The sequence below is a fragment of the Streptomyces albospinus genome (assembly GCF_014648695.1).
Lineage (GTDB): Bacteria > Actinomycetota > Actinomycetes > Streptomycetales > Streptomycetaceae > Streptomyces > Streptomyces albospinus.
The window spans coordinates 1-81402 of the sequence record NZ_BMRP01000029.1 but is presented as its reverse complement, the minus strand read 5'-3'; the positions used below and the strand labels follow the sequence as shown (position 1 = coordinate 81402).

79 protein-coding genes and 15 pseudogenes are annotated in these 81402 nt (G+C 68.8%); 48 read left to right on the top strand and 46 right to left on the bottom strand.

Annotated elements, in window-relative coordinates; all coding sequences use genetic code 11:
• Nucleotides 1–615 (bottom strand): annotated as a pseudogene (locus tag IEZ17_RS43105) (IS5 family transposase); the annotation flags it as partial.
• The gene (locus IEZ17_RS29970) at nt 602–1012 is read right to left on the bottom strand and encodes a hypothetical protein (RefSeq protein WP_189305574.1); all 411 of its coding nucleotides are present in this window, start codon (nt 1010–1012) and stop codon (nt 602–604) included. The gene IEZ17_RS29970 and the pseudogene IEZ17_RS43105, both read right to left, overlap by 14 nt.
• 266 nt (nt 1013–1278) lie before the next feature.
• Here IEZ17_RS29970 and IEZ17_RS29965 point away from each other — a divergent pair, with 266 nt between their 5' ends.
• Both IEZ17_RS29965 and IEZ17_RS29960 read left to right on the top strand, forming a co-directional pair.
• Nucleotides 1279–1488: a helix-turn-helix domain-containing protein gene (locus IEZ17_RS29965; protein WP_189305572.1), complete on the top strand. Its 210-nt coding sequence runs from the start codon at nt 1279–1281 to the stop codon at nt 1486–1488.
• On the top strand, nt 1488–2048 hold the full coding sequence (locus IEZ17_RS29960) for a Clp protease N-terminal domain-containing protein (protein ID WP_189305570.1): 561 nt from the start codon (nt 1488–1490) through the stop codon (nt 2046–2048). Before IEZ17_RS29965 ends, IEZ17_RS29960 begins: the two co-directional genes overlap by 1 nt.
• A 799-nt stretch (nt 2049–2847) precedes the next feature.
• Here IEZ17_RS29960 and IEZ17_RS29955 read toward each other — a convergent pair.
• Nucleotides 2848–3279 (bottom strand): cupin domain-containing protein, encoded by a 432-nt coding sequence (locus IEZ17_RS29955; protein WP_189305568.1) that lies wholly within the window; start codon nt 3277–3279, stop codon nt 2848–2850.
• A 93-nt stretch (nt 3280–3372) separates the two neighbouring features.
• Between IEZ17_RS29955 and IEZ17_RS44640 the strand changes: the two are divergent.
• A pseudogene (locus IEZ17_RS44640) lies at nt 3373–3574 on the top strand (DNA helicase); the annotation flags it as partial.
• A gap of 186 nt (nt 3575–3760) precedes the next feature.
• On the opposite strand, the gene IEZ17_RS29950 reads toward IEZ17_RS44640, so the two are convergent.
• A complete protein-coding gene (locus IEZ17_RS29950; RefSeq protein WP_373299986.1) occupies nt 3761–4636 on the bottom strand; it encodes a glycoside hydrolase family 16 protein in 876 nt (291 codons plus the stop codon).
• Nucleotides 4637–4870: 234 nt separating this feature from the next.
• Here IEZ17_RS29950 and IEZ17_RS29945 point away from each other — a divergent pair, with 234 nt between their 5' ends.
• Nucleotides 4871–5299: a winged helix-turn-helix transcriptional regulator gene (locus tag IEZ17_RS29945; protein WP_189305565.1), complete on the top strand. Its 429-nt coding sequence runs from the start codon at nt 4871–4873 to the stop codon at nt 5297–5299.
• A 719-nt stretch (nt 5300–6018) separates the two neighbouring features.
• Here IEZ17_RS29945 and IEZ17_RS29940 read toward each other — a convergent pair.
• The 5 genes from IEZ17_RS29940 to IEZ17_RS29920 all read right to left on the bottom strand — a co-directional run bounded on the left by IEZ17_RS29940 (nt 6019) and on the right by IEZ17_RS29920 (nt 12483).
• Entirely contained in the window at nt 6019–7068 is a 1050-nt protein-coding gene (locus tag IEZ17_RS29940; RefSeq protein ID WP_189305563.1) for an aldo/keto reductase, read from the bottom strand.
• A 321-nt stretch (nt 7069–7389) separates the two neighbouring features.
• Nucleotides 7390–8532 carry a PP2C family protein-serine/threonine phosphatase gene (locus IEZ17_RS29935; protein WP_373299983.1) on the bottom strand — a complete coding sequence of 381 codons (1143 nt, stop codon included), beginning with the start codon at nt 8530–8532 and terminating at the stop codon, nt 7390–7392.
• Nucleotides 8533–9137: 605 nt separating this feature from the next.
• Entirely contained in the window at nt 9138–9287 is a 150-nt protein-coding gene (locus IEZ17_RS29930) for a hypothetical protein (RefSeq protein WP_189305561.1), read from the bottom strand.
• 520 nt (nt 9288–9807) lie between these two features.
• The gene (locus tag IEZ17_RS29925; protein ID WP_229852790.1) at nt 9808–11289 is read right to left on the bottom strand and encodes a sialidase family protein; all 1482 of its coding nucleotides are present in this window, start codon (nt 11287–11289) and stop codon (nt 9808–9810) included.
• Nucleotides 11290–11892: 603 nt separating this feature from the next.
• Nucleotides 11893–12483, bottom strand: a complete 591-nt coding sequence (locus IEZ17_RS29920; RefSeq protein ID WP_189305557.1) for a TetR/AcrR family transcriptional regulator — start codon at nt 12481–12483, stop codon at nt 11893–11895.
• A 169-nt stretch (nt 12484–12652) separates the two neighbouring features.
• On the opposite strand from IEZ17_RS29920, the gene IEZ17_RS29915 reads away from it, so the two are divergent.
• Entirely contained in the window at nt 12653–13273 is a 621-nt protein-coding gene (locus IEZ17_RS29915; RefSeq protein ID WP_229852789.1) for a class I SAM-dependent methyltransferase, read from the top strand.
• A gap of 46 nt (nt 13274–13319) precedes the next feature.
• The gene (locus IEZ17_RS29910) at nt 13320–14051 is read left to right on the top strand and encodes a DUF2218 domain-containing protein (protein WP_189305555.1); all 732 of its coding nucleotides are present in this window, start codon (nt 13320–13322) and stop codon (nt 14049–14051) included.
• A gap of 486 nt (nt 14052–14537) precedes the next feature.
• Here the strand turns inward: IEZ17_RS29910 and IEZ17_RS29905 are convergent, their stop codons facing one another.
• From IEZ17_RS29905 to IEZ17_RS29895, 3 genes are all read right to left on the bottom strand, one after another.
• Complete coding sequence (locus tag IEZ17_RS29905; protein ID WP_229852788.1) at nt 14538–14717, bottom strand: PNPOx family protein; 180 nt, start codon at nt 14715–14717, stop codon at nt 14538–14540.
• 92 nt (nt 14718–14809) lie between these two features.
• Nucleotides 14810–15220: a VOC family protein gene (locus IEZ17_RS29900; protein WP_189305553.1), complete on the bottom strand. Its 411-nt coding sequence runs from the start codon at nt 15218–15220 to the stop codon at nt 14810–14812.
• A 90-nt stretch (nt 15221–15310) separates the two neighbouring features.
• Nucleotides 15311–15703 (bottom strand): helix-turn-helix domain-containing protein, encoded by a 393-nt coding sequence (locus IEZ17_RS29895; RefSeq protein WP_189305551.1) that lies wholly within the window; start codon nt 15701–15703, stop codon nt 15311–15313.
• A gap of 369 nt (nt 15704–16072) precedes the next feature.
• On the opposite strand from IEZ17_RS29895, the gene IEZ17_RS29890 reads away from it, so the two are divergent.
• A complete protein-coding gene (locus tag IEZ17_RS29890; RefSeq protein WP_189305549.1) occupies nt 16073–16402 on the top strand; it encodes a F0F1 ATP synthase subunit B family protein in 330 nt (109 codons plus the stop codon).
• Nucleotides 16330–16722: pseudogene (locus tag IEZ17_RS29885) on the top strand (SRPBCC family protein); the annotation flags it as partial. The gene IEZ17_RS29890 and the pseudogene IEZ17_RS29885, both read left to right, overlap by 73 nt.
• Nucleotides 16723–16887: 165 nt before the next feature.
• Here IEZ17_RS29885 and IEZ17_RS29880 read toward each other — a convergent pair.
• The 3 genes and pseudogenes from IEZ17_RS29880 to IEZ17_RS44635 all read right to left on the bottom strand — a co-directional run.
• Nucleotides 16888–17796 carry a helix-turn-helix domain-containing protein gene (locus IEZ17_RS29880; protein ID WP_189305548.1) on the bottom strand — a complete coding sequence of 303 codons (909 nt, stop codon included), beginning with the start codon at nt 17794–17796 and terminating at the stop codon, nt 16888–16890.
• Between the two features lie 158 nt (nt 17797–17954).
• Complete coding sequence (locus IEZ17_RS43100) at nt 17955–18461, bottom strand: NACHT domain-containing protein (protein ID WP_229852787.1); 507 nt, start codon at nt 18459–18461, stop codon at nt 17955–17957.
• 262 nt (nt 18462–18723) lie between these two features.
• Nucleotides 18724–19740: pseudogene (locus IEZ17_RS44635) on the bottom strand (NACHT N-terminal Helical domain 1-containing protein); the annotation flags it as partial.
• A 70-nt stretch (nt 19741–19810) separates the two neighbouring features.
• Between IEZ17_RS44635 and IEZ17_RS29870 the strand changes: the two are divergent.
• Together IEZ17_RS29870 and IEZ17_RS29865 are read left to right on the top strand one after the other, a co-directional pair.
• Entirely contained in the window at nt 19811–20029 is a 219-nt protein-coding gene (locus IEZ17_RS29870) for a hypothetical protein (RefSeq protein ID WP_229852785.1), read from the top strand.
• Nucleotides 20030–20145: 116 nt separating this feature from the next.
• Nucleotides 20146–20321: pseudogene (locus IEZ17_RS29865) on the top strand (IS5/IS1182 family transposase); the annotation flags it as partial.
• A 570-nt stretch (nt 20322–20891) separates the two neighbouring features.
• On the opposite strand, the gene IEZ17_RS29860 reads toward IEZ17_RS29865, so the two are convergent.
• Complete coding sequence (locus IEZ17_RS29860) at nt 20892–21617, bottom strand: dienelactone hydrolase family protein (RefSeq protein WP_189305542.1); 726 nt, start codon at nt 21615–21617, stop codon at nt 20892–20894.
• 244 nt (nt 21618–21861) lie between these two features.
• On the opposite strand from IEZ17_RS29860, the gene IEZ17_RS29855 reads away from it, so the two are divergent.
• The 5 genes from IEZ17_RS29855 to IEZ17_RS29830 all read left to right on the top strand — a co-directional run bounded on the left by IEZ17_RS29855 (nt 21862) and on the right by IEZ17_RS29830 (nt 24564).
• Nucleotides 21862–22008, top strand: coding sequence for a hypothetical protein (locus IEZ17_RS29855; protein WP_189305540.1), 147 nt, complete (start codon nt 21862–21864; stop codon nt 22006–22008).
• Nucleotides 22009–22304: 296 nt separating this feature from the next.
• Nucleotides 22305–22619, top strand: a complete 315-nt coding sequence (locus tag IEZ17_RS29850) for a YciI family protein (protein ID WP_189305538.1) — start codon at nt 22305–22307, stop codon at nt 22617–22619.
• Between the two features lie 204 nt (nt 22620–22823).
• Entirely contained in the window at nt 22824–23351 is a 528-nt protein-coding gene (locus IEZ17_RS43090; protein WP_229852784.1) for a TetR/AcrR family transcriptional regulator, read from the top strand.
• Nucleotides 23348–23839, top strand: coding sequence for a MaoC family dehydratase (locus IEZ17_RS29835; protein WP_189305590.1), 492 nt, complete (start codon nt 23348–23350; stop codon nt 23837–23839). The genes IEZ17_RS43090 and IEZ17_RS29835 overlap by 4 nt, the downstream gene beginning before the upstream one ends.
• Complete coding sequence (locus tag IEZ17_RS29830) at nt 23836–24564, top strand: sulfite exporter TauE/SafE family protein (RefSeq protein ID WP_189305536.1); 729 nt, start codon at nt 23836–23838, stop codon at nt 24562–24564. The genes IEZ17_RS29835 and IEZ17_RS29830 overlap by 4 nt, the downstream gene beginning before the upstream one ends.
• 125 nt (nt 24565–24689) lie before the next feature.
• Here IEZ17_RS29830 and IEZ17_RS29825 read toward each other — a convergent pair.
• From IEZ17_RS29825 to IEZ17_RS29810, 4 genes and pseudogenes are all read right to left on the bottom strand, one after another.
• A pseudogene (locus IEZ17_RS29825) lies at nt 24690–25384 on the bottom strand (phytanoyl-CoA dioxygenase family protein).
• Nucleotides 25385–25900: 516 nt separating this feature from the next.
• Nucleotides 25901–26464, bottom strand: a complete 564-nt coding sequence (locus tag IEZ17_RS29820; protein ID WP_189305534.1) for a histidine phosphatase family protein — start codon at nt 26462–26464, stop codon at nt 25901–25903.
• A gap of 275 nt (nt 26465–26739) precedes the next feature.
• Nucleotides 26740–26895, bottom strand: coding sequence for a hypothetical protein (locus tag IEZ17_RS29815; protein ID WP_189305532.1), 156 nt, complete (start codon nt 26893–26895; stop codon nt 26740–26742).
• 280 nt (nt 26896–27175) lie between these two features.
• On the bottom strand, nt 27176–28588 hold the full coding sequence (locus IEZ17_RS29810; RefSeq protein WP_189305530.1) for a hypothetical protein: 1413 nt from the start codon (nt 28586–28588) through the stop codon (nt 27176–27178).
• A 266-nt stretch (nt 28589–28854) separates the two neighbouring features.
• Between IEZ17_RS29810 and IEZ17_RS29805 the strand changes: the two genes are divergently transcribed.
• Together IEZ17_RS29805 and IEZ17_RS29800 are read left to right on the top strand one after the other, a co-directional pair.
• Nucleotides 28855–29982, top strand: coding sequence for a competence protein CoiA family protein (locus IEZ17_RS29805; RefSeq protein ID WP_189305528.1), 1128 nt, complete (start codon nt 28855–28857; stop codon nt 29980–29982).
• Nucleotides 29983–29990: 8 nt separating this feature from the next.
• Nucleotides 29991–30461: a hypothetical protein gene (locus tag IEZ17_RS29800; RefSeq protein ID WP_189305526.1), complete on the top strand. Its 471-nt coding sequence runs from the start codon at nt 29991–29993 to the stop codon at nt 30459–30461.
• Nucleotides 30462–31771: 1310 nt separating this feature from the next.
• Here the strand turns inward: IEZ17_RS29800 and IEZ17_RS29795 are convergent.
• Both IEZ17_RS29795 and IEZ17_RS29790 read right to left on the bottom strand, forming a co-directional pair.
• Complete coding sequence (locus tag IEZ17_RS29795) at nt 31772–32335, bottom strand: hypothetical protein (protein WP_189305524.1); 564 nt, start codon at nt 32333–32335, stop codon at nt 31772–31774.
• A 685-nt stretch (nt 32336–33020) separates the two neighbouring features.
• Complete coding sequence (locus IEZ17_RS29790) at nt 33021–33245, bottom strand: SDR family oxidoreductase (protein ID WP_229852783.1); 225 nt, start codon at nt 33243–33245, stop codon at nt 33021–33023.
• 14 nt (nt 33246–33259) lie between these two features.
• On the opposite strand from IEZ17_RS29790, the pseudogene IEZ17_RS43085 reads away from it, so the two are divergent.
• Nucleotides 33260–33733: pseudogene (locus IEZ17_RS43085) on the top strand (SDR family NAD(P)-dependent oxidoreductase); the annotation flags it as partial.
• Between the two features lie 23 nt (nt 33734–33756).
• On the opposite strand, the gene IEZ17_RS43080 reads toward IEZ17_RS43085, so the two are convergent.
• Both IEZ17_RS43080 and IEZ17_RS43075 read right to left on the bottom strand, forming a co-directional pair.
• Entirely contained in the window at nt 33757–33924 is a 168-nt protein-coding gene (locus IEZ17_RS43080; RefSeq protein ID WP_229852794.1) for a hypothetical protein, read from the bottom strand.
• Nucleotides 33925–34823: 899 nt separating this feature from the next.
• Nucleotides 34824–35017, bottom strand: a pseudogene (locus tag IEZ17_RS43075) (VOC family protein); the annotation flags it as partial.
• Between the two features lie 48 nt (nt 35018–35065).
• Here IEZ17_RS43075 and IEZ17_RS44630 point away from each other — a divergent pair.
• Nucleotides 35066–35347: a hypothetical protein gene (locus IEZ17_RS44630; protein ID WP_189305522.1), complete on the top strand. Its 282-nt coding sequence runs from the start codon at nt 35066–35068 to the stop codon at nt 35345–35347.
• On the top strand, nt 35344–36456 hold the full coding sequence (locus IEZ17_RS29770) for an ABC transporter substrate-binding protein (RefSeq protein ID WP_189305520.1): 1113 nt from the start codon (nt 35344–35346) through the stop codon (nt 36454–36456). The genes IEZ17_RS44630 and IEZ17_RS29770 overlap by 4 nt, the downstream gene beginning before the upstream one ends.
• Nucleotides 36457–36766: 310 nt before the next feature.
• On the opposite strand, the gene IEZ17_RS29765 is transcribed toward IEZ17_RS29770, so the two are convergent.
• Together IEZ17_RS29765 and IEZ17_RS29760 are read right to left on the bottom strand one after the other, a co-directional pair.
• Nucleotides 36767–37219 (bottom strand): SRPBCC family protein, encoded by a 453-nt coding sequence (locus IEZ17_RS29765; protein WP_189305518.1) that lies wholly within the window; start codon nt 37217–37219, stop codon nt 36767–36769.
• Nucleotides 37220–37381: 162 nt separating this feature from the next.
• Nucleotides 37382–37891 (bottom strand): annotated as a pseudogene (locus IEZ17_RS29760) (ATP-binding protein); the annotation flags it as partial.
• A 388-nt stretch (nt 37892–38279) separates the two neighbouring features.
• Between IEZ17_RS29760 and IEZ17_RS44625 the strand changes: the two are divergent.
• On the top strand, nt 38280–38846 hold the full coding sequence (locus tag IEZ17_RS44625) for an aromatic-ring hydroxylase C-terminal domain-containing protein (protein ID WP_373299981.1): 567 nt from the start codon (nt 38280–38282) through the stop codon (nt 38844–38846).
• A gap of 423 nt (nt 38847–39269) precedes the next feature.
• Here the strand turns inward: IEZ17_RS44625 and IEZ17_RS29750 are convergent, their stop codons facing one another.
• On the bottom strand, nt 39270–40307 hold the full coding sequence (locus IEZ17_RS29750; RefSeq protein WP_229852782.1) for a MerR family transcriptional regulator: 1038 nt from the start codon (nt 40305–40307) through the stop codon (nt 39270–39272).
• 42 nt (nt 40308–40349) lie between these two features.
• Between IEZ17_RS29750 and IEZ17_RS29745 the strand changes: the two genes are divergently transcribed.
• From IEZ17_RS29745 to IEZ17_RS29715, 7 genes and pseudogenes are all read left to right on the top strand, one after another.
• Entirely contained in the window at nt 40350–40583 is a 234-nt protein-coding gene (locus tag IEZ17_RS29745; protein ID WP_189305512.1) for a recombinase family protein, read from the top strand.
• 937 nt (nt 40584–41520) lie between these two features.
• A complete protein-coding gene (locus IEZ17_RS29740) occupies nt 41521–42060 on the top strand; it encodes a GNAT family N-acetyltransferase (RefSeq protein WP_189305510.1) in 540 nt (179 codons plus the stop codon).
• Between the two features lie 332 nt (nt 42061–42392).
• Nucleotides 42393–43628 carry an acyl-CoA dehydrogenase family protein gene (locus tag IEZ17_RS29735; RefSeq protein ID WP_229852781.1) on the top strand — a complete coding sequence of 412 codons (1236 nt, stop codon included), beginning with the start codon at nt 42393–42395 and terminating at the stop codon, nt 43626–43628.
• Between the two features lie 90 nt (nt 43629–43718).
• Nucleotides 43719–44288, top strand: coding sequence for a CbrC family protein (locus IEZ17_RS29730; RefSeq protein ID WP_189305508.1), 570 nt, complete (start codon nt 43719–43721; stop codon nt 44286–44288).
• A 442-nt stretch (nt 44289–44730) separates the two neighbouring features.
• Nucleotides 44731–45297: a hypothetical protein gene (locus tag IEZ17_RS29725; protein ID WP_189305507.1), complete on the top strand. Its 567-nt coding sequence runs from the start codon at nt 44731–44733 to the stop codon at nt 45295–45297.
• Nucleotides 45298–45342: 45 nt separating this feature from the next.
• A complete protein-coding gene (locus IEZ17_RS29720) occupies nt 45343–45558 on the top strand; it encodes a hypothetical protein (protein WP_189305596.1) in 216 nt (71 codons plus the stop codon).
• A pseudogene (locus tag IEZ17_RS29715) lies at nt 45546–45904 on the top strand (NUDIX hydrolase). The gene IEZ17_RS29720 and the pseudogene IEZ17_RS29715 overlap by 13 nt, the downstream one beginning before the upstream one ends.
• A 197-nt stretch (nt 45905–46101) precedes the next feature.
• On the opposite strand, the gene IEZ17_RS29710 reads toward IEZ17_RS29715, so the two are convergent.
• Nucleotides 46102–46812 (bottom strand): hypothetical protein, encoded by a 711-nt coding sequence (locus IEZ17_RS29710; protein WP_189305505.1) that lies wholly within the window; start codon nt 46810–46812, stop codon nt 46102–46104.
• A gap of 412 nt (nt 46813–47224) precedes the next feature.
• Between IEZ17_RS29710 and IEZ17_RS29705 the strand changes: the two genes are divergently transcribed.
• A complete protein-coding gene (locus tag IEZ17_RS29705) occupies nt 47225–47533 on the top strand; it encodes a hypothetical protein (RefSeq protein WP_189305503.1) in 309 nt (102 codons plus the stop codon).
• Between the two features lie 67 nt (nt 47534–47600).
• Here the strand turns inward: IEZ17_RS29705 and IEZ17_RS43070 are convergent.
• Nucleotides 47601–48052 (bottom strand): annotated as a pseudogene (locus tag IEZ17_RS43070) (transposase); the annotation flags it as partial.
• 53 nt (nt 48053–48105) lie between these two features.
• Nucleotides 48106–48975 carry an alpha/beta fold hydrolase gene (locus IEZ17_RS29695; protein WP_189305499.1) on the bottom strand — a complete coding sequence of 290 codons (870 nt, stop codon included), beginning with the start codon at nt 48973–48975 and terminating at the stop codon, nt 48106–48108.
• 1226 nt (nt 48976–50201) lie between these two features.
• Between IEZ17_RS29695 and IEZ17_RS29690 the strand changes: the two genes are divergently transcribed.
• On the top strand, nt 50202–51329 hold the full coding sequence (locus tag IEZ17_RS29690) for a hypothetical protein (RefSeq protein ID WP_189305497.1): 1128 nt from the start codon (nt 50202–50204) through the stop codon (nt 51327–51329).
• 587 nt (nt 51330–51916) lie between these two features.
• Here the strand turns inward: IEZ17_RS29690 and IEZ17_RS29685 are convergent.
• From IEZ17_RS29685 to IEZ17_RS29670, 4 genes and pseudogenes are all read right to left on the bottom strand, one after another.
• Nucleotides 51917–52225 (bottom strand): annotated as a pseudogene (locus IEZ17_RS29685) (transposase); the annotation flags it as partial.
• Between the two features lie 50 nt (nt 52226–52275).
• Entirely contained in the window at nt 52276–52458 is a 183-nt protein-coding gene (locus tag IEZ17_RS29680) for a hypothetical protein (RefSeq protein WP_189305496.1), read from the bottom strand.
• A gap of 312 nt (nt 52459–52770) precedes the next feature.
• Nucleotides 52771–53172 (bottom strand): hypothetical protein, encoded by a 402-nt coding sequence (locus IEZ17_RS29675; protein ID WP_189305494.1) that lies wholly within the window; start codon nt 53170–53172, stop codon nt 52771–52773.
• A 368-nt stretch (nt 53173–53540) separates the two neighbouring features.
• Nucleotides 53541–53768, bottom strand: coding sequence for a hypothetical protein (locus IEZ17_RS29670; RefSeq protein WP_189305492.1), 228 nt, complete (start codon nt 53766–53768; stop codon nt 53541–53543).
• Nucleotides 53769–54645: 877 nt separating this feature from the next.
• On the opposite strand from IEZ17_RS29670, the gene IEZ17_RS29665 reads away from it, so the two are divergent.
• The 7 genes from IEZ17_RS29665 (at nt 54646) to IEZ17_RS29630 (ending at nt 60926) form a co-directional block, all read left to right on the top strand.
• Nucleotides 54646–54753: a keywimysin-related RiPP gene (locus tag IEZ17_RS29665; RefSeq protein ID WP_189305489.1), complete on the top strand. Its 108-nt coding sequence runs from the start codon at nt 54646–54648 to the stop codon at nt 54751–54753.
• Nucleotides 54754–54930: 177 nt separating this feature from the next.
• Nucleotides 54931–56772 (top strand): asparagine synthase-related protein, encoded by a 1842-nt coding sequence (locus IEZ17_RS29660; protein WP_229852780.1) that lies wholly within the window; start codon nt 54931–54933, stop codon nt 56770–56772.
• A 36-nt stretch (nt 56773–56808) separates the two neighbouring features.
• Nucleotides 56809–57105, top strand: a complete 297-nt coding sequence (locus IEZ17_RS29655; protein WP_189305485.1) for a lasso peptide biosynthesis PqqD family chaperone — start codon at nt 56809–56811, stop codon at nt 57103–57105.
• Entirely contained in the window at nt 57102–57518 is a 417-nt protein-coding gene (locus IEZ17_RS29650; RefSeq protein ID WP_189305483.1) for a lasso peptide biosynthesis B2 protein, read from the top strand. Before IEZ17_RS29655 ends, IEZ17_RS29650 begins: the two co-directional genes overlap by 4 nt.
• A gap of 106 nt (nt 57519–57624) precedes the next feature.
• A complete protein-coding gene (locus IEZ17_RS29645; RefSeq protein WP_189305582.1) occupies nt 57625–59325 on the top strand; it encodes an ABC transporter ATP-binding protein in 1701 nt (566 codons plus the stop codon).
• A gap of 223 nt (nt 59326–59548) precedes the next feature.
• Entirely contained in the window at nt 59549–60103 is a 555-nt protein-coding gene (locus IEZ17_RS29640; protein WP_189305580.1) for an ATP-binding protein, read from the top strand.
• A 580-nt stretch (nt 60104–60683) separates the two neighbouring features.
• Nucleotides 60684–60926: a hypothetical protein gene (locus tag IEZ17_RS29630; RefSeq protein ID WP_189305481.1), complete on the top strand. Its 243-nt coding sequence runs from the start codon at nt 60684–60686 to the stop codon at nt 60924–60926.
• A 245-nt stretch (nt 60927–61171) separates the two neighbouring features.
• Here IEZ17_RS29630 and IEZ17_RS29625 read toward each other — a convergent pair whose 3' ends face one another.
• Complete coding sequence (locus IEZ17_RS29625) at nt 61172–61714, bottom strand: hypothetical protein (RefSeq protein WP_189305479.1); 543 nt, start codon at nt 61712–61714, stop codon at nt 61172–61174.
• Between the two features lie 434 nt (nt 61715–62148).
• Here IEZ17_RS29625 and IEZ17_RS29620 point away from each other — a divergent pair, with 434 nt between their 5' ends.
• Nucleotides 62149–62982 carry an NAD(P)H-binding protein gene (locus IEZ17_RS29620; protein ID WP_189305478.1) on the top strand — a complete coding sequence of 278 codons (834 nt, stop codon included), beginning with the start codon at nt 62149–62151 and terminating at the stop codon, nt 62980–62982.
• Between the two features lie 1037 nt (nt 62983–64019).
• Here IEZ17_RS29620 and IEZ17_RS29615 read toward each other — a convergent pair.
• A complete protein-coding gene (locus tag IEZ17_RS29615; RefSeq protein ID WP_189305476.1) occupies nt 64020–64835 on the bottom strand; it encodes an SDR family NAD(P)-dependent oxidoreductase in 816 nt (271 codons plus the stop codon).
• 1126 nt (nt 64836–65961) lie between these two features.
• On the opposite strand from IEZ17_RS29615, the gene IEZ17_RS45250 reads away from it, so the two are divergent.
• From IEZ17_RS45250 to IEZ17_RS29600, 3 genes are all read left to right on the top strand, one after another.
• Nucleotides 65962–66684, top strand: coding sequence for a competence protein CoiA family protein (locus tag IEZ17_RS45250; protein ID WP_444544829.1), 723 nt, complete (start codon nt 65962–65964; stop codon nt 66682–66684).
• A 630-nt stretch (nt 66685–67314) separates the two neighbouring features.
• A complete protein-coding gene (locus tag IEZ17_RS43065; protein WP_229852792.1) occupies nt 67315–67713 on the top strand; it encodes an IS30 family transposase in 399 nt (132 codons plus the stop codon).
• A gap of 108 nt (nt 67714–67821) precedes the next feature.
• The gene (locus IEZ17_RS29600; RefSeq protein WP_189305472.1) at nt 67822–69057 is read left to right on the top strand and encodes an epoxide hydrolase family protein; all 1236 of its coding nucleotides are present in this window, start codon (nt 67822–67824) and stop codon (nt 69055–69057) included.
• A 201-nt stretch (nt 69058–69258) separates the two neighbouring features.
• On the opposite strand, the pseudogene IEZ17_RS43060 reads toward IEZ17_RS29600, so the two are convergent.
• The 5 genes and pseudogenes from IEZ17_RS43060 to IEZ17_RS43045 form a co-directional block, all read right to left on the bottom strand.
• Nucleotides 69259–69477: pseudogene (locus IEZ17_RS43060) on the bottom strand (IS5/IS1182 family transposase); the annotation flags it as partial.
• 103 nt (nt 69478–69580) lie between these two features.
• Nucleotides 69581–69655: pseudogene (locus tag IEZ17_RS43055) on the bottom strand (hypothetical protein); the annotation flags it as partial.
• A 99-nt stretch (nt 69656–69754) separates the two neighbouring features.
• The gene (locus IEZ17_RS29590) at nt 69755–70861 is read right to left on the bottom strand and encodes an MFS transporter (protein ID WP_189305470.1); all 1107 of its coding nucleotides are present in this window, start codon (nt 70859–70861) and stop codon (nt 69755–69757) included.
• A 274-nt stretch (nt 70862–71135) separates the two neighbouring features.
• The gene (locus IEZ17_RS43050; RefSeq protein ID WP_268249859.1) at nt 71136–71639 is read right to left on the bottom strand and encodes a substrate-binding domain-containing protein; all 504 of its coding nucleotides are present in this window, start codon (nt 71637–71639) and stop codon (nt 71136–71138) included.
• Between the two features lie 45 nt (nt 71640–71684).
• Nucleotides 71685–71990 carry a LysR family transcriptional regulator gene (locus IEZ17_RS43045; RefSeq protein ID WP_229852778.1) on the bottom strand — a complete coding sequence of 102 codons (306 nt, stop codon included), beginning with the start codon at nt 71988–71990 and terminating at the stop codon, nt 71685–71687.
• Between the two features lie 392 nt (nt 71991–72382).
• Between IEZ17_RS43045 and IEZ17_RS29580 the strand changes: the two genes are divergently transcribed.
• Nucleotides 72383–72676, top strand: a complete 294-nt coding sequence (locus IEZ17_RS29580) for a DUF1330 domain-containing protein (protein WP_189305468.1) — start codon at nt 72383–72385, stop codon at nt 72674–72676.
• A gap of 124 nt (nt 72677–72800) precedes the next feature.
• Complete coding sequence (locus tag IEZ17_RS29575; RefSeq protein ID WP_189305466.1) at nt 72801–73031, top strand: hypothetical protein; 231 nt, start codon at nt 72801–72803, stop codon at nt 73029–73031.
• Nucleotides 73032–73235: 204 nt separating this feature from the next.
• Here the strand turns inward: IEZ17_RS29575 and IEZ17_RS29570 are convergent, their stop codons facing one another.
• Nucleotides 73236–73418 carry a hypothetical protein gene (locus IEZ17_RS29570; RefSeq protein ID WP_189305465.1) on the bottom strand — a complete coding sequence of 61 codons (183 nt, stop codon included), beginning with the start codon at nt 73416–73418 and terminating at the stop codon, nt 73236–73238.
• Between the two features lie 168 nt (nt 73419–73586).
• Nucleotides 73587–73790, bottom strand: a complete 204-nt coding sequence (locus IEZ17_RS29565; RefSeq protein WP_189305462.1) for a hypothetical protein — start codon at nt 73788–73790, stop codon at nt 73587–73589.
• Nucleotides 73791–74326: 536 nt separating this feature from the next.
• On the opposite strand from IEZ17_RS29565, the gene IEZ17_RS29560 reads away from it, so the two are divergent.
• On the top strand, nt 74327–74557 hold the full coding sequence (locus IEZ17_RS29560; RefSeq protein ID WP_189305461.1) for a hypothetical protein: 231 nt from the start codon (nt 74327–74329) through the stop codon (nt 74555–74557).
• 417 nt (nt 74558–74974) lie between these two features.
• Here the strand turns inward: IEZ17_RS29560 and IEZ17_RS44620 are convergent, their stop codons facing one another.
• On the bottom strand, nt 74975–75202 hold the full coding sequence (locus IEZ17_RS44620) for a GNAT family N-acetyltransferase (RefSeq protein WP_373299984.1): 228 nt from the start codon (nt 75200–75202) through the stop codon (nt 74975–74977).
• A gap of 30 nt (nt 75203–75232) precedes the next feature.
• Nucleotides 75233–75538 (bottom strand): hypothetical protein, encoded by a 306-nt coding sequence (locus tag IEZ17_RS43040; RefSeq protein WP_229852777.1) that lies wholly within the window; start codon nt 75536–75538, stop codon nt 75233–75235.
• 139 nt (nt 75539–75677) lie between these two features.
• Here IEZ17_RS43040 and IEZ17_RS43035 point away from each other — a divergent pair.
• The 4 genes and pseudogenes from IEZ17_RS43035 (at nt 75678) to IEZ17_RS29545 (ending at nt 79913) form a co-directional block, all read left to right on the top strand.
• Nucleotides 75678–76410: pseudogene (locus IEZ17_RS43035) on the top strand (ArsR/SmtB family transcription factor).
• Between the two features lie 545 nt (nt 76411–76955).
• The gene (locus tag IEZ17_RS29550) at nt 76956–77429 is read left to right on the top strand and encodes a hypothetical protein (RefSeq protein WP_194505909.1); all 474 of its coding nucleotides are present in this window, start codon (nt 76956–76958) and stop codon (nt 77427–77429) included.
• Nucleotides 77430–78170: a DUF8825 domain-containing protein gene (locus IEZ17_RS45705; protein WP_506005267.1), complete on the top strand. Its 741-nt coding sequence runs from the start codon at nt 77430–77432 to the stop codon at nt 78168–78170.
• A 186-nt stretch (nt 78171–78356) separates the two neighbouring features.
• Nucleotides 78357–79913, top strand: coding sequence for a hypothetical protein (locus IEZ17_RS29545; RefSeq protein ID WP_189305457.1), 1557 nt, complete (start codon nt 78357–78359; stop codon nt 79911–79913).
• A 127-nt stretch (nt 79914–80040) separates the two neighbouring features.
• Here the strand turns inward: IEZ17_RS29545 and IEZ17_RS29540 are convergent.
• A protein-coding gene (locus IEZ17_RS29540; RefSeq protein WP_229852791.1) for an IS5 family transposase occupies nt 80041–80834 on the bottom strand; the annotation gives its coding sequence in 2 pieces (ribosomal slippage) (nt 80041–80499 and nt 80502–80834; 792 coding nt in all).
• Nucleotides 80835–81402 lie beyond the last annotated feature (568 nt).

Sequence of the window (81402 nt, the reverse complement as noted above, 5' to 3'; positions counted from 1 at the left end):
CGTCAGCACAGCTCGCAGCCGAAGCAGCTTGACTCTTATCCGCGTGGGATGTCTTGTCAGCAAGGACCACGTCTGGCCTGGTGCGGGGCCGTCCACGGCGTCGGGGAACGCGCAGCCGTGCCATCACGTCTGTGAAAGCGGGCGCATCGCCCGCCTGTCCGGCGGTAAGAACGAAGGCCAGCGGCCGACAGCGGTCGTCGGCAGCAAGACGGATCTTTGTGGTGAGCCCGCCCCGGGACCGGCCGATGGCATGGTCGTCCGGCTCGCCGGCCGGGGCCCCTTTTTGCGGGCCCCGGCCGCGTGCTGGTGGGCACGCACGATCGTGGAGTCCACCGAGACGGCCCAGTTCAGGTCCTCATCCCCGTCGGCCTGGGCCATCAGCGCAGTGAACACCCGCTCCCAGGTGCCGTCGACAGCCCACATCCGCAGCCGGTTGTAGACGCCCCGCCAGTTGCCGTACTTCTCCGGCAGGTCGACCCACTGCGTTCCTGTCTGGAACGTGAAGGCGATCGCGTCGATCACCTCCCGGTGATCCCTCCACCGGCCACCCCGCTACGGCATCCGGTCCGGGAGCAACGGCTCGATCCGCGCCCCCTGCGCGTCAGTCAACGGCACACCCGGACAGGCGGAGCAGGGCGCCGCCCAGCAGCGGCCCCGCCCACGCCCCGAGCCCGTCGCCCTGGGCCGCCTCGTCCGCCCGGTGCATGGCCTCCAAGGCATGGGCGGCGACGTCGTTGTCGTCCTGCCCGGTGGCGACCAGGGCCTCGGCGAGAAGGAGGTGGAGGCGGGCGAAGCCCAACGGCGCGAACAGCTCCGCGCCGTGGTCGAGGGCGGCGCGGGTGGCCTGCTCGGCCTGCTGAGGTCGGCCCGGTGCGAGCGAGAGTTCGGCCAGGCGGGCCTCGGCGTCCGCGGCCAACCACGGGACGGCGGCTTCGTGGTACAGCTCGACCGCACGGGCGTACAGCTCCGCGGCTCGTCGCCGCGCCCGGACAGCAGACCGCCCAGGAGGCACGCGGCGTCGGGGATCCGGGACGGCATCCGGGGCACCGGTGTCAAGTTCCGCGTCGGTGGCGTCGTGCTCGACGTGCCCGCCAGGACCTTGCCTGCGCTGGTGGAATGAACGCTTGCCGAGGTGCGGCTGGGTGGCCGCGGTTGCACTTCGGGGGGATGGACGCCGTCCGTGTTCTCGTCCTGTCCGGTGCGGCGGTTGTTCGGGGGCGACCCATAGATGTCAACCAGCGTTGACGCGATCTCTGGTGTCAATGTAAATTGACATGCATGACCGAAGCAACGGATCTTGCCGCGCGGGCGAGTGACCCGGACCCCCGGGCCGGGCTCCGCGCCGTGGCCGCGCTCCGCAGGCTGCTGGAACAGCTCGAAGCCGTACAGGTGCGCAGCGCCCGCGCGAAGGGCTGGTCGTGGCAGGAGATCGCCACCGAGCTGGGCGTCAGCAGGCAGGCGGTCCACAAGAAGCATGGGAGGCGTTGATGTTCGAGAGGTTTACTGCCGGTGCCCGGGCGGTGGTGCGCGATGCCGTGGAGCACGCCGATCGCACCGGCAGCGACACCGTCGGCGAGCCGGAGCTGCTGCTCGCACTGCTGGACCGCACCGGTTCGCCGGCCGCCGCAGCGCTCGACGCGCTCGGCGCTCGCCGGGAGCCGCTGGCCGGGGAACTGGCGGCAAACCGGCGCCGGGCCGGTATCTCGGCGGCCGATGCGGTGGCGCTGGCAGGTCTTGGAATCGACGTGGACGAGGTCGTCGCGCGGGTGGAGCGGGCGCACGGCGCGGGCGCGCTGGCCGACGGGGGCCGGCGCGCCGGGCGCGGCAAGCGTGTGCGCCGGGCGTTCGCACCGGAGGGGAAGGCGGTGCTGGAACGCTCGTTGCGGATCGCGGTCGGGCGCGGTGACCGGCATATCGGCGATGAGCATCTGCTGCTGGCGCTGACCGCCCGGCACGGTCCGGCAGGGGCGGTACTCGCCGGACACGGGGTGACGTTTGACGCGGTGGTGCGCGTGCTGGAGGAGCGGCGGGCGGGGCGGGCGAGCTGAGGGGGAGGGGAACGGTTCGGGGCCGGTCGGGCGCAAAGTGTGCCCGGCGGACGGCCGCAGGGTAGCGACTCCGGCCCCCGGGCCCGGAGTTCCTGGCCGGGCTGCGCCTCGACGGCGCGGCCACTGGTTCCTCCGGCCGCGAGGAGTTGCCTCGTTACGCCTCTGGGCCCGTCTCCGGGCCGTCCGTCCCCTGGTGACACGGCAACTCCCCGATCCGGCGCGGGCCAAGGCGGTGGACGGCGCCGTAGGCGTATCGCGCGGTGGTGGCCGAGCCGTGCTGCTTGCAGGGAATTTCGCGCTCGGTGCTGTGCTTGCGGTGGCTCTGCTCGGCCGGCGCTTCGACTGGTGCCTCGGCTCTGGCTTCTCGCCGACGTCGGTCGAGTACCACGCCCGGGCCGACCTACCCGGCCGCGGCCCGGTCGGCGAGTACACCTCGCAGGCCCGCGGATGCGCGGCTTGGACCGTTGCCGCGCTGCCGGCGACGGTTTGCGGGAGAGCGCGGCCCGGACGGCGCCGACGTCCATCGCCGCCACGGCGGCCGGTGACCACTGCCGGTTGGCTCCATCCGGCGCTGAGAGGACCCGGTGTGCCGCGCCCGCCGGAATGTGGCCGCGGCACGCGAAGGCGCTCGGGCCCGGCTCGCGTAGCCCTGGGTTCGTATGGACGAAGGCGTCCTCGGCGTATGGCGGTAGGTCCGAGTGCCTGGGGCGGCCTCGGCTGTCGGCGGCGTGGGGATGTGGGGATGGGACGCCGGGCTGCCGCCGGTGACCGCGTCGACCACGGCAGGGCTCGACCGGGCTCAGCCGGCTCCGACGGGCAGTGCGCCGATGCGGGTTTCCAGCCAGGCCGGCAGCTCCAACAGCCGGACGCCTTCCTGCTCGTCGGGGTCCGTCCGTGCGACCAGGCAGATCACGTCTTCGCTGCTGTTGTTCACCGGCATGTGCGGGGTGTCCGGAGGAATGTAGATGTAGTCACCTGTGTGCAGCACCACATGCTCGGCCAGGCCCTCCCCGTGCCATACCTCGACCTGGCCGGTCTGGACATGGATGGCCGATTCGTGGCCCTCGTGCAGGTGCGGGCGGCCCCGGGTGCCGGCAGGCATCACCAGCCGGTGGAGACACAGCCGTTGCGCCCCGGCTGACTGGGCGCTGATCCCTGTCCCGAACATGCCGCCCTGGATTCCCTCGTAGAGCCCGGTGCGGACCACCGCGCACTGCTTCTGATCTGCCATGTGCGCAGTACAGCAGCCCGCCGGCGGACCTCGATCAGTTCTCGCCAGGTTGATGTCGGGGGTCGGCCTCATTCCGGCGAACCGGCCGTCATGCGGACGGCTAAAGACGTCATGGCCGACTTCGACGGGACATCCCTGGCCCTGTCACCATCCTTCCGCTTCGGGCCCGCCTCGCCCAGGAGGCCAATCGCTGGCTCGCCATCGTCGACGCACCCATCCGCCTCCACGGCAACGACACCATCGACAACGAACTCGCCCCCCAGCCCCCGACGCCGTACTGTGCCGCACCAACGTCATCCGGCTTGTCCGGGCGGCATGTTGGTACTCGTGGAGGGTTCCACCGAGTTGGTCTTGTCGGCGGACCTCCCGGTGCGCTGGGTCGTTCGCGGTTGAGCTGGTCACGAAGCGGAGCGGGTAGGGCGCGTCGCCCTACCCGCCTCCGTTCGCTGTCCGTGCGATGGTGGGCCACCGATCGGCCGGGTCAGTGGCGCAGCGCGCTGTTGCCGGCCGTGACGTGAACGTAGTCCACGACCAGGGACTGTGGGAACTGGGTGCTGTCGTTGGGGTCACCGGGCCAGTAGCCGCCGACGGCGAGGTTCATGATGAGGTAGAAGGGGTGGCCGAAGACCCACTTGTTGCCGTGTGTGTCGGCGGGGGTGCGGGTCTCGTAGGCGTGGCCGTCGACCGAGAAGGTCACGGCGCCCGGTGACCAGTCCACGGCGAAGGTGTGGAAGTCGTCCGCGAACGCCTGCCCGCCGGGCAGGGTGTAGCCGGCGCCCAGACCGCCGGAGCCCGAGTAGCCGGGGCCGTGCAGGGTGCCGTGTACAGTGCCGGGTTCGAAGCCGACGTTCTCCATGATGTCGATCTCGCCGCAGTTGGGCCATCCCGCCTGGCCGATGTCGCTGCCGAGCATCCAGAACGCCGGCCACATCCCCTGGCCGCGAGGTAGCTTCATGCGGGTCTCGAAGTGCCCGTACGCCTGGGTGAAGGTCTGCGCGGTGGACAGCCGAGCCGAGGTGTACTGGCAACTGCCGTACCAGCACTGGTAGCCGGCCGGGTTCTCCTTGCGGGCGGTGATGACCAGATGGCCTTGGCCGTCCAGTGCGGCGTTGTTGGTTCCGGAGGTGTAGTACTCCCGCTCGTGGTTGTTGACGTTGTCGCCTGTCTCGTAACGCCACTTGCCGCCGTCGACCGCGCTGCCCGCGGGGCCGTCGAAGTCGTCGGAGAAGGTGGTGACGGCGGCGGTCCGGTGGGAAGCCGGGCTGCCGTCGGCCTCGGCCGTGGTCGCCGATGTCCAGCCCGCCGCGAGCATGAGAGCCGTGGCGAGGGCGGCGCGGGTGCGCCGGCGGTGGCGTATTCGGGTACGCGGACGGTCGGGCTGCGGGGGAGAGGCGGCCTGGGATGGCGCAGGGGGAAGGGCGCCTGGGGTGGGAGGCATGGGGGGTCCCTTGGGGTCGGGTTGGCTTGCCGACGTCATGTGCGGCGTGATTCAACTCGTGAACTGATGGGACGTCAAGGGTGCTGGCAGTCTTCAAGAATTGAAGGCATGGAGCCGTATCGGAGACACGGAACCCCGGGAGGGCGGTGCGAGTTGCTCACGTTCGGTCCTTGGCTGCCGGAAAGTACGTCCACGCCGGCCCAGCTGCATATCGATACTCGTGGAGGGTCCGCCGAGTCGGTCCGGTCGGCCCATATCCAGTTGGGCGATCCGGTTGGGGGCGACGATCGGCGAACGGTGCGCGGTAGGCGCGGCGTCCACAAGCTGGTCGACACCGGTCTGTTGACCCGGGAGCGGTACGCAGGCGGCCCGATCCGCAACGACCACGAATACCGACTCACCCAGGCTTGCCTCGATCTCTTCCCGGCCATGATGATCTTGATGCAATGGGGCGCCATCCATCTCACCGACGACATGGCGGACGCCGAACACAAGCCGCTGAACTGGACGCACGAAGTGTGCGGATCGCGCCCACACACCACGCTGACCTGTGGTCGGTGCGGAGACCCAGTCACCGTGTGAACTGTCGACCGCAGCCGCTGACCTCGATCCACCGTGTGAGGAACCTCAGTGGTGGGAGAAGCAGGAAGAGGTGCTTGCTGACCAGCGATGGTGGGAGTTCCTACGCTTCCATCATGCTCGATCGCCAAGGCACTTCTGAAGTGAAGGGCTCCCGCAGGCACGCGGATGAACCAGCGGTGCAGATCTGAGTGGAGCGGGTCCCCGCCAGGGACGTGTGCGACGGGTCGTACGGCTGCCTGGTATGCCCGTCGTGCTGATCCGCGTGAGGTGGGGCAAGCCGTCGGACGCCGACCGGGCTCGGCCGGAGCCGCATCCGGCGTCCGGCCTGAGCACGGCCAAGAGCTGTGCGAGTGCGATGGTGACGAGGACCGGCCAAGGCCGTGGGCCGGGCTTCGCGACACCGCCGGACCCGCCTGTGGTGCGTTGCCGCTGCGGGCCTGCGCCCTGCCCGAAGGCGCCTCAGCCGCCGTTCCGGGTGCCTCCCTTTCTGTTATGCCGTCACCGCGTGGTGGCGCTGCCTGCGCGTGCGGAGTGGATCAGCCTGGTGAGGGGGTGTGGCGTGCAGCGAGCGGAACTGCACGGCATTCTCGATCACGGTGAGCCGGTCCCACGGACAGCAACGGGCAGGCCGAGCGCGAGGAGGGTGAATACTCCGACGGGAACAGGAGGCCGACCTCAGGTGTCGACCACGCATCGCCAGGCTCCCACCGGGGTCCGTTTCAGACGGCGGACCTGGACTCGGCTGTGCGTCGCCGGAGCGCCGGCGTGGTGAGCGACGGCGGAGTCCAGACGCCGTCCGGGGGATAGATGTCGGTTCCGGGCGGCACGATGTCGTCGATCCGGTCGAGGACGTCGTCGTCCAGCGCCACGGAAGTGCCCTTGAGCGTGCTCCGCAGTTGCTCCATCGTGCGCGGGCCGATGATCACCGACGTGACGGCCGGATGCACGAGTGGGAAGGCGATGGCCAACTCGGGCAGTGAGCAGCCCACTTCGTCGGCCACGGCAACGAGTTGCTCGACGACCTCCAGCTTCGCGGCGGTGAGCGGCGCCGCCGGATCGAAGCGGCCCGGGTGCAGAGTGGGGCGTCCGCTGCTCAGATCGATAGCCCGGCCCTTGCGGTAGCGCCCGGTCAGGAACCCCGAGGCCAGCGGGCTCCAGGTCAGCACGCCCATTCCCAGGCGCTGCGCCACCGGCAGCACATGCCTCTCGACGCCTCGGGCCAGCAGCGAGTAGGGCGGCTGCTCGGTGCGGAACCGCTGGAGGCGGCGGCGGTCGGCCACGTGGTACGCCTCGACGATCTCGTCCGCAGGGAACGTGGAGCATCCGAACGCTCTGATCTTGCCCTGGCGCACCAGATCGGTCAGGGCGGAGAGCGTCTCCTCGATGTCGGTCGTGTGGTCCGGCCGGTGCACTTGGTACAGGTCGATCCAGTCCGTTCCCAGCCGCCGCAGGCTGTCCTCCACCTCCCGGACGATCCAGCGCCGCGAGTTGCCGCCCCGGTTGGGGCCCTCCCCCATGGGGAAGTGGACCTTGCTCGCCAGTACCACGTCGTCGCGGCGGCCCTTCAGCGCCTTTCCGACGATCGTCTCCGACTCTCCGGCAGAGTACATGTCGGCGGTGTCGATGAAGTTGATCCCCTCGTCCAGCGCGGCGTGGATGATCCGTACGCACTCGCCGTGGTCGGCATTGCCGACGAAACCGAACATCATCGTGCCGAGACAGTAGGGGCTGACCTCGATCCCGGTCCCGCCAAGAACGCGGTGGCGCATGAACTCTCCTTGGTCGTCGTCACCTTGGGCGCCGCGACCTTACGACTTGGAGTGCGTTCTAGGGCAAGCACGGACCCCTTTCACAGACCGTCTCATGTGGTGGGTGCGACAGCTGTCGGGGTGGGGACCGTTGGACGGTTGGTGTCGGATGAGCCGTGGGTTCCTGTGGGATGTGCTCCCACGGATGGTGCCCCAGGCGCCGACCCGCCCGCAGGGGGCGGGCGACGCCCGGTCGTCGAGCGACCACCATGCGTGGTCTGCGTCAAATTCGGTAACGCCCGGGCTGGTTGCTCCGGAGACAGACGGACCGCGAACATGTGATCACGAGCCCGGCGGCTCGGTTGCCGGGCGATGACGGAACCCGTCGGCATGAATGACCCGTTCGTGGCGGCGGCCCCGATGGGCGGTCGGGGTGCGGCGGAGCGCGATGAGGGCGGCGTCGTCGTCGAGACGTCCGCCGGCGTGGGCCAGCAGGTCGCTGTGGATGTGCTGGAGCAGGGAGGCGGGGCTGGCCTCGGTCCACTGGGAGACCCGTTGCTCGACCGGGTAGAAGCCGCCGTCGGCGTTGCGCGCCTCGATGACGCCGTCGGTGTAGAGCAGCAGGGTGTCGCCGGGTTCGAGGGAGAACACGTCGAGTGTGTAGTTCTCGATCCCCAGGCCGCCGACCCCCAGCGGCGGTGCGGGGTGCAGGGTCGGGACCGTGACGATGTTCCCGGGGCTGAGCAGCAGCGGCGGGGGATGCCCGCAACTGGTCATCCGGGTGATCGGGTCGTCGTCAGGTATCTCCAGCAGTAGGGCGGTGGCGAAGCGTTCCCCGATCTCCTCGGCCGGTTCGAAGTCGGCCAGGTAGCGGGTCACGCTCGTCTCCAGGGCGGTGGCCAGCGCGGGCAGCGAGGTGTGCTGGTGGGCGGCCTCGCGGAAGGCGCCGAGCAGCAGAGCGGCCTCACCGATGGCGCCGAGGCCCTTGCCGCGCACGTCGCCGATCATCACCCGCACGCCGCTGTCGGTGCGGGTGGCCGCGTACAGGTCGCCGCCGATCTGGGCCTCGTCCTCCGCGGCCAGATACAGGCAGGCGATCTTCAGTTGCCCGATCTGCTCCGGCAGCGGCCACAACAAGACGTGCTGAGCGGCCTCCGCCACCGACCGGACCTGGGCCAGCTGGGCGGTGCGCTGCTCGCGCACGGAGGACAGGGCCACCACCAGACCCGTGAGCACCGCGAGGGTGACGATCTGCATCAGGTGGTTCGCGGTGGTCAGCCCGCCGTGGAACAGCGCGATGATCACCTGGGCGGTCAGTGCCACTACTCCGATGAAACCGGTCAGATAGGGACCGGCGAATCCCGCGGTGATCGCCGGGGCAATGACCAGCGCCGGACCCAGGTGGATGTCCTGGGGAGTGCGCAGGTCCACCATCGTGATCACCGCGATGAGCAGAACAGGCAGCGCCAGCAGCGTTCGGCTCACTGGCCGAGGCTGCCGCGGACCGGCACGGTGCGGTCGGGGAACCAACACTTTCCATCGTGCACCGTCCCCGCGCGGCTGACCACCGCGTACGTCCGGGGTGCTCGCGCCAGGGGGCCACCGACCGATGTGCCCAGCCCGGCGGGCTGACCCACGAGAGCGGAATCCACACCGCGAGGTTCCAGAGGCTACCGCCACAAACCCGTTCGTCGCGCCGCGAGGAACAGGCGCGACGTCCATATAGCTGACCAGCGAAGACGCCACTTATCGGGGTGCCGTGTCCGGTTGCCTCGCTGTCCCTCATTGACCGTTGGTCACCGCCCGAGCCGGCATGGAACTGGCACGGTGGTCGTCGCGGCCGGGGAATGAGGCGTTCCGGCGGATGCCTGATCGTGGTGTGCCCGCGGGCACTGCTGTCGGCGTCACGCGGACTGCTCGCGTTCACGGTGCGCGGATCTGCCGTCCGATGTCAGGAGACCGTGACGGATGCCGTGCGCCCCTTCGGGGCTCATCGCCGAGGCCGAAACGACTGACCTCGACGGATCCCCTTCACATGGCGGTCGGTGCGTACCCCCTGCGGGAGGCGCACCGGCTGTCCCGTGTTCGGCTCACTGCACTGGATATGCCGCCACGCTCAGCCGCAGGGTGAAGACCGGCGCGCGGACCGTGCCCCAGGTCACGGTCACCGCGCCGGTGCGCGCAGCTCGCACGGTGACGTGCGTGGCGCCGTTCCGGCTGGTGGTGGTCGAGGTGACCATGGCCGGCATCGGGTTGCCGCTGTGCGGCTGCGGCCAGGTGGTCTCCGGAACGGGGCTTCAGAATCACGGCCACTGTCGCGCAGGGGCGGAGACACGGGTCCCGACGGAGGCGTCCCCAGGCCGTGGGTGACGGTGGCGGAGCCGGCGACACATTCCGGTGGCGCGGAGGCCGTCCCCTGGGGACATCGGGGTTCCCGCCTGGGGAGACGAGGTCGGCGTCCCGGTGAGCGGATCGGCGGAAGGGTGCGGCGGTGCCGAGTGCGCCTGCGAGTCGCCGCCGACGCTTCCGCAGCCAGTCAGGACACCGGAAGCGGCGACCAGGACAGCTCCGAACCAAGGCCAGGCCGGCTCGTACCACATGCTGCGTCTGCTGTGTTCCATCGCTACACCCGCCCCTTCTGCCATCGCACACCACGGTGACGTCCTGGTCTACGTTCCGTTCCTGGCCGTTCCCGCTCGGATGACGTGGGGTGCGTTCCAGTAGGTACGGGAACGCACCCCACGTGAGGGAAGCGGAGCTTCAGCGTCGGACCGGCAGGGGAGTGGAGCTCGTGGCCCCGTGCCGGAGAGGCGCAAGGGCCGCGCCGCGGGTGGTGGAGGCGCGGCTGCCGCCGGTGACGGTCAGAGGTCCGGCGGTGTAGAGGGCTTCGTCGAATGCCTGGCCGTTGGTTGGCGACTTGCCCACTGCGAAGGCTGAGACGGCCTTGCCGTCGATGACGGAGGTGGAGAGGTAGTCGCCGACCATGCGGCCCTGGGTGGTGTCGGCGATCTGCGACAGGGGCATGGGGCCGGCGACGGCGGTCGGGCTGCTCCAGGTGCTGCCGCCGTTGGTGGAGGAGAGGTAGCCGACCTCCAACTTGCAGGTGGCAGCGGTGCAGTTGGCTGTCGGGTAGAAGTAGTAGTAGAGCCCGATCTTGGCCGTGCTGCCGGAGGTGGCGTGGTCGACGCCGATGCCGGGGATGAAGTGGTCGACGCCGCTGGTGGTGGCGTCGATCGGGACGCGGGTCACGGCGGACCAGCTGGTGCCGTTGGTGGAGGTGGCGTAGACGATGTCGTTGGCCGGGCAGCCGGATCGGAAGCGGCAGTCCTGCCAGGCGACGTAGATCTTGCCGGATGCGTCGATCTCGGCGGATGGCAGACCTTCACCGTCGCGCAGGTTGCCGGCGACGGTATGGCTGGAGACGTCGGCGATCCGCGTGCTGGAGCTCCAGCTGGAGCCGCCGTTGGTGGAGTTGAAGGCGCGGATCGACGACCCGTTGGCGGAGTAGGGGACGACGACGGTGCCGTTGGGCTGGACGAGAGGCTGGCCGCCCAGACCGGTGGGATTCCCGGAGGGTGACACCGGGGCCGACCAGGTGGTGCCGCCGTCGGTGGAACGGCTCATGATCACGCGGTTGCCGGACGAGGTGACGTCGACCTCGATGTAGCAGGTGCCGTAGTGCGCGCTGGAGGGCGTGTTGTCGCAGACGATCCATTCCTTGTCGTAGCCCTGTCCGTCGTTGCCGATCGCCATGACTGGGTTGTTCCAACTCGTGCCGTTCGTCGAGCGGCTGACCGTCACGCCCGCGCCGTTGACGTGGGAGTCGATGACCAGTCCGGTGACCATCCATGTGCCGTGCCTGGCGTCGTACGCCACCGCGGGGTCGGAGACGCGCGCCCAACTGCCGCCCTGGTAGGCGGTGATACCGGGGAGCGTGCCGTGCTGCCAGGTGGTGCCGCCGTCGGTGGAGGTGTCCCAGCCGATGTCGGAGGCACCGCCGTCGGTGAATCGGCCGACCTGGGAGGACGCGACGATCGTGTTGCCCCAGGCGTAGGTGTCGGGTTCGAGCTCGGTGGCGTGCTGGCTGGAGGTGTTGGTGAACGGGTCGGTGCTGACCTGGGTCAGCGCCGAGCGTGTCGCGGAGGTGCCGCTCCGGGCGGCGGGCTCGGTGTCGGCCGACCGAAGCGTTGTCGGGGCGGCGGAGCGGTCGGGGCCGCGTGGGCTGCGGGGGCGGAGAACCACAGGGCGGGAAGCGCGGTCAGGGCCGCGGTGAGCGTGGCCATCCGGCCGAGTCTGCGTCTGGACCGGGACATGGAACATCCTTTCGTGCGGCCGGGGTTCGCCCGGCACAAGGGGGAAGAAGGACGTTCACGCCGATAGGGCGCGTGTTCGCGGTCCGGGATATTTGCACTGGACATGACATCCGGCAAGAGGGATGGCAGTCGCGAAGTGGAAGGCGGCCGAGAATTTGCGCAGCACGGTCAACTCGCAGTAAAGACAGCGGTTTTCCCCTGTGGCTGCGCAGACTCTTCCCGTACGGCTCAAGGCGGCAGGCTGCGCAACTGCCCTTGCCAGAAACCGGTCTGCTGCGGCAGTACATCCCACACCGGCGGTGACCAGGGCCACGGAGGCGACGGCGGGGACGAGGGCGATCCGGAACAGCCGACGCACGTCACCGTGGCTCCGCGTACTCGGCCCGTACGGAGGTCGGCGGCAGGTGGATATCCCTGCGTCGGGCACGCCGGGGAAGAGGTGGCATCCCGAGACGGGACGGCGACGGCCGCCACGACCGGCTCGCGCGCGTCCGTCGGCCGCGACGTGCGTCGCGGCCGAGGGGGTGTGGGGCTACGGATGTGGTCGGCGCAAGGGCTTGAGCCCGGCCAGGGTGATCTCGACGAGCCGGTCGACGGCTGGCTCGTCGGGCAGACTGCTGGCGGCGGTGAGGGCGTGCAGGCAGTAGATGGCCAGCTCGTCGGGAGCGATGTCATCGCGGATCTCGCCGGCCTGAGCCGCCTCGGCCGCAAGGTCGCGGATCATGGCGTGCAGGTGCTGCTGGGCGCGGGTGACGTGCTCCCCGCGGTGCATCAGCGCGGCCAGTTCGCTGTCGTGATGCCCGCGCGGGTGGCGGGTGATGCGGGCGTAGGTCTGGAGCACCGTCCGGAGGCGCTGGTCGGGATGGCTGGCGTGGTCACGGGCCTGGGCGAGCTGGTCAAGGTGAGTGGTGATCTGACGTTCGTGCCAGGCGTCGAGCACGGACTTCAGGTCGGGGAAGTACTTGTACAACGTGGCCCGACCGATGCCGGCCCTCTCGGCGATCTGCGACATCGTCACTGACAGCAGTCCGTGCTCCGCGATCAGCTCCGCGGTGGCGTCGATGGTCGCCTCTCGCACCGCACGGCGATGGGTTTCGATCGAGTCATTCCACAGCTTCGGCACCCACCCACTCTATACAGCGCGACGGGCACTGGACACCATGTTCCATTTGGTAGACACAGTGTCTTGAACCCGTGAGCCACGTTCCATACACTCTGGCTTATTAGATAGACAGTGTGTCTTGATCCTTTGGATGGACGGGATCGGGATGCCCCATCTGCGAGGAGTGGCTGTGGTGGCTTCGTCGGCTGCCGGCGCGGAGGTGCCCCATCGCCGGCCGAAAACTCCCGAAGAGCTGTATGCCAGCCCGTCGCCGTGGGACATCGGCCGGCCCCAACCGGCGCTGCAAGCTATGGCTGAGACGGGGGAGATTCGCGGTCGAGTGCTGGATGCCGGCTGCGGGACCGGCGAGCATGCGCTGATGGCCGCGGCGCTGGGCTGCGAAGTGACCGGTGTCGACCTGGCCACCAACGCCCTGGAGATCGCCCGGCGCAAGGCCCGCAACCGCAGGCCGGCCGTGCGATTCCTGCGTCACGACGCCCGCGGGTTGGCCACGTTGGGCGAGACGTTCGACACCGTGCTGGACTGCGGGCTGTTTCACGTCTTCACCGGCGACAATCGCGCCGCCGACGTCGCCGGTCTCCGGTCGATCATCCGCTCTGGTGGGCGCTTCTTCATGCTCGGGTTCAGCGACGCCGAACCAGCCGAGTGGCAGCACAAACTCAGCCGCGACGAGATCATCGCCTCCTTCGCCGACGGTTGGCGGATCGACTCCCTGGAGCCCGCCACCATCGACTCCCGCACCCGACCCGCGCACGTCCGCGCCTGGTGCCTGACCCTCACCCGTCTCTGACTGCCCCGCTTCACGAGACGCCCCACCTCGCCGGAGAGGACCGTTCATGCCGACTGCCGAAGCCCGGATCGCCACCGACCGTGCCAGCCGCTACCTCGTCCAACTCTGCGGCCACCTCAACACCATGGGCGGAATGCGCCACCACAACCCGGGTCACCCCGGGGAAGGGCATACGCCGCCGACGGTGGAGCACGTCGACTGGTCCGACACCTACGGGACAGCTCGCTTCAGCACGGGTCTGTGCACGCTGCTGGCCACGGCGGAGGCGCTGACCCTGCGCGTGGACACCGACGACGAGGCCACCCTGCAACGACTCCAGCGGGGCATCAGCCACCGCATCGAGAAGATCGGGCGGCGTGACCAGCTGACGACGACCTGGCGCCGCACCGACGCTCCTACGCCAGCAGCCGGGGAGGCCGCCGGCACCGAATCCGCGTCCCCACCGGCCGCCGGCCGACGCCGGCGCCGCGGCTGGCTGAGCACCCTCGGCCTCGCGGCGCTGGCAGCACTGTTCATCCTCGCCCACCTCGGGCTTCTCGGCGGCGTATTCGCCGTCGCGGGCTTGGAGAAATGGGGCATCGGCGTGGTCGTCGCGCTCATCGCGGTGAAGGTCATCATCGGGGGCCTCCACGTACTGAGGGGCGGCGTTGCGCTGCGCCGAGGCAAAGCCCGGTCCGTCTCCTGGCACCGGTCACGGCGTCGGGCGCATCACCCCGCACCGCCAGCCGAACAGGCGGCGGGATTGATGGGAAACCGTGAGCACGAGGAGCAGACGTGAGCATCCTTGAGGTGCTGGGCGCCCGGCTGTACAACGCACTACGTGCGCGTCGGCGTCATCGTCGCCGCGTTCGACCTGTTGGTCGTCGCCCTGGCCTGATGCGCCGGCCCCACGGAGCCGAGGCGCGCCGCCGTGCGCCGCATTCCCCGCGCCCGCCCGGCATCTGACGCAGCGCCTGCCGGGTCGACCGAACCCACACGGCGCCCGCGCCTGGTCGGAAAAGCGAAGCGCCCCGGCTGGTGATTCCCAGTCGGGGCGCTGAGCCGCAGGTCAGGAGCCCTGTCCTGCGAGAGGTCCGGTGAGCCATCAGGGGATCGACCCCTGAACCAATGGATGAAAAGTCCGGGCGGGGTCGCGATGAACGATCGCGCCAGGACCTCAACCGTCCGTTTCCCCTGCTCGACATAGCTTTGCCGTGGCACGGTGTCCGGTGCTGAACGAACCGTGCCACACCGTCCGCTCACGCAGATGACTGGTCTGACCTGGTCATTTATCCCATAGCGTTAGGCCTTCGGGGCTCCATCGCCCGCCGATATCGATGGTGCCGTCGTCGTTGAGCCGGAAGCCCACCGGGCGGACTTGCGGACAGTCGTCGGGCCCCGTGGTTGCCAGGCGGGCCAACTGCTGGGCGGTGAGGTACTCGTGCTCCCTCTCAGTGAAGATCATGCGGCCGACCCTAGGAGCTGAAGTGCGGTTGAGGTCAAGGCTGCGGAGGTCGGCTTCCCTGGGATGTGTAGCGGCCGTCCGCGGGTGCACACCTAGGCCCTCGGCTGGGTGAAGCGGATCCGGTTGCCGAAGGGGTCGCGAAGTCCGCAGTCGGTACCGTACGGGCGGTCCGTGGGTTCCTCGGTGAACTCCACGCCTCGGCCCAGCAGCGTCTCGTACGTCTTGCGGCAGTCGTCCGTGGTGAAGATGAGCCACCCGCCCATCGCTCCCTTGGTCACCAACTCCCGGACCTGCTCCGCCGTCTCCTCGGACATCGCCGGAGCGCCCGGCTTCTCCAGCAGGATCTGGCGCTCGGGATGACCGGGAACGCTGACGGCCAGCCAGCGCATGAAGCCCATGTCGACGTCGGCGGCGACCTCCAGACCGAGCTTGCCGACGTAGAAGTCGAGGGCCTCGTCCTGGTCCAGGACGTATATCTGCGAGTGCGTGATGGCGTTGAACATGTGCATCACGTTACTGAGCCGGCGGCACGAAAACTTATCCAGAACTGCTCTGTCGACGGGCGGCACAGGTGGCACGGGCAGGACGCACGATCAGCCGCTCGGTCGCGTCCACGCCATCGTGAAGCACGTCGGCACGCCCGTGGCCACCGCTTCCTTGCGGTACGTCCTCGGCGACCGCCCGACGATGTCGCGGAACGTGCGGCTGAAGGTTCCCGGGCTGCCGAAGCCGACTTCGAAGCAGATGTCCGTCACACTGCGGTCGGTCTCCCGCAGCAGGAACATGGCTCGCTCGATACGGCGGCGCTGGAGGTAACGATGTGGCGTCTCGCCGAACGTGGCCCGGAAAGTGCGGGAGAAGTGCGCCTGTGACACATGGGCGATCCGGGCCAGGGCCGGCACGTCCAGCGGCTGAGCGTAGACGCGGTCCATCGCATCCCGCGCTCGGAGCATGCGGCGGTTGGTCTCTTCTGCGGCGCGATTCACGGCGCCATCACATCACAGCTCGCCGCCGAAGACAGCGCCGGTGATCGCTCCACCCCTCCGGTCCAACTACGAGCCGGTCGGTCGCTGAGATCCGCCGGGCTGGTCGGGCGGTCGTCCGGGGGGCGGTGTCGGGTGGTGGCGGTCGCGGTGGTTGCTGTACTTCGCTGCTGTTGTACTCGGAACGGAGACCTTCTGGGTGGAGCGCGGCGACCTGGCGGAGCTGACCCGGTCGTCGATGCCGGCGCCGACCCCGACGAGTGATGCCGAACAGCCGATCCCCTTATATGTGGGACCAGTTGAGGTGCCGTCAGTCTTCGAGTCAGGGAAATAGCAGCACGTCTGCGGCGGGAGGCTGCTGAGCAAGGGGCGATGCTGCTCGTCGAGATCCGCGCCGAAGGCTTGCGGGAACGCGAGGCCTTGGTCGTCGCAGCGCACGAGCAACTCGCCGCTCACCGGACCCTGGCCGAAGCCGAGCTGCGCGATGACGTCGCTTCCCTGGCCATCGAGCTGGCTGGCCGGATCGTCGGTGAGCGGCTGGAAGACGTCGCCGAGACCAGGAAGACCGTTTCCCGCTTCTCGGCTGCCGCCCGCCCATCACCGGTCCGACGAGGAAATCGGCCGCCCACGTGGACGGCAGCGCGGGCATCGGCCGCCTGCCCGGCATCGACGACAACCGGGACCGGCGCTACTACGCGGTGACCGTCCGGCCGCAGGTGTTCATCAACCTCGTCCCCGACCACGTCATACTCCACCGGAAGTTCCCACTCGCCCCCGACCGCACCCCGGCCGAGTGCGACTGGCTGTACCTGCCCGAAGTCGTCGACTCCGGCGCCGCCACCGCCGAGTCCGTCGAGCTGTGCCACCGGGTCCGCGCCCAGGCCTTCGACGCCTGCGAACGCAGCCGGCTGGCCATGGACTCCCGCGTCTACCGCGACGGCGGCGTGCTGGTGCCCAGCGAGCACCACATCGGCGCGTTCCACGAGTGGGTCACCGCACAGCCGGAGAACGGGCGTGCCTGAGCCGTTCACCGGCGGTTGCCGGCGGTCCGTGCTGAACGAACCCGCCCAGGAGGTCCGCTGCCCCGCCGACGGCAGCCCGGTGTCCTGGCCGGGAGCTAACGGGGCAGTGATCCCTCCCCGTTGGCTGCCGCAGCCAGGCACTTCCGGAAGCTCCAGACCGTGTCGCTAGTCGTGTACGCGCAGTGCGGCGATCAGCCACTCGAACGCCGGCACCCCCGAGGGGGCCGGTGGCCGCCCATTGAGCACGCCCAGCAGCTGCCAGTACCGCTCCACTCTGCGGTCGGTGAAGGTGGCCAACCGATCGGCCAGCCGGGCGCGTTCGGCTGCGGGCAGGTGGGGGTCGACGATCCGGTGAAGGATCTCCTTGCCCGCGGCCGATTCGGGGGCGACGTGCTCGCGTACCGCCTGGCCGGCGTGCTCTGCGACCTTCACCGGGTCGGGGCCCGTCGGCTGCTGCTCTCCCGGCGCCCCGGCCAGGGCCATCTCACGTGCCCGCTTCCGGAACGACTCGTCGCCGACCAGCTCGCCCAGCTCCACCCAGGCGTCCACCTGCTCGGGCGACGGATCGGTGGGCAGGAGGGCGGGCATGGCGCGCATGGCGTGGGCGATCTGGGCGCCAGGCGCGTCGGGGCCGACACCGTCGAAGGTCTCGCGGACAAAGCCGTCGATGATCCGCTGCCGCTCGTCGGCGGACATCCGGGCCAGCTCGTGCATCATTCTCATCTCCTCGGTCGTACTGCCGTCTCGAGCGACCCGGTCCAGCACCGCGCGTCGCACCCGCAGTGTGTGGATCTCCGCATCCAGAGCCCGCACGTGCGCACGTGCCACGTCGCGCACCGTCACCTGCCGGTCCAGCACCCGGCGCACCGTGTCCAGGTCCAATCCCAGCTCGCGCAGGGTGCGGACCAGGTCGACACGGGCGGCGGCACCGGCGTCGTAGAGCCGGAAGCCGCCTGCCGTGCGGTCGGTCGGTGCAACGACGCCGTTGTCGGACCAGAAGCGGATCGTGCGCACCGACACTCCGGTGCGCCGGGCGAGTTCGCCGATGGTCAGCATCTCGATGTGGTCGCTCACGAGGACAACTCTCATCCCTCCAGCAGATGGAGAATCAAGCCCCTTTTCTGCGCCCCCGGCTGCTCAACCTGCACGCGCTGCCAGTGGCCCAGTCGGCGCCGCTCACCGTCGTCCTGCGGCCGGCTCGTCACAAAGGGCCGCGACCTCGTCGTGGCCCTTCATGGCGTAGGGCGGGCCACGACGGTGCGGAAGTGCTGGTCGGGCAGCCCGGGGCGGGGCGAGACCAGGTTCTCGATCATTGTGGCGCACTCATCGGGCCGGGCCAGTGAGACACCCATCCGGATGACCTCGTCCCAGTCCGATCGATGCGCATTGTTGACCAGGAACGGGAAGTCGTACCGCTCCACGGCTTCCTTGGCGCTGAGGTAGTCCTGGAAGGTGCGGTGGACGAAGTCCACCGAGCCCGGCGTTGGAATCCGCAACAGCCCGGTGCGGTGCAGCAGATGGTCGAAGAGTTCCTCCGCCGTGCCCTGCTCCCCGGCACTGGGAATGGCGGGAAGGAAGCGAGCCAGAATCTCGACGGCCGTCGTACGGTCGAGCTCGGTTCGGTCGTTGAGCAGCATCCAGTGGGCCAGCTTCTGCAGCAGCCGCTCCTTGGCCTCCCGGTCCAGCACGATCCCGTCGGCGTCGACCTCGCGTTCTGGATCGCGTCGCTCCAGCAGCATCGCCAGCGCCGCCTTGTAGAGCGCCTTGCGGCCGGCCGCGCGGCAGTCTCCCGTTATGGTCCCGGTTCAGCGGGCAGATCAGCCCGCACATCAGAGGGTTGGCGGCCAACTGGCGCAGTTGACGGATCAGTCGGACCGAGTGCAGCAGCTTGCGTTCGTACTCCGGAAGCCGGGCGTGGTCACGGCCGATGTCGCTCGCGGCAGCCGCGTGCCAGGAGCGGATGAAGCGGGCGACCTGATCCCGGTTCATCGGTGCCAGGCTCATTTCACTGAACCCCTGTGCGGCCAGCCAGTCCGGCCGTACGGCGGCGGGGCGGGAGGTTACCAGCCAGACGTTCCCCGGAAACTGCCGCAGCAGTTGGTCCAACTCTGTGCGGATCTTCTCGCGGCGCTCGGCCGGCGCCTCGTCGATGCCGTCGATCAGCATCAGCCCACGACCGGCCTTGAGCACCCGTAGGGGCCAGGCGTCCGGCTCCGCTCCGGACAGCGGATGCCGCTCCGCCGACAGGAATCCGACGGGTAGGGGCAGGTCCCGGTCGGAGAAGCGCCGTACGGGCAGCACGAACGGCACCCGGCCGCGTAGCGCGTTCAGCTCCGCGGGCAGCTGCCGTTTGGCGGTCGAGACAGCGAGCCACTGCACCACCGTGGTCTTCCCGGACCCGGCGATACCACGGAGCAGCACGCGCTCCTGTCCGGCCAGTGCGTGCTCGATGGGCACAGGCGGCTGCGGGCCGTACGACTCTGTCCCGCTGCTCGGCCCGTCCGTGGTCCGTTCCGCCTCCTTTTCCGGGAACTCCACGCCCAGGCTCAGGTAGGTGGCGTCCAGCGACCAGCTGTCAGGTGAGTTGGCGAAGTCGACTCCGACGATGGTCACTTGGCAGTGCTGCTTGACCAGACTGTCCGCGTACTCGGCCTCGAACGCGGTATCCGCGGCGCTCTGCGGCGATGGCAGCCGATCCAGTGGCCCGATGGCCTCCTCGATGCGGCGGCTCTGCTCGACCAGGGTCCGGGCGACGAACGTCGGGCGTTGCGTGAAGAAATGCAGGATGTGCACGCTTGCAGCGTCGACGAGCCGGTCGTGGAACCGCGTCCCGTCCTTGGACAACTCCCTGCATGCGTCCGGCACTTGTGCCCGACGTCGGCGCGCGAACCGCTCGGGCCCGAGCCCGACGGCCTGCACATCGTCCATGTCCAGCTCGCCGAGGCCGTACAACGTCCGGCACACAGCGTCGGTGACGGCCGCGTGCTCGCCCCAGTCGCTCGTGCCCACCCTCCCCATAAAAGTAACGCACTGCAAATATGCAACGTGCTATCGTTTTTATGAGCTTCCACGGGAGGGGACGATGTCGGTGACGGCGGACAGGCACGATGCCGCGGTAAGACGCGCCAACGCGGCTCTGGAGACGTACACGTTGTCGGGCGACGGCTGGCGCCGCGGTCCCAGCGAGACCTTGCAGCACGTCCTCGCCGACCTCCTGCACTGGTGTGACGACACCCAGCGCGACTTCGATGCCGCGCTGGAGCGGGCACGCGCCCAATACGCCGGAGAGAGCTCGCCATTGACATAGGCGTGGATCGTCTTGCGATCACGGCCGCGAAGCCGGGCAATGGCCGAGAGCGTCCATCCCTGACGGCGCAGAACGTGAGCGTCCACGCCTTTCTCCGCGTGAGCATCCAGGCTTTCCCCGCTTGGAAGGAGGAACACAACCGATCCCCCAGGCAGGTTCGTGCCCGCGATGAGCACACTTCGCCCGCATGCAGCGCAGGAAGATCCTCCGTGACTGCCGCCTCAGAGGCGAGGGCGTCCACCACGCCATCCTTGGCATCGCCCGCCTGCACAACCTTGCTCTCACCGGATAGGCGATGACCGGTCTCCGGCAGGGCTGCCCGCGGTCGGGGGCGTATGCCGGCGCCACGGTGCGCCGACCTGTTCCGATGCGGCGGCTCGAAACGCTTCTGTCAGGATCCCTCCCGGACATGTGCCGAACATCGGGTACTTCCAGCGGTAGTGGCACGACCAGTAGTCGGAGCGCCGGGAGTACAAGCAATGCAAGATCAGCTGCTGGGTCCCGGTGAGGAAGCCTGCTACGCCGGCGTCCGGCCCGGCATGGTAGATCCGTGAGGGGATGGCGACCGCCTCACCCTGCACCTCAACGCGGAATGGCCCAACCGGAGATATCGCAGCGAACGGCATGACGGCAAGAACGCTCCGCACGTCCCCGGCAAGCCGAGACGGGAACGCTGCCACCAGGACGTCAGAACTACTCGGCAAGGTCTGGGACTGCTGCACAGCTCCAGAGTGGGCGGCACCTACCCACCCCTCAGCCGCCCGCCCTTGACACCATGTATCAGGCCCCCGGGGGTGGGTGGCGGCGGAGTGGCGGAGTTGGTGCAGGCGCAGTCGGCCCGGAATCCCGGTTGCCGACCAGATCACTCCGTTACGGGCAGGCGCTCGGCGAGCAGGTCGACGATGTCGCGCCAGGCTCGCTGCGCGTGCTGCGGATGGTAGCCGACTCCGGGGGGCGCGATGTGGTCGACCGGTGGGTGGTGGAAGGCGTGCAGGGCTCCGCCGTAGACCACGAGGCGCCAGTCGACGCCCGCGGCCTGCATCTCGGCGGTGAACGCGTCCCGTTGCGCGGGCGGCATGATCGGGTCTTCCGACCCGACCCCGGCCCACACCGGGCAGCGAATGCGCGCCGCCTCGCCCGGTCGGCCCGTGGTCAGTGCGTTGACTGTTCCGATCGCGCGCAGGTTGACGCCGTCGCGCCCGAGTTCCAGCGCGATGGCGCCCCCGGTGCCGTAGCCGATGGCGGCGATCCGGTCGGGGTCGGTCCGCGGTTCGGCGCGCAACACGTCGAGCGCCGCGTGGCCGATGCCCCGCATCCGGTCGGGGTCGGCGAGCAGGGGCATGCAACGGGCCAGCATCTCCTCGGGGTCGCCCACATAGCGCCCGCCGTGGAGGTCGAAGGCCAGCGCCACGTATCCCAGCTCGGCGAGCGCATCGGCCCGGCGGCGTTCGACGTCGCTGAGCCCCATGCCCTCTGGTCCGATCAGCACCGCGGGCCGGCGGTCGACACCGGCCGGGAGCGCGAGGTGCCCGATCATCGTCAAGCCGTCGGCCGGGTACTCGACCGTGCGCGTTGTCATCGTCGTCATACGGCTGGACTGTAGTGATCGTCGAGTCCGGTCAGGCCGGTGTTCACCGCCGGCAGAACAGCGGGGGCGTGCCTCTGAAACGCCAGCGGCTTCAACGGCGCGACATGGACACGCGTGCCGACTACCGCTTCACCGAGCACCCCACGATCCACGGCCGAGGCCGACCCGGCCCGCGCCCGGTACCGCCCGGCCGTCTGGCGGTGCGCCCGGCATCAGCGTTTTCGTCCTGCTGGCCGCACTCGCAGTGGCTCAGCAGCTGTCGTGGGCGGTGGCCCATTGCCGGCGCGCGGCCCAGCCCACACCGGACCGGCCCGAGGGCGCCATCGTCGGCACCACCGACGCGCAGCGGTGGCACGGGCAGCCCGTCCGCGTCCTCGACCTCGGTTCCTGACCGCTGTACGACGGAGCGGTGGACGACGGGCATCGGCGAGCCGGCTGCTCTTGCCAGTCGAGGTGCAGGCGGCAGCGGCAGCGCGCGCCGGGCGCCCTGGCGGTACGTCAGCGTGCGTTCGGTGAGAGCACCTTGGCCTGCACCTCGACCGGATACGCGTCCGCGAAGGTTCTCTGCCGCTCGCGTATGTGGGGGCGGGGGTTGGCCCGGATCGTAGACGATGTCTATCAGGGCGTTGTGAACTGTCGATCGCCGTCTGCGGCCGGCGGCTGCCGAACCATCCGCGGAGGAGTGGGATGCACTACCTGGTCATCGCATACGACCACCCGGGTGCGGAGGGACGTCGACGTCGTGCCCGTGCCCGGGAACGGCATCTGGCCCAGGCAGCGTCGATGAAGCAGGTCGAAGCCGTCTTCGGTACTGCGATCCTGGGCGATGAGGGCGACATGATCGGTTCGATGCTGGTCATGGCCGCGGACTCCCGCGAGGACCTGGACGCCTGGCTGCACGTGGAGCCGTACGTGGTCGACGATGTCTGGCGCGAGGTGCGAGTCCATCCATGCCAGGTGGGGCCTTCTTTCCTCCCGGCTGGCGGCCGAACGCCCGACTAGCCGGCCAACTGCCTCGCAGGCCCGGCAATCCGCCCGCGGCACCATGCTGGCCGCCGGCATGAGGAGTCCTGACGCCGAGCCGAGCATCTGCTCAGAGCAGACGGAGCTGTCCCGCGCTCGGCATGTCGCCATGCCCCGATCCTCGTCTGCAAGCCGCCTCCTGAGCCATAGACAGTGTCTACGACCCCCTGGTAGACACTGTCTATGGATGTCGAGGGGGCTTTGCGGGAGCGGCTGGTCGATGCTGTCGTGGAGTTGGTGCTGTCTGGGGGCACCGCTTCGGTCGGTCTGCCGGAGATCGCCCAAGGTGCGGGTGTGTCGCACGGTGCGCCCCGGCGCTACTTTCCGACGCACCGGGGGGCGCTGTCGGCCATTGCTCGCCGGGGCTTCGAGGAGCTGGGTCGGCATCGCCGGGCTCTCGCAGCTGGCGCAGAGTGGTGCGGCGGGGCTGACAGGCGCGGTCTTCGCCGTGATCGGCGCCGGGTTCGCCGCAGTCATGGTCACCGCTCCGGGACGGTCGTCGACGACGCGTCACCCGAGTACGCCGGAGCCGTCGGCGGCCTCAACCAGACGGCGACGAACATCGGCCCCACCCTCGGCTTCGCCGTAGCCAGCAGCGCAGGCGCCGCCACCTGGACGGGAACCACGTTGTGGCGCCTGGCCGCCGTCGCGGTCCCCGGCCTGCTCCCCGCAGCACTACTGCCCAGAAACCAGAAGGACAGGGAGATATGAACGACCATCAGAGGACGGACGGATTCACCGCTCCCATCGACGACCGGTACTTCGAGGACTACACGGCGGGCGCGACGTACGAGTACGGCAACGTCGCGGTCACCGAAGAGGAGATCATCGGCTTCGCCTCCCAGTACGACCCCCAGTCCTTCCACGTCGATCCTGGCGCGGCAAAGCAGGGGCCGTTCGGCGGGCTGGTCGCCAGTGGGTGGCACACGGTCGCCCTGATGATGCAGCTGTTCGCACGGCACTACCTGTCCACGGTCGCCAGTCTCGGCAGCCCTGGAGTGGACGAACTGCGCTGGCTCAAGCCCGTGCGCCCCGGCGACCGGCTCAGCCTGCGCCTGCACACCCTCGACACCCGGCTCTCGCGCTCCGACCCGCGGCGCGGCATCGTACGCACGCTCGCCGAGCTCATCGACCAGAGCGGTGAGCCGGTGCTGCGCGTGACCGTCGTGAACCTGCTGCGCACCCGCGACAGCGCATGACCAGCGGGACGGCGCAACTGCTCCTCGGGGGTGTCGTCATGGTGGGCGCCTGCGTGCAGTGGCTGACCGGGATGGGCTTCGCACTCGTCGCCGTGCCCGCGCTCGCGCTGCTGCTCGGTCCCTCCCAGGGAGTCGCCCTGGCCAACTGTGCGGCCGGGGTCATCAGCGCCGTCGGGCTCGTCGGTGGCTGGCGGCGGGTGCGGCTCACGGCGATGGTGCCGCTGGTCGTCGCGTCCGCGTGCGCCGTCCCGGTCGGGACATGGGTGGCTGCCCAATTGCCGCGCCCCGTCCTGCTCGTCGGGATGGGGCTCCTGGTCACCCTCGCCGTGCTGCTGGTGATGCGCGGCCTGCGGGTGTCCGCCCTGACCGGTCCCAAAGGGGCCGTGGCCGCGGGCGCGGCGGGCGGGTTCATGAATGCCTCCGCCGGACTGGGCGGCCCGCCGCTCTCCCTCTATGCGATGAACGCCGACTGGACCGTCCACGAGTTCGTGCCGAACGCGCAGTTCTACGGCATCGTCGTGAACGCCTTCTCCATCGCGGCCAACGGCGTCCCGCAGCTGGGCGCGACGGGGTGGGCGATAGCAGTCGCCGCGATGGTGCTGGGCGCGGTCATCGGCAAGGTGCTCGCCGCATGCGTCCCGGACGGCCGGGCCCGGCAGCTCGTCCTGCTGCTCGCGCTGGCCGGCGGGCTGTCGACCCTGGCCAAGGGGGTGGGAGTGCTGTGATCCGAGACGCCGCTACGACCCGCCCCGCGCAGCGGCAGCCAGCGGCCTCCCCCTGCCACCCAGTGCGGTGACCGCGAACGTCCACCGGGTTGGGCGGCACGCCAGTCCGGGTCCGACAAGGTGAGTCAGTGGCGGTCCAGGAGGCGTTTGGGGTGCATACCGTCGACCATGCCGACGAAAGGCGGATGGATGCTGTAGCCGAGCATCCGACGGAGCTCCTCCGAGACCTCGCGGATGGCGTCCCGGCTGGTGGAGAGGGCGAACGCCTCCTGTGTCCGCAGCCAGGGCTGACAGTACTGGGCGGTGGTGGCCAGGCGCGGTGCGGCGCTACGGTTGGCGCCGCCGCCATGCCAGAGGGTGCCGACGAACAGCACACAGGATCCGGCGGGCATGACGGCGGTCAGGTGGGGTCTGCGTGGGTGGGGGTTCTGCCGTCCGGCCAGCGGTGGCTGCCAGGGATGAGGATGGTTGCGCCGTTGTCGGCGGTGAACTCATCGATCGCCCAGATGGTGGCCACCGACAACTCCGGTCGGGGGCGGGGGACCGGATAGAAGCCATCGTCGGGGTGCAGTAGCTGTGCCTCCTCGCCGGGCCGGATGTTGATGACCTGCAACTGGGACAGCAGGTAGTGGGGCAGTAGCAACCGGTCGAGCAGGGCCAGGACGCGAGGGTGGTCGACGAGGCGGTCCACGCAACGGGTCTTGTTGAGCACGCTGTATATCCGCTGGGTGCGGTGGCCCTCAAAGGCGTTGCGATCTGTCCGGCCGAGCAGTGGTGTGAGTTCGGCGCGAAGATCGTCGCATTCTTCGCGGCTGAGCAGACCGGTCAGAATGACGTAGCCGTCGCGTTCCGGTGCGGCCAGGTCCGCTTGGATCTGCGCCGGCTCGACGGCGCGGTCGCCGCCGCCGGAGGCCCGGTGCGTGCGAGATCTCCGGCCAGATCCCCCCGTCCGTGCACCTCGGGGTGTGCGCTCTGCTCAGTCATGACGTCCCTCCCGAACTGTTCGCGGCACCTGCGGCTCCGGCAACGAAGGCCCACAACTCGGCCGCAATGCGTGAGCGGTCGGGGCGAGGTGCCCGGGTCAGGGCGACCGCGACGGCCATGTTGACGCCGCCCTCGGCTACACCCCCTGAAGGCAGGCATCAGCGGCGGCGGCATGTCCGGGGCCGACCTGGCCAGGGTCGCGCTGCGCGCCGCGATGGCGACGGCGCGGTTGCGATCCGCAGCCGGCGGCAGCCGACGGTTCACATCCGCGTAAGGGGAACGGCAATCTCAGTGGTGCCCGCTCTCGCCGTCCCGGAGCGGTTCTTCACGGCCGGGACGTGGCCGGCACGCCCTACAGGCTGAGGGTCCAGCGGCCCGCGCGCCCGGTGAGCGCGACGGTCGACAGGGGGCTTACGTCGATGTTCCAGTACGTCGCTGGGGGCGCCTTCAGGGCGTAGACGAGCGCGGCCCGTACGACCGCGGGTTCGGCGATCGCGACGATCTTGCCGCCGTCGTCGACGGGCCGGGTGTCGAGCCAGCCGCCCACGCGCGAGATGAAGGCGAGCAGGGACTCACCGCCGTGCGGGGCCGAGCGCGGGTCGCCGAGCCAGGCGTCGACGGCGCCCGGTTCGCGGGCCGTGACCTCGGCGAGGGTGGCCCCGCTCCAGCGGCCCATGTTCCAGTCGCGCAGCGCGGGCTGCGCCAGCGGCATCAGGCCGAGCGCTTCGCCGGTGTCCCGGCTGCGCGGGGTCGGCGAGCAGTAGCGCAATTCGGCGGCTGCGAGCGGCTGCAGGGCATGGGCGGCGCGTTGCACCTCGTACCAGCCGGCCTGGTCGAGCGGTCGGTCCTCGTGAAAACGCTCGGCCAACAGCGGGGCGCTGCGTGCGGCCGTGAGAAGTGTGAGCCGAACATGCATGCGGCGATGGTACGGGTCGCGCTCCCGCATCACGCACGCGAAAGGGGGCAGAGCGGGCGGGTTGCGCATGTCGCCCAGGGGGAACGTCGGCGCATTCGAACTGGACAACGGGGTTGATTTACAGCTGGGCAAGGGGTGCGGCATCGTCGTTCGCACCCGTGGACAAGGGGTCGGCCGGCCGCGAGCGTGAACTAGTGCTGTCACGCGAACTTGCTGGTCAGAGGCATGCAGACATGTACGTCACGTTCGGCAAGTTCAGCTGAGCCGGGTCTGCGTCAGTCCACCCGGGCGGTGACCGACTTGTCGTCCAAACTCCGGCTGCGGACCTTGCCCTTCTCGTCGTACATCCGCACCCTCCCCGAACGGCCCGCGAGGAGCGGGCCGCGCGGTGCACCTGGGCCGCGGATTCCCCCGATGACTGTTGAGCGCACCCACGATCCATCCGGGACCGCAGCCGATCACGAAGAGCGCAATGGCGCCGACGAGCCCGGCCGCGAACCCCTGGACGGAGTCCGACCCTGCCGGGCCGATACCCGCGAGAACGGGCGTGAGCCCCTCCGGCATGCATGACCGTCATCGACACGAAACCCACTGGGACGGCCCATGGGCCCATCTTTCTCCGTTCGACGTGACCGCTCATCTCCTGGACGCTGATGGACTCGCCGTGCTGCGACACATCCCCCGCCCCTCTCCCGAAGAAGGTCTTCGCGCTCAATGCCCGCCGCAACCGTGCCCGCCGCAGCCGTGGCCGCTTCCGCAGCCGTGTCCTCCGCAGCTGTGGCTGCTTCCGCAGCCGTCCCCGCCGCCCCAGCTGTCGGGCCTGCCGTACCGCTGACCGCGCGCCCCGCTACCGCGGCGCCGCGCTGTTCCCCGCACGCGGTAGGCCCGTTCCTGCCGGCGTAGGCGTGCTTCCCGCCGCTCGTCCCGCTCGCGTTTTTCCTGCTCTTCCTTGCAGATCCTTTCGCGCCGGGCGGCATCCCGGGCCGCGCCGTCGGCCGGCTGCCACAGGCCCAGGCCGTGGCGGCGTCGCGGCAGCAGCGGGGCGACCATGACGCCGGCATACGTACGCTCCGAACCCTGGTAAGTGCTGCGCTCGATGACGACGTATTCCAGGACGACCTCGGCGCCTTCCCAGGGTGCGCCGTACAGGACCGCCTCGAAGGGTTCGCTGCGGGGGTCGATGTCGTAGTGCCCGTCGCTGGCTCGGTAGGTGGAGCTCGTGCCCAAAAGACGCGCCGCGCGGTCGGTGCCCCGGCCTTTGGGAAGGTACGCGATCAGGGGCCGCCCCGAGGTGGTGCGGGCATCCGGATACAGCCAGTGGTAACCGTCCGGCGCGATCCGTACGCCCACCAGCAGAGTCGGCTGGGGCTCCTCGTGCAGGCGGCGCGCCGCCCGGTAGGCGACGTGGCCGCGGCCGTACACAGTGGTGCCGGCGACGAGGAACAGCAGGGCGGCGCCCTGCTGCCCGACGGCGTCGTACGCGGGTGCGCGGTCCGATGCCGTCAGGCCTTCAACGAGACCGTCGGTGAGGATGGCGCCGGCGATGAGGCAGAGGGCGAGCCCGAGGTAGAACTGCCGAAACCCACGGTAGCCGTCCGTCTCGGGCACCCGGTCCGGGAGTTCGAGACGGCGCCGACCGGCCGCGGCGAGCGCGAGCGCCCGCTGCTTGCGGCGGGCCCGAAGGCGCAGGCACGCACCGGCGAATGCCCAGGCGGAGACGGTCAGGGCCAGGAGGTATCCGCTTGTGACCAGCCTGTCGTCGGCGTCGGATGATGCCAGTGACACGGCCGCGTCCACCGCGACCACGACTGCGGCCGGCACGGTCGGGACCGGCAGATAGCGGTACCACAATGGCAGCGCGGCCAGCAGGACCGTCGGGAGATATCCGAGCCAGTCGGTGCCGCCGGGCGCGGACCCGCCACTGCTCCACCGCGAGGCCGAGAACTCAGAAGTCAGGACGTACGAGACGGCGACCAGGCCGAGGAGGACCCAACTGCCTGGGACCGGGGCGAAGGCCGCCGGGACGCGAGCTTTCCTCCAGCGCTCGGCATCGGCGACGGACCAGGACGCCACGCCCCCCTCGGGCAGTGCCGCTGACGGCAGACGCTTGACGTAGTCACTCACGGCTCACTCCTTCCGCAACACTCCGGACAGCTGCGGCTGTGTCTGCCTCGCCAACGTCGGTCAGGCCATCGTTTTTTGGGGGGCGGACGGTCATCGTCAGATCGCCGGCGAGTGCCGCCCCGGCGCACCGGCGCCCCCAACCCCGGTGAGGGGAGCCGCGGTCCGATCGAGCAACTCCCGCCCGAAGGACGTGCCCGAGGATGCACACGGTAGGAGCAGCCGATGAAATCGACGTGAAACGCGCTCCTTTCGGGCACAGTTGCAGGATGGAACAACGTGCTGGTGGCGAGAGCGACCTCGGCCGACGGCGCCGCACGCTTCCAGCGGACCCCGTACTGGCACTCCAGGTGTCAGCGGTACAGGAACTGGGCGATGTACCAGTGTCGGGCTTCCTGGAAGTCCAGTCGACTGTTGTCGATGTGGAAGAGGGCGATGCGGCGCATCGTGCGCGGCGCGAGCAAGGCGGGCAGGCGTGGAAGGCGGTGTGGAAGGCCCGGCCGCCCGCGCCGATCGTCTGCGTGGAGTGCCGGCACCCGATGTACGCGAAGACCTCCGAGCGGGGCCTGCGGTTCTTCGCGCACGCTCCGCACGCCCCGGACTGTGAGATCGCCCGCCAGGGCGAGTCCGAGGCCCACCACCTCCTCAAGCTGGAACTGGCCAGCGCGGCCCGGAAGGCCGGAGCCCACGCCGAGTCGGAGGTCCGTGCGCCGGACGGCTCGTGGCGGGCGGACGTGCTGGCCAGTGATCCGGCCGGGACGTGGCGGATGGCGCTGGAGGCCCAGCTCTCCCCGATCACCGCCGCGGAGATCGTCGAGCGCACGGAGCGGATGGACGCGCACGACGTGACCTGCTGCTGGTTCAGTGACCGGCCCCGACCGCCCTGGCTCGGCGCCGTCCCCTCGGTGCGGCTGGCCGCCGCGGAGGGCGGCATCGCGGTCGCCGAGGGCCTGGTGAAGTTCGCGGGGTCCGCCTGGGAGCCGGCGCCGCAGGTGCCCGTGGCCGACTTCCTGCGCTGGGTGTTCACCTGCCAGGTCTTCCCTCACCTCCCGCGCGTGCGGCTGCGCTACCCGCAGCGTCAGCTCGCCCAGGTCTGGACGGCTCTGCAGTACATCGCGGCAGAGGACGCCTACCTGTGGCGGGAGGAGGAACGCCAGCGCCAGGCGGCTGAGCAGCGGGCGCGGTTCAAGGAGAAGGCGGCGCGCAGGCGGGCCGACATCGACCAGAGGAACGCCGCATCCCGCCGGGCCGCGCTGGGGAGGGCCGCGTCCGCCGAAGCGGACGCACGCCGGGCGAACCTCGGGCCCGCCGGGGCGCGGTTCCACGACCAGCTGATGCGCCGGCCAGGCGTGGAGCAGGCGGTTGCGCATCTGGCCGGGAGCACCACATCACCGTGACGGTCGGGATGAGCACCGACGAGTGGCGCTGGGGCGGCGGAACGCCCCTGATCGGCCCAGACGGCACCCCGGCCGCCGTGCTGTCCCCGGTGTCCGGGCTCGTGCGAGGTGAGGCGTTCCGGCTGCTGGCGGGGATGCTGCTGCTGTTCGAGACGGCCGCCGAGCGGCAGCGTTTCGACCGCAACACCCGCCGTCGTCGCAAAGTCCCCATCGACGGCTGGCGGATGGAACACCTGTCGACGGCGCCCGCGGATACAGCGGATACGGCGGACACAGCCGCCCTGCCTCGCAGGACCCGCCCCCGGCGTACGGGCGGCCCGTGTTCCTGCGCGGAACCGGAGCTGACCGCGGTCATCCTGGGCCAGCCCCACTCGGCCGAGCCCGCCGAGCAGACGACTCCCACCAGCGCCGTCTACACCGCCTCCTGCCGTACCTGCGGCGGCTCGTACGACAAGCCGTGGCGCCGCAGCACGGCCTGACCATGGCCCTTGCGGACGCATCCGCTTCAAGATCATCCCGGGGGCCCTCTGGCGGCTCATCTCGGGGATCCCCCTGCCTCGACGGCCGGGCGGCCCTGCTGCACCGGCTTGCCGACGCCACCGGGGACGAAGTCAGCACACGCACCTACGACTTGGGTGATGGGAAACCCCTTGACCAGGTCGAGTACGAGCGAAGGTGTTGACACTCCCAGAGGGGCTCTCGCCAGCACATGCGGTGTGGTTGGTCAGCCTCAGCGGTGGCGCTGCTGGTGCCGGTTGGTTGTTGCGAGGCCGAATAGCTGGCCCCGCCCTTCCTCGGCGGGGCGCTTACGCGCTGGCGTGAGCCCCGCGGGCGAGCGAGACCCACCCGGATGGGGTGGTTCCCCGCCTCAAGCACACTGCGGTGCGCCCGTAGGCACCAGGGAGTATCGACCGAAATTGTTCGCTGAGTGAATAGCCGCTTGAGGCGGCTTTGCCTGGCTCATATCGTCACTTCCGACCGTGGTCGCGAACTACCGCAGCAGAGGACGCGCATGAGTGACAAGCGAACGAACCGCCTGGCATTGTGGCTCACCGCCTTCAACGCGACCCTGACCACCGCGGCAGCGGTAGTCACCTGGGACGGAGGCCCCAGTCCTTGGGCGGCGGCTGCCGCAAGCTCCGTGCTCGTCCTTCTCGTGCTCCTCCGCGGGCGCAGCCGGCGGCCGAGCGCATCATCGACTACCTCAGCCCCGCCGCCATCTGATGCAGCATCAAGCGCGCTATAGATCTTTGTCGCTATGGCCTTGGTCCTTGGAAGCGTAACAATCTGGATGTCTTTGCGTGCCAGGCGGCAGCACTAGCCTCGATCTTGCGTGAGGTCCGTCAGCTTGCTGGCGGCCCGCCTTTGCCTTGGTGTAGAGGCTGTTTCGGGGTCCTGCGATACCGAAGGCCCGCTTGTCGCGGCGGGTGGGCGTGGGGTTCCACTGGTCCCGGGTTGGTTCGGCTCGTCGGTGCAGGTCAGTTCCCTGTTGCAGGTGGTGCGAGGGCATGGAGCCGACCAATGGCGGGGTGACCAGATCGGTGGTCCAGGGCCAGTTGTTGCAGAACCGCGGGTGGCGGGTGCGGCCGGTGGGCACCAGCCTGGGCGGCTGCGGAGAAGAGCCGCAGTCGCATCCTCTTGGGCTCCCGCTGCTCGCCCTCGACGGGCCGACCCGTCGAGGGCGAGCAGCGGGAGCCCCCATCCTTGCAGTTCAGGAGCACTCTCCGCTTCTCTGATCACCCGTCGGAAGCGACCCCGGAGCACATGCGAAGCCCACCGTGCGCTGATTTCACCGGCCGACCATGGGCAGCGGCTGACCGTAGGGCATCAGGAAGGGCTTGCCCATCTGGCCGGCGACGGTGAACGGTGTGAACTCGAGGTCCGCAAGCACCCGGTAGATGAACTCGGAAGTGGACATGTCGAACCGGTACCACTCCTCGGCCGGGTCCGGCTTGGCGATCACGGGCCACTTGGCGGGATCCACCGAGCGGTCCGCCAGCCAGTAGTAATCGCCCTCCGTCTCGTCACGAGCCCAGAGGATCAAGCCCGACTTCTCGGACCTCCCGTAGAGCCCGTGAGGCTCGAAGGTCCTTGGAGTCAGCGGATACTGCGCACACAACTGCAGGTGGCGCTTCCACGTGTCCAGCACGCGGCTCGACGAGGTTCCGCCGACCGGCCTCAGGACCTCGAGGTACGCCGAGAAGCTCCCCGGCGCGAAGAGTGCGCAGATTTCCTTGTAGTCGGCGGGCAGGGAGGTACCGAAGCCGTCCTCCAACGGGCCCCAGTCGATCTCCTGGCGCTCCTGCTGCCAGCCCGTCACCTTCACCAGGCGGTCCACCCACAACTGATCCATCCCTCCATTCAAGCTCATGGCATCGACGGCGCGGAGGCGGGGTGAACCCGGTGAGCGTGTTCACCTGGAGAGTGCTTCCTGAACTGGGGTGGACAGAGTCCTCGACAAGCCCATCCTCCCAGCTCAGAGGCACACCTCTCTGATGTGATCGATCCACAGAATGTGAGTCTGGTGAAGCGCGAGGCTAGGTGAGCGTCGGCCGGCGCGCTGGTGTCGGGGCGGTAGCCGCGGGATCGTGCTGCTGGCTGGCGGTGTCGGCTTGGTGTTGTGGTTGTCGCGACGAGGCGTCGGCTGTTGAGGATGCGCGGCCGGCGTGGACGCAATCGTTGTACTGCCGACGGTGCCAGGCGGTATTTTCGCGCGAGGACGCGGTCGCGGTCTGAGCTGGTGCGCGAAGAAGCCTCCGTCCGGGTTTCGAGCGAGAAGACTTTGCGTGGCAGTCTCAGTCATGCATCTGTTGGCTCGTCGACGTGCTTGAGCTTCATACGCGAAGTGACGATGCCGTTTAGCGCTGCGGCTCGACTCAACGTCATTTGGTCCTCAGGAACTTGTGGCTGAAAAGCCAGTTGGTGCTGCGTGGCCGCCCTGTGCGTCCAACGTGGTGGCGTCTTTGGCTTCCGTCCCGCTGGCGAAGCCCGCCTCGGCGGCATGCGCAGAAGCGAGCTTCTCGGGTCGCGGGACGTGTTCAGACAAGCGTGACCAGACGCGCGCCGCCGTCGGTTTCCAGGACTGTGCCGGTGAGGTTGGTGTTGGTTGCGGCGAGGGCCACGGTCCCGGCTATCTCGTGAGCTGTCGCGACGTGCCTGACGGGTGGAGCGGCAGCTGCCTCGGCGAAGTACTCCCGTCTGACCTCTGCGGGCAGGCCGCTCCACCAGGGGGTGTCGACGAGTCCGAGGGAGACGGCATTCACGCGTCTCGGGGCGAGTGTCAGGTCCAGATCGCCGATCGGCCCCGGGCCCTCACTGCCGCTCGCCGCGAGAACCAGACAGTCGATGGTGCCGATGGCCTCGGCGACCGTCCGGATCTCGTCGTGGCGGGCAGCATCCGCCTGGTGTCCGACGAGGTCGGATACGCGGGCCTGACGATATCACCGGCACCACGGACGGCCTGGGCCGGGCCCTGGCCGAAAACCTGGCGGCCGACAGCGCCGACCTGATCCTGCACGGCCGCAACCAGGCCAAGCTCGGCCAGATCGCAGGCCGCTGCGCGGCACTCGGCGCAACCATGGCCCGAACCGTCACCGCGGACTTCTCCGACCTCGGCCAGGTCCGAGCCATGGCCATCCAGCTTCGCGCGATGACAGACCGACTCGACGTACTGATGAACAATGCAGGCATCGACAGCGGCGAACCCGACGGCCGCACTCGCCAGACCGGCGCCGACGGTTACGAGCTACGCTTCGCCGTCACGTCCTCGGCCGCTCAGCCACCGAGCCCGTCAAGAAGGTGGCCGACGACGGGAACGCTGATAAGGACGGATGTGAGCGGGGATTTACCACCCGAGCCCCCGGCCTGGGCCGGCGCGGCCAAGCCGAAGGTCAGCAGGGTAAACACGGCGGAGACGGTCAGGATGCGGAGATGGCGCCGCATGGCAGGCTTCCTCTCTTTCCGGTCGCGGGCCGCATCGGTGCGCACACATGACACGCGCGAGGTCGTGATCAGAGCGCCCCGAGGCGGAGTGGATGCGAAGAAAGGCATTCCTCCGCGCCGGTCGTATTAACGCCACATCACCCGATGGGCGGGAGCCATCTGCACTCGGGCTGTAGGGCGTGTCCGATGGGTCGATGACGTGGACGGCCCGGGTGCGCTCCGGTCTCGCACCCTCTTGTGCCCCGTCATCCGTATGGCCAGATCTCGTCTGCCGGCAGGACACTCCCGGCACGTGGTGCCTCCAGGTGACGGGCCTGAAAATGCCGCCCTGAAGTCCTGGGTGCCGCTGTCCTGGGGGGAGAAGGAAGTGTCCCGAACCTGATACCGCCTCAGATCGGCTGAGCACGGCCGAAGGAGCCAGCTGGGCATCCGCCCTTGCTGTAGCGGATCCGTTATGGCCGAACTCCGCCCGACCCATTCCCGGTCAACGCTTCGAAAGGATCTACCTCACCCATGCGGCCAATCCCTCTGAGCCTGCCGGGGTCTGGCGGAGCCACCTCATCAGCCGCGCAGCCGAGAACCAACGGTTCGTGCTGGCAGCCAACGTGGCGGATGCCTGCCAGCACTGCCCAGCATGGTCCTCTCGCCCAGAGGAGAGGTCCTCGTGGAGGCACCTTTCGGTCAGACCACCATCATCAGAACCACGATCGACCTCAACAAGTCCGCTATGGGGTACCTCGGCCAACGTCGACTGGGCCTTCTGAAGTTGAGTTGTCTGACGCGAACAATCAAGTAGTAAATGGACAGTTGGGGAACCCGCCCCCACGGCAAGGCATTCCGAGGGTTCCAATACCCGACTCCACCATTCGTCGGGGTGTCGTTAAGGCTCTGCGTCAGGACGGGGCGAGGACGCAGAACTCGTTGCCCTCGGGGGCGGCGAGGAATGTCCACGGCACTTTGCCCTGGCCCACGCGGGCGGGCGTCGCACCGAGAGCCTGGAGGCGCGGGAGCCTCTCGCCTGATGGGCCGCAGAGGCGGTGGCGAGATCGAGGTGCACACGGTTCCTTGTTGTCTTCGGGTCCGGGACGGGTACTCCGGACGCCACGCGCCCGTCCCGGAATCGGGCTGGGGGATGACGCCGGTGGCATCGACCCTCAGCCCCGCCGCTGATGACACACCAGATGATCAGCAGGGCCGTGACCCACAGACAGAAGACATGGTGGGCCTGGTCGAGGGAGCCTGGCAGCTCAGCGAACAGTTAATCGGTTGCCTGTTGGTGATGGTGGTGGATGCAATGTCCGGCATGGTCACCCAGGGGCGCCTGCCACGGCGAGATGAGATGAACGCGTACTACCGGACCTTGCCACTCTGCGATCCGGGCAAACTGCAACCGAATCGTCAGACGGGAGAAGCCAACGCATGAATACGCCACCATTGCCACCTGGAACGGAGCGGACTGAGGGATCATCCGTCCAGATCGGCGCTCTCGTTCCGCTGACTCGGCCAGGCTGGGTCGAGGCAGGCCAACACCTGCTCGCCGGACTCGAGCTGGCCGTTCGCGAAGTCAATGACGCCGGCGGGATCGCCGGAAGACGACTAGAGCTGGTGGTCCGAGACACTGCGGCTGATCCACAGAGGGCCGCGGCGGCCGTAGACGAATTGGCCCGCCTGGGCGTGGCTGCCTTGGCGGGGGAGTATCACAGCGTCGTCGCTCGCGCCGCTGCCGCCAGGGCCGACGCCCTCGGCGTGCCGTTCCTCTGCTCGTCGGCGGTTCTCGACGCGCTCACCGAACAGCCAACGGAATGGGTCGCGCGCCTCGCCCCGGCGCAGTCCCACGGCTGGCAGGTCTACGCGGACTTCCTGCTCAGCGCGGGCCACAGTCGAATCGCCGTAGCAGCCGAGTCGAGTGTCTACTGGGCATCTGGGGCCCGCATTCTGCGGGACTACCTCGCTCCACGGGGCGGCACCGTCAGCGAACTCGACATGGGCGCACTCGCCCCCGCGGCCGTGTGCGACGAACTCGTCGACAACCGCGCGACAGCCCTCCTGCTACTGGTCGGCCACCCGGAGCCGGCAGTGTCGATCGTCAAGTCCGTCCGCCGCGACCCGCGCCTCGCCGACATCATGATTGGTGCGCCGGCCGGGCAACCGGAGTTCGCCGAATGGGCGACGTTGCTGGGTGACGACAGCGCCGCAATCCCGTTCTTGCGCTACCTGCCCGGGCGCCTCAGCCCACTCGGTGCACGAGTCGAGACGGCCCTCCGCGAGCGGCTGGCCGCAGCGCCCTCCTTCGTCGCCTTCGAGGGCTACGACACGGTCGCCGTTCTCGCCGCTGTGCTGCGTTCTCACGGCGCGGACCGGGCGCGCACTGCCGAGTCCTGGCCGCGCGTTGCAGTCGAAGGCACCCGCGGGCAGATCCAGTTCTCCCGCACACCAGGCATCAGCGTTTGGCAATGGGCTTGGACGCCCATCCAAGTCGTTGACCGAGATCCGGCGGAACCCGACCGCTTTCGGATCCTTCACGCCAGCTGAAAGAGCACGGAGGTCCGACTGCCCAGATCTGTCCGAACTTGAGGCTGTCCACCTGTCCAGGTGTCGATACCGGCTCTCAGCTTCGCGGCGGGGGCCCCGACCGCATTCTCAGACTGTCGCGCGGCAGCCGACGTTAGCCCGGGGCAGCCCAGAGAGCCAGCGGTCGGACCGGCATCAAGATCAATATCAATCTCGGCGCCGACCACGGCTCCATTGATCCCAAGGCCGTTAACGGTATCTGTGATTCTGCGGCGCGCAGCTGGGCCTGGTGTTTGAGCCGGCAGGCCCAGCTGCGTGCACGGTGGTGCGATCAGTCAGCTTGGGTGTGGCCTGCTTCGAGCAGCTGCTTGAGGCGGGCCAGGTCCTTGCTGTTCGCCCGGCGCATCGCGGCGGCCATCATCGGCGCCGCGACCCTCGCTAAGCCGACGGGTTCACCGCGATTGCGCAGTGTCATCCGGGTGTGCGTCGCGTCGACGGCTTCCCAGGTGTAGGTGGTCTCCATCGGAAACGGGCCCTGGGTGGTCCGCATCACCATCCGGTCGGCGCCATATTCGACGACCTCGTAGGTGTAGGTGAGAGTGCGCCCGAGGAAGTTTGCCACGAAGTCCAGCTGGGAGCCGACGGCGAGCGGTGGCTCGGTGCGCCAGTGAACGGAGGCGATGTTCACGTACCACTCAGGCGTCTTATCAGGATTCCCGGCGTAGGCGACCACCTCAGCGCGCGGGCGGGCGATCACGGTCTCGGTGAACACGTCGACGGCCACGACCTTCTCCTCAACTCATCCACGGCTTCACATGGTGACTGATCGTTCGCTCCCGTCGGGCCGACGCGCCGCGGCGTGCCGTGCAACCTACGCCATGCTCGCTGCTGCCTGCGCGAGCAGGAGATGAGGGGGCAGGAGGCCGGTGCTAAGGGTCAGATGTCGAGGAAGCGGACGTCCTTGGTCCTGCGTCCACCGGTAGCCGTCGGTCCGGATCTCCGCCGACAGCCGGGTCGACAGCGCGTTGACCACCGACAGGCCCACACCGTGCAGACCGCCGGAGACCGCGTACCCGCCGCCCCCGAACTTCCCGCCCGCGTGCAGCACGGTCAGCACCACCTCGACGGCCGGCCGCTTCTCCACCGGGTGCATCCCCACCGGAATGCCGCGGCCGTTGTCGACCACCCGCACCCCGCCGTCGGCCAGGATCGTCACGTCGATCCGGTCGGCCACCCCCGCGAGTGCCTCGTCCACGGAGTTGTCCACGAGCTCCTGCACCAGGTGGTGCAGCCCCCGCTCTCCCGTGGAACCGATGTACATCCCGGGCCGCTTGCGCACCGCGTCCAGTCCGTCCAGAACAGTGATCGCGTCGGCGTCATACGACGCCGTCCCGGCATGGCCGGGCTGTTGGGGTCCGGGGCTGCCACTGGCGGTGCGAGTGTCGTAAGTGGCCACAGATGCTCTCTTTCGGGCATGGCAGACCGCGCTCCCGCACCACGGTGCGGGAGCGGCCGGACAGTTGGCGGAGACAGGGCGCGGCAGCCCAAACAGGGTCCCGGGGCTCACGGGCCTCGGGGCCGTCGGCTACCGGGATGCTGTCCAGAGTACCGGAGTTGCTCCTCATCGATGGGGTGAGAACGCCTCCATGCTCCGCTGTGCGTCTCCCGCACCCCCTAACCCAATCCCCCCTGCCTTGAGTCCCTAAAAATGCGGCAGAGGGTCGCTCGGGGGCTTTCTTGGTGTCTTGCCGCGTAGAGCCCCAGGCGCTATTTCCGGCGTGACCCTCCACGGTCGCCAGTCGCGCTGCGTCAGGCCGCCAGCCCCCGTTCTCCCGTGAGGTTCGATGTCGGCGATCTTGATGACAGTTGTCGCCGTTCTGCGTCAACCAGACTCGTCAGTCGCAGCCTCGGGGACCGCACCGAAGGACAGGTCGGGAGCCGTCCACTGCTCAGCGAGGCGGCGGTGGCGATGGGCTACCGCTACCGCATGCCCGGCGGCGATCCGGATCGCGGCCTGCCCCAGGCAGACGAGCCGGGCCGTTGGCGCGGCGAGCCCGGCTCGTCTGCCGCACGCGTTCCTCACCGGCCGGTACGACGGTCTCGCGACGCTCGACCTGGTCTGTGACGGCCGCTACCTGCTGCTCGCCGGGCCCAAAGGGCACTGTTGGGCACGGGCTGCCCGAGAGGTGGATCCGCGAAGCGCCTTCCTTGAAATGACCCTGCTGCCCTGGCAGGCCCGTTCCGGACCGGCACGGCCGACCGGCGCCCGCGGCATCGGCGACCACGACGCCATGATGGTCCGCCCCGACCACGTGATCACCTGGCGCACCACCCATGCTGCTCCGAACCCCACGGCAGCCCTGGCCGAGGCCACGCGACGGCCCCTCCGGCTCCATCAAGTCGCCGTATGACCGGGCAACGGTGCTCACGATGCGAAGCCCGCAACCTTGGCCCACACCTTGATCCGGACCAGGAACACTGCCCCGTTGCAGGGGAGCGGGGCCAACTCGTCGGAGCCGTTCCCGTAGTCCGCTGTTGTCCGGCCTCGATGTTCGAAGGCGGCGGTGAGGACGAGGAAGGGGTGGGAGAGCAGGGGGCCGGGGTGACCCAGCGGATCGCCAGCAGCCCGAGCATCAACTTCCCGTCCCGCAGCCGGTGTTCAAGCCGTGCGAGACGGTCCGCGATCCGGCCCGTCAGGTCCTCTGACGCCGCTTGCCAGTGGGCAGGAACTACGCTGTGGCCCCACTGTCCGATGTTCGTTTGGCGACACACCTCGCGATGATCACCGGTGGTCGCAGCCGTCTCCGCACGGCCTTGACCAGAACGATCGCGACCTATGGCTGGAGTCCCCATGCGGGCTCGCTGCGGGAGCCGGGGGCGTTGAGAGCTGTGGCGATCCATTCGTAGGGCACGGGGACAGGCGAGTTGTCCTCATGCGTGGTCCCGTTGATGGTGGCTACCAGCGACAGGTACCTGCCATGGGTGTCGGTGAACCGGGAAACGGTGTGTGCGGCGCGCTGCTGGAGTGCCTGTCGGTGGAGGTCTTTCGCGACCAGGAGGTTGGCGGCCAACTGGCGCCGGAATCCGGTGGTGTCGTGCTTCCCGGAGAGCTCGGCGAGCCAAGCCGCGTAGCGGTGGGCGATGCCCTGGGCCTGCGGAGAGTCCGCGGGCAGCCCGGCTTGGTATGCCACCTGGGCCTCCCGCATGATCGTCGCCCCCTTCTCGATCGAGTCCGGCACCGGCGGCGTGGTGATGAGGCGCCCTTGGGCGGTGGAATAGGTGTCGTGGAGGTACGCACGGACCGAGTGGCGGAAGTCGTCGTCCTGCACCAGGTCGGCCAGCTCGATCCAGGCTTCGAGCTGTTCCGTGGTGGGCTGCACCGGCAGATTCGGTCGCATGCTCCGTAACCGGTCGACGAAGGCGGGGTGGACGTCGAGGCCGTCGCTGATCTCGTTCCAGAACTCGTCGATGAGCCGGTCGCGGTCGTCGTCGGACATGGACACGAGCTTGTGCATGAGACTCACCTGGTCGGTCGCGCTGTGTTGTTTCACGATGGTCCGCAGGACGGCCCGCCTGGCCTGGAGGCGAAGAGCCTGGCGCTCGACGAGCGCCAGATGTGCCGTGGCGAGGTCGTGCAGCGTCGTCTCGCCGACCAGTAACTGACGGATGTCGTCCAGGCCGGCGTCCAGTTCGCGGAGGGTCCGGACGAGCTCCAGCCTGGCGATGGCCTGGACGTCGTAGAGCCGGTACCCGGCGCCCGTGTGGCCGGTGGGCATGACGATCCCGGCGTCGGCGTAGAACCTGATGGCACTGACGCTCAGGCCGGTGCGGCGTGCCACATCTCCGATGGGGTACAGCTCGTTGTCGTCCACAGCGCCCACTATGGGACCTCAAGCAGGTTGAGGCTCAACCCCGTGCGTGCCGGGCGCGGTTACCCCCTCTGCCGGGAGGTACGCGCCTCCGGTGTGGCCGTCACGCTCGTCGTCCACGAGCACAAGCACCTCGGCCGGGGCATCGACCTGGCCATGCTCGCCGACGACCTGAAGGCGAGCGACGTCGGCCTGGACTTCCTCACCGCCGAGTTCAAGGGCTCCCACGACCCCTCCGGTCTCGTCTTCGCTGTCCTGGCGGCCATGTCCGGCATGTGACGGGAGTACATCCGCGATCGCACGCTCGAAGGCCACGAGTCCGCCTGCGCCCGCACCCGCGGCAAGGCCATCGGCGGCGCCGGCGTCCCCGACGACACCATGCTCGCCATGGCCCTCTACCACCGTGCGCAGGAGATGAGCCTGTGCGACATCGCCGCCCGCCTCGTCATCGCCAAGGGGCCAAGAAGGGCCGGCACGCTTCACCCGCCGCAGACCGGATCCCGGAGCGGATCACTCGGATCGTGCAAGTGGACGCCGGACCGTTGCCCGGCGGCATGGCCCGGATCGACTTCAACAGGCCCCAGACGCAGGAGGAGTGGCGCAGGCAGGCCGCGGAGAAGGGGAACGGCCGGCAGCTGCCGGTGGCGCCGTTCGACCCGGCAGCAGATCCGGACAACCTGGCAGGCCTCACCGGTGAACATCTCGCGCGTAGGGCAAACTTGGCCACACCTCAGCCGTTCCGACCGCCACGTGCCCTTTGGACCGTCCCTCGGTGCTGCCGGATTCGCACTGCTCGGTGATCGCGTCAGCATTCACCCCCGAACAGGTGCGGATGCCGGCAGACGGCGGCAACCCAGTCTTCGAGCCGATGGCCGGAACGGACCTGTGCCATCTGCCGACCGGGCACTGGTCGACGTTCTCCCGGCTCGCCGAACCGGCATCATCGCTGGACGGGATCTCCCGCCGACCAGGCATGCGCTCACCCGCAACCCCGCTCTGTGTCTCCTGGCAGTCGCGCGGTTCCCGCCGGCAATCACCAGACCGTCCGCACGACCCGTCGGACACTGCCCAGCAGTGCTGTGACCGCATGGGTTCGTCGGGTCGGTGGTCGCTTCGTCGGTCTGGGAGCGATCCGTGCATGTTCCCTCTGCGTGGCGGTGTGGCCCTGAGGAAAAAGGGATTGCCTTGAGCGCGTGGCTCACGTTGGCTGGACAGCATGGCTGAACTGCGTACCGATCGCCTCACCCTCCGTCGATGGCGCGACTCTGACCTTGAACCGTGGGCGGCGATGAATGCCGATCCTGAGGTGCGGGAGCACTTGGGTGACCTGCTCACCCGCGAGCAGAGCGATGCTTGCGTGGCTCTGTTCCAGGCCGAGTTCGACCAGCGAGGCTACGGGTGGTGGGCGGTTGAGGTGCGGTCCACGGGTGAGTTCATCGGTTTCGCGGGCTTGGATCAGGTGGACGACGGCATGCCGTTCACCGGAGTGGAGATCGGCTGGCGACTCGCCCGCTCGGCCTGGGGGCAGGGCTACGCTACCGAGGCTGCGCTGACAGTCCTTGCCTACGGCTTCGACACCCTTGAACTTCCCGAGATCCTCGCTGTCACCACGGCCACCAACTTCCGTTCCCAGGCGGTGATGCGCCGGATCGGCATGACCCGGGACCCGGACGGTGACTTCGACGATCCCACCGCGCCCGAAGGGCCACTACGTCCGAACGTGTTGTACCGCACCGCCCGTAGGATGAGGACCTGACGACATCCGCTGCGGCGCTTGGTCAGGCTGCGGACTCCGGGTTCGGGGGAGTCCAAGAACACCGGCGTGCCGTCGCTGGTCGCCAGGTCGTCCAGCAGCGCGGCAACCCGCGCCCCGCCCCGCCGCCGTGGACTCCGACCCCAGGGGCATCGAGCGATCATGTCCCGAGGTGCGGTGATGGCTTCCTGTCAGGGACGTTCCACGGCCCCGCGGGTGGGGGAGGGCGCGGACGATGTCCTTCTGCCACCGCTCGGCGGTTGGTGATGATTTCATGGGGCGAGTCAGGGTGCTCCCCTTCTGCGACGGGGTACCCGAGTGTGGAGGAGGGCCCCATGACAACAAGCTCGATGGACCGGGCCAACGGGCCGACGAGCGGCACCGGGCCGGTAGCGAACAAAGAGTGGGCTGATTTACCCGAACGGGCCGCCGGACTGGTCGAGTTGCTCCGGTGCAATGCCGCCCGCACCGAGCAGGACCGGCGGGTCGCCGAGGAGAACATCGCTGCGCTCGATGCGGCCGGCTTGTTCGGCATCACGATGCCCGAGAGGCTCGGCGGTCGCCAGGCGAGCATCCGCACCCTGGTTGAGGTGAGTTCGGAACTCGGCCGCGGTTGCGGATCCACCGCCTGGATCACCAGTCTGATCAACATCTCCGGCTGGCTCATCGGCCTCTATCCCCAACGCACGCAGCGTGAGGTCTACGAGGCCAACCCCCGCGCCCGCGCCTGTTCCGCCCTTCCTCCCCAAGGCACGAGCGAGGCGGCCGACCGAGGGCAGACCATCACCGGACAGTGGCGCTTCGTATCCGGCTGCCTCCATGCCGAATGGGCACTGCTCGGTACGTCGGTCATCGGCGCGTCCGGCGAGCAGCCGGACCAAGGGCTGGCGCTGGTCCCGATGGACCAGCTGACGATCGAGGACACCTGGCATGTGGCTGGGATGCGCGGCACCGGAAGCAACACCCTTGTCGCCGACGGCGTCTTCGTCCCTGCGCACCGCATCCTGTCGGCAACCAAGGCGAGGAGCGGAGAGTACCCGACCGAGTTCAAGAACGAGGCCCTCTACCGCGCGGCGTTCGTCCCCACGCTCGCCCTGTCCCTCGCCGGCCCGCTGTTGGGCCTCGCCCGCGGCGGACTGGAGCTGGTGCTGGCTTCTCTCGCCGAGGGGCGCGGCATTTCACACACCCTCTACGAGGAAGTCCGCGAGGCACCTGCGACACAGACGCAGCTCGCCGAGGCCGCTCAACTGATTGATACGGCCGCCCTGCACCTGATGCGGGCGGCCGACGACGTCGACAACTGGGCGGCGAGCGGCCGGTGCATGCCCCTGCCCGACCGCGCCCGGGTGCGTGTGGACATCGCCACCCTCGTCCGCCGCTCACGGGAGGCGCTGGACATCCTGCTGAGCGTGCAGGGGGCCAGGGGCTTCGCCGACGGAAACCCATTGCAGCGCATCTGGCGGGATCTGGGGACCGGCAGCCGGCACGCGATGATCAATCCCGCCATCGCGGCCGAGATCTACGGCCGGGCCCTGCTCGGTATCGAGGAGCAGGTCACCCCCCTGATCTGAGTGGCTTGCCGAGCAACTGATCCGAGTTGCTTGCGAGCGTCCATCACGCCGGCGCTGCCACCGCCGTCCTCACCTGCCCCGCCCCGATCAATGCCATCTCGGCGGTCATTGTCACGGTCGCTGGTCGTGAGTGAGTTGCTTCCGGAGTTCCCGTACCACCCTGATCCGCTGGCGACCGGGTCAGTGGTGCCTTCCGCTGCGGTGTGTGCCTGCTGTGAGCGTCAGCGCGGGTACCTCTGCACGGGCCCTGTCCACACGCCCGCGGATCTGGACGACCGGTTGTGCCCTTGGTGCATCGCCGACGGGAGTGCCGCCGAACGGTATGGGGTGAGCTTCACGGGTGGTATCGACGGGGACGTGGCGGACGCGGTATGGTTGACGGTCGACAGCCGGACGCCGGGCTTCAGCTCGTGGCAGCAGGATCAATGGCTGGCCCACTGCGGCGACGCCGCTGCCTTTCTCGGGGTGGTGGGGGCGGCCGAGCTCGTGGAATTCCCCGACGTCGTGGAGACATTGCGGCAGGAGGCCAGCGGCTGGGACTGGCCACCGCAGAACGTCGAGCACTACCTGGCCTCCCTGGACAAGGACGGCCAGCCGACCGCGTATCTCTTCCGGTGCCGGGTCTGTGCAACCCACCTTGCCTATTCGGACTTCACGTAGCCCCACATGCCCGACCAGGATCACGGTGCCGACCCCGGGCCCGCGTCTTGCGGTGTCCAGCACCGACCAGCATCGACCAGCTTCCCGAACGTGGCCCAGCCGTCCTGAGGGGTCCTGATGAGGTGCGGTCGGTGGCCCTGTTGAGCTACAAGCAGGCGTTGCTGCGCCACAGCGAAGGTGGGAAGTCGCTGCCGGATTGGCTGGGGCGGTGCCCGAGGTGAAGGGAGAAGGCGTCGGGGAGAGGCCAGTAGCGGCGGCCGTGACCATGCGGGACGGCCGTGTGTTGCTGGGCTCTGTCCGATAGGTCGCTTCGCCCCCCCGGCGCCCGCGATCAGCAGATCCCACTGCCATACGGGATCTGCTGTCTCGCCGGCAGCGCCTCCTGGCGGATCCCGGGGCTTGCGAGAATGGGCACATGCAAGATATCCACGGCTTTCCCGACATGGATGAGGTACCTCCCGTACTGCGGGGCGTCCTCGCGCAGGACAAGGCCGAGCGGGCGGCGCGGGTGCTGACGTCGGAGGAGGCCGTGGCGTTCGCCAACTGGCCGCGCGTTCGCGCGGAGGCCGAGACGCGCTGGCTGGCCGCAGTGTCCGGCGACGACGGCCTCCTCGGCTTCGAACCGCCGGCTCGCCCCGACAGTGCCTGGATCTTGCACGCCATGTACGAGGACCTGCGAAGCCCGGCCCCCCCGGCCGACGCAGACGCCGCGACCGGTACGGAACGCACCGGCGACGAGGACGACGAAGACGAAACGGACTGGGCCGCGCCCCCGAGGCCCCACTGGCAGTGCCTGCGCTGGTCCGAGCTGGCCGGACGCGTCGGCGACCCTGTCGTCGAGGAGGGCTCCTACCCCGACCGTTACCCATTGTCCTCATGCCACTCCGAGCCCCGCGGTCGGTCGGACGACATCCTGTGGTCGAACGAGGGCAGCCTCGACTGGGAAACCTGGCACCAGCTGATCGACGTGCTCATGGAGTACAGCTCGGACGGCCCGGACACCCGCTGACTGGTCCACTTCTGCCGGAACATGTTCTACTACCACATTCCAACGGTGCTCACCGGCCGCTTGGGTGACGCCCACGACCTCTACCACCACCCCGACCTGGTGGCCTTCAGCCCCTCCAACATCTGGCCCGTGGACCGGTCTTGGGCTACCTTCACCCACTTCGACCTCCACGGCACCAAGGTCGCAGGCCCCACCACGCTGATCGAACGCCTCCTCAACAACCCTGGACTCGAAGCCCTCCGTCTCCCCTGGAGACCCTGACTTCGGATCGCCGACCTATCGAAAGCTATCTGCGGTGGCAGTTCCCGGCGGGCAGGTCGAGGACAGTCAGACCGCCGAGCAGGCCGCTGTGCGGGAGACGTTGGAAGAGACCGGTCTGACCGTCGAGGCGCCGAAGCTCCTCGACGAACGGGTGCACCCGAAGACCGGCCGGCTGGTGTCGTGCACGGCGTGCAGTGTGGTCGCCGGCGCAGCGTACGTCGCCGACGAGGAGGAGCTCGCCGAGGTCGCCTGGATTGCACACAGCGAGATCCCCGAGTACGTGCTTTACGGCCTGTTCGGGCCGGTGCAGCAGTACCTCGAAGGCGAGTTGGCCGTATCCGAGTAATGAGCCGCCGACGATCCCCGCCCTTTCCTGGTGGGGCTGCTTCGCGTCTGAGCGCGCCGGTTCGGCGGCTGCCCATCGCGTTGGCCGGCGGCCTTCCTGGTTACCGAGCGGGCTCAAGGGCCAGTCGAACGCTTACGTCACCGCGCGGTGGAGCCGACCCCGCCGGAGGTGACTCCACCGCGCAGCCGGGCGGGCATTTACTCGTGGGCGCTGATCACGCCGCCCGCACTGAGCACGATGTATACGCCGTTGGCGTCGAGCCCGGCGTCGTGCTGGTTCGTCTCCAGCGTGGCGTCCACCGCGCCCTCGTTGCCGAGGATCTGCGCGCGGTACCGCAGCTCGCCGATCTTCGTGACCTTGGCCGTCCAACCGCCCGCGAGCTTGAAGGTGCCCGGTCCCTGGTGTCCGCCGCCCATCCAGGAGTGGACCTGGCCGCCCAGCGTGAGCGTGACGAACATGTCGTTGGCGTCGAGCCCGGCGTCGTGCTGGTTGGTCTCCAGCGTGCCCAACACCTGACCGCTGTGGACGATCTTGGCGCGGTAGTGCTGGGCGCCGAGCTCGTAGATCTCGGCCTTGCTGCCGTCCGGCAGGGGCTGGGTGCGGACCGGGGATACCGTCTTGGCCGTGGCGGCGTGCGAGCTGCCCGACCGCTTGCCCGCAGCGCCCGCCTTGGTGTCGACCTTGGCACCGGGGCGCGCCTGGGCATCGGAGCCCTGCGCTCCGGCGGAGCCCGCGCCGCTGGAGTCGGCGGCGGCCGTGCTCGTGTCCGTGTGGCCCGCGGGCTTGGTGCCGGTGGCCTCCGAGCCGGAGCAGGCGGTCAGGGTGAGGGCAGCGGCTGCGGTCAGGGCTGCGGCGGCAACGCGCAGGGTGCGGCGACGCGCGGCGCGGACTGTGGTGCTGGAGCTCATTTCGGGTCCCCCGGGGCAGTCGGTGTCGTTGTTTCCTCGGTACGTCACCCCACTCTGATCGGAGCCGCTATCGCGAGGCTGCCGCTCCGCTAACACCCCGCTAACACTGCTGTGAGCAGGGGAAGGACGCCAAGGACAACCCGAAGAACCAGGCCACGACGTCTAGTTGGGAAACCCGCAGCTGCTTGCCGGAACCACGGGCATCCGATGGGTCAAGGACCTGGCCGCAGGTGTCCCGCCCCACGGCGACCGGAACGGTCAGGGCACTCATACGTCACGCGACCCACCACTCTCGCCTGCTTCGGATGGAACGTCGCTTGTGCGATGAGCGCCGCGCCAGATCATTTAGTGATCGTTTATTGAGGCTCGGCAGGATGTGAGGTGTCGAGAAGGATCCTTCACAGGGGACGGTATGGCCAAGCTGTATCTGGAGAAGCTCAAGTGCGTCACGACTGAGGGCTGGAGCGGCTTCGATGAGCCGAGGCTCGTTGTCCAGGATCGCGGCACTGTGTGGAATGGAACGGTGCTGGGAGATCGGATGTACACCGTCAAGTACGACTGCGACTTCACAGGGACGATTGCTGTCTCTCTGGGGGAGGCCGGCGCCTTGGGTGGGGATGGCAAGCTCGGGGAGCAGTGGATCACGGATACGCCTGGTGAGCGCAGTCTGCGCTTCAGGGCGGACGGTGCTGAGTACAGGCTGCTGTATGCGGTGGAGTAGGTAGCTCGGCCGGTAGCAGGTAGAGGCGGCGGTTTCCAGGGGCCGTCGCAACACGTGGTTGTGTTGATCAAGCCGCGAGCAGTTTGTGCAGGCGCTCGGTTGGGTTTCCCAGCCGGGCGTTTTGCGTGGGCGGCTGTTGAGTTCGGCAGCGACGGCGTCAAGGTGTTCGCGGGCGTGGGCGGCCATCTCGCTGCCCTGCTCCCAGGTCAGTCAGATGGCCAGAGGAGTGGGAAGTCTCCCCACGGTCTCCACCTGGGCGTCGCAGACCTGTGCGGCACCTCGACCATGAGGCAGGTGCACGAGCATGACGTAGCGGGTGGCTCGCTCGACCAGCGTGCCGATGGCGGAGGCATTGCCCTTGCCGGTGATCAGGCCGTCTGCCCGATGACCGGGTACGGTCCGGCCGTCGGCGTCGGCGGGACGGCTGGCACTGCTGGCCTGGCGGCGTGGCTTGCGCATGGTCCGGCCCGTGCGCAGTGCTCGGGCCGGCTCACGGGGTAGTCCGCCGCGGCCTTGGACGGCACGTCTACCTCGGTGCCGTCACCGCCGCCGCTCTCCTCATCTGGCTCCGATCATGATCCGGCAGGCGAGAGCGAGAGCTCGGCGAGTTCGCCCAGAACTCGGGCCGCCGGTGCCGGGTCGACCAGCCACTTCAAGTGGCTGCTCGTCAGCGTACGGACGTCGTAGGGGTTCTCCGGCGTCAGCGCGTCGCCCTCGCGGATCATCCGGTCCTGCATGGCGAGCGTCACGCTGGTGTCCTCGGTGAGCCGGATGTACGTCTTCGGGATCCGCCCCCAGGTGTCGGCCTGCGCCCGGTCGTCGGGTGTGCCGACGTCGAGGCTCTCGTCGGGCTGGAAGGTGTTGAGGAAAACCATGAACTCCTCGTCCGTCCCGTCGGCGAGGAACGCCGCCTTGAAGGCCGCGAGGACGCCAGGGTCGGCGGTGCGGAAGTTGGAGCGCAACAGCCCGAGCTCGACAGGGTTCCCGACCATCGCCGACGCTATGCCCGTGGCGTCAACCGTGGCCATCTCGGGCTCGGCATAGTAGGCGCTGACCTCAAGGTCGACGGGGCACCAGGCGGAGACATAGACGATGCGGTCGATCAGGTCGGGCCGCTGGTTGGCCGCGACGGTGGCGGTCATGCCGCCGCGGCTGTGGGAGACGAGGATGACAGGCCCGTTCTGCTTGGCCCGCTCCAATATCCCGATGAGGTGCGCGGCGTTGTCGGCGAGCGTGACGCCCTTGATCGCCCCGGGCGTGGTGGCGAGCCCTTCGAGGTCCTGCGGCGCCTGGTAGGCGCGCGGGTACGTCGCGGCAAACCCGTGCCCTGGAAGGTCGACGGCGACGGAGCGGTGTCCGAGGAGGCCGAGTTCGGCTTGGAGTGGTGCGAAGGAGAAGGAGTTCGCGAAAGATCCGTGAACCAGTACGAACGTCGGTTGCATCTACCTGCTCACTTTCTGGCCTCTGCGGCATCGGCGGCACGCGCAGTGCCCGATCCGACGCCGCGAACCACCTCGCGGCCGAGGTCGGGAAGGAGTCGTCGTCCCGCGGCGCACCATCCCCGTCGCAGAGGCGCCTTCGTGCATGGCAAGCGCCAGCGGTCAAGCGCGGAGTCACGAGGGCCGCTTACGAACAGCTGCCCATCATCGGATGCTTCACAGTACTCAATGAAAGATCATCCGCACTACTCGTACGAGTCCTTCCGCTTGTGTACTTCGCCCCGCCCCTGCACGACCTTGGCTTCGACGGACGGGCTTTCCCATCACCGCTGTTGTGCGCGGACCATTTCCATCATGTCCCGGTTTGCGGGAAATCCGAGGTGAAACCGGTGGAACCCCGGCCTCTGAGGAGCGTCACTCCGCCGAAGGTCGAGGAGGCGCCCCCTAGTTCAGCCCGGCGATGAACTCGCTCAGCAGACGGTTCGCCGAGACGGACTCGAACAGGCACGCCGGTGGGGTCCCTTGTCATGCCTCCATGGTCACGGGACACCGGATCTGCGCGGCACCGGCGTGCGGACAAGATATTCGGGAAACCCGCCAAGGCCGAGCAGATTCCAAGGGTCAACGACGCCGATCACCGGTCTCCGCGACGAGTTCCATCTGATATCGCCCTGGCGTTTGGCCGACCATCGCGGTGAACGCTTCGATGAAACTGGTGGGGTTGGCTCAACTCAGCCGGGTGGCCGTGTCGATGACCGCGTCCCCTTCGACCGATCTGACACCGCCTTGCGGCAGGCACTCGACCACTTGCCCGCCGGCGCCGACGGAACCCTGAGGCGGCCACTCGACGGAACCCGCGTCGCCGCGGCCGGCACTCGTTCGAGCACCTTTTGAGCACCGACCCCTCGCTGAACGCCCGCACGGCCCGGCGGCTGTCCACGGCTTCATACACATCCACGCCTTCTCGCTCTCTCGCTCAACACCAGCCACCTCCCTATCGCCTTCAGCGCGCACAACAGGCAACAAGGTGGTCCGGATCTCATTTGTCGGCGTGCCGGTGGAGGGGCGCGGTTCGGCTCCGCGTGGAGCCGTGGACGCCGCCAGGAGTGTGTGTCGCCTCATGCAAAGAATCTCAAAAACACAGTCCCCCGGCACAGACCGTCATCCAATGGTCAAACGCACGACCTACCGTAGGCCGCCGTCGTCAACTCACGGAGGCCCCACCACTCATGTACCTGTTTCGTCATCGCACGCCGGCTCCCGGCCGCCGGGCCAAGTGGTCGGCCTCTCTCACAGCCGGCGGCCTCGCTCTCACACTTCTCTCCGGTGTCATCGCGGAGCCCGCCGCTGCCGCACCAGGTGCCTCCGAGGCGGGCCCCGGCACGGCAACAGCGTCAGCCGGGCGTTTCGTCGTCTACGACAACACCGCCTACCGCGACGTCGACCTGGCCCGCTACGGCGCGATCCCGTCAAACGTGGTCTACGAGGGGTACGTTGCGGCCCTGAACGGGAGGACGCGTCCCGGGACGGAGCTGGACCTGCCGCCCGAGGCCGCGTACAAGGACCTGGTCCGGAAGCATGCGAGCAAGCCGGGTCCCGTCGTCCTCGACTTCGAGTCCCTCTACCTCACCGGCACTCCCGACACGGCCCAACGGCATCTGGAGAAGCTGGAGAAGTTCGCCCAGTGGGCGCACGAAGCCCTCCCCGGCAAGGTGATCGGCTTCTACGGCGTACTCGGCAACACCACACCGCGGTACTACCCGCTCGCCCGGCAACTCGCCCGGTATGTGGGCGCGTTCTTCCCCACCCTGTACACGTTCGATGACAACCGCGCGGCCTGGCGGGCGAAGCTGGTCAAAGACCTTGAGGAGGCCAAGGCCGTCGACCCCGGCAAGCCCGTCTACCCCTACCTGTGGCCGCAGTACCACGACGGGACGCCCAAGAGCCCTCAGTTCCTGTCGGCCGACCACTGGAGCTACGAGCTCGACACGGCGCGCCGGCTCGTCCCCGGGGTGGTGATCTGGAGCGGCGCGTGGCCCGTCACCGACAAGGGCTGGATCACCGCGACCGAGCGGTTCATGGCGACCATCGCCAAGTCGCCGACGGCAACCCCGTCGGCACCCGGCGCCGGTCCGGCCGCCACGCCCACGCCACGCGGCGCCCTCACGCCGGCAACCGGTGTCAGCCTGGTCGCCGACTCCACGGCGTCGCCCGACACGGACGACGACGGCAGCCCCAAGGTGACCCGCCTTGCCTCCACGGGCGGTGCCGCCCTCCCGATCGTGCTGGCCGCCTGCGGGCTCCTCCTGGCCGGAGCCGCGGTGTTCGCCACCACACGTCGCCGCCACCGCCACTGAGCTCTATCCTTCGCCGATCGTGCTCGAAGGCCCGGATCGCCATCGGGCGAGCCGGGCCCCGGTGCCCGGGCCACCGCTCCGGGGCTCGGCGGACTCCACCGTCGTCCGTGTCCATCGGCACCCCGCCGGCGCCCGCACAGACACGCCCGGAACCGGGATCGCACGCCTGGTCCGCTCCATCAGCGACCTCGCCGCCGTCGTCGTCCGGCAAGCCGATCCCGAGGCCGGAGCCGATATCCACCGCCGGCTCGGACTCAGGCCCACCTGCATCCCCGGCAGCCGAACCATGAGAGCGGAGACCGCCCCGGAGCGGCGGCACCGTAGCGGATCTTTGACCGCACGCACGGTCGCAGCACCGGCGAACGCCCTTGTGAGGAACGGACCGCTGGTTGCCGTGCCCGATGGCCGACTCCGGTACGCAGTCTCGGTCCGGGTCGGGCAGCGGGTCGCGGAGTCGGGCCAGTCGTCATCGCGCCCTCGCGGCCTTGGCGAAGATTCGATGGCCGGAAGCGCCCTCTTGCCTGCGCTCGCCGCTCGCCGCTTGCCGGTGCCTTCGCCGCCGCACCAGAGATCTGTAACGGCTGAGGTCACGGCGGTTGGAGGCCGAGTCCGGTCTTGGCGATGAGGCCCTGGAGGAGGTAGGGCGGTACTGCATCCGATTCAGCGGAGTCTTCACCAGCGCGGTGAGCTGGTCGAGGCTGTGCTTGGTGAGGTTGGCCAGGGACCTCTTCAGATGCGACCACCTGCCCTCGACGGGGTTGAGCTCGGGAGCATGCGGCGGCAGCTGGCAGACGGTCAGCAATAGTCCGGCGGTGATCAGCTCGCGCATGGTGCGGCTTGCGGCTGACGTGCGTGTTCAAGTTGTCCCACACCAGCACGACGGGGCCCCCGGTCTGCCCGGTGCCCGCCGCACCTGCTTCCGCTGGGATCAATCGCTGGGAGGAGCTCAGCCGCCTAGAAGCCAGGAGCCGCTCAAGACTCTTTGAAGACCTTCGGTGATCGGGGCTGTTCCGACCTGAGCAGCTCCGGAATCGCGCTCATGGCCGTTGTCGGCGTTGGCGGTGCCAGCTCCGAGGATGATCAGTACTGAGGCCGCTACTGCTGTAGCGAGAGCGGTCAGGTGCTTCATGAGGGACCTCCACTGGTCAAGGCAACTTGTCGGCAGGATCATTCGCCGTCCGTCCCCCCGCCACCCGAACCTCCTCCAGATGGCGGCCATGTCACTCCAACGCTGCGCCGGTGCTACTTGGGCAACTCCGGCTCAGGTGGTCGTGGCCTCGTTCGCGGAGTTCCTCACCGAGGTCCTGGGCCCATGTGTCACACAGCCTCCCCCCGAGCACGCGAGAGCCGCACCCGGGAGGGTGCGGCTGGGCGGAGGGCGCCGGACGTTGCTGGCTGCTCAACGTCCTTCGCAACGGGCCCGCTATGCGGCGCGGTTGGATCAGCCGCAGTCGGGCGTCATCGAGCCGACGGGTGCGCCGCTCAGTTCCTTGTCGCCGAAGCCGTCGATCTCCTGTTCGGAACCGGCGAAGTGTGCCTTGTCATTGAGGCGCACGATGCAGCCGAAGGTGTCGGGGATCGGGTTGCGCGCCGACAGGGGCTTGATCGCCGGGTCGAGGGAGTCGACCTCGGGGAAGGTGAAGCCGGCTTTGGTGACCTTGACGTTGAGCCGGTAGAGGATCTGCCCGGTCTGGTGCGGCCCGCTGAAGAGGCAGAACTCGCCTCTGCGGCAGGCGTTTGACGCCTCGGAGGCGTCGGCGGCCGAGGCGGTGGGGGTGACGGCTGCCGAGAGGCCGATGACCGTAAGGGCGGCTAAACCGAGGCGTATGACGCCATGTGACATGAGAACTCCTTGAATGGGAAACGAAGGGGCAAATCCTGCCGCGGGTCAACCTATCCAAGATCAATTCACGGTCAATGGGCCTTAACGGAATCAAGATCACTTCCAGCCAGGAACCGGCGGCAACGGTTGATCGAGCGCCCCCGATGAGAGTCCGTGCGTCTCGACCTGCGGGCCTTTGTCACGCTCAATCTGCGGCTGGCATCCAACGGCCCAAGTTCCCCCCGAGGTGCCGGCATTGCAGGTCGACGGCAAGAGTGACGGCCCAGCGCCGGTGTTCCGGCCAACAGAACTCCGGGCCTGCCGTGTTGCCCACATCTCGACCGCGGTTGCCCGCGCAGCTTCCGGGGCGGCCAGGGGTGAGCGCGGGATCAGCGGCGCTTCCTCGCCCCACGGCAGGGCGCCAGATCGTAGGCGAAGAAGGCAGGCTGGTCACCGGTGGTCTGTGCCAGGGTGCGTGCCGGTGCCTGCCGGGTGTCGCGGTCGAGCTGTCCGCTGGTGGCCAGCCGGCGCGGCTTCTTCCCGGCAGCCCTGTCTGCGCCGGGCGACGTCAGGTGGGACAGCTCGGCATGGACGCGGGCGCCGGCGTCCCGGGGCAAGGCGCGTCAGGCGTCAGGACTGGGTACGGCCCGAGCCGTCCGCAGCCTCGAACCGATGGAAGACCCGCAGGTATGCGGCGAACCCGCCCGACAAGAGCTGGGCCGTCACATGCCCAGGCCTGGTGTCGGGCGGCTTCAACCGAGCCTGTAGTCAAGCCGGTTCTGGACCGTCGTCATGTGGCCCGCGGATCCGCAGTGAGCTCGTCGCGCAGGGTGCGGCGCACAAGGGTGGCGGCGTGCGCGTCGTCCATTCGCGCTCCTCTGACACGGGTCCACCGTGACGGCACCTGTCGGTATGTCCCCATCCACGGCCGTGCCGGCCGGGACGCCGCAGATCGGCGAGGGTGGCGTCCGTCTCACCGCTTCTCGCCATGCCCCGCAATATACGGAAGGCGGCGCACGGGGATTGTGGTGCGCCCCCGTGATGCGCGATCACCACCGAGGATTAGTTTAACTGGGAACTGAGTCGGTTATTCCGCTTGTTCGATATTGACAGTTGGCGTCAGTATTTCGTTCGCGTTGCCCATAAAAGAGATCGTGAGTGTGTGATGTTGCGGGCGTGATGGGGGCGTGCGTGGAGATGAGAGGCGCAAGATCACCTATTGGCGCCGGGTGAGTGCAATCTGTGCGAGTCGCGCCCCATTGTCGATATGAGGGAGTCATATTTAATATCACTGCATGGATATGCGGGTCCGGGTAAACCGCAGCCGGTCTCCTCTGTCTGGAATTCGTCTGCGCGCGCATGACTGAGGACTGGGCTGGCCGTCGTCCGCTCGGGTACTCCCGACGGCTCACCCTCCGGCACGGTGCCGCGACTCCCCTATCCATGGCAGGTGACCTGCGGCTCAACGTCCCCATAGAAGAAAGGAAAAGAGTCATGACCTACGAGCGTCCCACCCTGGCCAAGGCCGGCAGTTTCCGCAAGGTGACGGGAATCGGCATCAAGGGTCCGAAGGATGTCCTCGGCGGCAAGAACCTCCTCTGAGGTGCCTACGGGGCCCGCTTTCACGGTTTGAGTCCTCTGGAATTTGACCGGTGACGAGCGGGGTCATCCCCGGGGTCGGGGGGTGATGGCCTGTGTCGTGCAGGGACATTCACCCCCCGATTCCCTTTCGTTCACCGTATGTTGCCCACCGCCCCGGCGACCGGAGGTAACGGAACCGTGAATCGCTTTACGTTCCTGTCCGAGATATCGACATGGTTCCTCGTCCTGCCCGACACGCCCGACAAGGCGGTCGAGGCCATCGTGGCGAAGGCCCGCCCGCACGCCCTCCAGTCCATCCCGCACCCCTCCGACAGGCCGTGGCTGCTGGGGCGTTGGCCTCAGGACACCCTCACAGTGGGAGGCGTCGGTGACGCGAATGTGGCGGTCCTCGGCGAACATGCGGTGACGGCAGTCGAGGCGACGCGCGCCGCCACTGCGGTGCGGACCACCGGGTCCCTGGACGTTCTCGACCGGTTCGCTGCCGCTTGGCCCGGAAGTTTCCACCTACTGGCCCGTTCCGCCGACGCGAGCCTCCGCCTCCAGGGTGGCGTCGTCGGTGTGCGCAGGGTATTTCACGGGCGTGCCGGTTCCACGGCCGTGGCCTGCGATCGCGCTGATGTGCTCGCCGAGCTCCTCGGCGCCTCGCTCGACGAGGACCGCTTGGCCCTCCAACTGCTCGCCATGGGCCTGCCGTACCCGCTCCACACGGTCCCCGTCTGGCGCGGCGTGGATACCGTGCCGGTCGGCCACCAGCTGACCATCGGCCCCAACGGGCAGGCCCGGACCAAGGGTTGGTGGACACCGCCCGCGCCCGACATCCCTCTGCGCGAGGGCGCCGCCCGCTTCGCGGAGGCGCTGACCACGGCCGTCGATGTCCGGACCCGGGGGCGCTCCCTGGTCAGCTGCGATCTGGGCGGACTGGACTCCACGGCGATCTGCTGCGCCGCCGTGGCCGGTGGAGCGAAGGTCGTCGCCTATACCGCCGACTCCCGCGACCCGCTCGCCGACGACACCCTCTGGGCGAGGCGCACCGTCGAGGCATTGGGTGTGGTCGAGCACCATGTCATCGACGCCGACTGCGTGCCCCTCACGTTCGACGGCCTCGACGCCTTCGACGAACTCCTCGACGCGCCCTCAGAGATGGCCGTCGACCACAAACGGCGCATGAGTGTCGTACGAGCGGCGCGGGAGTGCGGGTCGGGTCTGCACCTCACTGGCATCGGCGGCGACGAATTGCTGAGCGGATGTGTGGCGCGACTGCACCAGCTCGTCCGGACCCATCCGCGCATCGCCATACGTCACTTGCGAGGCTACCGCGCCAAGTACCGATGGAGCCGACGCCGGCTGGCTGGTCAGCTCGTCGACCGCCGCTCGTATCCGGCCTGGATGAAGCGGGTCGCCGCGGACCTCGCCAAGCCGCCGTCGCCCGCGAACACACCGGTGCTGCAGTGGGCCGAACCGCCCCGGCTGCCGCACTGGACCACCCCGGAGGCGGTGGCCTCGGTGCGCCGGCAATTCCTTGCCGCGGCGCCCGTCGCCGAAGCCCTGGCACCGGACCACGGCACCCACCGTGAGCTGGTCGCGATGGAGGCCCTCTCCCGTTTCGTCCGCCACATGGGGCAGTTGGCCGGGCCATGGGGAATCGTCTGCTCCGCGCCGTACTACGACACCCAGGTCGTCGAGGCGGCGCTCGCGGTACGGCCCTGGGAGCGGATCACGCCCTGGCGGTACAAGCCCCTCATCGTGGAGGCGACGCGCGGCATCGTGCCGGAGGTCAGCCGGACCCGCGCCACCAAGGCCAATGCCTCGCTGGAGGAGGAGGCCGGACTGCGCGAACACCGCGCCCGATTGCTGGCCCTGTGCGAGGACTCCCGTCTCGCGCGGCTCGGCCTGATCGATACCGTCGCGCTGCGCGACTGGTGCATGCGCCCGCTGGACGTGGAGACCGAGAGCGCGCTCCTGCACACCACCGTGGCCTGCGAGTTGTGGCTCCGCTCGCGCGAGGCCAGGCACCTCTGAACCATGACTCGTCGACAACCCGATCGAGGGGGACAGATGGATACGCTGCGACTCCGCTCCGGCGTGCTGATGACCGAGACCGAGTACGGCATGGCCCTGCTCGACCAGTCCACGGGGGAGTACTGGACCCTCAACCCCACCGCGGCCCTCGTCCTGCGCGTGCTGCTCGATGGCGAGCCACCCGACCGGGCGGCCTCCGCGCTGACCGAACAGTACGCCGTGGACCCCACGGAGGCGGAACGCGACGTCCATCGCATCTTCGACGAACTGCGGTCCGCCAACCTCGTCTCCGTCCAGCGCCGCCTCGGAAGGGCCGGGGGGACACCGTCATGACCACTCCAGAGGCGGTGCCGTATTGCCCGGAAGCCGTCCCCTTCGGCCGCCGTTGGGCCGCTCGGTTCGCCGTCGGATGCGCCCATCTGCTTGCCACCCAGCCCCCCGGACGCATCTGCACGCTCCTTCGCCGGCTACGACGCGGCGCGCGCCCCGCCGGCCTGCAACAGACGATGGACGCCAGGGACTCCGTCCTCGCGGTCAGCCTCTCCTGCGGCGGCCAGAAGGGATGCCTGCCCCGGTCACTGGCCACTGTGCTGCTGTGCCGGATGCACGGTCAGTGGGCCACGTGGTGTGTGGGTGCCCGCAAGCGGCCACCGTTCGCCGCCCATGCCTGGGTCGAGGCCGATGGCGAGCTGGTGGGCGAGGGTTGCCCGGCCGACTACTACCAGCGCTTCCTGACCGTGGAGTGACGTCGTGAGCGTGGATACGCGAGCGGAGCATCTCACCACCGCTCAAGCCGGGTCGGGCCACGCCCCCACGACGCACCCCGCCCGGTGCGCCCTCGCCCGGCAGCTCATGCCGCAACGCGGCCCCATCCTCGGCGGCACCCTGCTCGGCCTCCTCGGCGGTGCGGCGGGTCTCGTCCAACCCCTCGCCGCCAAGCGCCTGGTCGACGAGCTCGGCGCGGGTCACCGGGCGACCGGCGACATGCTCGCCCTCGGCGCCCTCGTGCTCACCGGCGCCGTCCTCGTCGCCCTGGGGTACTACGTACTGGAACGGGCCGCCGAATCCGTGGTCTGCGCCGCACGACGCCGTCTGGCCGGCCGGCTGCTCCGGCTGCGCGTACCGGTGGCCGAACGCCATGACCCCGGCGACCTCATCGCCCGCGTCACCTCCGACACCACCGTGTTGCGCCAAGTCGCCACCCAGGCCATGGCATCGGCCCTCACCCAGACCGTCATCAGCCTGATCACCGTGGGCATGATGGCCCTGCTCGACCCCGTGCTGCTGGTCGTGACCCTGGCGGTGATCGCGCTGGTCGCCGTCGCCTGCGGCGGCATCGTCCCCCGGATCGGACGCGCCGCCCAGCAGACCCAGCAAGCCATCGGCGACATGGCCACCGCCTTGGAGCGCGCCTTCGGCGCCTTCCGCACCATCAAGGCATGCGGCGCGGAACAGCGTGAGATCGCTCGGCTCCACGAGGCAGCCGAGCACGCCCGGCGCACCGGCGTGCGCGCTGCCTCATGGGAAGTCGCTTCGGACACGGTCACCGGGGCGGCCACGCACATCGCCTTCCTCGCCGTGCTCGGTGTGGGCGGGGCACGGGTCGCCGCGCACGCGATCAGCGTCTCGACACTGGTCGCTTTCCTGCTCTACCTCTTCTCCCTCGCGCCACGGGTCGGCCAACTTGCCGCAGTGGCAGGACAGTTGCAAGTCGGTGCGGCAGCGGCCCTGCGCATCGGCGAGACCGAGGACCTGCCCGTCGAGGAGACCACGCCCATCACTTCGCACACCGAGCCGCCCGGCCCGGCCGCCGTCGCCTTCGACAGGGTGAGCTTCGCCTACCGGCCGGGGTCGCCCGTCGTCCACCGCGACGTGTCCTTCACGATCCCCGCCCGCGGCATGACCGCCTTCGTCGGCCCCTCCGGCGCGGGCAAAACCACCGTCTTCTCGCTCATCGAGCGGTTCTGGGAACCCGACGCGGGCCGCATCCTGCTCGACGGCCGGGACACACGCCACTGGCCCCTCGCCGAACTGCGCGCCGCCACGGGCTACGTGGAGCAGGACGCACCCGTCCTGGCGGGCACCCTGCGCGACAACCTGCTCCTCGGCTGCCCGCACGCCACCGAGAACCAGCTCCGCACGGTGCTGCGTCGCGCCCGGCTCGACACCGTCGCCGACCGGCTGCCCCAGGGACTCGACACCCCCGTCGGCCACCGGGGCAGCAACCTCTCCGGCGGCGAACGCCAACGCATCGCGATCGCCAGGGCCTTGCTGCGCACACCCCGGCTACTACTCCTCGACGAGGCCACCTCACAGCTCGACGCCGCCAACGAAGCCGCCCTGCGCGACACCATCGCCGACCTGGCCCGCACCACAACCGTCCTGGTGGTGGCGCACCGCCTGTCCACCGTGACCAACGCAGACCGCATCGTGGTGATGGAGGCCGGGCGCGTCCGGGCCGTGGGCACACATGCGCACCTGGTCCAGGGCGACGCCCTCTACGCCGAGCTGGCGGCGACGCAACTCGTCAACTACTCGGCCGTGGACGACTGAGCTTGTTGACTCGGATCGATACGGCTTTGTTCATGCTCCCGACTGGCGTTTCACAGAGGTGGCCCTCGGGCCGGGACGGAGTGAAGCGGGAAGACACCAGCCCATCCGGGCCGGCGCCGCCCAGTGCTCCAGCCGTAGATGTGATCTTGCTGGCGGGGCCGTGGTCATGGAAGGGATCGATATCGGATCGCGTGAGGTGCTCGCCAGCTGGCACGCTGCCCTCATGGATCATGCAGAAGTGCTGCTCATTGGTGGGCGGGCCGGTGTCGGCAAGACGACAGTGGGATGGGAGGTTTCGGCGTTGCTGCGCGAGGCGGCGATCGCTCACGCCGTCATCGAGGGTGACTTCATGGGGCAGGTGCATCCAGCACCAGAGGGGGATCCTCACCGCACAGAGATCGTCGAGAGCAACCTGAGTGCGGTGTGGGCGAACTTCGCCCAGCGCGGCTACCGACGTCTGATCTACACGAACACCGTGAGTGTGCTGCCAGAGGCGACGGGCATGTTCGAGCGTGCCATGGGCGCCGATGTGCGGATCGTACGAGTTCTGCTGACTGCCTCCGATGCCACCGCCCGCAAGCGGCTGATGGGCCGGGAACTCGGCTCGGAGCTGGACCAGGAGCTGAAGGGCAGTGCTCGCAAGGCCAGGTTGCTGGATCAGCGGGCTCCTGCGGAGACCGTGCGGGTGGTGACGGATGGGCGGGCTGTCGTGGACATCGCGTGCGAGGTGGTGGCTGCCACCGACTGGGCTGGGCAGCACTCCGCGAGCAGACCGTGATCGTGCCGACGGGCCCGCCCGGAGATGGGTGCGGGCACCGTTGATCACCGATGTGTGAAGACTGAAGATCAGTGGGACTGAGGGCGTTGACGCGGTCGTGGGTTTTCCGGCGGTGTCCTGCGGTGTTCCCACGGGAAGACGCTGTCACGGTCTGATTTCCGCGCTGACAGCTATGCTGCGCGGCGTGATCAACTCGTATGGCAGCCTTGACGATGCTGGGGTGGCGATAGCTGCGGCACGTACATGGCGCGGACATCGTGCGCTCCATGTACGGCCAGCGGCTCACCCGTATCGAGAAGGGCGCTGGGGACTTCGCCACCACCGCCGACATTGAGGCCGAGGAGTCGATCGATCCTCAGCTTCCTCCTTACCGCTCGGCCCGATGATGCCGTTCTCGGCGAGGAGGGTGGGCAGTTGGGGGCCACGGAGGCCGCGCGCGGCCAGCCCCACTGCCAGCCTCCGCGTTCTGCAGGACCAGCACCTGGCGAAACGGGACGCAATCCAGGAAGGACGTCTGCGAGCCCTGCAGGACGTCGAGCAGCAACGCCGTGGGGAGCGACAGGCAGCGGCCAATGCGTAGTTGGAACGTTCCCTGCACACGTCGTCCGTCCGCGCCGTCGAAGTCGTCGCGGTCTTCACGGCCGCCATCGCCTTCGCCGTCGGATCGCTTCAGGTCACCCTCACCGGGAAATTTCCCCTGCGCGATCGTCTGTGTCTCCCAGCCGCACAGGGCGCGGGTCTGGCTCTCTTCGCGCTGCTGACAGTCGGCGGGACATGGCTGATCACCCGGAGCCATCACCAGCGAGATCGCGGGAACAAGTGACAGGCGTCTTCGACGCCGGACCTCCCTCCATCCCCAGCCGTGCGGTCCAGCATGCTCTGTCGTGCCGTACAGCAGCGAAGTACAGCAACCACGCCGACCACAAGTGGCCGTCATCCCCCGTAAGGCCAGTTGATCAGGCCGAACGACCCCAGCGACCTTGCCGCCGGTACCTGCCCGAGGCAGCCTCTAAAGATGCAGGCCCGTTCGTCACCGATTCCAGCCGCCCGCGCCTGGCGCCGGATCCCTCAGTCGGTCGATCCTCGGCGCTGTGCGGCGCGATGACGGCGGTAGTAGGAGATCGTGACGGCTGCGGTCAGCGGGCCCCAGAGGGCCATCGGCTGGTAGAGAATGCCGACGAGCAGGTGCCCGGTGTGTGTCATGTCCTCGTGCGGATACGTCCACCACCAGGGGACGTTGACCCAGAGCACGGTCAGGGCGACTGCGCCCAGGGCGGCAGGGGCGACAGCGGCCATGGGACGGACCCTGCGCCCTCCGACCAGCGGTATCCAGCGCGGGATGACTTCCCCCCACGGTCGTACCAGGCCGATCGTCAGGAAGGCGACCAACTCGCAGAGCACGCTGAGCGTCAGCATCCAGGCCTTGGACCCGAGCGTCTCGAAGGGTACGAAGCCCGCCTCGGTGTAACCGGCGGGGTATCCGAGCACCATGGCGATGCGCCACAGCCCACTGGGCAGGACCACCAGCGTGGTCAGGTGTGCGGCCCATACCGCCCAACGGGGAGGTGCCGCTGCGGATTTGGTGGGAGAGGAGAGCGCGTGAAGGTTCATGTGACTTATCCTCAGACACCCCCCGACGCTTTCCGTCAGCCTGAGCGGCACACTCGTATGAGCCTCCGGCACGAGACGTGCGCGGCGTGATCGGGCAGGGGGCGGAAGCACAGTCATCCTCCGCGACGATGTGTCCGGCGGGTCGGTCGCCTCCGCCGCAAAGACTGGCTTCGGTGACAAACGGCCTGGATTCATTGGCGAGGGACAACGGGTTCCGGAGGCGGTTGGTGATCGACTGACTCGTGAATGCTGATGAGAGATGACGGCACTGCGGCGACCGACAACGTGGGTGTCGGTGCACTCGCCGGTGAGATGCCCGACCGAGTCCGGAGCACGCTCGCCTGCAGGAACCCTGCCGGCGATCATCTTGACCTCAAGCTTGATTGAGGTCATAGCTTTCCTCTAGTTGATCACCACGCGACAGGAGAAGGCGCATGATTCTCGTGACAGGAGCCACCGGGAACATAGGAAGTGCTCTGCTCAAAGAGCTGCATGCGTGCGGTGCCGGACCACTGCGGGGGCTCACCCGCGACGCTGCGCGGGCCTCGTTCCCCGAGGGCGTGGAGGTGAGTGAAGGTGACTTCGCCGACATGGCTTCCCTGGAGCCCGCACTGGAAGGAGTGCGCTCGCTGTTCCTCGTGTCGCGGATGGGTTCTGACGCCGACATCCTCGACGCCGCCCGGCAGGCAGATGTCGCGCATGTGGTGCTCATGTCGTCCATCACCGTCCAGACGCATCCGCATCTGGGTCCCGCCCGCGAGAACATGGCTGTCGAGCGGCTGCTCAAGGACAGCGGCATGGCCTGGACGGTTCTGCGGCCAACGCAGTTCGCCTCGAACGCCCTGTGGTGGGCGGCGTCAATCCGCGAGCACCAAACGGTCCGCGTGCCGTATGCAGACACCGGGCTGCCCACGATTCACCCTGCGGACATTGCGGCGGTGGCGCGAGTGGCCTTGACCGAGCCCGGTCACCAGGGGCAGACGTATTCGCTGACCGGGCCAGAGAGGGTGACGGCCCGGCAGCAGGTGAAGGTCATCGCAGCGGCCTTGGGGCGGGAGGTGCCGTTTGCGGAGATCAGCCGGGAGGAGGCCCACCAGCACATGTCCATTTTCCTCGGAGCCGAGGCCGCGGATGCGGTGCTGGATGTGACAGGCGGGGACGTCAACGACGAACTCCTGACGGTGCGCGACACGGTCTCAAGGGTCACCGGATCCCCCGCCAGGCCGTTCCACCAGTGGGTTTCGGAGAATGTCTCCGCCTTCCGCTGAGTCGCCCTTCCCGGAGCACGTTCATGCGTAGTCGGTTGGGACGCTCATGCCTGTGCCGAGAGTGGGAAGCCCAGCAGCCCGTCAGAGGGGGGCTGGCCGTCGAGGCGACGACATCGGAGGTCAGCCCATTTTGATCAGAGGTCAGCCCATCTTGGCCGTCGGCCAGCAGCACAATCCCCGCAGCCACTGCGTACTCGACCGGCTCGGCGTACTGGCCCTTCGCCTCCAAATCCTGCGGCAACGACCGCCAATACTCCAGCAGACGTGGAACCTGGCTCGGCTCCCGTCCTGCTCGAAGAACCGACGCACCGCCGTCCGTTACGACGTAGGCAAAACCGTCAGATGGCCCGAGAGTCTCACCGACGACCAACTCAATCCCTGAACACGGCGTCAGAAGGGGACACACGCAGCCCGGCATCTCGCAATCGAAGCAGTGCCCTCCCCATGCACTCGGCAACCGAAGCCCCGTCGGCCCGCATACCGTCGCGCAACGGCCCGCCGGAAGTGGCGAAAGTCCACGCCGGCAGCCCGTCACGCATGCGCTCCGCCTCGACCCGGATCATGGCACCGGCACCCTGCTCGCCGAGCCATTCCAGGATGAGCAGCGTCGCCTCCTCGATGCCACTGTCCAGGTCAACCTCGGGCCACCGGGCACGCTGTCGTCGCCCACCGGCCGGGCCTGGGCTTCTACAACCAGAACGACGAACAAGCGATATGGACCTCCACCCAGTGGGCCGAGCACCTCGACGGCCCGCTGGATGGAGCACCCCTTCACCGCCAGTCCTCAGGGCGCTCGATGCGCCATCCTCCACATGGACATCCTGCTCCATCCCGACGAGCGTGCCCGGACCGGACCGGACCGGAGTGGGCTGAGGTCGGACACCGCCTTGCTCGCGCCGCGGGCATCGAAATCCCTGGCGACGAGCACGGCTGCCGCTGGGGCGCCATCCAGGCCCAGCCTCTTGCTGGAGCCCTGGCCCCGCCATGGGTTCCGGTCCTGCCACGGGCCCTGTGGAGTGGGCCTGCCTGGTAGTTCGCTACAGGCGCGGGGTGCGCGCCTCGATCCGGTGGTCGAAGGCGGCACCGCCGACGCCGACCGTGGTCACCCCGCCGTCGACGGTGAGGACGGCCCCGTTGACGTAGGACGCGGCGGGCGACAGCAGCCAGTCGATCGCCTCGGCGACCTCCGCCGGATCACCCGGCCGCCTGGCGGGAGTCAGCCGGTTCGCCTCCTCGTACGCCTCCTCGACGCCGCCCGCCAGCCCCGCCTCCGCCGCGAACCGCGCCATCCGCTGGTCGGCCATCTCTGTACGCACCCAGCCCGGGCACACCGCGTTGGCCCGCAGCCCCTGCGGCCCGTAGTCGACGGCGAGGGAACGGCAGAGGTGGAGCAAACCTGCCTTGGACGTCGCATAGGCGGCGTTGCCGGCGCTGTTGCGGAGCGCGGCGACCGAGGCGACGGCGACCACCGCGCCGCGGGTCGCCAGCAGGTGCGGCAGCGCGGTACGCAGCAGCAGGAATGGGCCGGTGAGGTTGGTCCGTATCAGCTCTTCCCAGTCCTCGATCGCGGTGTCGCCGACCGCGCCGCCTCGTCCGATTCCGGCGTTGAGCACCAGACCGTCGAGTCTCCCGTAGGCCGTCACCGTCGTCTCGACGAGCTCGCGCACGGCCTCGGGGTCGGCGGCGTCGGAAGGGTGGGCCAGCGCTCCGGTCTCCTCGGCCACCCGGCGCAGTGGCTCGGGCCGCCGCCCGGAGATCACGACCTGGTGCCCGGCCGCACGGAGCAGCCGGGCGGTTGCGGCCCCGATTCCCGTTCCCCCGCCCGTCACCAGGACAACACGCTGTTCCGACATGGTCGTTCGCCTCCGAAGGTGGTCAGCTTCCGGTTCCCCGCACCCCGAGCATACGAAGGGCCGGCACCGCCGGGCCTACCGGGTGCAGCTGCCGTCGGCACCGCGGCTGGGTGCGGGGTGAGGAACGACCGCGGCGAAGGGCAGCGGCGAACAAAGCATCGGTTGGTCGGTGGAACGGTCACCGTAGGAGCAACGTCTCTTTGCCCCTTGCCGACCGCTTCCTGACCAACCGCCGCGAGTGGGACTCGAAGGAGATCCTCGCCCGCGGTGGCGACCCCGAAGTCCACAGCGGCGTGCAGCGTGTGGATTTCGTCCCGGTGGTTCGTGTCCACGGGATCTACCGCCAGGCCCCCACCGACCTCGATGCGAACGGGGAGACATGCCTGGCTGCCGAGGCCGTGGCCCATCTGCGGATCGCCGACTACAGGGGACGGCGACACCGTCTACGACTGGTTCGGGTATGCAGGTGGTCGCCATGCGCTATCAGGCCGGCGGCCGGCGCACGAGGTGCGGTACGTCGGCGCTCTGAGCCCAACGGCACAGGGAGGACAACGTGACCAAACGACAGCGCCACCCGCGGACCCAGACGTCGGCGTCGTCCGCCTGCATGGCGAGGCGTGCTACTGGTGCGGAGCGGCGAACGGGACCCTCACACCAGCAGGATCGGTCACCACCCCGGTCGAAGGCGGCCGGCGCTTCTGGTTCATTGCCGCCTGCCCACTGCACAGTTCCCGGAGGCCGCGGTGAACTCTCGCACCGACCGGGGCGTCACGACTATTGGGCCGCGTGTCCGGTGCTGCTCTTGCTGCCGGCTGCCGGAGACTGGATCACGATGCCCGTTCGTAGGGGAGGGGGACGGGGAGTGCAAGACGACTTACTGGTGGTGGGCTTCGATCTTGAGACTGGGCGCGAGGTGCACGTTGCTGACGCGCCGCCGGCGCGCTGGAGGCAACGCGGCTATAGCGGAACAGGCCAACTGGTGTGCTTTTACTGCTTCCACGGCTTCGAGGCTCCGGTGGGCACACGGGTGCCGCTGGTGCTCCGTGGTCGTCTGGGTGGGAAAGTCCGCCTGCACTTTGCGCACCCGCCGGGGAAGGCCCCGGTCGGCGGCCACCACCCTGAGACGGTGTGGCACATCACGACCAAGCACACCCTGGCCCGGTGGGCGAGGACGCGACCCGGCGTCGCCGCGGTGCGCCTGGAGCAGTGGACCCCGGACCAGGACCGGCGGGCCGACGTCGCGGTGCGGATGGGGGACGGCACAAAGCTGGCGCTGGAGGCACAGCGGATGCTGATGACCGACGACGGATGGCGGGCCCGCCACCGGGACTACGCCCGGGCAGGGATCGTCGACGTGTGGTTCTGGCGTCCTCGGGTGCACTTCCCACACGTCGTGCTCGACGCGGGCCTGCCAGTGTGGTTCTACACCCCGTCGAAGGGGCTGGCGTGGACGGCCTTCGGCCGACCCCACACACGGCCGTACCGGTGGTGGGAGGCGGAGAACCTGTCCGTCTTCGGGCTTCACCATCCACCGTGCGCACTCGACGAGCTGGAGCGGGTTTCGGTGCCGCTCGGCGAGCTGGGTCTGGACTCGGGCGGGGCGGTGTTGCCCGAGCCCCTGCAGAACCAGTTGCACGACTCCCAGCGCGAGGCCCGGGAGGAGGCGGCCAATTGGCTGGAGAGCAAGGCCCGATATGCCCGTCAGGTACGCGAAGCCAAACAGCGTGCCGCCCGTGAGCCGAAGCTGTCACCCCCGCCGCCGGCGCCGGCGGGTGGGCTGCGGTGCACGGTGTGCAAGCGCCCCTTGGCCGCGGAGCTGGCGCGAGCCGGGCCACACATTCTGTGCTGAGCGGGCAGTGGTTGGGCCTGGTGGGGGCCAAGGGGCGCTTGCCGGTGACGCGTAACGGTGCTCACGCGGTGCCGCTGGGGTGAGTCTTCCTTACGCTCCTTGCGGCCTGCCAGAGACCGCTGGCGGGGAACGACCCGGCCCTGGGAGGTTGCTCGTAACGGTAACCGGGACCGCTACCGAGCCGCCTCCGCCGAAGCGGCGGCCTACGAACGCGGGCGACGCCCCAAGCCGGCAGGCTCGCTCAACGGTCCGTCCTGCGCGCGCTGGTGGAGGCCAACCGGCCCTCCGTTGGTCGCCGGAGCAGATTGCAGGCTGGCTGCGACGCCACCTTCCCGGCGGCACCTCCATGCAGGTCTCACAGGAGGCGATCCATCTCTCGCTCTATGACCCACGCCGGCGCCGGACGACCGACCGCAGCCTCACCCAGAAGCTGCGGACAGCCCGCCCCATACGCCGACCGAAGATCGCCCGAAAGCCCACCGGACGAGGCGTCATCCGCGGCATAGTGTCCATCAGCGCCCGTCCCGCAGAGGTCGAGGACCGCAGGATTCCGGGCCATGGGTAGGGCGACCTCGTGATGGGCACACGACCCTCTGCGGTCGCCACGCTCGTCGAGCGCAGCACCACCCGCTGCACCGCCATCGTCGCGTTGCCGGACGGCATCAAGGCCGAGCAGTTCGCACCGCGCCTCATCCGAAGCCTCCTCGGCATCCCGCCCAGGCGCGGCGGACGTTCACCTGGGACCGGGGTCGCGTGATAGCCGAACACCAGGCCATCACGGCCGAGACCGGCATGCCGGTCTACCTCTGCACACCACGCAGCCCTTGGGAGCGAGGCACCAACGAGAACACCAACCACTTGCGACGGCAGTACCTGCCCAAGGGCGCGGCTCTCCGCACGTTCAGCCAGGCCGACCTCGACGCCATCGCCCGCGAACTCAACCACCGTCCCCGCAAAGTCCATGGCTACCGCACGCCGGCAGAGGTCTACGCTGACCTCCTGAACAGTGGTGATGAGCTGACCGCTTGAGCTCGCCAACGTGTGCCGTCGGGCCGGGCGGCCGGAGAATCCTGGCGGAAGGCCGTCACGGCTCGCCGCCCAACAGGCCGACGGCACACCCCAGTAAGGAACCACGCGATGAGCACCCCGCACGACTTCCCCCTGAAGCCCACCCCGATCCACGTGTCCGACGAGGTCCTCGATGACCTGCGCGCCCGCCTCACATCGACCCGTCCGCCGCTGGACGAGGGGAATGGGGACTGGTCCTACGGCGTTCCCGACAGCTATCTCCGTGAGCTGGTCGCCTACTGGCGGGACGGCTACGACTGGCGCACGGCCGAGGCCGCCATCAACGTCTACGAGCACTACCAGGTGAGCGTCGCCGGTGTCCCGGTGCACTTCATGCGCAAGCCCGGCCGCGGCCCCCGTCCGATCCCGTTGATCCTCACCCACGGCTGGCCGTGGACGTTCTGGCACTGGTCGAAGGTGATCGACCCGCTCGCCGACCCGGCCGCGTTCGGCGGTGACCCCGCCGACGCCTTCGACGTCATCGTGCCGTCCCTGCCCGGCTTCGGCTTCCCCGGCCCGCTCACCGGCTTTCCGGACATCAACTTCTGGAAGGTCTCCGACCTCTGGCACACCCTGATGACCGAGACCCTGGGATACGAGAAGTACGCCGCCGGGGGCTGCGACATCGGCGGGATCGTCTCCAGCCAGCTCGGCCACAAGTACGCCGACGAGCTGTACGGCATCCACATCGGCTCCGGGCTGCCGCTCGACTTCTTCACCGGCCACCGCGCCTGGGACTTCGCCCGGAATCGGCCCCTCACCGACGACCAGCCCGCCGATATCCGCGCCCGGATCATCGAGCTGGACCACCGCTCGGCGTGCCACCTCGCCGTGCACATGCTCGACGGCGCCACCCTGGCCCACGGGCTGAGCGACTCACCCGCCGGACTGCTCGCCTGGCTGCTGGAGCGCTGGAACGCCTGGAGCGACAACGGCGGCGACGTCGAATCCGTCTTCACCAAGGACGACCTGCTCACCCACGCCACGATCTACTGGGTGAACAACTCCATCGCCACGTCGATGCGCTACTACGCCAACGCCAATCGCTACCCCTGGGCCCCCGCCCACGACCGCACCCCGGTCGTACAGGCCCCGGTCGGCCTCACCTTCGTCACATACGAGAACCCGCCCGGCATCCACACCGCCACCGAGCGCGTCCAGGCGTTCAGGACCGGCCCGCAAGGCGACTGGTTCAACCACGTCAACGTCAACGCCCACGACCACGGCGGCCACTTCATCCCCTGGGAGAACCCCGACGCCTGGGTGAACGACCTGCGCCGCACTTTTCACGGCCGCAGGCCCTGAACGACCTCTGCGGGCTCCTGTGGCGACGGGCCAGGCGAACGTTGCCTGGAGGGCGTGTGCGTCGCCTGACCGGCCCCTACCGCCCGCCACGCCGTCTGCCTGCGCACCTCCGCTCGCCGCCACCCTTCCGGAAGCCCCCTCCGCCGGGCGGATTCCAGGGGTCGCTGCAACACGTGGTTTGTTGATCAAGCCGTGAGCAGCTTAGAGCTCCTCACGCAACGCGGGTTGCAGGCGGCGCCGGCAGATGAGTGAGCAGGCGAGCTTGAGGAATGCTTCGTGGATGTCGTCACGATGCTCCCGTCGGATGCGCAGGCGTCTGAACCAGTGCAGGAGCGCGATCGTCTGCTCCACCACCCACCGCTTGGTTCCCAGGCCGGAGCCATGGGCGGCGCCCCGCCGGGCGATGACGGGCTTGACGCCCTTCGCCCAGAACTGGCGGCGGTAGCAGCATGCCTGAGACGAAGCCCAGCTCGCTGGGCAGCCATTCCCACTGGATGCCGGTGTAGAGGACGAACAGGATCCCGCACAGCACCTTCCGGTCCTCCAGAATCCTCTTCCGGCCAGGTTGCCGGCGCCCAGGCGGCTGGCTCGGCAGCAACGGTGCTCGTCGATTACGTCGCGCGCCGTGGGGGCAGCGGTAGCTGGGGGAGCGCCGTGCCAGATGCCGCGGACCCGGCCATGACCCAACGGACAGCCCCTACGCCGGGTTACCGGTTCGCGGCGACCGCAGTGCGGCGAGGCCGGCAGACGCGAGCAGCAGTGAGGCGCCGCCGATGACGAAGGACAGCGTGGGCACCGCGTGGTACAGCGGCAGCAGAGCGATCGGGGCCATCGCCGCGCCGCCGAAGCGGAAGGCGGAGACCGCTGAGAGCGCGCCGCCCCGGTTGTCGGGCACCTCCCGGACGGTGAGATTCTGCAGGCACACGTTGAGCATCGAGTAGGCGATGCCTGCACCCGTCCAGCACAGCACCAGCGCCGGCAGGCTGTGCGTCGATCCGGTCAGCGCGACCAGCACCGCCCCCAGTGCGGCGGCGATCCCACCGCAGCGGCGCGCGCCGAAGCGGTCACCGAGCGAACCCCAGCTCGCGCCCAGCAGCAACCCCGTCAAACCGAAGCCCAGCAGCGCGACCCCGGTGAGGTCGGGGCGGATGCCGAGGTGCTCCTCGGCGTGCAGGGAGACAAGGAACGGCAGCCCGGCCGCGCCGAAGTAGCTGACGAACGCGGCGACCGACAGCAGTCCCATCCGCATGTTCACCAGGGGCCGCAGGAGTGGAGCTTGTGCGCCCGGCCGAGCACCGCCGGGTGGGGGTGCCAGCGCGAGCAGCCCGGCCGCGGCGGCGACACCGACGAATGCCCAGCGCCAGTTCGCCGCCGCGGCCACCCCACCGAGCAGCGGTGAGAGCGACTGGCCGGCGGCCTGGCAACTGGCCAACAGCCCGACGGCCCGGCTCAGCCGGTGCGGTGGAACCATGTCGGCCAGCCCGGCCAGCAGCAGCGGCGAGATGAACGCGTTGGCGGTGCCCATCACCGCCCGTACCACCAGCAGCAGCGCGATGTTCGGTGCGACGGCGCCGAGCAGCGAGGCGATCAGGTAGACCAGGTAGGCAATCAGCACGGTGCGCCGGCGGCCCCACCGCTCGCCCACCGTCCCGGACACCAGCTGCACCAGGGCGAACGGCACGAAGTAGGCGGTCACCGACAGCGTGGTGGCGCTCGTCGACGCGTCGAGTGAGTCGGCGATCTGCGGCAGCATCGGTGCCACCACGCCGCCGCCCAGCGGCCCGAGCGCAGCGCCGGCGTACACCGCGAAAACGCGTAACTTCCCGACCGGCCCGCTGTTCCCAAGCCGGGCCTGGGCACGCGCTGCGGACCGGGTCGGACCCGGCGGGTCAACCGGCTTGCCCATCAAGGTGTTTCCCCCGGCACCGCGCGGCGCGTGGTCGTCAGTCATCACGGTTTCTCTCCCCGTAGAGCGGCCTGGGCCGTGAGCGACGCTAAGTTCTCCGTGCGGTGTCTGTGTAATGCCTGTTATGGAACACCGATATCCGGCAGGCATAGTGCGACGTGAGCGGACCGCGTCAGCGGTGTACTGCGGCGATCGCCACATCGATGAAACGGCGAAGCAGGAGCTCCTGCATGTGCGGCAGGTAGACGAGTTCGACCGGGACCGGAGGCGCGTTGACCAGCGGCACGAAGGTCACCCCAGGGTGGTTGATCCGGCGCACCCCCACTGTCGGGGCCACCCCGATGCCGCGATTGGCGGCCACCGACTCGACCCACTCGTCGTAGTTGGCCGTCTCGATCACGTCTCGCGGACCCTTGCCGGGAGCCCAGGACCAGTGGCCGGTCGCGCCGCTGACCACGTTCTCCACCAGCGGCCACCGGGGAACGTCTCCCCAGTCCACCTCGTCGAGCTGGCTCACCTCGGACTTGGCGGCGCAGGCGACCGCCACCCGCGGTTCGTCGAACAGGTGCACCGTCTTGACCGGCGCGGACGAACGCACGCCACCGCGCACCAGCGCGACATCGATCACATGACGTTGCAGTGCCTGGATCGGATCGTCGGTGCGCACGAGGTTCACCGTGCTCCCCGAGGTTCGCTCAAACTCGCTGATGGTGCGCTGTGCCTACGGGTCCGGCATCAGCCAGCTGAATCCCAGCCGGATGCTGACCTGTTCACTCAACGCGTTCATCGCCCGGTCCAGCTCGTTGAGCACCCGTTCCACCTGTGTGAGGAAGGAGTTCCCCACGTTGGTGAGTTCCACGTGCCGGGAGCTTCGGTTGAACAACCGCACCCGCAACGCGGTCTCCAACTGCTGAACGGTGCGGGTCAACGCCGGCTGGGTGATGGTCAGTTTCTCGGCAGCACGGGTGAATGACTGCTGTCGCGCCACCTCGACGAACGCACGCAGGTGACGCAGCTCGACATCCATGACTGTGGAGCATAGCCCGAGCGCACAAGGTATTTCTCATGTTCGAACGGACTGGCTACGTTCAGAGTGCAGGCGACTGGGGCAGGCCAATGGACGCAGCAACGCCCACCCGGTCGACGCCGAACAGCACACCCGGTTTCGGACGAGGTGTGAGGTGCATGTGCGTCGGCGGTGAGTCTGGGGGTGGGCCGGTGCCTCTGCCCCCGATTCTGCCGCTGTTCCATGTCCCGTCCGGGCTTCCCGCGCGGGCGGCTGTCGACAAGCACCACCGGCACGATGCAGCAGCAATTGTGGGAGCGGGGACGGGGCCCGGCCGCCTTCCTGACCGCGCCGAAAGGTGTCCGGCTCGGGTCGAAGTTCCCGAGGGACGAAGAGAGCGAGGAGTAAGCAGCATGGCCAAGGGATATCTGGTCGGCACCTACCGATCGGTGCAAGACCCGGAAAAGCTCGCCGCGTACGGGAAGTTGGCGAAGCCCGCGCTGGAGGCGGCCGGCGGCCGGATCCTGGCCCGTGGTGGCCCGGTGACCGCGTTCGAGTCGGGGGTGCCCGAGCGCACGGTCCTGGTCGAGTTCCCCAGCTACGATGCCGCGGTCGCGGCCTATTTAAGCGAGGACTACCAGCGGGCCGTCGCGGTGCTGGACGGCGGTGCCGAGCGGGATGTACGGGTCGTGGAGGGGCTTGACTGAGCGCCCCGACACGTGCCGTGGTCCCCGCCGGCAACGGCGGGGACCACGGCACGAGATCCATCCCCTGAAAAGCCGAACGGTCAAGGCGACGCCTCCAGTCCCCATTCCGCCCGTCCTGGTCGGCATGTTGCGCGAGCACATCGACCGCTTCGGTATAGCGCCGCATGGCCGACTGCACCGCAACGCAGCAGGGAACTACGTCGACGCCGCGGTATCTTGCAGGACCTGGGCACGAGCGCGTGGGGCCCCTCCCCCCCTCAACGACTGCCTGAGCGGCATCTTCGGCTACACCGCCCCTGCATCCCTGCCCTGGCGGAACGCCGCGGCCCTCTCCATCGACGTCGCCGCGGCCTAGGACTCCCCAACTCGACGACCACAACCCGCTGAGGGCCATCTGCGCCGGTCGCGGGGCCGACGTCATCATCGCCGCTCGGGTGCAGGTCCGCGGCGGCAACGCCAACGAAGGTGAACCGCATGGCCGCCTGGCATCTCGGTCGGCTGGTCGCCTTCGATCTGGAGGCGACCAGCCCCGACCCGCTGACTGCCCGCTGGGAGGGGCTCAGCCGCCCAGCAGCCAGGAGCCGTTCAGGATTTTTTGAAGGCCGTCGGTGATCGGTTTAGTTCCGACCTGAGGAGCTACAGCAGTGGGCTGGTCGTCGTCGTCGGCGTTGGCGGTGCCGGCTCCAAGGATGATCAGTACTGAGGCGGCTACTGCTGTAGCGAGAACGGTCAGGTGCTTCACGGGGGACCTCCGCTGGTCAAGGCGACTTTTCGGCAGGATCATTCGCCGTTCGTTCGCCCGCCACCCGAACCTCCTCCAACTGGCGGCCAGGTCACCCCGATGCTGCGCCGGTGCTCTTGGGCAGCTCCGGCTCAAGGTGCCTCCTCGACCTGTGGGCCTTCGTCATGCTCAATCTGCGGCTGGCATCCGGCGGCCCAGGTTTCCCGCGAGGTGCCGTGCCGCGAAGGCGCCTTCCCCGTTGCCCTTGGTCAGCAGCTGCAACAGTTCAACCGTGGCGTGTGTCTCGCGCAGGGGCAACAGGGAGAGGCGTGGTTCGTCCACGCTTGTCACGTTGTCGATCAGGCTGAGGATGCGGTCCTCTACTTCGCTCATGATCTAAGGAATGTGGCGCTGACCTGCACGGTTACGACGTCGATGCTGGCACATGCCTTTGGCGCATGCCTCTATGCATTCGGCTTTGTGGCCCACAATCGCGCTAGCGTGCCGTCACGAATGGTGACCCCACACCGGGAGGGCAACATGGGCGCCGCGCCGTGGACCATCGAGACGATCTGTGAAGCGCTCGGCGACCCCGACCTGACCAACAAGTTCCTCGGCCAGTTCAACACCGCCGAGGAGCACCAGCTGCTCCCGACCTTCAAGAAATGGGCAGGCATCGCCACCCGCATCCAGGCCGCCGAACAACGGGGCCGGGAATTCGCCGCCGCCGACGCACGAGGCGAGGAACTCCCCGGCGAGTGGGTCGACCGCACCGAATGGGTCCAGCGCGAAGCCGCAAGGATCCGCGCCGGCCGCGGCGCCGCCCGACCTTCAGATCCCGGTCACACGCCATCGCTGATCCGATACTTTGCTGAACGCCTACGTCACCTGGCCCGTGTTCAGGAAGACCCCCGTAGGAGGTCAGCGCGTTGTTCCGGCTCATCTACGACCCTGGCTGCGAACCCCTCCACGACCAGCTCCCGTCGGCCGTCAGCCACGCCCTCACCGCCGCCTGCCACGACCCCATCGGGCACACCTCACCCCGCGCCCACGCCGAAGAGTGGAACCAGCAGATCCGAGGTGACGGCGCCCTCGCCATGATCTTCGTCAGCTACAGACAGAAAACCGTGGCCGTCGTCGACACCGTCCCGCTCGGCTGAACCTGCTCCACGCAGCGGAGGGAGCGCACGCGAGGGCACAGTCGGCGAGCCCTCGCCCCCGTGTCCACTCTGGACGGGGCCCGGCGCCTTTGACCCCGGGCCGGGTGGGGTGGCACCGCTTTACAGGTTCGGTTCGGCTGCTGTGCCTGCCCTGGGCGCCGGTGCCCGGCTGGCGTCGGCGGTTCCGGGCAGGTCGTGGTCAGTGTCCGGTGAGGCTGGCGATGGTTTCGCCGGTTGCGGTGCATCGCGGCCCCACTGACCGTGCCCACGCAGGCCAGAAGCGAGAGGGAACCAAGTCTGTGAGGTCCTGACTGGTCGCGGCCGGGGCTCCCACTGCGTCCTTCTCGCCAACTCATCAGGCACAGAGTGACACTGAGGAACATCGTCGGCCGTGGACGCGGCACCGCCGAGATGAAGTCAGGGTCCTTTGCTCATGAAGATGCGGCTGGTGCCAGCGGGTATGCAGGGCACTTCTCCCAGGCGGCGCCAGCCGTGCCGCTGGTAGAACCCTGGGGCTTGGAAGCTGATGGTGTACAGGACTGCGGCCTTGCATGCGCGCGCCCTCCCCTCGTCCTCGGCCCGGCGCAGGATCTGGTTTCCCAACCCAGTGCCGCGCAGCTCGGGTGGCAGGTAGAAGAGGTCGATGAAGAGGAGCCCCCAGGGATGTCCGGCCGGTCAGGCCCCCGAGGATCCGTCGGCTACCGGGCTCGCGAACCAGAACGGCGAGGGGCGTCGGTCGCCGATGCCCGTGATGTCGCTGTTGAAGCGGCCCAGCGCTTCCGAGATCGCTGCCGTCTCGGTGCGGTGGGGGGTATCGGTGAGGACGACCTCCACCGACCCCGCTGATCGGCTCGGCGGGCTCGCCGGCTCCGGTACCGCACGGGCCAAGGCCACGGCAGCATTCGCGAACAAGGCCAGCGGGCTCGCGGAGTGGGCGTCGGGGACCGTACACAGCCGCAGGTACTTCTTGACGAGTCGCACTTCGGACGTTCTCCTTCAGACGGTCTGTGCTGGGGGCCGAGATGCTCCCTGCCGACCGGGTGGGTATTGGTGATCGGCGGGGAGCCTAGGTGGCCGTGGGTTCGGCGCAGGCCGAACCGTCACTCGCGATACTTGGGGTATGACGGCTGACCGTGCGGGCAAGGACGTCGGAGTCGACTTTGCCGCGGTGGCACGGCCACTCGCGGACGACACCCGAGCCGATATGTGCCTGGCCTTGCTGGACGGCCGTGCCTGGACGGCCCGGGAGCCGGCTCGGCACGCCGGTGTGGCACCCTCGACCGCCACCGAGCACCTCAACACACTGGTGGGCGGCGGGCTCCTGGCCGAGGAGCGGCACGTCCGCCACCGGCACCTGCGACTGGCTGACCCCAAGGTGATGGCCCTGATCGAGAGCCTGGCCGACGTCGCCCCCGCGCCGCGCTGCCCGGCCCACTTCACTGGGCGCGACCGGCCGCGCCAAGGCACCGGCCCGCGCACGGCAGTGCTACGACCACCTCGCGGGAACCCTCGGCCTGCCCATCACGGACGCGATGGTCGACAACGGCCTGATCACCTGGGACCCGGAGCCACAGCTCACTCTCGCAGGGACGGCCTGGATGGCCGAGAACGGCATCACGCTCCCCACCGCTTCGCGCCGCCCGCTGGTGCGCTCATGCCTGGACTGGACCGAACGCCGTCCCCATTTGGGCGGTGCCGTGGGAGCCGCGATCTGCTCGCGCGCTTTGGACGCAGGCTGGGTCACCAGGATCGGCACGGGCCGAGCCCTGGCCCTGACAGAACCAGGCCGCCAGGAGTTCCACGAACGCTTCCGGGTCCCAGTAGACCGACTGCCCACGGGTGGGACCAGGTGAGCGGACCTTTCGCCCCAGGGTGACAGTCGACACGTGGCGCATCAGGCCAAATCGGCTCACGCAGCATGGTCCGTCCGGCCCTCGCGGCATCGGCCAGACGGGAGGAGAACGAAGCTGACGCTGAACGTCAGCGGCCACGTCCACCGGACCGGGCCACCGCGACTCAAGATCGTAATTCCACCCTCGGCACGAGGGAGGCCCCTATGCGCCCAAGCAAGGTCACAATGCGGCGAGTGGCCTTTGCCGTATGCGCAGCACCCGTACGCGCCGGCCTGTCCGATGGGTCGATGACGTGGATGGCTCGTGCGTGCTCCGGTCTCGCACCCTCTTGCGCCCCGTCATCCGTATGGCCGGATCTCGCCTGCCGGCAGGACACTCCCAGCACGCGGCGTCTCCGGGGCTCTGGCCTGAAAATGCCGCCCCGAAACCCTGGGCACCGTTGTCCCGGAGGGAGAGAAGTGTCCCGAACCCGATATCGCCTCAGATCGCACGAGCACGGCCGCAGGAGCCAGCTGGGCATCCGCCCCTGCCGAGGAGGATCCGCCGTGGCCGAACTCCGCCCGACCCACTCACGCTCAACGCTTCGAAAGGTGGCCATGGCTGTGACGGCCGCCTCCATGGCGCTGTCCCTGAGCCTGGGCGTCGCCGGCACGGCCGGCGCCGGGATGATGACGCAGATGCGTCTCAGTGGTGCACGCGTGTCAGGCGGCGCATACATCGCCTCCAAGGTGATTGCGTCGTATCGGAACACCCGTGCCGGGGCGCAGGAGATTTTCCAGGTAGTTGCTGCCGCCGGTGGCGTGGATGTAGCGGAGGGGCAGGCGACCGGGACCGGGACCGGCGGCGATGAAGACGTCGTCATCGACTTGACGCAAGTAGGCGAGCTCGTTGACGGCGAGCAGGTCGAGGTTTCCATCACGAACACGGAAACCGCTGGTGGCTCGCCCGCCGTAGATACCGAGGCCGTGACCTTGGCCTGCCATGTCGACCCCGATCCCGCGACGTTGACCTGCGCGTAACTGTGCTGGCTACCTCGGCTGTCGCAGCCACACTCGACCCGGCAGACGGGCCCTGGTCCGCATCCGCACCCCCCGCGTCAAAGCGCACCCCTGGTCGATTACGGGAGTGGACTCCCGCGGAGTGAGCAACGATTTCCCCGACGCCCTGGTGCAGCTACAACGCGACCTCACCAGGCCGCTGCCGACCTCAAGGCTTTCCTCGACGAGCACCCCCACTCCCCGGAAGCCATGGACGGCCGGCACCACAAGCCTGGCGAAGGCCACTGGCTCGAACGCCACCACGACCCCTCCGCCGGCTGGACCGACAGCGAAAGGCAGGCCGAGACCGAGCTCCGCGCGAAGCTCCGCGACGCGAGAGAGCAGGTCCACGGGCACACCCCTGGGGCACCCTCGCCGGACCCGACCTCGTCCAGGCCCGCATGCGACTCAAGCACGCCGACGATCCCACCGAGGAATAGTCCACCCCGCAGAAGGCTCCCCATCCCTGGCGGGGGCTTACGTCGTTGCCGCTCACACCATCCGGCAACTCGGGGCATCCGAGACCAGAACGCAGAACTCGGGGCAGGGGATATGACGCACGCCATGCGCCGTGTGGGCCCACGGAACGGACCAACACACGGGCCGAGGGCAATCTCGAACCAGCCCCGGCAGCGACCAGGAGGACCCCTCGGAGCCCGTGCTCATCGACGACGTGCAACGGATGGTCAAGACGTGGGCCAGGCAGGGCCGCGCGCAGGGTAGTGAGCGCGGACGGGTCGATGCCAGCCGCACAAGTGGAAGTTGACCCGCTTGCAGCGGCCGACCACGCAGACGAGGCGCTGGAGGCACATCCCCATGAACTTCGGTGCGTTCATGTCGATTTCATCGGTCTTTGCAAGGCTCACCGTGCTTCACAGGAAGTTCACAGACTCCCTACGGAAGGTCGACATGCATAGACGTCTCAAGGGCGTAAGACGCCTCTTAGCCGCCCCGTTCCTCGCCCTGCTGATGCTCGCTACCGGAGTCGTCGCCACCGCCACCACGGCGCAGGCGGCCGAGTCCAACGCCTGGACGTTCACCAATCCGGACGGACGTATCGACTCGCCCAACGGCAACGACGGTGCCCAGATCTCGGTCAACAAGGCGCCTGGCAACCACCAGAACTGGCGGCTGATCTCCGCCGGTACCGGTACCTTCCGCATCGCCAACACCGACACCGGCAAGTGTCTCTACTCCACTCAGCCGCTGACTCAGCGCTCGTGCGGCGCCGGCGACAAGGACGACGGCCAGCTCTGGCACTTCCACCCCATCGACAGCAAACCGGGCACCTTCATGCTGGTGCGCGCCGATGACGGTTACTGCCTCGACAACCGAGGTGGCCTGCACCTGTGGGGCATTCTGGCCCAGCCCAACCCGTGCAATGGCTCCTCCACGCAGGAATGGACGGTGCCCCAGACGAAGGTGTCCGAGGCGATGAAGCTCGCCCTCGACTACTACGCCGACCTGTGTTCCAAGAAGACCGCCACCTGTTCGTGGACACAGAAGTCCGAAGGGCAGCCCGAAGTCCTGCCCCGTCAGCCCGCCTCGTCGGTCTGGTACAACGACACCGGCGCCACGATGAAGCAGGTCTTCACCACGATCTACCACTCCGGCTGGGCGCAGTCGTACTCCGTGGGCCTGTCGTCCTCCGTCGGTGTCTCCGCCCCGGTCCAGGCGATGATCACCAGCCAGCTCACCGCGACGCAGACCTACACCTCGGACGAGACCACCGTCAACGGCATCTCGATCGACGTCCCGTCCAAGAATTACGGATGGGTCGACTTCGCCGCAGTCGGCAAGAAGGTCACCGGCACGTGGACCTTCGACACCAGCAACCAGCCGTGGACCGCTGACGCGACCGTGACCGTCCCCGTCATCAACTCGACGGCCGGCTCCACGATGTACGTCGCCCACACCGGCGCGGACGCGCCCGGCAGCGGTGCCAGCAGCGCCGACGTCAAGCCTGCCACTCTCGCGAAGACCGCGACGGGCACCATGGAAGTGCCCGCAGGCGCCAAGCTGACTGCCTACAAGGGCGGTGTCCAAGTCAGTGACGCCAACGGCAGCACGATCGCAACGGTGCAGCCCGGCACCGTCACGGACACCCACGGCACGACCCACAAGGTCGATCTCGCCGTGGACGGCAACACCGTCACCCAGACCATCGAAGGCGTCACCGGCGACACCGTCACCGGCACGATCACGCCCCCGACCTATTCCCTGGGCAGCGGCACCCCCGCCGCCGCGAAGATGACTGCCAAGGTGCTGACGGCGGCCAGGTCTTTCATGGCCGCTCCCGCTTCCAAGAGCAGCGACGAGCACGACAAGTGCATGGCCAAGAAGATCGGCACCAGCATCGTCGTCGGAGGCGCCTGGGGCACCCTGACCGGCGGCCCCGAAGGACTGGCCATCGGCATGCTCACCGGCGCATTCAAGGGCATTGCCAAGGGCGTCATAGAATGCTGACCCACACAGCCTGAACAACTGCGTCCCCCTGCCTGTGATCGGGCAGGGGGACGCGGTGTTTTCTGATTGGTCAGTGGCGCAGCCATGGGCAAGGTCTGGTGAGGGGGCGCCCGCCTTAGAAGTCATCTCATTTGGTGAGTCTGCGATAGCAGATGAGGGTGCAGGCGATGCTGGTGAAGGCGAGGAAGTGGTCGGCTTTGCGCTCGTAGCGACGGTGGAGTCGTCGGCAGCCGGCGAGCCATGCCATGGTGCGTTCGATGGTCCAGCGGTGGCGGCCGAGTCGCTTGGAGGACTCGATGCCCTTGCGTGCGATGCGGTGGGTGATTCCGCGTAAGCGGAGCCATCGCCGCAGGTGGTCGTAGTCGTAGCCCTTGTCGGCGTGCAGCTTTGCGGGACGTCGCCTGCGGGGGCCACGGCGGGAACGTATCGGCGGGATACCGCGGACGAGCGGTTCGAGGGCCTGACTGTCGTGCAGGTTCGCGCCGGAGATGCCGATCGAGATGGGCAGACCGGTCCGCTCGGTAATCAAGTGGATCTTCGAGCCTTTCTTGCCTCGATCGACAGGATTCGGACCGGTCAGGTCCCCCCTTTCAGGGCCCGCATGTTCACCGAGTCGATCGCGCAGCGACTCCAGTCCAGGTCGCCGCGCGAACCCAGTTCATCCAGCACCAGGCGGTGCAGCTTCGCCCACACCCTGGCCTTGCTCCACTCGGTGAAGCGCCGGTGGGCCGTCGGCCCGGACGGCCCGAAAGAGGGAGGCAACTGCCGCCAGGTACAGCCTGACGTGGCGACAAAGATGATCGCCGCCAGCACTTCACGATCCCCATACCTCCGCCGGCCGCCACCCTGCCGCCGAACCGGAGCCGGCGGCACCACCCGCTCGAACAACGACCACAGCTCATCCGGCACCAAACGTTCCACGATTCCCACGACCACAGACTACCGAACACACCAAATGAGACGACGTCTTAGGGGCGCGGCACTCGAATGCGTTCAGGGTCCGGGATCAGGTCCGGGGCGTCGCGGCGTCGCCCCACTGGCCCGGTGTGATCAGGAACGAGGCCGGACACCGCCGGCAATTCCACGACCGCGCCCGCAACGCCCGCGCATCCTCCGCAGCCAGCGTGCCCGCCACCCCCGCCACCACACCCAACACACTGGCTGCCACGGGGAATGGTCCCTGCGCCGCGTACTCCGGTGGCGGCGCGTACTTGCCGCTCAACTCCGACTCACGCGGCAACGACCGTACAGACTCCGGCAGATGCAGAACCTTTCGCTACGTGGCCCTCGGTAACCGTGTGCGGCGTAGGCCGCCGGATCCGCTCGACGTCTTCTCACTCGCAACACGTGCTGAGGCCCACCCGGTCGGGTGACCGCGATCGAGGCCCCGCGCGGGCGAACAGTCCAGCGAGCTGGGGGAGGGGCACCCTCTAGTAGCGCGTCGCTGCTTAGTTGTGGCATGACTGGTTGGGAGACTGGCGTCTGACAA

Coding starts and splice junctions, on each gene's coding strand:
- IEZ17_RS29625 (WP_189305479.1), bottom strand. CDS start 61,714: ATGAACCTTCACGCGCTCTCCTCTCCCACCAAATCCGCAGCGGCACCT.
- IEZ17_RS29575 (WP_189305466.1), top strand. CDS start 72,801: ATGTTGCGCGAGCACATCGACCGCTTCGGTATAGCGCCGCATGGCCGA.
- IEZ17_RS29675 (WP_189305494.1), bottom strand. CDS start 53,172: ATGTCACATGGCGTCATACGCCTCGGTTTAGCCGCCCTTACGGTCATC.
- IEZ17_RS29955 (WP_189305568.1), bottom strand. CDS start 3,279: ATGGCAGATCAGAAGCAGTGCGCGGTGGTCCGCACCGGGCTCTACGAG.
- IEZ17_RS29820 (WP_189305534.1), bottom strand. CDS start 26,464: ATGCATGTTCGGCTCACACTTCTCACGGCCGCACGCAGCGCCCCGCTG.
- IEZ17_RS29565 (WP_189305462.1), bottom strand. CDS start 73,790: ATGAGCGAAGTAGAGGACCGCATCCTCAGCCTGATCGACAACGTGACA.
- IEZ17_RS29645 (WP_189305582.1), top strand. CDS start 57,625: ATGCCGCAACGCGGCCCCATCCTCGGCGGCACCCTGCTCGGCCTCCTC.
- IEZ17_RS29740 (WP_189305510.1), top strand. CDS start 41,521: ATGGCTGAACTGCGTACCGATCGCCTCACCCTCCGTCGATGGCGCGAC.
- IEZ17_RS29620 (WP_189305478.1), top strand. CDS start 62,149: ATGATTCTCGTGACAGGAGCCACCGGGAACATAGGAAGTGCTCTGCTC.
- IEZ17_RS43080 (WP_229852794.1), bottom strand. CDS start 33,924: ATGCGGCGCCATCTCCGCATCCTGACCGTCTCCGCCGTGTTTACCCTG.
- IEZ17_RS43090 (WP_229852784.1), top strand. CDS start 22,824: ATGGATGTCGAGGGGGCTTTGCGGGAGCGGCTGGTCGATGCTGTCGTG.
- IEZ17_RS29860 (WP_189305542.1), bottom strand. CDS start 21,617: ATGACGACGATGACAACGCGCACGGTCGAGTACCCGGCCGACGGCTTG.
- IEZ17_RS43045 (WP_229852778.1), bottom strand. CDS start 71,990: ATGGATGTCGAGCTGCGTCACCTGCGTGCGTTCGTCGAGGTGGCGCGA.
- IEZ17_RS29640 (WP_189305580.1), top strand. CDS start 59,549: ATGGATCATGCAGAAGTGCTGCTCATTGGTGGGCGGGCCGGTGTCGGC.
- IEZ17_RS44625 (WP_373299981.1), top strand. CDS start 38,280: ATGTCGGCGATCTTGATGACAGTTGTCGCCGTTCTGCGTCAACCAGAC.
- IEZ17_RS29615 (WP_189305476.1), bottom strand. CDS start 64,835: ATGTCGGAACAGCGTGTTGTCCTGGTGACGGGCGGGGGAACGGGAATC.
- IEZ17_RS29735 (WP_229852781.1), top strand. CDS start 42,393: ATGACAACAAGCTCGATGGACCGGGCCAACGGGCCGACGAGCGGCACC.
- IEZ17_RS29795 (WP_189305524.1), bottom strand. CDS start 32,335: ATGGATCAGTTGTGGGTGGACCGCCTGGTGAAGGTGACGGGCTGGCAG.
- IEZ17_RS29680 (WP_189305496.1), bottom strand. CDS start 52,458: ATGAAGCACCTGACCGCTCTCGCTACAGCAGTAGCGGCCTCAGTACTG.
- IEZ17_RS29965 (WP_189305572.1), top strand. CDS start 1,279: ATGACCGAAGCAACGGATCTTGCCGCGCGGGCGAGTGACCCGGACCCC.
- IEZ17_RS29905 (WP_229852788.1), bottom strand. CDS start 14,717: ATGATCTTCACTGAGAGGGAGCACGAGTACCTCACCGCCCAGCAGTTG.
- IEZ17_RS29890 (WP_189305549.1), top strand. CDS start 16,073: ATGCTGCTCGTCGAGATCCGCGCCGAAGGCTTGCGGGAACGCGAGGCC.
- IEZ17_RS29910 (WP_189305555.1), top strand. CDS start 13,320: ATGCCGACTGCCGAAGCCCGGATCGCCACCGACCGTGCCAGCCGCTAC.
- IEZ17_RS29805 (WP_189305528.1), top strand. CDS start 28,855: ATGGAACAACGTGCTGGTGGCGAGAGCGACCTCGGCCGACGGCGCCGC.
- IEZ17_RS29960 (WP_189305570.1), top strand. CDS start 1,488: ATGTTCGAGAGGTTTACTGCCGGTGCCCGGGCGGTGGTGCGCGATGCC.
- IEZ17_RS29650 (WP_189305483.1), top strand. CDS start 57,102: ATGACCACTCCAGAGGCGGTGCCGTATTGCCCGGAAGCCGTCCCCTTC.
- IEZ17_RS29900 (WP_189305553.1), bottom strand. CDS start 15,220: ATGTTCAACGCCATCACGCACTCGCAGATATACGTCCTGGACCAGGAC.
- IEZ17_RS29800 (WP_189305526.1), top strand. CDS start 29,991: ATGAGCACCGACGAGTGGCGCTGGGGCGGCGGAACGCCCCTGATCGGC.
- IEZ17_RS29940 (WP_189305563.1), bottom strand. CDS start 7,068: ATGCGCCACCGCGTTCTTGGCGGGACCGGGATCGAGGTCAGCCCCTAC.
- IEZ17_RS29580 (WP_189305468.1), top strand. CDS start 72,383: ATGGCCAAGGGATATCTGGTCGGCACCTACCGATCGGTGCAAGACCCG.
- IEZ17_RS29600 (WP_189305472.1), top strand. CDS start 67,822: ATGAGCACCCCGCACGACTTCCCCCTGAAGCCCACCCCGATCCACGTG.
- IEZ17_RS29545 (WP_189305457.1), top strand. CDS start 78,357: ATGCATAGACGTCTCAAGGGCGTAAGACGCCTCTTAGCCGCCCCGTTC.
- IEZ17_RS29730 (WP_189305508.1), top strand. CDS start 43,719: ATGCCATCTCGGCGGTCATTGTCACGGTCGCTGGTCGTGAGTGAGTTG.
- IEZ17_RS29835 (WP_189305590.1), top strand. CDS start 23,348: ATGAACGACCATCAGAGGACGGACGGATTCACCGCTCCCATCGACGAC.
- IEZ17_RS29710 (WP_189305505.1), bottom strand. CDS start 46,812: ATGAGCTCCAGCACCACAGTCCGCGCCGCGCGTCGCCGCACCCTGCGC.
- IEZ17_RS29930 (WP_189305561.1), bottom strand. CDS start 9,287: ATGGTCACCTCGACCACCACCAGCCGGAACGGCGCCACGCACGTCACC.
- IEZ17_RS29665 (WP_189305489.1), top strand. CDS start 54,646: ATGACCTACGAGCGTCCCACCCTGGCCAAGGCCGGCAGTTTCCGCAAG.
- IEZ17_RS29830 (WP_189305536.1), top strand. CDS start 23,836: ATGACCAGCGGGACGGCGCAACTGCTCCTCGGGGGTGTCGTCATGGTG.
- IEZ17_RS29770 (WP_189305520.1), top strand. CDS start 35,344: ATGAATACGCCACCATTGCCACCTGGAACGGAGCGGACTGAGGGATCA.
- IEZ17_RS29655 (WP_189305485.1), top strand. CDS start 56,809: ATGGATACGCTGCGACTCCGCTCCGGCGTGCTGATGACCGAGACCGAG.
- IEZ17_RS29850 (WP_189305538.1), top strand. CDS start 22,305: ATGCACTACCTGGTCATCGCATACGACCACCCGGGTGCGGAGGGACGT.
- IEZ17_RS29690 (WP_189305497.1), top strand. CDS start 50,202: ATGTACCTGTTTCGTCATCGCACGCCGGCTCCCGGCCGCCGGGCCAAG.
- IEZ17_RS29705 (WP_189305503.1), top strand. CDS start 47,225: ATGGCCAAGCTGTATCTGGAGAAGCTCAAGTGCGTCACGACTGAGGGC.
- IEZ17_RS43100 (WP_229852787.1), bottom strand. CDS start 18,461: ATGCTGCTGGAGCGACGCGATCCAGAACGCGAGGTCGACGCCGACGGG.
- IEZ17_RS29695 (WP_189305499.1), bottom strand. CDS start 48,975: ATGCAACCGACGTTCGTACTGGTTCACGGATCTTTCGCGAACTCCTTC.
- IEZ17_RS29725 (WP_189305507.1), top strand. CDS start 44,731: ATGGATGAGGTACCTCCCGTACTGCGGGGCGTCCTCGCGCAGGACAAG.